The 115,343-nt window shown below is 37.8% G+C and carries 106 protein-coding genes, 1 tRNA gene, 1 other RNA gene and 6 pseudogenes (2 of these 114 only partly in view); 31 read left to right on the top strand and 83 right to left on the bottom strand.

Annotated features, from left to right (window positions below):
• The 3 genes from rsmA to STRPS_RS05590 all read right to left on the bottom strand — a co-directional run.
• Positions 1-307, bottom strand: partial view of a 16S rRNA (adenine(1518)-N(6)/adenine(1519)-N(6))-dimethyltransferase RsmA gene (gene rsmA, locus STRPS_RS05600; protein WP_007892481.1) — the 5' portion only. The gene continues 566 nt to the left of window position 1, outside the view; the window shows 307 of its 873 coding nt (coding positions 1-307); its start codon is at positions 305-307; its stop codon lies off the left edge, out of view.
• A gap of 155 nt (positions 308-462) precedes the next feature.
• Complete coding sequence (gene rnmV, locus STRPS_RS05595; protein WP_007892260.1) at positions 463-1,053, bottom strand: ribonuclease M5; 591 nt, start codon at positions 1,051-1,053, stop codon at positions 463-465.
• Entirely contained in the window at positions 1,022-1,798 is a 777-nt protein-coding gene (locus tag STRPS_RS05590) for a TatD family hydrolase (RefSeq protein ID WP_007892619.1), read from the bottom strand. The genes rnmV and STRPS_RS05590 overlap by 32 nt, the downstream gene beginning before the upstream one ends.
• A 230-nt stretch (positions 1,799-2,028) precedes the next feature.
• Here STRPS_RS05590 and STRPS_RS05585 point away from each other — a divergent pair, with 230 nt between their 5' ends.
• On the top strand, positions 2,029-2,841 hold the full coding sequence (locus STRPS_RS05585; RefSeq protein ID WP_007892357.1) for a MurR/RpiR family transcriptional regulator: 813 nt from the start codon (positions 2,029-2,031) through the stop codon (positions 2,839-2,841).
• A gap of 42 nt (positions 2,842-2,883) precedes the next feature.
• Here the strand turns inward: STRPS_RS05585 and STRPS_RS05580 are convergent, their stop codons facing one another.
• The 21 genes and pseudogenes from STRPS_RS05580 to STRPS_RS05480 form a co-directional block, all read right to left on the bottom strand.
• Positions 2,884-3,771 carry an ROK family protein gene (locus tag STRPS_RS05580; RefSeq protein ID WP_007892355.1) on the bottom strand — a complete coding sequence of 296 codons (888 nt, stop codon included), beginning with the start codon at positions 3,769-3,771 and terminating at the stop codon, positions 2,884-2,886.
• Between the two features lie 7 nt (positions 3,772-3,778).
• Positions 3,779-4,711 (bottom strand): dihydrodipicolinate synthase family protein, encoded by a 933-nt coding sequence (locus STRPS_RS05575; RefSeq protein ID WP_007892279.1) that lies wholly within the window; start codon positions 4,709-4,711, stop codon positions 3,779-3,781.
• A 186-nt stretch (positions 4,712-4,897) separates the two neighbouring features.
• On the bottom strand, positions 4,898-6,256 hold the full coding sequence (locus tag STRPS_RS05570; protein WP_007892517.1) for an ABC transporter substrate-binding protein: 1,359 nt from the start codon (positions 6,254-6,256) through the stop codon (positions 4,898-4,900).
• 43 nt (positions 6,257-6,299) lie between these two features.
• The gene (locus STRPS_RS05565) at positions 6,300-7,133 is read right to left on the bottom strand and encodes a carbohydrate ABC transporter permease (protein ID WP_007892309.1); all 834 of its coding nucleotides are present in this window, start codon (positions 7,131-7,133) and stop codon (positions 6,300-6,302) included.
• A gap of 14 nt (positions 7,134-7,147) precedes the next feature.
• Complete coding sequence (locus STRPS_RS05560; protein ID WP_007892367.1) at positions 7,148-8,023, bottom strand: carbohydrate ABC transporter permease; 876 nt, start codon at positions 8,021-8,023, stop codon at positions 7,148-7,150.
• 18 nt (positions 8,024-8,041) lie between these two features.
• Positions 8,042-8,746 (bottom strand): N-acetylmannosamine-6-phosphate 2-epimerase, encoded by a 705-nt coding sequence (locus tag STRPS_RS05555; protein ID WP_007892269.1) that lies wholly within the window; start codon positions 8,744-8,746, stop codon positions 8,042-8,044.
• 201 nt (positions 8,747-8,947) lie between these two features.
• Positions 8,948-9,082: a 50S ribosomal protein L34 gene (gene rpmH, locus STRPS_RS05550; RefSeq protein WP_000831903.1), complete on the bottom strand. Its 135-nt coding sequence runs from the start codon at positions 9,080-9,082 to the stop codon at positions 8,948-8,950.
• 1,348 nt (positions 9,083-10,430) lie between these two features.
• A complete protein-coding gene (gene jag / locus STRPS_RS05545; RefSeq protein WP_007892561.1) occupies positions 10,431-11,390 on the bottom strand; it encodes an RNA-binding cell elongation regulator Jag/EloR in 960 nt (319 codons plus the stop codon).
• 15 nt (positions 11,391-11,405) lie between these two features.
• Positions 11,406-12,218 carry a YidC/Oxa1 family membrane protein insertase gene (locus STRPS_RS05540; protein ID WP_007892348.1) on the bottom strand — a complete coding sequence of 271 codons (813 nt, stop codon included), beginning with the start codon at positions 12,216-12,218 and terminating at the stop codon, positions 11,406-11,408.
• Positions 12,202-12,561, bottom strand: a complete 360-nt coding sequence (gene rnpA, locus STRPS_RS05535) for a ribonuclease P protein component (protein WP_007892570.1) — start codon at positions 12,559-12,561, stop codon at positions 12,202-12,204. Before rnpA ends, STRPS_RS05540 begins: the two co-directional genes overlap by 17 nt.
• A gap of 839 nt (positions 12,562-13,400) precedes the next feature.
• A complete protein-coding gene (locus STRPS_RS05530; RefSeq protein ID WP_007892591.1) occupies positions 13,401-14,138 on the bottom strand; it encodes a response regulator transcription factor in 738 nt (245 codons plus the stop codon).
• A gap of 1 nt (position 14,139) precedes the next feature.
• Entirely contained in the window at positions 14,140-15,447 is a 1,308-nt protein-coding gene (locus STRPS_RS05525; RefSeq protein ID WP_007892267.1) for a sensor histidine kinase, read from the bottom strand.
• Positions 15,447-16,793, bottom strand: coding sequence for a GHKL domain-containing protein (locus STRPS_RS05520; protein ID WP_007892385.1), 1,347 nt, complete (start codon positions 16,791-16,793; stop codon positions 15,447-15,449). Before STRPS_RS05520 ends, STRPS_RS05525 begins: the two co-directional genes overlap by 1 nt.
• A gap of 360 nt (positions 16,794-17,153) precedes the next feature.
• Positions 17,154-18,599, bottom strand: a complete 1,446-nt coding sequence (gltX, locus tag STRPS_RS05515; protein ID WP_007892565.1) for a glutamate--tRNA ligase — start codon at positions 18,597-18,599, stop codon at positions 17,154-17,156.
• 386 nt (positions 18,600-18,985) lie between these two features.
• Positions 18,986-19,483 (bottom strand): beta-class carbonic anhydrase, encoded by a 498-nt coding sequence (locus tag STRPS_RS05510; protein WP_007892534.1) that lies wholly within the window; start codon positions 19,481-19,483, stop codon positions 18,986-18,988.
• Positions 19,484-19,604: 121 nt separating this feature from the next.
• Complete coding sequence (radA, locus tag STRPS_RS05505) at positions 19,605-20,978, bottom strand: DNA repair protein RadA (RefSeq protein WP_007892244.1); 1,374 nt, start codon at positions 20,976-20,978, stop codon at positions 19,605-19,607.
• A 26-nt stretch (positions 20,979-21,004) separates the two neighbouring features.
• Positions 21,005-21,451, bottom strand: a complete 447-nt coding sequence (locus STRPS_RS05500; protein ID WP_007892289.1) for a dUTP diphosphatase — start codon at positions 21,449-21,451, stop codon at positions 21,005-21,007.
• A 96-nt stretch (positions 21,452-21,547) separates the two neighbouring features.
• A pseudogene (locus STRPS_RS05495) lies at positions 21,548-22,693 on the bottom strand (tyrosine-type recombinase/integrase).
• Between the two features lie 90 nt (positions 22,694-22,783).
• Positions 22,784-23,746: a P63C domain-containing protein gene (locus STRPS_RS05490; RefSeq protein ID WP_007892401.1), complete on the bottom strand. Its 963-nt coding sequence runs from the start codon at positions 23,744-23,746 to the stop codon at positions 22,784-22,786.
• 175 nt (positions 23,747-23,921) lie between these two features.
• On the bottom strand, positions 23,922-24,197 hold the full coding sequence (locus STRPS_RS05485) for a helix-turn-helix transcriptional regulator (protein ID WP_007892280.1): 276 nt from the start codon (positions 24,195-24,197) through the stop codon (positions 23,922-23,924).
• A 418-nt stretch (positions 24,198-24,615) separates the two neighbouring features.
• Positions 24,616-25,164 (bottom strand): helix-turn-helix domain-containing protein, encoded by a 549-nt coding sequence (locus STRPS_RS05480; protein WP_007892389.1) that lies wholly within the window; start codon positions 25,162-25,164, stop codon positions 24,616-24,618.
• A 166-nt stretch (positions 25,165-25,330) separates the two neighbouring features.
• On the opposite strand from STRPS_RS05480, the gene STRPS_RS05475 reads away from it, so the two are divergent.
• The 12 genes and pseudogenes from STRPS_RS05475 (at position 25,331) to STRPS_RS05420 (ending at position 29,890) form a co-directional block, all read left to right on the top strand.
• Positions 25,331-25,516, top strand: coding sequence for a hypothetical protein (locus STRPS_RS05475; RefSeq protein WP_007892247.1), 186 nt, complete (start codon positions 25,331-25,333; stop codon positions 25,514-25,516).
• Between the two features lie 11 nt (positions 25,517-25,527).
• Positions 25,528-26,157: pseudogene (locus STRPS_RS05470) on the top strand (Rha family transcriptional regulator).
• A gap of 223 nt (positions 26,158-26,380) precedes the next feature.
• Entirely contained in the window at positions 26,381-26,620 is a 240-nt protein-coding gene (locus tag STRPS_RS05465; RefSeq protein ID WP_007892248.1) for a hypothetical protein, read from the top strand.
• A 187-nt stretch (positions 26,621-26,807) separates the two neighbouring features.
• The gene (locus STRPS_RS05455; RefSeq protein ID WP_007892612.1) at positions 26,808-27,140 is read left to right on the top strand and encodes a hypothetical protein; all 333 of its coding nucleotides are present in this window, start codon (positions 26,808-26,810) and stop codon (positions 27,138-27,140) included.
• Position 27,141: 1 nt separating this feature from the next.
• A complete protein-coding gene (locus STRPS_RS05450) occupies positions 27,142-27,459 on the top strand; it encodes a hypothetical protein (RefSeq protein ID WP_007892369.1) in 318 nt (105 codons plus the stop codon).
• A pseudogene (locus STRPS_RS10800) lies at positions 27,444-27,593 on the top strand (phage replisome organizer N-terminal domain-containing protein); the annotation flags it as partial. The gene STRPS_RS05450 and the pseudogene STRPS_RS10800, both read left to right, overlap by 16 nt.
• Positions 27,594-27,776: 183 nt before the next feature.
• Positions 27,777-27,971, top strand: a complete 195-nt coding sequence (locus STRPS_RS10410; RefSeq protein WP_007892513.1) for a DnaD domain protein — start codon at positions 27,777-27,779, stop codon at positions 27,969-27,971.
• Positions 27,972-28,001: 30 nt separating this feature from the next.
• Entirely contained in the window at positions 28,002-28,373 is a 372-nt protein-coding gene (locus STRPS_RS05440; RefSeq protein WP_232010994.1) for a hypothetical protein, read from the top strand.
• 64 nt (positions 28,374-28,437) lie between these two features.
• Positions 28,438-28,926 carry a hypothetical protein gene (locus STRPS_RS05435; protein ID WP_176602242.1) on the top strand — a complete coding sequence of 163 codons (489 nt, stop codon included), beginning with the start codon at positions 28,438-28,440 and terminating at the stop codon, positions 28,924-28,926.
• Positions 28,917-29,219, top strand: coding sequence for a hypothetical protein (locus STRPS_RS05430; RefSeq protein ID WP_007892306.1), 303 nt, complete (start codon positions 28,917-28,919; stop codon positions 29,217-29,219). The genes STRPS_RS05435 and STRPS_RS05430 overlap by 10 nt, the downstream gene beginning before the upstream one ends.
• Before the next feature lie 184 nt (positions 29,220-29,403).
• A complete protein-coding gene (relB, locus tag STRPS_RS05425) occupies positions 29,404-29,631 on the top strand; it encodes a type II toxin-antitoxin system RelB family antitoxin (protein ID WP_007892538.1) in 228 nt (75 codons plus the stop codon).
• Positions 29,621-29,890, top strand: coding sequence for a type II toxin-antitoxin system RelE family toxin (locus tag STRPS_RS05420; RefSeq protein WP_007892295.1), 270 nt, complete (start codon positions 29,621-29,623; stop codon positions 29,888-29,890). The genes relB and STRPS_RS05420 overlap by 11 nt, the downstream gene beginning before the upstream one ends.
• A gap of 1,058 nt (positions 29,891-30,948) precedes the next feature.
• On the opposite strand, the pseudogene STRPS_RS10405 reads toward STRPS_RS05420, so the two are convergent.
• A pseudogene (locus STRPS_RS10405) lies at positions 30,949-32,391 on the bottom strand (IS1182 family transposase).
• Positions 32,392-32,949: 558 nt separating this feature from the next.
• A complete protein-coding gene (locus STRPS_RS05395; RefSeq protein WP_007892340.1) occupies positions 32,950-33,309 on the bottom strand; it encodes a YbaN family protein in 360 nt (119 codons plus the stop codon).
• Positions 33,310-33,489: 180 nt separating this feature from the next.
• On the opposite strand from STRPS_RS05395, the gene STRPS_RS05390 reads away from it, so the two are divergent.
• On the top strand, positions 33,490-34,092 hold the full coding sequence (locus STRPS_RS05390) for an NADPH-dependent FMN reductase (RefSeq protein WP_007892530.1): 603 nt from the start codon (positions 33,490-33,492) through the stop codon (positions 34,090-34,092).
• A gap of 18 nt (positions 34,093-34,110) precedes the next feature.
• Positions 34,111-35,358 (top strand): NAD(P)H-dependent oxidoreductase, encoded by a 1,248-nt coding sequence (locus STRPS_RS05385; RefSeq protein ID WP_007892301.1) that lies wholly within the window; start codon positions 34,111-34,113, stop codon positions 35,356-35,358.
• A 41-nt stretch (positions 35,359-35,399) separates the two neighbouring features.
• On the opposite strand, the gene STRPS_RS05380 is transcribed toward STRPS_RS05385, so the two are convergent.
• The 4 genes from STRPS_RS05380 to STRPS_RS05365 form a co-directional block, all read right to left on the bottom strand.
• Complete coding sequence (locus STRPS_RS05380) at positions 35,400-36,185, bottom strand: epoxyqueuosine reductase QueH (protein ID WP_007892547.1); 786 nt, start codon at positions 36,183-36,185, stop codon at positions 35,400-35,402.
• A gap of 98 nt (positions 36,186-36,283) precedes the next feature.
• On the bottom strand, positions 36,284-38,068 hold the full coding sequence (locus STRPS_RS05375; RefSeq protein ID WP_007892374.1) for an ABC transporter ATP-binding protein: 1,785 nt from the start codon (positions 38,066-38,068) through the stop codon (positions 36,284-36,286).
• Positions 38,068-39,780, bottom strand: coding sequence for an ABC transporter ATP-binding protein (locus STRPS_RS05370; RefSeq protein WP_007892379.1), 1,713 nt, complete (start codon positions 39,778-39,780; stop codon positions 38,068-38,070). Before STRPS_RS05370 ends, STRPS_RS05375 begins: the two co-directional genes overlap by 1 nt.
• Positions 39,773-40,225: a MarR family winged helix-turn-helix transcriptional regulator gene (locus STRPS_RS05365; protein ID WP_007892252.1), complete on the bottom strand. Its 453-nt coding sequence runs from the start codon at positions 40,223-40,225 to the stop codon at positions 39,773-39,775. Before STRPS_RS05365 ends, STRPS_RS05370 begins: the two co-directional genes overlap by 8 nt.
• A 194-nt stretch (positions 40,226-40,419) precedes the next feature.
• Between STRPS_RS05365 and STRPS_RS05360 the strand changes: the two genes are divergently transcribed.
• Positions 40,420-41,436 carry an NAD(P)H-dependent glycerol-3-phosphate dehydrogenase gene (locus STRPS_RS05360; protein WP_007892527.1) on the top strand — a complete coding sequence of 339 codons (1,017 nt, stop codon included), beginning with the start codon at positions 40,420-40,422 and terminating at the stop codon, positions 41,434-41,436.
• 25 nt (positions 41,437-41,461) lie between these two features.
• Positions 41,462-42,370 carry a UTP--glucose-1-phosphate uridylyltransferase GalU gene (gene galU / locus STRPS_RS05355; protein WP_007892351.1) on the top strand — a complete coding sequence of 303 codons (909 nt, stop codon included), beginning with the start codon at positions 41,462-41,464 and terminating at the stop codon, positions 42,368-42,370.
• A 48-nt stretch (positions 42,371-42,418) separates the two neighbouring features.
• Here the strand turns inward: galU and STRPS_RS05350 are convergent, their stop codons facing one another.
• The 15 genes from STRPS_RS05350 to tgt all read right to left on the bottom strand — a co-directional run bounded on the left by STRPS_RS05350 (position 42,419) and on the right by tgt (position 54,684).
• On the bottom strand, positions 42,419-43,090 hold the full coding sequence (locus STRPS_RS05350; protein ID WP_007892533.1) for a rhomboid family intramembrane serine protease: 672 nt from the start codon (positions 43,088-43,090) through the stop codon (positions 42,419-42,421).
• Positions 43,087-43,614: a 5-formyltetrahydrofolate cyclo-ligase gene (locus STRPS_RS05345; RefSeq protein WP_007892543.1), complete on the bottom strand. Its 528-nt coding sequence runs from the start codon at positions 43,612-43,614 to the stop codon at positions 43,087-43,089. Before STRPS_RS05345 ends, STRPS_RS05350 begins: the two co-directional genes overlap by 4 nt.
• A gap of 645 nt (positions 43,615-44,259) precedes the next feature.
• A complete protein-coding gene (locus tag STRPS_RS05340) occupies positions 44,260-44,625 on the bottom strand; it encodes a PTS glucitol/sorbitol transporter subunit IIA (protein WP_007892391.1) in 366 nt (121 codons plus the stop codon).
• 37 nt (positions 44,626-44,662) lie between these two features.
• A complete protein-coding gene (gene srlE, locus STRPS_RS05335) occupies positions 44,663-45,652 on the bottom strand; it encodes a PTS glucitol/sorbitol transporter subunit IIB (RefSeq protein WP_007892281.1) in 990 nt (329 codons plus the stop codon).
• Between the two features lie 19 nt (positions 45,653-45,671).
• Positions 45,672-46,220 (bottom strand): PTS glucitol/sorbitol transporter subunit IIC, encoded by a 549-nt coding sequence (gene srlA, locus STRPS_RS05330; RefSeq protein WP_007892599.1) that lies wholly within the window; start codon positions 46,218-46,220, stop codon positions 45,672-45,674.
• Between the two features lie 12 nt (positions 46,221-46,232).
• A complete protein-coding gene (locus STRPS_RS05325; protein WP_007892344.1) occupies positions 46,233-46,709 on the bottom strand; it encodes a transcriptional regulator GutM in 477 nt (158 codons plus the stop codon).
• Complete coding sequence (locus STRPS_RS05320; protein WP_007892475.1) at positions 46,709-48,577, bottom strand: BglG family transcription antiterminator; 1,869 nt, start codon at positions 48,575-48,577, stop codon at positions 46,709-46,711. Before STRPS_RS05320 ends, STRPS_RS05325 begins: the two co-directional genes overlap by 1 nt.
• A gap of 22 nt (positions 48,578-48,599) precedes the next feature.
• The gene (locus STRPS_RS05315) at positions 48,600-49,400 is read right to left on the bottom strand and encodes an SDR family oxidoreductase (RefSeq protein WP_007892283.1); all 801 of its coding nucleotides are present in this window, start codon (positions 49,398-49,400) and stop codon (positions 48,600-48,602) included.
• Positions 49,401-49,547: 147 nt separating this feature from the next.
• A complete protein-coding gene (locus STRPS_RS05310; protein ID WP_007892476.1) occupies positions 49,548-50,897 on the bottom strand; it encodes a glucose-6-phosphate isomerase in 1,350 nt (449 codons plus the stop codon).
• Between the two features lie 147 nt (positions 50,898-51,044).
• Positions 51,045-51,130: signal recognition particle sRNA small type (gene ffs, locus STRPS_RS10400), an RNA gene on the bottom strand.
• A gap of 20 nt (positions 51,131-51,150) precedes the next feature.
• Positions 51,151-51,675, bottom strand: a complete 525-nt coding sequence (gene tadA, locus STRPS_RS05305; protein ID WP_007892588.1) for a tRNA adenosine(34) deaminase TadA — start codon at positions 51,673-51,675, stop codon at positions 51,151-51,153.
• Positions 51,675-52,454, bottom strand: a complete 780-nt coding sequence (locus tag STRPS_RS05300) for an MBL fold metallo-hydrolase (RefSeq protein ID WP_007892537.1) — start codon at positions 52,452-52,454, stop codon at positions 51,675-51,677. The genes tadA and STRPS_RS05300 overlap by 1 nt, the downstream gene beginning before the upstream one ends.
• Positions 52,455-52,584: 130 nt before the next feature.
• Positions 52,585-53,121, bottom strand: coding sequence for a biotin transporter BioY (locus tag STRPS_RS05295; RefSeq protein ID WP_007892556.1), 537 nt, complete (start codon positions 53,119-53,121; stop codon positions 52,585-52,587).
• A gap of 2 nt (positions 53,122-53,123) precedes the next feature.
• On the bottom strand, positions 53,124-53,429 hold the full coding sequence (locus tag STRPS_RS05290) for a CHY zinc finger protein (RefSeq protein ID WP_007892549.1): 306 nt from the start codon (positions 53,427-53,429) through the stop codon (positions 53,124-53,126).
• Positions 53,430-53,541: 112 nt separating this feature from the next.
• Positions 53,542-54,684 carry a tRNA guanosine(34) transglycosylase Tgt gene (gene tgt / locus STRPS_RS05285; RefSeq protein WP_007892531.1) on the bottom strand — a complete coding sequence of 381 codons (1,143 nt, stop codon included), beginning with the start codon at positions 54,682-54,684 and terminating at the stop codon, positions 53,542-53,544.
• Between the two features lie 187 nt (positions 54,685-54,871).
• On the opposite strand from tgt, the gene STRPS_RS05280 reads away from it, so the two are divergent.
• Positions 54,872-55,639 carry a DUF975 family protein gene (locus STRPS_RS05280; RefSeq protein WP_007892392.1) on the top strand — a complete coding sequence of 256 codons (768 nt, stop codon included), beginning with the start codon at positions 54,872-54,874 and terminating at the stop codon, positions 55,637-55,639.
• 105 nt (positions 55,640-55,744) lie between these two features.
• Here STRPS_RS05280 and perR read toward each other — a convergent pair whose 3' ends face one another.
• From perR to STRPS_RS05140, 28 genes and pseudogenes are all read right to left on the bottom strand, one after another.
• Positions 55,745-56,215, bottom strand: a complete 471-nt coding sequence (gene perR / locus STRPS_RS05275; protein ID WP_007892293.1) for a peroxide-responsive transcriptional repressor PerR — start codon at positions 56,213-56,215, stop codon at positions 55,745-55,747.
• Positions 56,216-56,252: 37 nt separating this feature from the next.
• Entirely contained in the window at positions 56,253-56,693 is a 441-nt protein-coding gene (locus tag STRPS_RS05270; RefSeq protein WP_007892403.1) for a CoA-binding protein, read from the bottom strand.
• Between the two features lie 125 nt (positions 56,694-56,818).
• The gene (gene polA, locus STRPS_RS05265) at positions 56,819-59,464 is read right to left on the bottom strand and encodes a DNA polymerase I (protein WP_007892256.1); all 2,646 of its coding nucleotides are present in this window, start codon (positions 59,462-59,464) and stop codon (positions 56,819-56,821) included.
• Between the two features lie 233 nt (positions 59,465-59,697).
• The gene (locus STRPS_RS05260; protein ID WP_007893824.1) at positions 59,698-61,425 is read right to left on the bottom strand and encodes an ABC transporter permease/substrate binding protein; all 1,728 of its coding nucleotides are present in this window, start codon (positions 61,423-61,425) and stop codon (positions 59,698-59,700) included.
• Between the two features lie 15 nt (positions 61,426-61,440).
• Positions 61,441-62,721 carry a quaternary amine ABC transporter ATP-binding protein gene (locus STRPS_RS05255; RefSeq protein ID WP_007893863.1) on the bottom strand — a complete coding sequence of 427 codons (1,281 nt, stop codon included), beginning with the start codon at positions 62,719-62,721 and terminating at the stop codon, positions 61,441-61,443.
• 546 nt (positions 62,722-63,267) lie between these two features.
• Positions 63,268-64,155, bottom strand: a pseudogene (locus STRPS_RS10395) (diacylglycerol/lipid kinase family protein).
• 267 nt (positions 64,156-64,422) lie between these two features.
• Complete coding sequence (gene ulaG, locus STRPS_RS05240) at positions 64,423-65,514, bottom strand: L-ascorbate 6-phosphate lactonase (protein ID WP_007893762.1); 1,092 nt, start codon at positions 65,512-65,514, stop codon at positions 64,423-64,425.
• A gap of 173 nt (positions 65,515-65,687) precedes the next feature.
• Positions 65,688-67,355: a BglG family transcription antiterminator gene (locus STRPS_RS05235; RefSeq protein ID WP_007893774.1), complete on the bottom strand. Its 1,668-nt coding sequence runs from the start codon at positions 67,353-67,355 to the stop codon at positions 65,688-65,690.
• A 69-nt stretch (positions 67,356-67,424) separates the two neighbouring features.
• A complete protein-coding gene (locus STRPS_RS05230; protein ID WP_007893768.1) occupies positions 67,425-68,183 on the bottom strand; it encodes a sugar phosphate isomerase/epimerase family protein in 759 nt (252 codons plus the stop codon).
• Between the two features lie 12 nt (positions 68,184-68,195).
• Positions 68,196-69,728: an FGGY-family carbohydrate kinase gene (locus STRPS_RS05225; RefSeq protein WP_007893791.1), complete on the bottom strand. Its 1,533-nt coding sequence runs from the start codon at positions 69,726-69,728 to the stop codon at positions 68,196-68,198.
• Between the two features lie 190 nt (positions 69,729-69,918).
• Positions 69,919-70,908 (bottom strand): amidohydrolase family protein, encoded by a 990-nt coding sequence (locus tag STRPS_RS05220; protein ID WP_037598917.1) that lies wholly within the window; start codon positions 70,906-70,908, stop codon positions 69,919-69,921.
• A 20-nt stretch (positions 70,909-70,928) separates the two neighbouring features.
• Positions 70,929-72,380 (bottom strand): PTS galactitol transporter subunit IIC, encoded by a 1,452-nt coding sequence (locus tag STRPS_RS05215; RefSeq protein ID WP_007893786.1) that lies wholly within the window; start codon positions 72,378-72,380, stop codon positions 70,929-70,931.
• Positions 72,381-72,466: 86 nt separating this feature from the next.
• Positions 72,467-73,423 carry an NAD(P)-dependent oxidoreductase gene (locus STRPS_RS05210; RefSeq protein WP_007893820.1) on the bottom strand — a complete coding sequence of 319 codons (957 nt, stop codon included), beginning with the start codon at positions 73,421-73,423 and terminating at the stop codon, positions 72,467-72,469.
• 38 nt (positions 73,424-73,461) lie between these two features.
• Entirely contained in the window at positions 73,462-74,481 is a 1,020-nt protein-coding gene (locus tag STRPS_RS05205; protein ID WP_007893833.1) for a hypothetical protein, read from the bottom strand.
• Between the two features lie 232 nt (positions 74,482-74,713).
• Positions 74,714-75,700 carry a LacI family DNA-binding transcriptional regulator gene (locus tag STRPS_RS05200; protein WP_007893841.1) on the bottom strand — a complete coding sequence of 329 codons (987 nt, stop codon included), beginning with the start codon at positions 75,698-75,700 and terminating at the stop codon, positions 74,714-74,716.
• Between the two features lie 215 nt (positions 75,701-75,915).
• Positions 75,916-76,629 (bottom strand): L-ribulose-5-phosphate 4-epimerase, encoded by a 714-nt coding sequence (locus tag STRPS_RS05195; protein ID WP_007893892.1) that lies wholly within the window; start codon positions 76,627-76,629, stop codon positions 75,916-75,918.
• A 4-nt stretch (positions 76,630-76,633) separates the two neighbouring features.
• Complete coding sequence (locus STRPS_RS05190; protein WP_007893828.1) at positions 76,634-77,497, bottom strand: L-ribulose-5-phosphate 3-epimerase; 864 nt, start codon at positions 77,495-77,497, stop codon at positions 76,634-76,636.
• A 4-nt stretch (positions 77,498-77,501) separates the two neighbouring features.
• A complete protein-coding gene (locus tag STRPS_RS05185; RefSeq protein WP_007893788.1) occupies positions 77,502-78,167 on the bottom strand; it encodes a 3-keto-L-gulonate-6-phosphate decarboxylase UlaD in 666 nt (221 codons plus the stop codon).
• 50 nt (positions 78,168-78,217) lie between these two features.
• The gene (locus STRPS_RS05180) at positions 78,218-78,703 is read right to left on the bottom strand and encodes a PTS sugar transporter subunit IIA (protein WP_007893742.1); all 486 of its coding nucleotides are present in this window, start codon (positions 78,701-78,703) and stop codon (positions 78,218-78,220) included.
• 62 nt (positions 78,704-78,765) lie between these two features.
• A complete protein-coding gene (locus STRPS_RS05175) occupies positions 78,766-79,044 on the bottom strand; it encodes a PTS sugar transporter subunit IIB (RefSeq protein WP_007893858.1) in 279 nt (92 codons plus the stop codon).
• A gap of 206 nt (positions 79,045-79,250) precedes the next feature.
• Positions 79,251-80,690, bottom strand: coding sequence for a PTS sugar transporter subunit IIC (locus tag STRPS_RS05170; protein ID WP_007893719.1), 1,440 nt, complete (start codon positions 80,688-80,690; stop codon positions 79,251-79,253).
• A gap of 196 nt (positions 80,691-80,886) precedes the next feature.
• Positions 80,887-83,388, bottom strand: a complete 2,502-nt coding sequence (gene leuS, locus STRPS_RS05165) for a leucine--tRNA ligase (protein ID WP_007893756.1) — start codon at positions 83,386-83,388, stop codon at positions 80,887-80,889.
• Positions 83,389-83,687: 299 nt separating this feature from the next.
• Positions 83,688-84,569: a YSIRK-type signal peptide-containing protein gene (locus STRPS_RS05160; protein ID WP_007893780.1), complete on the bottom strand. Its 882-nt coding sequence runs from the start codon at positions 84,567-84,569 to the stop codon at positions 83,688-83,690.
• Positions 84,570-84,778: 209 nt separating this feature from the next.
• A complete protein-coding gene (nusG, locus tag STRPS_RS05155) occupies positions 84,779-85,321 on the bottom strand; it encodes a transcription termination/antitermination protein NusG (protein WP_037598996.1) in 543 nt (180 codons plus the stop codon).
• A gap of 136 nt (positions 85,322-85,457) precedes the next feature.
• Positions 85,458-85,637: a preprotein translocase subunit SecE gene (secE, locus tag STRPS_RS05150; protein ID WP_007893729.1), complete on the bottom strand. Its 180-nt coding sequence runs from the start codon at positions 85,635-85,637 to the stop codon at positions 85,458-85,460.
• Between the two features lie 9 nt (positions 85,638-85,646).
• Positions 85,647-85,799, bottom strand: a complete 153-nt coding sequence (gene rpmG, locus STRPS_RS10390; RefSeq protein WP_081448480.1) for a 50S ribosomal protein L33 — start codon at positions 85,797-85,799, stop codon at positions 85,647-85,649.
• Between the two features lie 48 nt (positions 85,800-85,847).
• Positions 85,848-88,154 (bottom strand): penicillin-binding protein PBP2A, encoded by a 2,307-nt coding sequence (pbp2a, locus tag STRPS_RS05145; RefSeq protein WP_007893901.1) that lies wholly within the window; start codon positions 88,152-88,154, stop codon positions 85,848-85,850.
• Positions 88,155-88,186: 32 nt separating this feature from the next.
• Entirely contained in the window at positions 88,187-88,573 is a 387-nt protein-coding gene (locus STRPS_RS05140) for a RidA family protein (protein ID WP_007893782.1), read from the bottom strand.
• A gap of 226 nt (positions 88,574-88,799) precedes the next feature.
• Between STRPS_RS05140 and STRPS_RS05135 the strand changes: the two genes are divergently transcribed.
• Both STRPS_RS05135 and STRPS_RS05130 read left to right on the top strand, forming a co-directional pair.
• Positions 88,800-88,994 (top strand): hypothetical protein, encoded by a 195-nt coding sequence (locus STRPS_RS05135; protein ID WP_007893910.1) that lies wholly within the window; start codon positions 88,800-88,802, stop codon positions 88,992-88,994.
• Positions 88,975-89,865 (top strand): RluA family pseudouridine synthase, encoded by an 891-nt coding sequence (locus STRPS_RS05130; protein ID WP_007893876.1) that lies wholly within the window; start codon positions 88,975-88,977, stop codon positions 89,863-89,865. The genes STRPS_RS05135 and STRPS_RS05130 overlap by 20 nt, the downstream gene beginning before the upstream one ends.
• 9 nt (positions 89,866-89,874) lie before the next feature.
• Here the strand turns inward: STRPS_RS05130 and STRPS_RS05125 are convergent, their stop codons facing one another.
• Positions 89,875-91,509: a zinc ribbon domain-containing protein gene (locus tag STRPS_RS05125; protein WP_007893874.1), complete on the bottom strand. Its 1,635-nt coding sequence runs from the start codon at positions 91,507-91,509 to the stop codon at positions 89,875-89,877.
• Positions 91,510-91,712: 203 nt separating this feature from the next.
• Between STRPS_RS05125 and STRPS_RS05120 the strand changes: the two are divergent.
• Positions 91,713-93,214, top strand: a pseudogene (locus STRPS_RS05120) (C69 family dipeptidase).
• Between the two features lie 113 nt (positions 93,215-93,327).
• On the opposite strand, the gene STRPS_RS05115 reads toward STRPS_RS05120, so the two are convergent.
• From STRPS_RS05115 to STRPS_RS05090, 6 genes are all read right to left on the bottom strand, one after another.
• Positions 93,328-96,171, bottom strand: a complete 2,844-nt coding sequence (locus tag STRPS_RS05115) for a G5 domain-containing protein (RefSeq protein WP_007893855.1) — start codon at positions 96,169-96,171, stop codon at positions 93,328-93,330.
• Positions 96,172-96,463: 292 nt separating this feature from the next.
• Positions 96,464-98,092: a chaperonin GroEL gene (groL, locus tag STRPS_RS05110; RefSeq protein WP_007893807.1), complete on the bottom strand. Its 1,629-nt coding sequence runs from the start codon at positions 98,090-98,092 to the stop codon at positions 96,464-96,466.
• Between the two features lie 39 nt (positions 98,093-98,131).
• Positions 98,132-98,422, bottom strand: a complete 291-nt coding sequence (gene groES, locus STRPS_RS05105; RefSeq protein WP_007893891.1) for a co-chaperone GroES — start codon at positions 98,420-98,422, stop codon at positions 98,132-98,134.
• Positions 98,423-98,634: 212 nt separating this feature from the next.
• Positions 98,635-101,076 carry an ATP-dependent Clp protease ATP-binding subunit gene (locus STRPS_RS05100; protein WP_007893741.1) on the bottom strand — a complete coding sequence of 814 codons (2,442 nt, stop codon included), beginning with the start codon at positions 101,074-101,076 and terminating at the stop codon, positions 98,635-98,637.
• The gene (locus STRPS_RS05095) at positions 101,076-101,537 is read right to left on the bottom strand and encodes a CtsR family transcriptional regulator (RefSeq protein ID WP_007893766.1); all 462 of its coding nucleotides are present in this window, start codon (positions 101,535-101,537) and stop codon (positions 101,076-101,078) included. The genes STRPS_RS05100 and STRPS_RS05095 overlap by 1 nt, the downstream gene beginning before the upstream one ends.
• A 172-nt stretch (positions 101,538-101,709) precedes the next feature.
• The gene (locus STRPS_RS05090; protein WP_003085753.1) at positions 101,710-101,913 is read right to left on the bottom strand and encodes a cold-shock protein; all 204 of its coding nucleotides are present in this window, start codon (positions 101,911-101,913) and stop codon (positions 101,710-101,712) included.
• 349 nt (positions 101,914-102,262) lie between these two features.
• On the opposite strand from STRPS_RS05090, the gene STRPS_RS05085 reads away from it, so the two are divergent.
• The 6 genes from STRPS_RS05085 (at position 102,263) to STRPS_RS05060 (ending at position 107,843) form a co-directional block, all read left to right on the top strand.
• On the top strand, positions 102,263-102,532 hold the full coding sequence (locus STRPS_RS05085) for a hypothetical protein (protein ID WP_007893877.1): 270 nt from the start codon (positions 102,263-102,265) through the stop codon (positions 102,530-102,532).
• Positions 102,533-102,534: 2 nt separating this feature from the next.
• Positions 102,535-104,604: a cation:proton antiporter gene (locus STRPS_RS05080; RefSeq protein ID WP_007893853.1), complete on the top strand. Its 2,070-nt coding sequence runs from the start codon at positions 102,535-102,537 to the stop codon at positions 104,602-104,604.
• Positions 104,605-104,727: 123 nt separating this feature from the next.
• Positions 104,728-105,690 carry a ring-cleaving dioxygenase gene (locus STRPS_RS05075; protein ID WP_007893865.1) on the top strand — a complete coding sequence of 321 codons (963 nt, stop codon included), beginning with the start codon at positions 104,728-104,730 and terminating at the stop codon, positions 105,688-105,690.
• 10 nt (positions 105,691-105,700) lie between these two features.
• On the top strand, positions 105,701-106,594 hold the full coding sequence (locus STRPS_RS05070) for a VOC family protein (protein WP_007893838.1): 894 nt from the start codon (positions 105,701-105,703) through the stop codon (positions 106,592-106,594).
• Positions 106,595-106,604: 10 nt separating this feature from the next.
• Positions 106,605-107,216, top strand: coding sequence for a flavin reductase family protein (locus tag STRPS_RS05065; RefSeq protein WP_007893852.1), 612 nt, complete (start codon positions 106,605-106,607; stop codon positions 107,214-107,216).
• A gap of 3 nt (positions 107,217-107,219) precedes the next feature.
• The gene (locus tag STRPS_RS05060; protein WP_007893908.1) at positions 107,220-107,843 is read left to right on the top strand and encodes an alpha/beta hydrolase; all 624 of its coding nucleotides are present in this window, start codon (positions 107,220-107,222) and stop codon (positions 107,841-107,843) included.
• A gap of 109 nt (positions 107,844-107,952) precedes the next feature.
• Here the strand turns inward: STRPS_RS05060 and STRPS_RS05055 are convergent.
• A tRNA-Cys gene (locus STRPS_RS05055) sits at positions 107,953-108,023 on the bottom strand.
• A gap of 288 nt (positions 108,024-108,311) precedes the next feature.
• On the opposite strand from STRPS_RS05055, the gene ahpC reads away from it, so the two are divergent.
• The 4 genes from ahpC to tsf all read left to right on the top strand — a co-directional run bounded on the left by ahpC (position 108,312) and on the right by tsf (position 112,592).
• Complete coding sequence (gene ahpC / locus STRPS_RS05050; RefSeq protein WP_007893871.1) at positions 108,312-108,875, top strand: alkyl hydroperoxide reductase subunit C; 564 nt, start codon at positions 108,312-108,314, stop codon at positions 108,873-108,875.
• Positions 108,876-108,908: 33 nt separating this feature from the next.
• Positions 108,909-110,441, top strand: coding sequence for an alkyl hydroperoxide reductase subunit F (gene ahpF / locus STRPS_RS05045; protein ID WP_007893735.1), 1,533 nt, complete (start codon positions 108,909-108,911; stop codon positions 110,439-110,441).
• Positions 110,442-110,652: 211 nt separating this feature from the next.
• The gene (gene rpsB / locus STRPS_RS05040) at positions 110,653-111,420 is read left to right on the top strand and encodes a 30S ribosomal protein S2 (RefSeq protein ID WP_007893857.1); all 768 of its coding nucleotides are present in this window, start codon (positions 110,653-110,655) and stop codon (positions 111,418-111,420) included.
• A gap of 131 nt (positions 111,421-111,551) precedes the next feature.
• A complete protein-coding gene (gene tsf, locus STRPS_RS05035) occupies positions 111,552-112,592 on the top strand; it encodes a translation elongation factor Ts (protein ID WP_007893902.1) in 1,041 nt (346 codons plus the stop codon).
• A 412-nt stretch (positions 112,593-113,004) separates the two neighbouring features.
• Here the strand turns inward: tsf and STRPS_RS05025 are convergent, their stop codons facing one another.
• Positions 113,005-114,900 (bottom strand): M13 family metallopeptidase, encoded by a 1,896-nt coding sequence (locus STRPS_RS05025; protein ID WP_007893850.1) that lies wholly within the window; start codon positions 114,898-114,900, stop codon positions 113,005-113,007.
• A 113-nt stretch (positions 114,901-115,013) separates the two neighbouring features.
• Positions 115,014-115,343 carry the final stretch of an alpha,alpha-phosphotrehalase gene (gene treC / locus STRPS_RS05020; RefSeq protein WP_007893800.1) on the bottom strand. The gene runs 1,302 nt beyond the window's last position, so 330 of the gene's 1,632 nt are visible here — the last part of the coding sequence; the start codon falls outside the window, past its right edge — the gene reads right to left on this strand; its stop codon occupies positions 115,014-115,016.

Below are 115,343 nucleotides of genomic sequence, written 5' to 3'. Positions count from 1 at the left end.
TTAAGATATCCTGGTTGATAACCCGAATATTATCAAAATCTCTGAGTGTTTCCGCTAAAATCGGTAGGAGACGATCATCAATCTCAAAAGCCATGACTTCGGCTGCCTGCTCTGCCAAAAATTCTGTCAGAGCACCAATACCTGGTCCAATTTCAATAACATTGACATTTTTGTCAATTCTTGCCGTGTCAACAATCTTTTGTAGGATATTTGTATCCGTCAAAAAGTTTTGCCCAAAAGATTTCTTAAAAGTGAAACCATGACGCTCAAGGATAGCTCTAGTGACACTGTAATCTGCAATTCTCATGTATTCTTTTTCCCACTTTTTCTTTTCTCTATTGTAACATATTTCTCATCACATTCTGTAATAGCAAGATATGCACACTAACAAGCATACTGTCTTTTTATTATTAATAAAACCGATTAAGAACAATCACAGCTTCTTCTTGCGATTGTTGGTGTTTAGCTCTTATAATAAGCCATAGCTTCTTCAAGGTCTGCTAAGCTAATGCCAAATAGTTGCAAACGTTTCAAGAGTTGTTTGCCATTGCAATAGCCGATACGTAGCTGGTCTCCCAAAAATTCACGTTTTTGACGACTTTCCTGACCTAATGTGAGGCCTAAACGCATTAGATCTGCACTTGTGATATCAAATTGGTTGTCATCATCATAGGCCTGAGTTACTTTTCCTAGTGCTCTTTGCAGATCTTCAAAGGAGGCATGCTCAACTCCTAAGGACCGTCCCTTGGATTTAGATGCTGGTATAGCTTCATTACGTTTCAAGAAAGCATGACGAACTGTTGGTACAGCCTGCATAATGATCTTACGAATGCGTTCACCATTATAATCTGGGTCTGTAAAGACTACAACCCCACGTAAATCATTTAAACGTTCAATCCGCTCCAAGTCTTTCTCATTAACGGCAGAGCCTTGCGTTTCATAAGTATCAACATCATAAAAGCGTTTCAAATTGGCTGTATCATCCTTGCCTTCTACCACAATAACCTCTTGAATTTTAATTTTATCTGTCAATTCTAAAAATCCTTTTCGCATTTTCTGTCGTAGCGCTAGCCACTTCCTCCACTGAAAGTCCCCGCAATTCCGCGATTTTATTGACCACGAATCGGGTATAGGCTGTGCGATTCTCCCGCCCACGCTTTGGAACAGGTGCTAAGTAAGGAGCATCGGTCTCTACTAAGATTTTGTCTAGAGGTAATTGCTGTGCTGCTTCTTGAATATCCTGTGCTTTTTTGAAAGTGACCACTCCCGAGAAGGAAATGGTCATGCCAAGCTCAATAAATTTGTTTGCCATTTCTAATGAACCAGAATAAGAATGCATGATTCCTCCACGAGGGCCGACACCTACTTCCTTGAGAACTTGGTAAGTATCTTCTAGAGCGTCTCTTGTATGCACTACAAAGGGTAAATCATAATCTTTTGACAACTGAATTTGTCGTTTAAAAACCTTGATCTGAATTTCTTTAGGATCTTCCATCCAGTGATAATCTAAGCCAATCTCTCCTAAAGCAATGACTTTCTCATTCTTCAAATGACAAGCAATCATCTCTTCTATGTCCTGAGTGTAGGAACCTGCTTCCGTTGGATGCCAACCAATAGTAGCGTAAACTTCTGGGTATTGTTGAGCCAATACTAAAGCCCTATCAATGGTCGCTTGATCAAAACCGACGACATTATGATAAGTGACACCCATTTCTTTAGCTAAGGCTAATTCTTCGTCTTCTCTACCTCTAAAATGATCACTATTTAAATGGGTATGCGTATCAAAAATCTCAAACATGCTTAGCTCTTCCTTTCACACAACATTGTTTGACTATTATAACATAAGTTTAAAGGTTGCACATGCTAGGTTTAATTCCAGACAGCTTGTAGCTTGCACTTAGTTTTTAGCTCCCCTAACTAGCAACGATGATCGACTGGAACCAGACAAAGCCTTGCCTTCTGTTTTCAAGCTTAGACGCCCTTTTTTTATGGTATACTGATTTGGTAAGGTTTACAGGAGGATATAAAATGCGTAGAGACCATCGCTTAATTAGCCAAATTGAAGATGCTTTAGACCAAATGACCGACCTAGAAAAAAAGATTGCTCGCTTTTTTATTGAAACCGAATTAGATGATCAAAATCTACGAGCAACCAGTATCATAACACAATTGCATATCTCCCAATCGGCTTTGACCCGTTTTGCTAAAAAGTGTGGCTTTGCCGGCTACCGGGCTTTTTCCTTTGAGTACAGCAAAAGCTTACAAGAATCCAAGGTAAATTTCCAGCCTTTTCATTTGGAATTAACCAAGAGGGTCCTATTTGATTACGATACTTTAATTAATAAAACTTACGACCTAGTAGATGAGTCAAAACTCCAAAATCTAGCTACTTATTTTGACAAGGCAGAGCGAATCTACTTCTATGGAAAAGGAAGTTCTGCTCTTGTCGCTCAAGAAATGAAACTACGGTTTATGCGACTTGGCTTAATTTGTGATGCTTATTCTGACACAGATGGCTTTACTTGGGCCAATAGTCTTGTCAATCAAAACTGTCTTGTCTTCGGCTTTTCCTTGTCTGGTAAAACACAGTCTGTTATTGAGGCCCTAGACAAAGCTAGCCAAAAGGGAGCCAAGGTTATTCTGCTCACAACCAACAATAATCAGGTATTTCCAAAAAACATCGACACTATTCCCGTTGCTTCTAACCATAAATTGAATTATGGCAATCGTATTTCGCCCCAATTTCCTCTCCTCATTATGATGGATATTATATATGCTTATGTATCAGCTATTAATAAAGCTCAGAAAGAGGAGATTTTTAAGCACACTATTATAAAGTAAAAAAGTTCTAAATGCCTATTTAGAACTTTTTTGGAGGTGACGTTACACCTGCTGTCTTTGTTTAAAGTGGTAGTAAGCTCCCATAATTCCTGCATTATTTTCATGACTGGCAAAGACAACCTTGGTTTTCTTGGAGAGACTAGGAACCAAATACTTGTCCAAGGTTTGGTTGATTTTAGGAGATAAGTAAACTTTTTGTCCCATGATGCCACCACCTAAAACAACACACTCTGGATTCACAACATAGCATATATTAGCTATCCCTTGACACAGATAGTCTACCAATTGGTCAATGGCTGCTATACAGTCTTGATTCCCAGCTTTTGCCTCTTCAAAAATTCTCCGTCCATTCCAATCATCAGGCTGATCACCATGTCTTCTCGCAACATCATTTATTAATGCTGTCGTTGATGCCAACTCTTGAAACTGACTATTAGCAAGCCGCATATAACCAACCTCACAAGCTGAGAAACTGCTACCATGAAAGATTTGTGAATTCAGCAAAAAGCATCCTCCTATACCCGTTCCAATTGTTAAGCATACAGCAACTTTAGTATTTTTTGCACTACCAGAAATAGCTTCTGCCAAGCCGGCACAATTAACGTCATTTTCTACTTCACATGGGATATTGAATTGTTCTTCGATTGATTCTTTAAAGGATATCCCTACATAATTAGGAATTTGTGGACCTGAATAGAAAATATCTCCTCTTTCAGGGTTCACCATTCCCGCTGTAGAAATAGCTACACCCGCTAGGGTGACTTGATTGTGATAATTTTCTACTAAGGATAAAACTTTAGCTAAGATTCTGGGCCCACCTTTTGAAGCTTCCGTTGGAATTTCTTCTTTTCTTAAAAGTTGCCCTTGCTCAGTTACTAAACCATATTTAATTGCTGTTCCACCTATATCAATGGCTAAATAATATGTCATTCTTTACTCACCGACTTTCACAAAACCGCTCTTTAGCTAATCTAATAAGGCCAGCAGCTTCTTGGCATATTCTATAATCACTTTCTCTTAATTCTGTTAATGGTGACCGAACAGAGCCTATATCAAGCCCTTCATTAATCCGCAGAACTTCCTTGATGATAGCATACATGTGACCATGCCCCGATACAAGCAGCGCTATGATATCATTAATCTGACCTTGCAGGTCGTATGCTTTTTCTAATTCTTTTTCTGCAATCAGGTGATTCAGTTCCAAGAACAATTCTGGCATAACTCCGTATGTGCCTCCAATACCAGCAGCAGCTCCCATTAATCGTCCTCCTAAAAACTGTTCGTCAGGACCATTAAATACAATATGACGATCACCTCCAAGAGCTGCAAATACCTGAATATCTTGGACTGGCATTGATGAGTTTTTGACACCAATAACTTGCTTATTTTCTAACATTTTTTGATAAAGACTAGGACTCAGAGCCGTTCCAGCAAGTTGTGGAATATTATAGATGATAAAATCGGTAGCTGGAGCTGCTTTTGAAATGTGATTCCAATAATCAGCGACAGCATAATCAGGCAATCTGAAATAGATTGGCGGAATAGCAGCAATAGCATCCACGCCTAAGCGTTCAGCATGTTCTGCTAACGCGATACTATCCTTAGTGTTATTACAGGCGACATGGTTAATGATCGTTAATTTTCCTTTTGCCACTGCCATAACATTCTCGAGAACGCATTTTCGGTCTTCTACACTCTGATAGATACATTCTCCTGAAGAACCATTGACATATAAGCCTTTGACTCCTTTTTCAACAAAATAGGATGTTAGCGCTTGAACGGCTTTAGGATCAATATGACCTTCTTTATCATAGCAAGCATAAAATGCTGGAATGACTCCCTGATATTTTACTAATTTTTCTGATAGCATCTCCAACTCCTTTTTATATTTTCACACCTAATTAACACTTTCAAATCTAGCAGAATACTTATACCGAAACTAATGATTATAAATCCTATTTTATGAGAATTCTAATCTAATCTTAAACGTTCTAAAATTGTCTTGGACTTATTATTAAGCCATACATGAGTTCAAAAGCCGTATTAAGCAATATGTTTATTTATTATTTAGGATTTTTGAACGTTTGATCCCTTGAGAAATGGCCTTATTCCCTTTCTCTACAAATGTGTCAAGAGCTTCTTTTGAGGTTTTCTCACCAGTTAACACAGCCTGAATTTCTGGGAACAAGGCATTTCTAACTTCTACATACCCTGATGTGTTATTAGAGAAGTTAATAACATACTGATCATTATTAATATAAGTTTCTAGCATTGGATGATTTGCTTTTTCTTGCTCAACCAGTGATTTCCGTACAGGCATAAAATTCATACTTGCTTTAATCAGCTCTTTATTTTCAGAATAATACTTAACAAAATCCTTTGCTAATTTTTGACGTTTATCCCCATTTGTATTAAAGACTGCTGACCCTAAAACGTATGTGAAGGACTTAGGACCATCGACACTTGGAATATTGGCTAGACGTGCATCAAACTTATTGACTGTTCCTGCTGCCATACTGTCAAGCATTCCCTTGTATAATACTGCATTAGTAAAACTAATAGCTACCTTTTTATTTTGGAACATGGCATTCACATCATTACTTGTTAATGATTCTGCCCCAGAGGTAATCATTTTTTTATCCTTTAATTCCTTGATATAGTCTAAAGCATGGACACCTTTTTTATCATTCACATTGAGTTTACCTGACTTATCAAAGAAGCTACTTCCATACATTCTTAAATACATCATTGTCCAAGTGTCACCTTGATTATTTTTAGCATAGAAGCCTAATGGTGTGATGTGACTATCACTTTCTTTTAATTTTTTCAAAATCATTTGAAAATCTTCCAGAGACCAGTTAGCAATCTTATCTTTATCAGCTAGGTACTTTTGGAGCCCCGCTTTTTCAAACATGTCTGCGTTGTAAGCTAGCATTCCTGGATTCTGAGCAAATGGATAAAAGTAGGTTTTATGATTAATTGTGACATTATCCCAGACTGATTTAGAGATATCAGCTTTATTTTTTTGATCAATAGTGGAATCAAGCGGTGCTAATAATCCTTGATGGGCTAAGTCAGAGATAGCGAAAGTTGATTCAAAAAAGATATCAGGCAAAGTCTTCGTCTGTGTCGCCACACTTAGTTTACTATCACGTTCTTCACCAGGGATAACTTGAACGGAAATTTTTTTACCAGGATGATCTTTTTCATACATCTTAGCGGCTGTTTTAAAGAAACTATCATAATCAGCTCCTTTTTCATCCCCTTTATAAGTTCCTTTCCATTGCGGGGTTAACCAAACTTCAATTTCATTTTGGTCTTTTTTCTTTTTATCCGCTTCTTTTGTGGAACAAGCCGCCAAACCAAGCAGAGGGATTAGTGCAAGGGTTACTAAGCGTAAAATACTCTTTTTCATACAGTTTTTCCTTTCAAAATAGGTAAATAAGCCAGTGCAAGCTTTATTCTTTTAGGGCACCATCAGTAGCTCCCTTTATAAAAAAGCGTTGAAACAAAAAGAAAATGACAATCATAGGGAGCGCAGCAATTGCTGCCCCGGCTACTTTTAAGCCAATATTAGGGTTAATATCTTGTTGAAGACTTGCAACACCAATCGTCAGGGTTTTCATCTCCTTACTCCTAGCCATCAATAGTTGCCATAAGTAGTCATTCCATGCCGTCACAAAGTTCAAAATAAAGAGGGCACCAATTCCCGGTTTAACAATAGGGAACATCAGTTTGGTAAAGATCGTCCACTCACTCGCACCATCTAATTTTGCTGATTCGCGAATGGATTCCGGAATCACTTTGAAATAGGAATAGAGCATAAAAGTTCCAAAACCTGTTGCTAAATTCGGAACTACCATGGACTGATAGGTATCTACCCAGTGTAGTTTCTCAATGATATCAAATAGAGGAACTATGAAAGTTTCCTTTGGAATCATGATTGAAGCAATAACAATGATAAATAAGACAGTTTTTCCTTTAAACTGAAGTTTAGAAAAACCGTAAGCGGCAAGAGCTGAAATATAAACACTTAATAGAGCTGTTAAGAAAGAAACGACAAAACTATTGAAGATCCATCTTAAGGTTGGTTGACCTTTAAAAAGTTCCGCTAAATTTCCTAAGTACCACTGTTTGGGCAAAATATCAGGTGGCATCTGATAGATACCCGAAGAGGTTTTAAAAGTATTCGTTAGCAACCAGAACAGAGGTAGTAAAAACATGATAGCCAATATAAAGACGATGATATTAGTAATAACATCAAATCCCTCCATACGCTTTAATTTTTTCACACAAACACCTCCCACTAGTTTGTTTTAATAAATGATCGCAATTGAGGAACACTTAGTAACAAAGCAATCAAGAACATTAAGACACCAATTGCTGCAGCTGCTCCCGTGTTATTGTAAACAAAAGCATTCTGATAGAGATAGTACATCATTGTAACAGACGCATTATTTGGACCCCCACCTGTTAACAATTGAATAACAACAAAAATTTTCAGAACTGCAATAATGTTAATAACGACTAAGTATGCTGTCGTTGGTCTAACCAAAGGAATAATAATATGACGAATCCTCTGCCACCTTGTCGCACCATCTAATTGAGCCGCTTCAAAATAGTCTTGAGAAATCCCAATCATGGTAGCCAAATAGAGGATGATTGCTTGCCCAACATTTCCTACAAAGGTCACAAAGACAATAATCGGCATTACCGTTTTTGTATTCCCCAAAAGATTTAGATGCCCTACTCCAAGCTGTTCAAAGTAAAAACTAATTAAGCCATTTGACGGATTTAGCAAGAAATTCCAAACAATACTCATAACAACCATAGAAACCATGACTGGCAAATAGTAGGCACCCCGAATGAAGGAAACATACTTGCTGTTTTTATCATAAACAGTTGTTGCAACAAATAAAGCAAATAGGATTGTCAATATGACAATAGCCACAACAAAGAAAATGGTATTTAAGATTGATTTAACAAAGACCGTATCTTGCAAAAGGTGACTAAAATTCTCAAGCCCGACAAAATAGGAATCCACCCCATAGACGGAATATAAACTCATCTTAAATCCTTTGACAACAGGATAAAGGATGAATATCAGCATTAAAAGCATCTGCGGACCAATAAATAAATAACCAAGATAATCTTGCTTTGTTCTTATTGAATGTTTCTGCACGAGCAATCCCTTTCTACATTACGATTTCAAGACCTTTATAAATCGCTGGGCAATTTCTTTTGGTCTAGTGATGGCACCACCAATAACAATGCCAGCAACACCCAAATCATGAACTTTTTTCAAATCATCTGGCGTGTGTATTTTCCCCTCAGCAATGACAGGAATTCCTGCCTTACAGAGATTAGCCATCAAGGCTAAATCCGGTCCATCTTCTTGACGACTATAAGAGGTATAGCCAGATAAAGTCGTACCTACAAAATCAACTCCTGCCTCGTAGGCTAGAACCCCTTCTTGGTAAGTGCTAATATCTGCCATTAATAACTGATAGGGATATTTCACTTTAACTTCTTTGATGAACTGCTCAATAGTTTTTTGGTCAAAGCGTTCGCGGCGAGTACAGTCAAAGGCAATAACAGCAATCTCAAGTGCAGCCAGTTGATCCACCTCATTCATGGTAGCCGTTATAAAAGGTTCCTGGGGAGGATAATCTTTTTTGATAATGCCAATAATTGGCAAATCAGTAACCTCTTGGATTTCTTTAATATCTCTAACAGAATTGGCTCTTATCCCAACGGCCCCCGCCTCTTGGGCAGCTTTCGCCATCAGAGGCATCACACCTCCCTCTTCACTATAAAGAGGTTCTCCCGGCAAGGCCTGGCAAGAGATGATAATGCCATCTTTAATTTGTCTTAAAAACTCTGTTTTTGTCATATAATCTGGCATCTTTTCTCCTTCTTTGTAATTTTTAGAGAACGTTCACAATCCTTATTATAACAGCAATAAAAGCGTTTTCAATAGTTTTAGACGATTTAAAAAATACTTTCGCAAATTTATCATTTTCACCTCCTTTTAAAAGTAATTTCAAGACACAAAAAAACCAAGAGTCTCGAGCACTCCTGGTTTAATTTTATAGTGTATTCGCAATTATGCAGATAATACTTTACGCCCTTTACGACGACGGCTAGCTAGCACGCGACGTCCGTTTTTTGTTGACATACGGTGACGGAATCCGTGTTTACGTTGACGACGGATTTTACTTGGTTGATAAGTACGTTTCACAGTGAATACCTCCTCATAGATTTTCGTATTCGTTTAGCCGGCTATTGTGATATCAGTTACTAAACATACCTTAATATTCTATTATATATCCTCCCCCTTGTCAAGGTTTATTTCCTATTGGTATGTGTCTTAATTTTTGAGATTAGTTGACATCAAGTCAATTTAAGACACTTAAACTTAATCCAAAAAAGCAAAAATCACGAAATTTCTAGCTTTTTTGAGATTAAATAGTCCATTTACTTAATATCTCCACCTTTCTTCTCTCTTCTTAATTGCTGGAATCAGACCATGAGGTGACTGATTTACAAGATGTCCTGCTCCTAACCTACTTCCTTGGTCTCGTCTATATTTTTCGCCACTCACTGAAAAATAAACCGTCAAGTTGTTCGAAATAGTCCAAGACACTCATTTGAGACATGAATCTTGCTCCTCATAATAAGGAGAACATTCCCTATGCTACATTTAGACTCTTTTATGGTTGATGGTTAAGCTACGATTGTTAAGTTTAAAAAGCATGTGATGGTAGCCATAATTTTCTCTGTGGCATGTTATAAATCTCTTGAATTAGTTCCTTTATCTCTTTGCTCTTATTTCCTTGAAGCAGTCACTTCCTTAATAACTATAGTTAGAAGGTGATCACTAAAGGAGTTCAAGCAGAATTTTTAGGACAAACTGACCGATTGATCCATCAAAAGCCTATTTAAGGGCAAGCAGAGACCTATAGGGTAGCACTACCGTTACCTACCATGTCAGTACAGACTGATAACCCTTTGGTTATAGAGAATTTAAGATTAACTATGGAGGCTAGTTCAACTTATTCAGAGCGACTGGGAGTCACTACAACACTATACATCACAATTTGATATTATAGGGATCCATGTCACTAGTAGGTAAATGTATGACTAACATTCCGATTGAGAATTTTTTGGTCATTTGAAAACAGGGGGGGTTAGGGCCTCAAAACTTACAAGGCATTTGAAAGCTCATCGTTGATGATAATGATTATATCTCTTTTTACAAGCATCAATACTATCAAGAAAAGCATAACAGCCCTGCACTCCTTGAAGTGAGGAACAAGGCACTTGCTTAATTTAAGAATCCAGATGACAGGGAATAGGGTCCTTGTTAGACCTTAGTTTTTTATCTACCCACTACACTTGAAAAAGAACTCCAAAAAGAGTCAGGGACAAAAAGATAGTAATTTTTGAGATTCCCTGCCATTAATTTTTCCAATTGATAAATGAAAACCAAAAAGCGAACAAAACTCGTTTTCTGATACTCAGAATACTGTCTTGTTCACTTTTTATATTTGAGCTTAAACTTTTATCCCAGTCTCCTAGCCACAGATTTAGCTTTCAAGACTAACAACCACATAACGATTAGGGTCATTTCCTTCGGAAAAACTTTCCACGCCCTCAATGTTAGCAATTGTTTTATGAACTATTTTACGCTCGCTATTACTCATCGGATCCATGGTGTAGTTTTCTCGACTTTCAAGTACACGACTAGCTACTTTCTGAGTAAAATCAATCAAGGTTTCAGTACGATGCTCAACATAATCATGAACATTCAAGGCAACTGAAAAATTCCTTGAATAGCGATCATGTAAAAAGTTTTGCGCTAACAGTTGTAAAGATTTTAAAACTTTACCATGATAACCAATCACACGACCAGCTTCTTGTGTATCTATTTTTAGGTTAATTTGACGTCTTGTATAACTCTTTTCAATTGTCGCCTCAATATCCATTTCATAGATAATTTTAGTCACATAGTCAGTGACTTCTTCTGTTGCTTTTTCAATATCCTTACTAGTAGTGTCTTCTGAGAAGTCACTTTTAACAAAGGTATCAAAGGAAGTATCTTCTTGGCTATGCTTTGCTTCAGCTGTGTCTTCGGTCTCTGAAATCTCTGTTGAAACTGAGGTCTCGTGTGAATTGTCGTCCGTTTTAACACTTTGAGCTTGATCTGCTAAGTCTCTGTCAGTTTTTGAACTTTGTAAAGAGACTGTTTTTTCATCTCCAGTTGGACTAGTTGTGATTTCTTTAGCTGATTGATCTGGATTAACGACTGGTGCATTTTGACGATTAATGTCATCGGGCACCCCACGAACAGCCTTTTTGTCAGCTTTATAAACGGTTTTCTCGTTTATCCCTTCAACATCGACCTGCGCGAGCTTTTTGCCAATTCCTAAAAATCCCTTTTTCTCCTTAGAGATGACACGAATATGCGCCTTTAAGCGTGGAATTTGCAGGTCTTTTAAGCCTGCCTCAATCGCTTCTTCAACTGTTTTACCTGTATATAAGGCCATAAAAAATACTCCCTATTATTTTCTTTGTTTTAATGCTTTTTTGCGAGCCCGTCTCTCCCTAAGGCGGCGTTCTTTGGCTTCTTCTGCTTGACGGTCTCTTTCTGCGATGATTTTAAATGGATTATTCAGTAAGAGTAACTGAAAAACTTGGAAGGCATTTGAAATTACCCAATAAAGCACAACTCCACTAGCCAGTTTAAATCCCATAAAAAAAATCATCAAGGGCATCATATAGGTCATGACTGTCATAACCATATTTTTTTCTTTAGCCGCAAGGTTGGTTAGCCAACTTGATAAAAAAGTAAAAAGTGCTGCCAGAATTGGTAAAATATAGAGGTGGTCATGCTGCGCGAGCTCTGTCCATAAAAAAGTACCTGTCTTAAGAAAGGGAACTCTTGTTAATGCTTGGAAGAGGGCAATCATAATAGGCATCTGTATAATAAGTGGAAATAGACTGGCATACGGGTTAACACCATTACTCTTATAGAGGGCCTGTGTCTCATCTGCCAATGCCATACGACTTTCGCTATCTTTCCCTGGATATTTAGCTTGGATTTTTTTAAGTTCAGGCTGTAAATCTTGCATTTTTTGACTTGATTTAATTTGAATATTAAATAAAGGCATAAGCAAGAGACGAATCAGGAGAGTAAAGAGAATAATTCCTAAACCAATAGACCCATTAAAAGACAACCACTGAACAGACTTGGCAAAAAAATAGACCAACTGATCCCAGCCACTTGCGGAATGAGCAGAAATATCATTTCTCCCACAGGCAACGAGTAAGGTTGCCAAAGGAAGCAACCCTGCTATTTTAATTTTCTTTTTCACTTTCAAAACCTTCCTCGAGTAATTTTGCTAGTTTTAAGACGTGTTTTAAATTTTGCCTTAAAGCTTGGTAATCCAATTCTTCAACACCTCTCCTTGCAACCACGACAAAATCATCTTCTTTAAGATAATCCTTAAATTCCATAAGGATATGTCGAATTTTTCGCTTGATTGCGTTTCGAGTCACCGCATTGCCAAGGCGTTTGCTGACCGAAATGCCCACCCTAAAGTGGTCTTGTTTTTTTTCTAAAAAATGGATAACGAATTTTCGGTTTGCTGTGCTTTTCCCTCCACCAAAGATGGCTTGAAAATCTTTCTCACGCTTGACACGATAGGATTTTTTCAAAATGTAACTCCAATTATCTAAATTAGTATCATTATACCATAAAAAATAAAAAAGCCTCAACTCTATTCATTTCAGGGATAAAAGTGCTTCCAGAGCTTTTCAGATAAGGCGATAATCTCATTTTTATTTCCCTATTAGTTACTAAAGCAGGCTTCATCGTAAGAAACCTTTTTCGCCATTTCTTCTTAATAACTAATATCTAAATAGAAATAAAGCCCTGAATTTACTTTCATAGGTTTAATCAGAATCTGCTTTAAAAGAGCAGGCTTTTGGGAAACGTTTAGAGACAACCTTCTAATAGTATTTACCTATCTTAGATTTTACCCAAGTTAAACATAGCAGACCCTCTCAGTTTTACCTTAAAACCTTGTATATTTATCCCCAAATTTCACAAAAAGAAAAAACGTTCCCTTATTGTGAAATGGCATAACAGGAGTGCTCAGTCAGTCACAAAATGATTGCATCTCTCACTGATAAAGGGACCCCTACTAAAAAGCCACGACTATAATTGATAAGCATGTAAAGGGATTTACTGTCTAATTGATCTGAAATAGGGCTGATAAGAAAAGAAAAAGCCTAGAATAATCTAGGCTTCACTGATAAAATCAGTTTCATATCCAAACAAAGACAAATTCTAATCGTAACCATCAGTAAAGCTAAATCAAAAATACTATTTGTTTTTATGGAGAGAGAAAACAATATTTTGATTGAATTGGGGAATAACTTTCTGATTTAAAACGACCTCAGTCTTTATCTATAAGATTATTATAAATAAAAATACAGGTTTTTCAGTTATTTTTCCTAAAATGTCGAAAATTTGTCCTAAAATGTTAACTTTTTTAGTTAAATGATTCCCATTTTTCGATTAAATGCTTTATTTTCAAACGCGAAACTAGGCAGGAATCCCCATTTTCAAAATAGACCAATTGATGAGATTTGTCTATTCGCACTACATTTTCCAAATTCACTAAAAATGAACGATGACAAAGAAATAGTTTGGGGGCAACTTCTTGAAGTTCTGCTAAATTACCATAAAATTCTAAACGTTCTGTCTGAGTCCAAAGGCAGACTTTATGGGGAGTTGTCGAGGTGGCAAAATATAAAATATCTTTATAGGGTAACCGAAGACGAGTTTGAGGCGTTTCAAATAAAAATACTTCTTCTGTCTCATGGTTTGACATCATCTGTCTTGTATAGAGGATACATTCTTGAATTTGTTCTTTAAATTGGGCATTGTCAACAGCTTTATCAATAAAATCAAGTGCTGAAACCTTATATTTGAATGAAATAGGTGCAAATTCAGAGTGGGTCGTAACGAACACAATAACAGCATTAGAATCTAACATCCGAATCTCCGCTGCTAATTCTAATCCCCTTTTTGTTTCGCCTTTGATATCAATATCTAAGAAAAAAAGTTGATGCTCTCCACGTTCATGAATACTATCTAGGAGCTTTTGTGGATTAGAAAAAACCTCCATATAAGATTTCGCGATCTTCTGCTCTTTTAAAATCTCTTCAATAACAGACTCTATCCGGCCCTGTTGGATATAGTCGTCTTCTAATATAAAAATATTCATTTTAATCATCCATTTCTAAACATTGCCTTAAGCGGTAATGGTCACTTTTTGAAGAAAAAACAACTTTGGGATAGCCAGCTAGTATATCAGAAAGAAAGGCTGAACTTTCTGACATTTCGTCCACCTGTTTTCTATTGTCATCAAATAATTGGCTAATGTCAACTCTCTTTATTTTTGTGCTATTCTCAATAATGAAAAACTGCTTCTTACCTTGATGGAAATAGGCAACTGAAATAAAAGGCCTTCTACCACCTTTTGCCGTCATAATAGCATGATCAAATAGTTTTGATAAAATTGGTACTAAATCTAATATTTCAATGTAATTTTCACTTATAGTATCAGGAACTTCGAGATAGACATCAATTTCTTGTTGCTTTGCTTCAAGTAATTTTGCATTAATCAACGATTTAATAACAGCTTCTTTGATATTTCCTAAAGAGTTCAAATCTGGACCTAAACTTTCCATAGCTGTACCTGATTCTCTGACAATATTATGATAAACATAAGAAATATCATCAAGATTGCCACGATCAATACTGTCTTTTAAACTAATCATGATATTTTCAGCATCATGTTTTATGATTCGAATATCACGATAAAGTTGTTCAATATGATTATTGTAATTTTCTAAATAATGAGCTCTTTCTTTTTCTGCTTGCTTAATATCAGATTGCAATTGATCTTTAGCAAAACGATCAAGTTTTATAACGACAGTCATCATGAGGGCTAGATAGATAAAAATGAAGAAAGTGCGGTACTTTAGAAAATAAGATTGGTAAGGTGTATGAAAATTGACAAAAAAATGAATAGTTAAATAGTAAGCTATCATCAGTGTATTCATACCGATCAACCAGTTTTTTAATTTACTATGAGAAATAAACCTTATCAAGTTAAAATTAAATCCGAATATAAAATTAAAAAGATTGGCTACAGGAAGAATTAATAGATAAGAGAGCTCTAGCAGCGTGAAATTAGAAGTAATCTTTTCTACGGTAAAACCGGTCACAATGGGCAAAATAATACCCGATATTACTCGAAAGACAACTTCTACCAACATAACTGAAAAAAAGCCATAGAAAATATGTTCTGACCATTTCTTACTTGGGTAAAATAAACGACTAACAATTACTAACAAGATAGGATCTACGACAATAAAACTAGCTGTTAAAAAGTTTAAACTTAAAAAAATGACAAAAATTCCAGCGATTTTATCTAAAGATAATGAGATACTAGTGCATTTTTGAAAAATAAACCAATCTGCCATAAATACAATAGAACAAAACAGAATAACTTGCAAATTGTTCCCCATTAGATTCCGCCTTCTTTTGAAATTGTTATCAGCTGTTGAAAAGTATAATCTTTACTTTGAGTGCTTAGGCTTAGATTGGAGTATTTTTGCACTATATCTAAAACATTTGCTAAACCAATCCCTCGCCCCTGGCCTTTTGTTGAAACCCCTTCTTTAAAAATACGATTAATATTAACTTGTTTTTCCAGACATGAGTTCATAACAACCACAATCTGCTTTTCCTCTGATTTAAAATAAGCAATAGTGATCGTTCTAGCCGCTGATTCGATGGCAGCTTCAATAGCATTATCACAAAAAATAGAGATAAGAAGCAAGAGATCAAAACGAGAAATATAAGTATTATCTATCTGATCCGGAACTTCCAGATTGACTGTTATGCCCAATTTCTCAGCTTTTACAATTTTTGCAGATAATAAACTCTTAATAGAAGGCATCCTTATATTGCTTAATTTTGAAATATTATAATGCTTATCATCCCAGTATTCCTTAGACTCTGTAACCGTTGACTCATAAACATTTCGAATTAAGGGAATATCTTCTGCTTCAATAGCTTTCCCTAAAATAGCTAGTTTATTAAAATAAGTGTCTTTAAAAACTGTAATTTCTTTATACAGCTTTTCCAAATGATTACCGTAATGCACTAAATTTTCGATGTAATTTTCTTTTTCCCTTCTCAATGCTTTTTCCAAATGTAACTTAGATAAGCGGTTAAAATAAGCTAGTAAAAATAAAAAAATAATCGAAAATGTTAAATAAAAGATTTGATAGGATCGAGGGACGCTATTTGGATAAAGGTAGAACAAAAATGGGTCTTCGAAACCTAAAATGAGAAAAACATCAATGTAATAAGCAAAAATAAAAATCAGCATAATTGTAACAAATCGCTTGGCATCTTCAGAATACTCATTTTCATATATCTTTTTATAATCCTTACCAATCAAATACGAAAACAGTTGGAGACTCGGAAAGAGTAAGAGGTAAGCTAATAAATTAATCCATAGGTGATCCGTCTCTCGGACATGAATCTGAAAAAGATAAGGAATCAAACAGGAGGCTAAAAAACGCGATACCAAATCTACAAAAACACTAGGAGCCAATGCGAGGTATAGGGTTCGACAGCTAAGTACACGGTGCTTATGTATAACTAAGATTATCCAAAAGAGCAGAGGGTCAATCAAAAGCGGAGCTAGTATAGGCATTTGATTAAAGAATAAAGCCACTGCGGTAATCAACATTTTTTTCCAAAAAGGGAGTTTTAAATCTGAAAAGAAACTCAGAACACTAATTTCAGAAAAATAAAACACTATAATCGATAATTGAAATCCTAATAACTGAATGGGCGTCATCAAACTTCCTTTCTTCGTGTTTTATATAACTCATATATTCTAACACATAAAGTTCTCAAGAATTATGCCTTTTTTATTACAAATCTTTCAAAAACAGGTATTAGTTTTAGTAACGGCTTCTAGCATTGACAATTAGCTTGTTTAGAAAGCTCTGTTTCAATATTTCCAGACCATGAGAAACCCGAAATTATTCCTTCAATATTGCCTTGCCAAAAATGATGAGACTAAGTTTTCCATACCCTACAATAGTATTCCAGCTAATCCTCTAGCCTTGAAGACAAGAAAAGAGAAGACCTGCTTGGTCCTCTCTAAGCCTTCACATAGTAGATGTTACAAAGAGTCAAAAACTCTTATTTAAATTTAAAGCATATTGTTGATATGTTCAATTGATTTTTCACGCCCTAGAAGGTAAATGGTATTTGGCAATTCTGGACCATGCATTTCTCCTGAAACAGCAATACGAATTGGCATGAAAAGGTTTTTCCCTTTAATACCGGTTTCTTTTTGAACAGCTTTAATCTGTGGAAAAATATTTTCCGGTTGGAATTCTTCGTCTGACATAGCCTCTAGTTTTTCTTTAAAGGCTTTCAAGACTGTTGGTACTGTTTCACCAGCCATCACTTCCTTTTCGGCCTCTGTTAAGTCAGGAAAATCACTAAAGAAGAGATCTGTTAAAGGCACTATTTCATCAGCCGATCTCAATTGTGGTTGATAAAGTTGCACTAATTTTTCAGCTTTATCCGTTAGACGACCAGCAGCTTCTAAGAAGGGCTTACAAAGGTCAAAGACTTTGGCAGAATCAGCTTTTTTCAGATAATCATTACTCATCCAATCCATTTTCTTTTGATCAAAGGCAGCAGGTGATTTGCTAAGGCGATTTTCATCAAAAAGATCAATTAATTGCTGACGTGAGAAAATCTCATCTTCTCCACCAGGATTCCAACCCAAAAGCGCAATAAAATTAAAGACAGCCTCAGGCATGTAGCCTTTTTTACGATAATCTTCGATAAATTGAAGAGTGTCAGTATCACGTTTAGATAATTTTTTCCCCGTTTCAGCATTAATAATCAAGGTCATATGACCAAATACTGGCGCTTCCCAACCTAATGCTTCATAAACCATTAATTGTTTTGGAGTGTTAGCAATATGGTCATCACCACGGATAACATGTGAAATTTGCATGTCATGGTCGTCAACAACAACAGCAAAGTTATAAGTTGGGTAACCATCTTTTTTCTGAATAACCCAATCGCCTCCGATATTAGCACCTTCAAACTCAATATCTCCTTTAACCATGTCGGTCCATTTGTAGATACCTGACTCATTGACTTTTAAGCGAACTGTTGGGATAATGCCTTGAGCTTCGCGGTCTGCGATATAGGCTAATTTTTCCTCTTCCGACATGCCAATAAACTCGTTAATGTATCGAGGCGTTTCGCCAGCTGCCTCTTGTCGTTCACGTTCTGCAGCTAACTCTTCTTCTGTGACATAAGATTTATAGGCTAAGCCTTTTTCCAAAAGAATATCAATATATTTCTGATAGAGTTCCAGACGTTCTGACTGACGGTAATTTGCATGGGTTTCAGGACTCTCATCCCAATCAATCCCTAACCATTTAAGGTTCTCAAGCTGGGAGCGCTCTCCATCTGCGACGTGACGTTTACGGTCAGTATCTTCAATACGAATGATAAAAGTGCCCCCGTGATGACGGGCATATAGGTAGTTAAAGAGCGCTGTGCGGGCATTACCAATGTGTAATAACCCCGTTGGACTTGGTGCATAACGCACACGAATTGGTTTAGACATTCTATTTCTCCTCTTTTTTTCTGTTAGACATCATTAGAGTCAGTTAAAAACAAGCAACACTAAAGTTGAGCTTGTTCTCTGATGTCATTTACTAATGAATAATTCAAATCACATCTATTATAGCACATTTTATAGGCCTGAGGAAAGAAAATCAGCCTTATTCAGTCTGATTAAGAGGGGATTGTAAAACAATTCTTCTTAATCTTCGTCAGTCCTTATATTTTTTTGCGGGAGTAAGAAGAATCGTTACAAGTTAAAGCAAGGAGCTTACTCCAAATAACAAGGTGAGCCTAATCATTTATTAATAGTCTCTGCATAATCTCTAATTGACATCACGATCACTCTATTAAAAAGAGAGAAAACCTTAGTCTCTCTCCTAACTCCTATTATTTAAAAACTTGCGTCATTTTACCGGTATCAACATCATAAACTGCGCCATTGATATCAACATCATCTGGAATCAGTGGAGATGCTTGCAAAATAGCCATATCTTCTCGGACGGATTCTACAACATCTTGAAAAGGTAAGAAATCATGATCTGATACATCTACGCCAAGCTTTTCCTGGATATGGTCCGCAAAGCTTTGGTTAGTAAAAGTCTGAGCACCACAGTCCGTATGGTGTAACACCACAATTTCACGCGTCCCCATTTGTTGTTGTGAAATAACCAGCGATCGTATCATATCATCTGTCACACGACCACCAGCGTTTCTCAAAATATGGGCATCACCAAGTGCTAATCCCAAAGCTTGGGCAACGTGTAAGCGAGAATCCATACAGGTCACGATGGCAACACGCGTCTTAGGCTTAAGCGGTAGATGAGCTGTCCCATGAAGATCAACATAGGCACTATTAGCTAACATAAAACTTTTAAAATATGACATACTTGCTCCTCAGTAGATGTAAGGGTAAATTACCAGTTTGTGACATCATATCATTTTGGGGTTAAAAACTCTAAGCATTTAACCTGAATCAATTCTCTTTGACGAGTCATTGCTGACATCGTTACTTGGTATTTTTAGTAAAGACAGCTTTAAGAACCTCACCTACAGTTGATAGACCAACAACTTCTATATTTTGAGAGATATCTAACCCTTGTAAGGCGTTTTTAGGGGCATAAATCTTGGTGAAGCCAAGCTTAGCTGCCTCATTAATCCTTTGTTCAATGCGGGTCACCCGTCTAATCTCACCCGTCAAACCAATTTCTCCTAGAAAGGCTTCTTGAGGGTTGGTTGGCAACTCCTTATAACTTGAAGCAATGGCAACTGCAACAGCCAAGTCAATAGCGGGCTCATCTAATTTGACACCTCCAGCGGCCTTCAGATAGGCATCCTGATTCTGTAACAGCAAACCACAGCGTTTTTCCAAAACGGCCATAATTAAACTAACTCGATTGAAATCTAGCCCTGTCGTTGTTCTTCGGGCATTACCAAAAACAGTTGGCGTGACTAAAGATTGGACCTCGGCTAAAATTGGCCGACTCCCTTCCATGGTAACAACGATAGCTGAGCCTGTGGCCCCATCTAAGCGTTCCTCTAGGAAAACTTGACTGGGATTAGTAACTTCAACCAGACCACCTGATTGCATTTCAAAAATACCAATTTCATTAGTTGATCCAAAACGATTTTTAACAGCTCGCAAAATCCTAAAGGTATGATGACGTTCCCCTTCAAAATAAAGAACTGTGTCCACCATATGCTCCAGCATTCTTGGACCCGCTATGGTTCCTTCTTTAGTAACATGTCCAACTATAAAGGTCGCAATATTATTAGTCTTAGCTAATTGCATGAGTTCCGCTGTTACTTCTCTTACCTGACTAACTGATCCTTGGACACCTGAACTATCCGGACTCATAATGGTTTGAATAGAATCAATAATCAGAAAATTAGGTTGAATTTTCTCAATCTCAATTCTAATTTCTTGCATATTGGTCTCGGCGTAGAGATAAAATTCATTATCAATCTCACCTAGACGTTCACTACGCAACTTAATTTGTTCTGCTGATTCTTCCCCAGAAACGTATAAAACAGTTCCTTTATTGGCCAACTGGGTCGAAACTTGCAAGAGTAAGGTTGATTTACCAATCCCAGGATCTCCTCCTATCAGGATAAGACTGCCAGGAACGACACCTCCGCCAAGAACTCGATTAAATTCATCCATGTTGGTCTGAGTACGGGAATAATTGAGGTTATCAACGTCTTTTAGTTTCACCGGGCGACTTTTTTCACCCGTTAGGCTAACACGCGCATTTTTAAGTTCTTGGACTTCAACTTCCTCCACAAATGAAGACCAGGCTGAGCAGTTGGGACAACGCCCTAAATATTTAGGAGAGTGATACCCACATTCCTGACAAACAAATGTTGCTTTTTTCTTAGCCATATCTCTTTTCCTTATTAAAAGGCCCTTTAGTGTCCTGTTGACCCAAAGCCACCTGTACGAACACCATCTGCCTGATCATCGTCTGCTAGAAGGTAAGGTGCAAAAACCGCCTGAACAATCCGTTCGCCAACTTCTAGGGAAACTAGCTGATCGGTAATGTTTTTCATTTGTGCAAAAATGTGTCCCTCATTATTGTCATTATTATAGTAGTCCCCATCAATAACGCCAACAGAATTGATCAACACTAAGCCTTTTTTGCGAGGATTTGAAGAGCGATCATATAGATAAAGAACTTCGCCTGCCTGCATATAAGCCTTCACGCCGGTTGGAACTAAGCTTATCTCACCTGGACCAATTGTTGTAGCCTTGGCCACCTTTAAATCATAACCTGCTGCATGTTTTGTTTCTCTTTTAGGTAATAGCTGAGCAGCATCAGCATATTCCGTAATTAACTCAAAGCCACGAATTTTCATAATGTTTTATCCTTTTCTTTCTATAAATGCTATTATATCAACGTTCGCAAGACCTTTATAATATCTATTTCGATTTTTTGTGTACCTTTTTTCGTACTAAATGCTATTAATTGCTTTTTCGTAATATGAAACTGCTTCTTTTTCTTTATCTTTTGATAAGTGAGAATAGATATCTAAAGTCATGGCTATATTGGAATGGCCTAGTCTATATTGTAATTCTTTATATGAGATACCCGCGTTTAGTAACAAGCTTGCATGAGTATGACGGAAAGCGTGGAAGGTAAAATGAGGTATCCCTAAACGTTCGCAACTACCATTTAAGTTGTTTTGAAGTGTTAACCCTGAGATATATTCCCTTGTAGGAGTTGCAAAAACTACTTTTGGAGCTTTCTCGTCTACCTCGTGGAACAATTGTCTTTGTCGCACTTGATAAAGCCTTAGCATGTTAACGGTAGCTTGGTCAATGCTGATCACGCGCGTGCCTGCTTTAGTCTTTGTGGTGCTTACAAGTCGCAATTCTTGGCTAAAACTCTTGTTTATATCAATTGTAGCATTCTCTAGGTCAATATCAGACCATTCTAAAGCCACCGCCTCACCAATACGTAATCCAGTAGCGAGTAATAGCTTATAAAAAAACAAATTCAACATGGTAACGATAACGCCTGAAAGATTGCTTTTCCATGAATTCAAGTAATTTTTTCAAATCTTTATTATCTATGAACTTAACACTGTCACGCCCTTGCTTTTGCCTCTTAGGTAGTATGACATCACGAGCAGGATTGAACGGAATTATATTTAATGATACACCATATTTCAGTATACGGGTATTGATTGAGTTTACAGTTCTAAAATTGACTAATTCACTAGAGAGTTTATTAACAAAAGACTGAATATCTGTATTAGATATTTTATCAAGCTTCATTTTTCCAAAGTAAGGTAACAAGTGGCAATTAATCAGACGGGAAGTCACCCTATAAGTTTGCGGTTTAACTGTAAGCTTGTAGCTTTCTAACCATAAGTCAACTAATTGATCATAAGCCTTAACTTGTACTTTCCTTGAAAGCGTCTCACCATTTAACCGAAACTCATCTTAGCTAACTTGATATTGTTCTTTAATGCTTTCTTAGTTCGTCCTGACACACTAGTTCGTGCTTTATTACCCGTAACTTTATCAACACCTAGATAAACTTGAGTACGGTACATGATTGTGCCGTTTTTCTTTTTGTATTCTGTTATTTTCATATTTACACCTTTTTCTAACTACCGCAGGCAAGCTAAAAAATTAGATAAGGTATCCGTAGTTGGCCTTAATAAGATTAAAGGATACTAGACTTATTCGAATTCCTCGAAAAGTGAAAGTTGATTAATAGCTTCTGGCCTTTTTTTGTTTTTCACTTCAACTAATTGATTATCCTCAAAATCTAATTCAAGTTCTAACTGTTCGCTTTCAGAGTATTTCCTTTTGAAAAGTTTATCAAACTCATCTTTATTATCTGATATTGACATTAATGTCGTAACTTCAGTAATTTGTCTTTTCAAATGCTCTTTTCCAATGTCCGGTGTAAGAGCTTGATGCCATCTATATTTATAATTCCCATCAGAACCTTTTTGGGCTTTTTCTTTGATTGCTTCGACGACACTTTTTGGCATTTGGGAATATATGTATTTATTTGTTAATTTGCCAATAAATTGCGGTTTTCTGGCTATATTTTTTACTGTAAAAGGTACTCCCCAAAGTCTAAATAGTTCTTTGTAAAAATCATCAGTAAAAGTGAGTTGCCATTTTAGTATTGCTTCTGATACATAAGCATTAAGTATTTTCTGAAGCTCAAATCGTTCTCTTTCATATTGATAGCCAGTCGCTTCATCAATAAGTGCCGAAATTCCTACCCTCGCAAAACCCCTCATTAATATCTCAGCTTGTTGTGCAATTATTTGTTGTCTAGGGGCTAGCTTAATATTATTTCTAGCATCTAAAAAAGCTTCACAAATATCTGCAAGAATTTCTGCATTATAACCATTAATTTTTGCTGAACCTTTATAACATACTATTGGGTCAAACGTGGACCTATCCTTATCCTTATAAATAAAGGGTTCTAAAGATTTTTGTTCAAGATAACGGCCCAGTCTATTTCCCGAAACTTGAGAGATGCTATCTTCATCAACCATTTTTAATGCACTTTGAACTCCTCGACCAGATAATACTCTAGTTCCGTCTTCTAAAACATAACAGGGTATTGAATACCCTCCTAAATTTAGAATACCTTCATAAGCTACTTTATTATTTTTTTCCATGAGGCTACCTTTCTTCAATACAAAAGAATGTAATGTTTTTTCCTATACTTTACTATTCTATTTATTAGAAAATACTTGTTTGAGTTTTTAATTGATTAACTTTGTAATGCTTTAATAACCTGTAATTCATACGTACTTTGAGGTCCACTCGTTTGAGTTGATTTATCTTTTAAATTTATAACTTGTACCAGTTCTTGTTATACCATTCACGTACGGCATCTCTTGGAAAGGCTAATCTTCTTCCGTATCCTCTATCAATTTTAGGAAAATCTTTCCGATAAATAAATTCAGGTAAACGACTCGTAGAGCAACCGAGCAATGTAGCCAACTGTTTTTGATTAAGTTCTAGTGGAAGTGTTTGATCAATATCTATAACTTTTGTCTTCTCAATGATTGCAGACTGAACCATATTTCCAATTTTGTCAGCCATTTGTTGCATTAACTCATCCATATTTTATATCTCCTTAATAAAGAAATAGATAATTTAAACTTGTGATTAAGTTATTTTCAGGAAATGAATAGGTAAACGATATAGCAGAAAGTGAAGCTTAGTAGATATTTAAGCATTGATAAATCGTTATGTAAGGAATAATTCAATGAAGCAAGTAGCAAGACAATAACTACCATTACTTCCAAAGATAATTTTTTGTTCAATTTCATACTGTACCTCGTTACAAAATCGGAATTTTCGGAATCCTTAAAGAGTGATTAGGTGGCGCGTGTGGTTAGTCTATATTTATAAAACAAAAAACACATAACCGACTAAGGTAAAAAGTGAATTTTAAATTATAAGCATAGGAAAACTCATTGGATATCTCTTTTTATTCTATGTAATTGGCGTTACTGAATGTTGGAATGTTGGCGGGTGGTTAGTCTTCGGGTGGGGTATATTTTGCAAGGTTATATGAAGATAACACTTTGATTATTCCTATTAGACTATCCTGCTCAGCTTCTTTCAATGTAGACCAATAAAGAATTAATTTAACAACACTGTCGGGCAATCCCCACAAATTTTCATTTACATTACCCATTGCTACCCTTACAGCCGTTTCTTTATCCCAATCACCACCCCTTTCATCAACTTGTGAGTATTCTTTTATAAATTCTTTCTTTAAAAAATTACGTACAACGTGGAGATTTTTTTCTCCTATCGTATCAATAGAATTAAGAATATCAACATTAATAGAAAAAGTATCTTCATTTTCTTCGAAATATTCATCAGTATTTTTATAATCTGTATAGCCTAAAAGATAACCGACAGACACACTAAAATAATCAGCTAACATTTGAGCTTTCTCAGGTTTTATTTGTGTTCCATTTTCCCAATTTTGAATGGTTCTATAATGTACTCCTATTTTTTTGGCTAATTCTTGTTGGGTTAAGGAACTCTCTTCCCTTAACTTTTTTAGTCTATTCATATATTAAGCACCTTTCGTATAAGATTATAGCATGGTTAAACCATTTTACACAATTAATATGTGTGAAATTTCAAAAATTAAAACCTTGACACACAATTTAATTGTGCTAAAATGAAATAAATACATAATAAAATTGTGTAAAAAATAGAATAATTGGAGGAAAACAATGCTTATTACTATTAAACACGCTGAAAAAGTCAGAGTTAAACGAGGACGTCTCGACTTAACAAAGTCAGAGACCGCTAAACGTATCAACGTAACACCACGAACATTACAAAAGATTGGGCAGGGCGATTATGACGCACCTAAAAAAATCTTTGCCAGCGTTATGAACTTTTTAATTGAAGACTAGAGAGGAGACCTATGGAACTAGTTTATTTAGACGGGAAGAAAGAGCCCTATACTCTTTCAAATATTGTAGCAGAGTATGCTGATATAAAGCACCATACAGTAACGAGGTTATTACGCGATTATAAGAAAGATTTTGAACGTTTTGGAGTTCTTGGATTTCAAATCCATAAACCTAACAAATAAACTTTAGGCGGACGACCAACCAAAGGTTATCAATTGAACGAGCAACAGGCTACGTTATTAATTACTTACTTACGCAATACCGAGCCAGTGAAACAATTTAAATCTGACTTAGTTAAAGCATTCTTTGAAATGAGGGAAGAACTTACTCAAATCAAAATGCAACGAGCTTTAGAAGCTCCAAAGCGTAAAACACTCAATTAAGCTATAAAAGAGTGGCCTAGCGCACCCAAGTTTGCATATTCAAATATCTATAATCTAATCTTAAAAGCCGTCACAGGCTTCAATAGCAAGCAATTAGTGAGCATACGAAATGGCAAATCAGGACTTGAATGCTTACACTTGGAAGAACTCAAACAATATGTAAGTCTTGAGGACATGGCAATTGCAATGATTAAGCTTGATTTTGAGTATCAAGATATTAAGACAATGATTTTAAGAAGGACGCTGGTAGGCGCGTGATTGCAACAAAAAAAGCCTTTAAGTTTGGCGACTGACAAGGCTTTAAAATATGAAAATAATAAAATACAAATCCACCGCAGGCAAGCTAAGGGATTAGATATATTTTTTATTAGTTACATTATACCATAATTGACTAATTTTGACCATACGAGAGGTGACTAACCTTAAATAGTATACGTATAGAAAACAACCCGACCAAAATAAATAAAATAGGAGAAACAAAATGAAACATGAAAAAAATGAAGTGTTTGAAATCAGAGACTACTTAATAGTGAACAACTACCCGCAGGGGTTAATTAACATTCTTGATGATTATTTCACAAATAAAGCAATAACTCTTGAAGAAGTGCAAGAAATGATGACGCAGGATAATTTTGCTAAATTAGTGGATAACTACCAGATAAGAGGTGCTAAACGTGAACTAACTTTTAGGGAGGCAATGCAATGCAAGAACTCAATCTAACACCTATGGAATATCTAATCACACTATTGGCACTACTTCTTCTCATGGTCATTCTGAGCCGTTTTAAGAGCCACACAGTCGTTTACATAGAAGATGATAACCATACACAAATAAGACCAGTGGGCACGCGCTACGGGGCTTACATTCAATCACAGGGAAACTACTATAATTAAGGGGGAAATATCTATTGAAAAAAATGCCACAAAACACTAAACGAGTTTTACAACTTATCCCAACAGGTAAAGACAGAACTATCACAGGTAGTGAAATTGCTAACCCGACAAAACAAAGTCTCAGGACAGTCCAAGCTATCATTAGACGCTTGATCATTGACTATAATATCTGTATTTGTGGCAGTCGAGACTATCAAGGCGGTTATTATATTCCAGCCAACGATACCGAGCGACTAGAGGGCGTAAGAGCATTATACAGTCAGCAACAAGAAGAAGAAAAACGAATAACAGTTTTAATGAACTCAAACCTAAACGAGCATGAGCAATACTTGAAAGGGGGTGCATAGTATGACTTGGCTATCTAAAGAAGCAGAAAATGAAATCAAGCAGGAAGTGACAATCACTGTATCAACGTTCTTTGACAATTACACTAGACCAGAGCCACGACTTTTAGGTTTGATCACGCAGGCAGACCTTAAGAAAGAACTTGGAATAGAATACAAGACGCTTAAACGATGGGAAGAGAACGGCTTCAAGCGTTACATTCCACCGCTTGAAGATACAAGAAAGGTATTTTATCGAGTGTCTGACATCTTAGCATTTTTTGGGGGTAAAATAGTGACCGAAAAAATAAAACTAAAAAAACTAAAATCTACTTTTGGCTAAAAGTTGATAAAAAATTCTTTGACAACATCTTTATTAAACGCCTAAAGTCAATCCAAGGCGGTTATACCATGACAGTTATCTACATCAGATTAATGTTAGAAAGCTTAGCTGATGATTGTGTTCTCTACTATAAAGAAAGAAATATATATTGACAATTTTGACATTTCTCAAAAACTAGAAAAATCTGAAAATTATTCTGATTACTTAAGTGATGACTTTCTGATTAATTCTGATGATGAAACTTTTATCAAAGAACTTACTCAATATTATTTTGAGAGACAACCAAACCCCTATGAAATAAATACCATAAAAAAAGATTGGCCTCTACCGATAGGGAACTTATCCATATCGCTTACCAACAAGCAGAGTTAAACAATACTAATGACTTAGGATATATTGTTGCTATCTTAAACAATTGGGAAAAATTAGGTATTAAAAAATTAGAGGATTGGGAAGTTCACGAAAAGGAAAGAGAGGACTTAACCGAAGATGATAATGATCTCCCTTTTTGAAATTAGCTATCATTGTGAGGGGTTCCCATAATGATACAAACAAATATAGAATTATTCACTACACGCGCCTCTGGCAGATATAAAGGAATGCTAGAGGGCATAGCACAATGGTTTGAAAACCTAGAAGGATATTACAATATGGAAACATATAACTTTGATGATAAATACACAACTAAACGAGTAGCACAGTTACAAGACATGGATAAACAAGACCTCATTAATTTAATGGCTAAGTATGAGTTGGAACTATTAGATTATGCTGATAGACTTCTAAGTGAAGAACCAATAAGTATGGACGCAGGCACAGGTTGCGGTACTGTACAACTATTAGGGCAATCAGTAACCGAGCTAGTAAGCCAGTTAGATAAAGATAAGGAATATAAGGGTATCTATTCAATATAAGGCAATGGAACGGGTTAACCGTTCTTTGTCATTTATCCCAATAGTTTTGGGTTGTTTGAAATATATGAAACTAATAACGATAAAAAATATTATTAAGCCAATGAAGCTAGCAAGTTATAGTAAAGCCGTAGGCGACCTTTGGGACAATCAAATAAAGATAGACCTAGATAGACTAACAATTACTTACATGAGCCAAGAGATAGCTTTAGAAGCTTTAAAAGGAACACTTGGGGGAGTTCATTACTTCTTTATCTGTACTGATTGTGGTAAGCGTCGCATAAAGCTTTATCAAACTAAGTTAGGTTTACGTTGTGGCGCGTGTGTTGGTATAAATAAGTCAACACTTAACCGTAGCAAGACCGATTGTGTTTACTATTGGGAACTTGCATTTAAAGAGTGTTTAAAGGTTGACCCGAAAGCTACACACAAACGAGGTTATTATAGCTACGAGGACTTTCCTAGCCGTCCTAAATACATGAAGCGAGAAAAGTATTTCAAGCATTATAAGAAGTTCTGTTATTATATGAATAAGGGGGATAAGCTTTGGCTATAACCAAGATACTACAAAGCTACTTAGCTTTTAAACGTGTATCTAAGCAATCTGACAAACCTTTTTCCATTCATGCAAGAAAGCTTGCTAAGGTCATTAATGAAGCAATCAATAGCCTAGATGGTAGTAAAAGGTCTATCTTAACCAATCAGTATCTAACACCGAAAAAGCACAGGAAGACCCGTGTACAGTATTGCAAGAAAAAGAACATCACGATTGAAGAATATATCACATTGAGGCAGGAAGCTTTAAATGACTTTGAAAGACATTACTACAATCAACTACATGAACTTTGATTATGCTATACTACTATCTAGCAATACTTTAACTATTAGGGAGTGACTTAGGTTACTTCCTTTTATTGTTTACAAGCAACTATACAGAAACATATATAACACTAAAACATCATTATCTTATCGATTGACAAGATTAAAATATTGTATTACAATGTATTACATAAAGGGTAGGAGGTATAAAGTTATGACTACCATATCATTAAGATTAAATGAACAAGAAGAAAAACTTTTTAAAAGCTATTCTTTTCATACAGGAAAAACATTATCAGAGCTATTTAAAACATCTTTAAAAGAACAGATTGAAGATCAATTAGACTATGAAGAAGGTATAAAAGCTCTTGAAAGCTTTAAAAAGAACCCAGTTACTCATAGCATTGATGATATTATCATGGAGCTAGAGAATGACCTATAAGCTAGTTATTAGTGATGATGTCAAAAAGCAATTAAAGAAAATGGATAAGTATGTCGCTTTAATGCTTGTTAAGGATATGAAGAAGCAATTAGACAACCTTAACAATCCGAGACAGTTGGGTAAAGCTTTAACTGGTCAATACAAAGGATTATGGCGATATCGTATAGGTAACTATCGTGTTATTTGTGATATCATTGATGATGAATTAGTTACAATCGCTATCAGTATTGGGCATAGAAAAGACATCTATAAAAAATAGAGGGATTACATTTAGTAGTTCCCTTTTGTTTTTTCCGTATCATTGCTTATACAAAGCGATATGAGACACGTTTTTATATGGTGGATAAATTTATATCAGATTACCAATCAAGTGGCTTACAACGCAAGTTAGAGCGTCTCACAATATAATAAAAGCAATCCTATTCCTTGACTGGTTGAAACTTTGTCTTTTGGAAATAATCGGAACTAATTTGTATTGTTGAAACCATACAATAGTGTTATAAATTATTGTTTATTTTGTATTAATCACACGCAATACATTAGTATAGTATCAGACTACCCCACTTCTTTTTATCGGGGCTATGATTAAGTTTAAACTAAAGAACGCACCCTCTTTTGTGCAAAAAATTCCCTTTTTAAAATTTTTAAAAAGATTAAAAGCTATTATTGTAGGCATTTATTGATGGATTAAATACATTATACTACCCCAACGGGCAACAAAAAAGCCACTGATTAAACAGTGACTAACTCTGATAAGGCGTAAAACCGCCTCACGAAAAGACCGACTTCAATATATATTCACCTAACATTATTATATCATATATGGCTAATAAATGCTAAGTTTCAACCCTCTTTAAATTAACATAATGCTAGTCATATCAACTGATACGGACAATCATTCACTTAAAAACTTTCCCTTGGCTCAGAATGGCAATGTCAGTATTAAAGTAGGCTAATCTTTTCATTATTTTTCATTTTGCTGACTTTTGAAATACTAGAAAACAGTAGAGTATCAAGGTATAAAGATAACCTTAAACCTGACTACATGAAAAAGGGGGCTATCCCTACCTACCCCACCCCCATTTTGTGAGCTTCCCGCCGTATTGTACATTTTTATTCACGTTAGGATATAGAGCAAAGTTGAGCAGGACAGGAACCAACATTATTAACTAAAAGAGTTGATACTATTGATAATTTATCTTGTTGAGTCTTTTTTGAAGTTGATATTATGAATAAACTAACTATTGTAGCCATTTTGGCTATTATCGTTACGTTATATGCTTGAAATAGAAAAAAATAAGCACCTCATAAGGTGCATCAGATTGAAGACAAACTAGTGACATTGCTAGTTTGTTTTTTATTGTTTCGCCTAAATTTCACTAAAATCAGATAAATAATGCATTTAGGCCCAAAATAAAAAGGCCTTCCAGCCATCATTTTAACCCATTTTTTGAGATTTAGGCACGCTAAAGTCAGTCCAACTTTAGCTTTCATTTTGGACTTTCCAATTTCTCTAGTATAACGAAGGTTGTGGTATTCTTTAGCCGTTCCAAAAAGTCGCTCAATACTCTGTTTGCGCTGTTTATAGAGTTCTTTCATACCACTTTGATGCCGAACATCCTCACAAATATCCAGGTAGTCTTTCCAGATATGTCGGGTCACTACCTTTTGGTGATTCTTACTGTCAGTACAAATTCCTAGACGGGGACAAGAAGCACAAATTTCGGGGGCACTTTTATATTCTCTATAGCCAGATCGATTTGTTGTTGTATAAGACAATACTTGGTGTTCAGGACAAAGATAACACTCATAATAGGAATCATAAATAAAATCATTTGGTCTTAAATTGCCTTTCTTACCACGAGGCCTAGTATAGGGGAAAACAGGTCTCACTTCATTATCCAAGAGTAACTTGGCAATACTAGGAGTCTTGTAGCCAGAATCAGCGATAATAAAGTCTGGCCGGAACTCTTTTATCTTCTTCCAAAGTGCAGGAAATGCTTGACTATCATGAGTATTTCCTGCATCTACAGTATAGGCTAAGACCCAACCATTCTTATCGCATGCCACTTGACTTGTGTAAGCAAAGACATCTTCATGTTCTCCCTTATGATACCAACCACTTTCAGGGTCGGTCGTAGAAACTTTCTTATTTATGGGCTCTTTTTCTTTGACGAGCCCTAGCGACTTTTTTTCATGTTTCTCCCTGTCCCTAGCAATTTCCAGCTCCAACTGGTCATTCATAAACTTAGCTTATCTATCAACTTTCTGATTGCTATATTTGTGACTGTTGGCAGCTGCCTTGATATGAGTGCCATCCACAAAAATTTCAGTGGGATCAATCAGCCCAGCAATTAAGGCATAGCCCTAATATATGAGAAAAGATGGCTTCAATCACTTGTTTATCTTGAAAACGACGACTGTAGTTCTTGCCGTAAGTAGTAAAATGAGCTACCTTATCTTCCAATGTCAATCCAAAAAACCAGCGGTAAGTCACATTCACTTCTATCTCTTTAATGGTTTGTCTCATAGAACGAATACCAAAGAGACATGGATAATAGGGACTTTAACTAACATCACTGGATCTAAACTAGGACGCCCATTATCAAGACAATAACTATCTGTCACTAAGTCATAAATAAAAGAGAAATCAATAGCTTGATCAATTTGACGAAGCAGATGATCTTCTGGAACTAACTCATCTAGGGTATAAAAACCGACTTGATTGCGATTGTAATTAGGATTTTCTTTGTGAAACATAGAGAGCACCTCACAATTATTTTTACTATTATTATACTCCTAAGAAGAGAAAATCTCTCACTTTTAATGACGATTGTGATGTTTTTCCCAGTGGCATGAGTGGCTTATTTCGAATTAGAAAAGCCACGACGGAATTTTTTAGACCGGGGCTAAAAAATGAGTAATGGAATTCCGAAGGAAGTCGCTTACGTCCGAGCCACTTGTGAAAAACATCAAAAAGAGTGAAGACAGGGACTTTGTCTTCACTCTGAAGCACCTCATAAGGTGCCTTTTTTCTTGCCTGCGGACTCATAATTTTATGTACCTTTTTTCGTACTTTTGTGTACCCTGAAATGAAATGTAATAACTAATAAAATTTTTATTTAGCCTATTATATCAATAATAGCCAACTGTATGGAAAATTATAAAATAGCCGAAAAATAAGCCACGAATTTTCATGATGTTTTATCCTTTTCTCAACAAAAATGATTCTCTCTATTATAAGTTATTCGTAAAAGAATAGCAAAAATGACCACAAAAAAACATTTAATTATAGTAGCTAATTAAATGTCACAAGTCTCATTTTTCTGGAACAAATCGAAATAATACCACTGACATAATAGTCGTCATGGCAAAGAAAATGATTTTCATCCAAATGAAGGGCATAAAAATAATCGAGATTCCCATTAATATCCAGACTTGAATCAGAATTTGTTTTTTACGAGCACGCGGGATAATCCGCGTTTCCAGATAGTCACCTACGTAGTATTTGTACACTTTGGTACTACGGAGCCAGTTGTTAAAGCGATCAGAACTACGTGAAAAGCAAAAACCTGCTAGTAAAAGTAGGGGAGTTGTTGGTAATAGGGGTAATGGTATACCTAAGATGGCTAAAGCAAAACTAAGGCAACCAGCAATAATGTATAATGTTTTTTTCATGATCATCCTTTGCATTTTTTACCATTATATCAAAAAAAAGCTGTCCTTGCTCTGCTTGTGTATTCCAAACTTAGACAATTTATAAATGAATAATTCAGAAAATAATTGATATTATTATAATAAAGCGTTATCATGTAAATGAGAGAAAACTCTTGAAATTTCAGAAATAGAGGAAACGCTATGAAACTCATTGGTCTTGTTGGTACAAATTCAAGTCGCTCAACTAACCGTCAGCTTCTCCAATACATGTCAAATCATTTTGCGGATAAGGCAGAAATTGAATTAATGGAAGTCAAAGATCTCCCCCTTTTCAATAAACCTGCTAATAAGGAGTTGCCTGAGATGGTCACTGAAATGGCTGGCAAAATTGAGGAAGCCGATGGGGTTATTATTGGAACACCTGAATACGACCATTCGATTCCAGCCTCATTAATGAACGCCTTAGCATGGTTATCTTATGGTATCTATCCATTACTTGGGAAACCAGTTATGATTACTGGGGCTTCTTATGGAACCTTAGGGTCATCGCGGGCTCAACTGCAATTACGCCAGATTTTAAATGCTCCCGAATTAAAAGCCACCGTGCTTCCAGATGAATTTTTACTTTCTCATTCCTTACAAGCATTTGATGCTAATGGTAATTTATTTGATTTAGAAACCATTCAAAAACTAGACGCTATCTTCGATGATTTCCGTATCTTTGTTAAGATCGCCGGAAAATTATCACACGCTCAGGAACTTTTGCGTAAAGAAGCTGAAAACTTTGACTGGGAAAACTTGTAAGAAGAAAGGATACTATCTATGAAATTTGTTGCTATTGTTGGCTCAAATGCAGATCAATCTTATAACCGTATGTTGTTAGAGTTCATGAGACGCCAATTTAAATTAAAATGTGACATTGAAGTTTTGGAAATTAAGGATATTCCAATGTTCAATCAAGACCAAGATCAATCTGATTCCTTTGCCATTAAATACCTCTATCATAAAATCACACGTGCTGATGGGGTTATTATTGCAACACCTGAACATAATCATACCATCACACCTGCTCTTAAAAGCACACTAGAGTGGTTATCTTTCAATTTACACCCACTCGAAAACAAGCCAATTATGATTGTTGGAGCTTCCTATTATGACCAAGGAACCTCACGTGCCCAAGTCCACCTTCGTAAAATTTTGGAAGCTCCTGGCGTCAATGCATTCACTCTTCCAGGAAATGAATTCTTACTAGGGAAAGCAAAAGAAGCATTTGATAACGACGGAAATATTATTAACGAGGGAACTGTGACATTCTTAGAAACCTGTTTAGACAATTTCATCAAATATGTTGGTGTTGTATCTGCTTTAAGGAAGCCAAAACCGATTGAAAAAGAAGATTTGGACTGTAATAATCCTATTGCAACGACCATTACTGGAGTTGATCCCGATGATCCAGAATGGGTTGAAAAAGCCGCAAAATTGGTAAATGCTGTAGAAGGGGACACCTATGTTAAACTTGATCATGGTATTTTGACTGTTGATCAAATCAATATGTTCTTAAAAGCTATGCCATTTGAATTAACCTACTCAGACGACAATAATCAGTTCCTCTACTACAACAATGCTCATCAAGATCCCGAAACCATGTACGCTAAGCGCCTCCCTTCACAAGTTGGAAATCGCTTATCAACCGTCCACGGTTCTTTGCCACCTGCTCGAATGAAAAATGTAGAATGGGTTGTTGGTTCCCTTCGTAATGGTAACGAAGAATTTGTTCGGACAATTGTTCCTGGTTCTCCAGCAGAGGTCATCAATACCCATAATTATCAAGCCATGTATTATCCAGATGGTTCTTTCTCAGGTATCAATGAAATTGTCTTCAACTTTAAACCTTGGCTAGATTGGTATTTAAAGGAAACTGGTCAGCATTTAGTAGGTGGAAAAGCTAGCGCAGTTCCCGGAGGTCACTCAGCTGTTGATGCGACATCTGGTGCTTCTGAGTCTGGTGGTGCAGCTGCTACCCCAGTAGTTGCTGAAGCTGATGCCACATCTGGCGCCTCTGAACACTAAGGATTTATTAAAAAACAACTTTTATGGCAAAAGTTGTTTTTTTATTTGTTCTTAAGTTCTTTTCCTTGGTAGATAAATGGAATTGTTACCGAAGATTCTGATTCTTCTAGGCTTTGTTGACTGTCTAAATAAGCCTTTGCATTCATCTTGACTTGTTTTAAATCAACACCTTGTGACCTAGCTGCGTAGACACAGCCGCAGTAACATTGACGATAAATATCATACTCTTGACACATTTGAACCGAGCGACGGTAACCATTATTTTTCTTAAAGTCACTTGGAAGATACTTGGTCCGGTAACATTTTTGAATATCAATCCCAATTTGATTAATCAAACTAGCATTTTTATGAGGACTTATCGTCAGGGCACTAGCAAAATAGTCAAAGTCCAGTTCTACAGCTTTGCAGGCTGTTAAATCCAGACGATAATCAAAACAGACGCGACACCGTGCACCACCCTCAGGCTCGTCTTCAAGTCCTCTTACTTTTTTGATATAGTTATTGGGTTGATAGAGCTCTTCTATATAGGCAACATCATGGCCAGTCTTTTCATTAAATGCCTTGATAAATTCTTGTGTGACTAATGCTCTTCGTTGATATTCTGTTTTAGGATGAATATTAGAATTGGCAAAGTAGACCGTTATATCAGCAAAATCAGCCAAATATTCCAAACTGTACGTTGAGCATGGAGCACAGCAAACATGCATGAGAATCCGTGGTCTAATCTCTTTCTTTAACCAATCCTTCCGCATTTCTTGCATGAGTTTGTCATAGTTAATCTTTTGATTTGGCTTGGCCTTACTCAATACATCTTCAACGTTAATCATTTTAATTTTCCTTTACTGTACAGTCTTTCTTATTGATAGGATACTATAAGTCACTGTGTAAATCAAAAAAAGTTGAGAAGAAACTCAACTTTTTTATCTTATTCAAAGACAAACTGGTTGTGGTAAAGTTCTGAATAGAAACCTTTTTGCTGTAAGAGTTCGTGATGATTTCCTTGTTCAATAACCTTACCATCTTTAAGAACAATAATTTCATCTGCATTCAAAATTGTTTTCAAGCGGTGGGCGATAACAAAGCTGGTTCTACCAGCTACAATAGCTTCCATCGCTTTTTGAATCTTACTTTCGGTTACGGTATCAACGTTGGAAGTCGCTTCGTCCAGAATCAAAACTTGGGGATCAGTCAGTAATGTTCTGGCAATTGAAATCAATTGTTTTTGCCCAGTTGAGAAAATATTCTCATCGTCTGTGACCATGGTCTCATAACCTTCAGGAAGTGACTTGATAAATTCATGTATGTGGGTGGCACGCGCAGCGATTTCTACCATCTCCTGACTAATACTCGCGTCCCCGAAACGAATATTATCAGCAATTGTCCCAGAAAATAAGACGGACTCTTGCAAGACAATACCAACATTTTTACGAAGGCTATCAAGGTCATAATCACGGATGTCAACCCCATCAAAGGTAATAGAACCACTGTCAACATCATAAAAACGATTAATCAAGTTCATAATAGTGGTCTTACCTGAACCCGTCGGCCCAACAACAGCAACCATTTTGCCCTTAGGAGCTTTTATGGTCACGTCAGAAAGCACTTTTTTGCCAGGTTTGTAACCAAAATCAACATGGTTAATAGCGACCTCTTCTTTTAACTCGGTAAAAAGCGGAGCATTTTGAGGTCTGATTTCCTCAGCCTCATCAAACATTTCTTGGATACGGCTAGCGCCTGTGAAGGCTAGCTGTAGTTCGCCCCAGGATGCAGCTACCTGCATAATTGGCTGGTAATATTGCTGTGAAAATTGGACAAAGGTCACAACTAAACCAAGCCCAACAGCCATTGAAATGGATTTGTCATTAAGAACAATACTTGACCCGATAAAGATAACGATTGCCGTGTTTAGTAAGCTCATTCCGTTCATAACTGGAAAGAGCAGACCCGCAAAAAGACGACCTTTGAAGGTTGCAGCTCGAACCTTTTCGTTATGCTCTACGAAACCATCAATTGTTTCTTCTTGGACACCCTGAACAATGATTGCTTTTTGACCAGAAATTTTCTCATCCATGTAAGCATTAAGTGCCGATACTTCTTTTTGTTGAATATCTGTATACTTCCTAGCCAGACGGATAATTGCGATCAAAAAGATAAGTGCAAGAGGCGTTGTTGCCATTGTTAAAAGAGCTAAGCGAGTGTCTTGACGGAACATCATCCAGACCAAACCAATGTAAAGAGCAATATTGGTCACAACTTGGACTAACGATTGGTTAAGGGAATTCTGGATATTATCTAAATCACTGGTAAAACGAGAAAGAATAGCGCCATCTTTGTGACTATCAAAGAAAGAAACCGTTAAGCGTTCCAATTTCCCAAACAATCCTTTACGCATCCGGTTGGTTGAGTGCGCTACAATACGTGTAAAGAGTAAACTATATACCAGATTAGCTAGAGCTGTGAAAAGATAGGCCAACAAAAGTTTGGTCATCACAGTCATAAAAGCAGAAGTATCAGGCTTATAGCCGGACTGACCAGCCATTTTGGCTGCGTAATATTTTTGACCAAGCTTACCAAGCTCAGTTAAGGATTCTCCGAGAAAAACGGGGGCCTTTACTTGGAGGTAGGTAGCTAGAATAATGGCAATCGCTATAAAAATAAAAGAAATCTTATAACGTTTAAAATAAAACCAGAAAAAACGTGCTGTCTTCATTACTCTTCCTCCTTACCTTTCTGTGTTTCATAAATTTCACGATAAACAGCGTTACTTGCAATTAAATCCGCATGCTTACCCTGACCGATCAATTGACCATTGTCAAGAACCAAAATAGTATCGGCTTTTACCACAGATGAAATTTTTTGTGCAATAACAATTGTTGTTGTATCTTTTAGATCGTGATTTAGGGCATTTTGAACTAATTTTTCAGATTTAGCATCCAAAGCCGACGTTGAATCGTCTAATACTAAAATCTTCGGATTATTGATAACCCCACGCGCAATGGACATCCGTTGCTTTTGACCACCTGAGAAGTTATTGCCACGTTCTTCAACCTGACTCTCATAACCATCATCCATACGATCAATAAATTCCCTGGCCTGAGCAATCCTTGCTGCATTTTGCATAGCATTAAAATCTGCCTTAGCGTTACCTTGACGTAAATTTTCAGCAATCGTACCGGAAAAGAGAATGGCTTTTTGCAGAACAATAGAAATATTCTCTTTCAATGTTTTCTGGCTTAGGCTCTTGAGGTCCTTACCACCAACTAAGATACGACCTTTTTGGGGATCAAATAAACGTGGGATTAGTTGTGCCAATGTTGATTTACCAGCACCAGTAGCTCCAACAACACCAACCATTTGACCAGATTCAATAGAGAAAGAAATATCCTTCAAAGTAGGTTCAGCTTCATTAGGGTAAGTGAAACTAACATGTTCAAAGACGATCTCACCAGAAATTTCCTCTGCTTCTTCACTGTCAATGTAAGTCATAGCAGGTTCCGTTTCAAGAACTTCTTTAAGACGGCCAATGGAGATAAAGGCCCTGCTTGCTTGCATACCCATGAAACCAACCATAATGATTGAGAACATAATCTGCATCATATAGGTCATAAAGGAAGCGATACTGCCAATAACTGTCGGCTCTGTCTTAACCATTCCAGAAACAATTAAAATGGAAACATAGACTGCCAGATAAGAGACCAACATCAAGGCTGGCTGCATCATTGAGAAACCATAGCCAATAAAAAGATTTAACCCAAGTAGCTCATTTGATGTCTCCTTGAACTTAGCATATTGCTCACGCTCTTGAACGAATGATTTAACCACACGAACACCACGAAGGTTTTCTTTTGCAATGCGGTTAATCTTATCCATCAAGGTTTGAAATTTACCAAAACGTGGTCCCATCTGACTCATAACTAAGGCCATAATAATAGCAATCAAAATGACCATTAAGACCAAAACCCACCATAGTTTTGGTAAGGTTTGGACAGCCATGTAGAAGGCACCAATAAATAAAATTGGTAGCCGGAAGAGAACTTGAAAAAGCATCATGACCAAATTTTGGATTTGATTCACATCATTAGTCATTCGAACCACTAAGTTTCCTGCATTGAATTTTTCAACATTTGCATAAGAAAAACTTTGTATTTTACGGAAAGTTTCTTCCCGAATATCTGCCGAAACGCCTTGAGCGATTTTAGCTGATAAAATGGTATTGACTGTTCCTGCAATTAAACCAATCCCAGCAATAATCAGCAATAAAACCCCAACTTGCGCAATTTTTTCTTTATCATTTTTAATAACAGCCTCTAGGACATCTTTCAGATAATGTGGCTGTAGCAAGGTGCTAGCTACCACACCAATAATCATCACAAAAGAACCTAGTGCATACCATTTGTATTTAAGAATGGCCTTTTTAAGCATCTTCTTCTCCTTTTTTATAGTCAAGCATATTTTGTTTGAGTTGATCTATCACTTTTCGGACAACACAAAATTCTTCCATCGAGATTTCCTTAAAGAAATAGTTTTCAACATCTTTACGACATTCTTGTAAAAGTGGCAACTTCTCTACCCCTTTTTCTGCCATTACGACTTGTTTATAACGCTTATCTGTCTGAGAGGGTATGACTTTGATGAAACCATTTTTTTCCATCCGTTTAACAAGATTACTAGCAACTGATTTTGAAATTCCAAGCTCTGTTTCGATGTCTTTAACAAATAGTTCTCTTTCAACATTCCTACTCAAGAAGATTAAAACATGCCCTTGAGGTCCTGCTAAATGAGCAAGATTATACCTTTTGGCAATTTCTTCACTAATTTGTTCTATTTGATGAGTTAAGTCTCTTAGATCAGCAATAATCCGTGACATTCGCATCCTCCTTAGTTCTCATGATGACCATTTTAGTTCTCTTAAGAACTATTGTCAAGGAAAACGTCTTTTAATATTAAGAAAAATGAGATTACACTTCCACCCTATTCTCATAGGTTTTCTATCCCTTTTTCTAATAGAGTAATAATAGCTCTTATGATATAATGAAGTGATGACTCTTAAAGGAGATAGAAATGAAAAAAGAAAAAATTGCAGTATTGGGACCGGGTTCATGGGGGACCGCACTTGCACAGGTTTTAAATGACAATGGCCACCATGTGTGCCTTTGGGGGGACTCTCAAGAACAAATTGATGAAATCAATGCCACACATACTAATAGCCGTTATTTTAAAGATATTATTATTGATGAAACTATTAAGGCGACAACTGATTTAAAAGAGGCACTGGAAGATGCCAACGCTATTTTATTTGTTGTCCCAACTAAGGTTACCCGTTTAGTAGCTAAGCAAGTTGCTAAAGTCTTAGACCATAAAGTCATTATGATGCATGCTTCAAAAGGGCTCGAACCTGGTAGCCATGAGCGTCTTTCAACGGTAATTTCTGAAGAAATTCCAGCCCATTTACGGAGTGATGTGGTTGTTGTATCTGGACCAAGTCATGCCGAAGAAACTATTGTCCGTGATATTACCTTAATCACCGCTGCATCCACAGACTTGGAGGCCGCTAAATATGTCCAGTCTATTTTTAGTAACCACTATTTTCGCCTTTACACTAACAAAGATGTCATCGGTGTTGAAACTGCTGGTGCCCTTAAAAATATTATTGCTGTCGGCGCAGGGGCACTACATGGTTTAGGTTATGGTGATAATGCTAAAGCAGCTGTCATTACACGTGGGCTTGCTGAAATCACCCGTCTTGGTGTCAAACTTGGTGCTGATCCCTTAACTTATAGTGGACTATCGGGTGTTGGAGACCTTATTGTCACTGGTACTTCTGTTTATTCTCGAAATTGGCGCGCCGGTGATGCACTGGGACGCGGGGAAAAATTAGAAGATATTGAGCGCAATATGGGAATGGTTATTGAGGGTATTTCTACTACAAAGGTAGCCTATGAAATCGCGCAAGAACTAGGTGTCTATATGCCGATTACCACTGCAATTTATAAATCTATCTACGAAGGGGCAGATATTAAAGAAAGTATCCTTGGCATGATGTCTAACGAATTTAAATCCGAAAATGAATGGCACTAATTTCTATTATCAAGAGGAGGCGTAAATGACTAAAGTAAGAAAAGCAATTATTCCGGCAGCAGGTTTAGGAACGCGTTTTTTGCCAGCAACCAAGGCCTTGGCTAAAGAAATGTTACCTATTGTTGATAAACCAACAATTCAATTCATTGTTGAAGAAGCTCTCAAATCTGGTATTGAAGAGATCCTAGTTGTAACTGGTAAAGCTAAACGCTCTATTGAAGACCACTTTGACTCAAACTTTGAATTGGAATACAATCTGCAAGCTAAAGGTAAAACTGAGTTATTAAAATTAGTTGATGAAACAACCTCAATCAACCTACACTTTATCCGTCAAAGCCACCCACGTGGATTAGGCGACGCTGTTTTACAAGCTAAAGCCTTTGTTGGCAATGAACCATTTATTGTGATGTTGGGCGATGACCTAATGGATATCACAGATAATAAAGCTGTTCCATTAACCAAGCAACTTATGGACGACTACCAAACAACTCATGCTTCAACCATCGCTGTTATGAAGGTCCCACATTCTGACGTTTCCTCTTATGGCGTTATCGCACCACATGGTAAGTCTGTCAATGGTTTATACAGTGTTGATAATTTTGTTGAAAAACCAAAACCAGAAGATGCTCCAAGTGACCTAGCCATCATCGGCCGTTACCTGCTAACTCCAGAAATTTTCGGCATCCTTGAAAACCAAGCTCCCGGTGCAGGAAATGAAGTTCAATTGACTGACGCTATTGATACACTAAATAAAACCCAACGTGTCTTTGCTCGTGAGTTTACCGGTCAACGTTATGACGTGGGTGACAAATTTGGTTTTATGAAAACATCAATCGACTATGCTCTAAAACATCCTCAAGTAAAAGAAGACCTTAAAGACTATATCATCAAACTTGGGCATGCTCTAGAAACTAATCCAAAAACCAAAGACTGATACAATAAATAAGCAACTACTAGTTTGTAGTTGCTTATTTATATAACCTTAGATAAAAATACCTACTAAAATAAGGGTACTTATTATCCCGTAGACTAAACTTGCTAAAAGTTTTTGCTTTTTAGTTACTAACAACGGAGCGACCTGGTTCGATAGAAAAATAGCAGCGAGACCACCACCAAGGACCCCACCAAGATGTCCTGCCAAGCTAACATTAGGCATAAAGATATTCATCACTAAGTTTAGTATAATCAAGGTCTGATAAGACTTGCCAAAAGTTCTCAACTGTGGGTTCTCACTGAAAATGCCCAAAACCACAATTGCTGCAAAAATCCCAAATAGAGATGTTGATGCGCCCGCAGCAACTACGCCGGGACTTAATTGCAAGGTAAGGAGATTTCCCATAACTCCAGATAAAAGGTAGAGAAGAAAGAAATTTTTTGATCCCCAAATCTTTTCTGCTAATTGACCAATATAAAATAAGGTTAGTGTGTTTAAAAGGAAATGTTGCCAACCAATATGAACAAAAATCGGGGTCAAGAGACGCCAGATTTGGCTTGGCGCAGCTTTAACAGCTAAACCAAACATCCCACCAAAGTGAAAAACGGCTTGCGGGGTTCTAGCTGCTTGTCCATAATAGTATTGCATGGCTAGAAAAACCAGAATGGTAAGGACTAGGAAGAAACAAGTAACTGGACTTTTTTTCAAATGATAGGTCATCTTACAAGAACCTCCTGAACAGCAATATCATAGGGCTCTGCTTGAAAATCACTTTGTTGACAATCATAGATAGTACTCATGGTTGCTCCTTGATAATCACTCAGATAACGATCGTAGTAGCCCGCACCATAGCCAATCCTATAACCCTCAGCATTAAAAGCAACACCTGGAACGTGTATCATATCAATATCCTTTTTAGGTATGGCTATTTCACTTGTTGGCTCAAGCAAGCCAAAAGAGCTCCTCTCAAGATTTTTTCGGTCATAAACTACAAAAATCATCCGTCCTTTTGGATAGGTCTTAGGTATTAAAAGTAATTTCCCGTCACTAAGTGCCTGTTTAATAAGAAGACCAGTTTCATACTCAGTTGGCATAGCTAAGTAGGTAGCTATGACTCTGGCTTGTTGATAGGCAGATGTTGAGATCATGGCCTCTAGCAAAGCTAAATCTTTCTGATGCTTTTCTTTTTTGTCCATCACTTTTAGAGTCGCTAGGACCTCATTACGAATATCTTTTTTTATCATAGGCTTATTTTACCACAATTTCAGCAGTTAGAAAGGTTTCTCATACTGTACTGACAGTTATCAAAACAAGAATTGAAAGTCGCCAAATTCATAAAATCCCTTTTTATCTACATTATTCGAACAATTAACTATAGGGGCATCCTCCTGATAAACTATCAAGCACTTAAGGCTTAGCTCGGCTTTCTCCTAGATGAATTGAAAGGTGGACTTCCCAATACCACTACCTTAAGTTACTCAAAAGTGAAACCAACAAAAATTCTTTGACATTCATTTAAGAATTGTTTAAGGTAGTGATAGTATAGTATAGTCATTCCTAAATAACGGTCTCCTAAACCGTGGGGATAAATAAGTTCCTACTTCATTTATCCTTTTCATAAATCTCCAAGGTAACTCGCTTCGGGTTACCTTTTTTGGTTTATTGAGATAATCGTTTATATCAATTTTCTCAAATTGAAGGTATTTGAAAAGTATCTTAAGGTCTCCTTTTACCTAACAAAGAAAGCAAAGCGACACATCTGTCAAACTTCTTTTCTTGCAACTCTATAAGGATATGGTTATTTTCAAGTTATTTTTTTGACCTAAAAAGCCCCGAAGGGCTGAATCCATTTTAGGGATAGTCGAAACGGTAAACCAATAGGAACTATTTTAATCTGTGAAGAGAACACGACTCCCCAGCTCTATCTTTGGCGAGGTGGAACCAAATACATGTAAGGTACCCGGCAGTGAGGCTTGATTTGCTCCATCAAAAGAAATAGTGATGTGCCCAAGATTTTTGAGATTTTTACTAACCAGACTACCAACAGCTGTAATGTGGTAGTCCTCATTATCAATCAAGACCTTTCCTCCAGGCTTAATCTCTCCCAGAAGCTTTTTATTATCAATAGTGTAACAAAACTCAGCAAGATCTTCTGGAGCTCCTTGTCCAAAAAGAATCAGCATATTAGCACTCCTAACCATTTCTTCTGCTTCTGGTCCAACTGCTATGATATTGGTTTCAAATATTGTAACCATTTTAACTTCCCTTCTTTTAACTTTCATGACAAGTATTTTACTGATAAAGGCCTATGCTAGCAATCCATGCCATAATAACACGAGGTACTCCATTTAAGAAACGTGAGTAGAGGACAGATGGCACGCCCACTTCAACCGTTTCTGAATCTGCTTCAGTTAAACCAAGTGCAACTGGGATAAAATCACAGCCATTTTGTGTGTTGATAGCAAATAAAGCTGGCAAGGCCATTTGTGGTGGAATATGCCCCTTACCAATTTCAACACCAATTAAAGTTCCAATAATTTGTGAGATAACAGCACCCGGTCCTAATAGTGGTGATAAAAATGGTAACGAACAAATGAAACCAATGATAACAAGTCCCCAGATGTTTCCTGCCAGAGGAACCATTAATTTGGCTAACCAATTACCAACTCCTGACCCTTGGATAATCCCAATTAAAAGAGAGACAAAAGCCATAAAGGGTAAAATGGTGTTTAACATGGTTTGAATGGCATCACGAGCTGCTTGGTTAAAGGTGGCAACTACTTTACCAGCACCCATACCAATGCGGGCAACAAAGCTAGAATCTGCCCTTTGTTCTGTTATTTTTTTGCTGGTGTCATAGCTCCCCTTTGAGGAAGGTGCTTGATTGAGCTGACTAAGAGGTACTGTTTCATCAGTTGTTGAAATTTGATTAGGGCCTACGGCTGAGACGTAAATATCTTCTGTAATATATTGTGCCAAGGGACCACTTTTTCCTGTCGCAACAATATTAATTGTAGGAATACCTTTTTTAGGATAAATCCCACAGCGTAAGGTTCCACCACAGTCGACAATTGCTAAGGCAATTTCCTGATCAGGAATGGACGTTTTAAAACCATTGATAGCTTCCATACCTGTTAATGAAGCAATTTTATCAACAATTTCTGGTTTTTCGCCCCCACCAGTGATGTAGATGAATTTATGCTTGGCTTCAGTTGGTGTAATAACGAGTGGGCCACCATAACCACCACTACCTTTAACAACTTTTATACTTTGATAAACCATTTTCTTAAGCTCCTTTTTCTTAATCAAGTTTCACCGTTTTACTTAGAGTCACCCCTTGTTGCTTAGCAACGTAAGCAGTGGTAAAATCAGTTACCCAGCCACCAATAAAGTTCATGATGAGACCTACAAGTAAGTAACGAATGGCTAATTCCATTTGACTTAGTCCTAAGGTTTTAATACCTGTCGCAATACCTAACCAAACAAATAATTCACCGGGATTAATATGGGGAAAGACACCATTTGAAGTATGACAAAATTGCATTTGAGAAGCAACATAACTAGGTTTATAATATTCAGGCATAAAACGCCCCATACTGATAGCCATTGGATTTCCAAGCATAAAAGCTGAAATAAAGGGAAGAATCATGTAACGGCTAATAGGATTTTTTGCTGATACGGCTGCTAGCTTATTTACACGCTCCTCACCTAATAAGGCAATAAAGGCATTCATAGCAACTAAGAGCATTAATACTACAGGAACAATACCTGTCATCCAACTAATAAAGGTTTCACCACCTAATTGGAAAAGTTTCATAAAGCCTTCTGCAAATCTTGTAATATAATCCATTTTAAACTCCTTTTATTTTTTTAAATGATCATTTAAGCGTGCCATTAGTCCCTTCATATGGACATCAAGATCAAATGCCGAACTATATTTTGGAACCTCTTGATAAGAGCCAGCCTCAATTCGTAAAAATAAGTTTCTAGCATCTTCAATAGCAATTTGAAGAAGTTTATTTTCCTGGCGAATTAAGGGATTATAGCTATCAAAGTAGTGAATATCTTGGCCGACAAATTGGGGCATTTCTTTAAAACGAGCAAGAACAGTTACTCCTTGCATTTTACGTGCATCTAAAACGGTACCAGCTCGGTCAATAGCAAACATGACAAGCGTACCTGATTTGATTTTACCTGATCTGCGGCCAATGGCTACACGACCTTTTTGGCGAAGCTGAGCATAAACAGCATTGAAATGCTTCAACTGCTTCATTCCTAATATGATTTGAATAAGGTATGCTAGGATAACTATAATAGCGAAGACAACAATTGTATCCATCAAAAAATTCCCCTCTCTTTGGTCAACTGAATAAAAGCTTGCTCAGTTTCAAGCGACATTAATGCTCTCTTTAAGATGTCATCATTTGAAACCCTAAAGATATCATCATAAAGCTCCAACAACTCTGTTTCTCTCTCTTCTTCAATTCTTGCAGGTATTGCCACCATAAAAATTAGGGCCACTTGCTGGCCTCCTTCTTGATAAGGCTCATCTAAAACACCTGCCATCAGTATTGGTTTTTTATCTAGCTGATTAAGGGCGTGGGGAAAGGCGATCTGATTTCCAAATATGGTTGACTGGACTCTTTCTCGCTGGATAATTCTTGCGGTAAAGTCATGATCAACCAATCCTTCCTTTACTAAAGCGTCAGCCATTTTTGTCAAGATGTCGGGATAGGAGTCTGCTGCTTGCAATCTCATGAAACGGATAATATTGCTTTGCAATCTTTTTTGATGGAAATGGTGCACCCTTTGCCATTCATTCTGTAACCATTGGTCATTAAATAAATTTGTAATTTGAACCAGTGGCGATTTTAGCTGGCCAAATTTAAGGGGTACTGTTGTAAAAATTGCAAAATAATTATCATCTTTTTCTGGATTAAACTGTTCTTCTGAGAATTGGGAAATCTCAATATCTGGACCTAAAACCTTTGCTAAGCGTTGACAAATCAAATAAGCTGTTCCCCTGCCCGTAGTACAAACAACTGCTATCTTTTTTGAACCTATTGCTCTAACCTTATCCTTATCACGCATAATCAGTTCAAAGTAAAGAGCTAAATAGCTACATTCCGACAACTCCAGTCGGGTTGAAAAGTGTTCCTCTAAAACCTTGCCAGCTACAGTTGCCATCTCAAAAGCTAGAGGATACTTGTGCTGGATTTCCCCGTGAAAAAGATCATTTGCCTGAATATGAAAAATCAGACGGTTAACTAAAAATTTAAGATGGGTATGCATTTCAAGGAATAATTTATGGTCATCAAAATGAACCAGTAGCCTGTCCTTTACTTGCGCGACCATCTTTTGATACAAGTCAATAAAGCCCTGATTTAATCTTCCTTCTTGGTAAGACAGTCCTTCTATGTATTGGGTATTAAGAGCAAAAGAGATGAAGTTTCGTTCAAAGTGGCTCATTGAAATATGATAATCCAACTCTAAATGATAAACGATTTCTTCCATAAGATTTGCTGAATTGACTTCATTGCTATAGAAAGGTATATCTGTTGATAGGTGATAGTTTTCCTGAATACGTTTAATACTTATGGCAATTGTTTTTGTCAAAAGTTCTTGAATTTTACGTGGCAAACGATAGGATAAATAGACTTTCTCTAAGAAAGAGTAAGTGCCTTCTTCTAAAAATTCCGGATCAAAATAATTGTAAACATGGTGGATAAATAGAAGTCTTAATTGCATTTCTGATCCATAAATGTGAACACCTCGGTTTGGAATACCTGTGATAGAGACCTGGTAATCACCGGCAATCATTTTGGCGGTCTTTAAGTCTTTATTGATTGTACTCCTACTGACGGTCAGTTCTTCTGCCAAATCATCAATAACGATAGGGGAAGTTGCCTCCAGTAAACGCTTTAAAATATAAGCAACTCGTTTACTGGCTGAGTTAAAATCACTTGCTTTCCGTAAACTTCCAGTTAATATGGTTTCGAACCTTGCATAATCATACACGGCTAGTTCAATAAGGTTATTCTGCTGAATGATTTCAATATCACCATCTAGAATCGCATTTAATTGTTCAATACTTTTTGTTAGTGTTTGTGGACTAATCTGCAGCCGCTTTCTTAAATCATCAAATGTTATCTGATTTTGAATCACTAAGGCTTCTAAGATCTCATACCAACGGTTAACTAATGCCACAACTATCCTTTCTAACGGAATGTCATCCTCTTGTCTTCCCACCTGCTACATTGGTTGTAATTCCAGTGATATAGCTTGATCGTTCAGAAATATAATAAGCAACAAGATCCGCAACTTCATTGAGTTTTCCGCTACGTCCAAGTGGTGTTGTACTTGTGGATGAGTATCCTGCACGAATCGCTTCAACAGTTTTTCCTCTAGTATATCCCAAAGCTTCTTCATAAGCTAACGTTCTTAACCCGGTCGCTTCCATAATGCCAGGCGCTATCCCAACAACACGTACCCCGTACTTACCCAACTCTTTTGACCATGAGCGGGTGTAAGAATAGACCGCCGCTTTTGTAGCAGCATAAACACTTTGCCCTTCAGAACCTTCAAGCCCCGCTTCAGATGCCATATTAATAATGACACCAGCTTTTTGTTGTACCAAAATTCGGCCAACGGCTTGACTAACTAAATAAAGTCCCTTTTGGTTAATAGTTGTTATTTTATCAAAAGTTTCATCGTCTAACTCGTATTCACCATAAGGATTTTTCGGATCAACTAATAAACGTGGGATGTTAATTCCAGCATTATTAACTAACGCATCTATCTTACCAAACCGCTCCAAAACTTCTGACACTCCACTCTCCACTTCTTTCCTAGAGGTCACATCCACCTTAACAAACAGCAAGTTAGGATGCTTTAAAGCATTGTCTCTGATATCAAAATTAGCAACTCGAACATCAAGTTCTAAAAGTTCCTCTACTATAGCCTTACCAATGCCAGATGAGGCCCCCGTTACAATCACTGTCTTACCAGCAATATTTAACCAGTCTGTCATTTCATTTCTCCTTTTTTATGATTACTAGTTAATTATAAAACGCTTTCATTTTGAAATTAAGACAGCCTTTTTTGGCAATTCTTAAAATTTGTGACACTAATCAAGATCAAACAAAAAAAGCCCATATGGGCTTTTCAGGTGTAACTTTTAGAGACGAGCGTTTAAGTCTGCACCTAGTTCTTCGAATCCAGGTTTACCAAGTAGGGCGAACATATTTTTCTTGTAAGCTTCAACACCTGGTTGATCAAATGGGTTGACACCATTTAGATAACCTGAAAGTGCAATTGCAATTTCAAAGAAGTAAATGGTGTAGCCTAATGTAAATTCATCTTGGCTAGGTATCGTTAAGTAGGTATTTGGAACACCACCATCTGTATGAGCAAGAAGAACACCATCTGTCGCCTTCTTATTGACAAAGTCAACATCTTTTCCTTGTAAGTAACCTAAACCATCAAGATCAGCTGCTTCAGTTGGAATCGTCATATTTTTACGTGGTTTATCCACCCGAATAACCGTTTCAAAAAGATTACGATATCCTTCTTGGATAAATTGTCCTAAGGAATGTAGATCTGTTGAGAAGTTAGCTGAAGTCGGATAAATCCCTTTTTGATCTTTACCTTCTGATTCACCAGCTAATTGTTTCCACCATTCGCTAAAATATTGAAGTGATGGCTCATAGTTAGCAAGTACTTCTGTAATATAACCTTTACGATAAAGAATGTTTCGGATAACAGCATATTGATAAGCTTCATTTTCAGAGATTTTTTCTGAAGAATAAGCTTGACGAGCTGCATTAGCACCTTCCATCAATTTGGTAATATCGGCACCTGAAGCGGCAATCGGAAGTAAGCCAACTGGTGTTAAAACCGTAAAACGACCACCTACGCTATCTGGAACAACGAAAGTTTCCCAGCCGTTGGCATCCGCTTCAACTTTGACGGCACCTTTAGCTTTATCAGTTGTGGCGTAGATACGTTTGTTAGCTTCATCTTGGCCGTATTTTTTAACAAGAAGTTCTTTGAAAACGCGGAAAGCAATAGCAGGTTCAGTTGTTGTACCCGATTTTGAAATCACGTTAACTGAGAAATCTTTATCAGCAACATAATCTACTAGATCAGCAAGGTAGTTAGAAGAAATTGAATTTCCAGCGTAAAGAATTTGTGGTGCCTTACGTTCTTCAGCAGTTTGCAAGTTAACAAATGAATGGCTTAAGAAATCAATAGCAGCACGTGCACCAAGATATGACCCACCGATACCGATAACAACAAGTACTTCACTATCAGATTGAATCTTAGCTGCTGCTTTTTGAATACGAGCAAATTCTTCTTTGTCATAATCTTCTGGCAAATGTAACCAGCCAGTCATCTCAGCACCAGGACCTGTACCTTGACGTAAAGCCGTATCAGCTGCAGAAACATGCATCTGCATATAGTCTAATTCATGTGGTGCAACGAATTGCCCAAGGACTTTTGAGTAATCAAATTTAATGTGTGACATAATATACCCCTTATCATTTTTGCCTTTACTTATTATATTAACTCTTTGTTATAGTTTTTTCAATCATTTTGAGGATTTTTTCACAATATATGAAATCTTTCTCTACTTTCAGGAAAAAGATTGAAAACAGCTCTTAAGCCTAAAAAGAAAAAAATAGAGCACACACTCGAAATCGCTTAGGGCTGCTGGATTCCTCCCCTGACCCACTTCACGCACAAGTGTTGCTCCACCTAGTATTCTACCATTAAAAGGACTAATTGGCAAGACCTGAACTTGCTTGCTCTTTAACTAACCTTTTAGCTTCTTTCTTTTGAAGACGACCTTGACGAAAAAAATCCTGCATCATTTTGGCACATTCTGCTTCCAGAAGACCACTTTCTAGTTCTACCCGATGATTTAGGCGTTGGTCCGTTAGAATCTGATAGAGGCTTCCTGCTCCTCCAAATTTTTGATTAGGAGCTCCAAAAACCACATGTGGTATTCTCGCCAGACCAATCGCGCCACTACACATCACACAAGGTTCAATCGTTACAAAAAGACTAGTTTCTAATAATCTCCAATTTTTTTCATGGGCATTTGCTTCATTAATGGCCATAATTTCCGCATGCATAATAGCTTGGTTCAGCTCTTCCCTAGCATTATGCCCGCGTCCGATAATTTTCCCATCCTTAACAATAACACAGCCTATTGGAATTTCAGCCTTTACTAAAGATTTCTCAGCCTCCTTCAAAGCTTCACGCATGAAAAATTCTTTTTCCTCTTGACTATAATAGGCCATTAGTTAACACTTCCTAAATCCCATGATTTGTGAGGAAAGGCTAATTCTACTGGGATAGAGCCTGCATATTTTTGCGTTTCTTCTTTTAAGATCTCTAAGTGACGACTTGGGTCAATGCCCTGCGGTGGAACAGGAGGCATATGGGTGAGAACTAATTTTTTCACCTTAGCTTGCTGAGCAATTTGCCCTGCTTCTTTAGTGGTTAAGTGAGCTATATGATTTTCATTACCTTCATAAAGATAAACGTCTGCTAAAAAGAGATCCGCATCTGCAGCAAAAGTAGCTAAATCATCAAAATAGCCAGTATCTGCTGTAAAAACAAAAACTTGGCCTGTTTGCCGCTCGACTATACGAAAGGCATAGCAAATAACTGGATGGACAGTTTTAATAAATGCAATATCAAAAGGCCCAATAGATTGTGAACCCTCGACATCATAAGCAACACCAACAGAGACATCCGGTAAGCTTAATTTGGCAAATTCTGCTTGGTCTTCATTATGTGCATAGATGGGTAACAGTTTAGGTTCCCACAAGTGTTTGGGATAGAGTTGACGGTAGTGACGAAGAACACCTAAATCAGCCACATGATCAGGATGGTAATGACTGATAATGACGGCATCTAATTCTAGAGGACTGATTACTTTTTCCAACTCATTTAGAGCACGGCTACCAGCATCCATTAAAAGCTGAAAGCCATCATGGCCAGTCAAGAGATATGAGGTTGTTCCTTGATCTTTATAAGGATAACCTCCCCAAGAACCTAAGGTTGTAATTTTCATAAGACTAAACCTTCTTTCTTCATTTCCATTATTATATCAGAAATCCTCACTTCTAGCTTTCTTGAAAAATAAAAAACAAGCCCCCCTACAGGCCTGTTTTTAGACAAAGAACAAGGTCTTTATCTACTCACTACCGTATATTAATGTATGACTCTCTTAACTTTAATGCAATCAGAGTCGCAAGCGCCGCCTTAATAGTGTCTCCTGGAATAAAAGCAAGGTTAGACACCAACGCTGCTCTTATCGGCATTCCTGTATGAATGGATAACCAAACTGCTCCAAAGACATCTACTAAGAGCACTCCTACTAGCCAAATAAGGACAAAGATTATGATTTTGCTTTGTTTTTTCAATAGTTTAAAAAGTAAAGCAAAAAGAAAAGGAACTAAAAGCCAAGCAAAAACGTATCCTGCTGTGGGTCCCATAAACACTGGAAGTGTAGTGGCTTTACCTGAAAAAACAGGCACGAAAAATCCAATTAATAAGAATAAGAGAACAGAGACACTTCCCTTTTTGCCACCTAATAGCAAAGCTGCAAGCATGATCCCCATATTTTGTAAAACGATAGGGACAGGAATAAAGCCTAGTGGAATTGGAGGAATAAATCCAAGAATAATAATCAGGGTTGTCATCATAGCCATATAGGCTAAGTCTTTGGTTGTAAACATGTTTACTCCTTTTTAAAATAGATAGCTTTATGAAAAGCACATTTTGGATTAAAAGCTTTGTTACAATAGGGACAAGTCCCCTCTTCATAGGCTTCTAAGCTCAGTTGATTCTTACAGGAACCGCATAATACTGGAAATGGTTCTGTTTTGCCGCTAGGGCTAAAGCGATGCTCTTCTAAACTATCGTGGCACTGGTAACAAGCATAATATTTTTGACAGGCTTGGCATTTTAAGCTAGCAATATCTTTAGGACCATGATAGTGACAGCAACGTGATTCATGATCGAGATCCATTCCGTAATAATCCATAATATCTCTTTTCTGTTTATCAGTTTAATGAAAAAAAGATCTTTTGTCAACCTACATAAAAAACATAGGTAACAATAAAACACTAAAAAAACAGAGCTAAGCTCTGATTTTTTTAAAAGTTCCTGCTTGAAGCATTATAGCCATAACGCTCAAGGAAATCTTCACGAAAGTCTAAAAGGTTGTCATCTATAATGGCTTGACGAACTTTTTTCATAAGATTTACCAAGAAATAGAGATTATGATAACTTGTAAGGCGAATACCAAATGTTTCGTCTGCTTTCAACAAGTGACGGATGTAAGCTCGGCTGTAATTTTGACAAGTATAACAATCACAATCATGATCAAGGGGCGTAAAGTCTTCAGCAAATTTAGCATTCTTCACAACTAAACGCCCTTGACTAGTCATACAGGTTCCATTACGAGCGATACGCGTCGGAAGCACGCAGTCAAACATATCAATACCGCGAATAACCCCATCAATCAAGCTATCCGGTGCTCCAACGCCCATCAGATAGCGTGGCTTGTTTTCTGGTAGTAAGGGTGTTGTGAAATCAAGGACAGCATTCATCTCTTCATGTGATTCACCAACAGCCAAACCACCAACGGAATAACCAGGAAAATCCATAGCGACTAGGTCTGCCGCTGACTGGCGACGTAAATCTTCAAAACCAGCTCCTTGAACAATCCCAAATAAACCTTGGTCATGTGGGCGGCGGTGAGCTTTGAGACCTCTTTCTGCCCAGCGGCTGGTCCTCTCGATGGATTTTTTAACGTAATCATAGGGTTGATAGAATTGTGGGCATTCATCAAAACTCATCATGATATCAGATCCAAGATTGTTTTGAATCGAAATAGCCTTCTCTGGTGAGAGGAACATTTTTGAGCCATTAAGATGATTCTTAAAGGTTACTCCTTCCTCTGTTATATTACGAGAATCAGCTAGAGAATAAACTTGGAAGCCACCTGAATCAGTTAGAATAGGCTGGTCCCAGTTCATAAACTTATGGAGCCCTCCAGCTTTTGCAATCAACTCATCCCCAGGTCGTAACCACAAATGGTAGGTATTAGAGAGAATAATCCCTGAGCCCATCTGTTTGAGCTCCTCAGGAGATTGTGTTTTAACAGTGGCCTGTGTACCAACGGGCATAAACATAGGTGTCGGGAAAGTTCCATGGGGCGTAATAATTTCCCCAAGTCGAGCCCCGGTATGTTTTTCTTTCTTTATGAGACGGTACTTTATTGGATAATCAGTCATTTTTTCCTCGCTTTCAAGAATAACAGTCTTGCGCTTTAAAGAGACTAGGCATAACCTAATCTTTTTCGCCTACGGCTTTATTATTCTATCAAAAAAAAGAAGACTTGTCATGGCCTCTAAGGAACAATCTGGTATTCGAAAAGCATTCTAACTTATGCTATAATAAAATAGACTTAAAGGAGGCTAAATGAAATTATCTCAATACAAAGCCCAAGCTAGAGCTACACTGAAAGGCTTGCCTGGTAAATATCAATTATTTATTCTTCCCATTTTATCTTTTTTCTTTTTAATTAGTATTCAAATTCACCAAAACTATTTAGCTGAAAAAGAGATTCAACTGTCTATCTTTGCCTCTATTTTTCCAACTATCCTCAATATTGTCTCGGCCTTATTTACCCTATCAGCTGCTTTTACTATTTTAAAGGTCATACGACATCAACAAAACAAGGTATCTTTTAGTGATTTAGGGCTCAGCTTTTCTAGCACTTTCTTTTGGAAAATTATTCTGCTTGGCTTGATTCGTTGGCTCCTTTTATTGGCGTGGTCACTTATTTTTCTTGTCGGAGTGGGAATTACAGGTCTAGCAATCTATCTCTATCAGATTAAGGGGTTATCGGTAGCACTCTTTCCTCTTATTATTGGAATAATAACTACTCTTGTCGGAGCTGCTATTGCTATAAATCGCCAGTATGCCTATTCAAAAAGTCAGTATATCCTATTTGATCAACTACAAGCTGGAAGCTATACTGGCCTTTCTGATATTATTGATAAGAGTGTCTCTTTAACAAAAGGTTATAAATGGAAAAATTTTCTTTTACACCTTAGTTTTCTGGGGTGGTTTATTCTCTTGCTATTGTCTTTTGGTATCTTAATCATTTACATTTATCCTTACTTCATGACCTCTGAGCTCTATTTTTATGAAGACCTTATAACTTCTAATAAAGAAGTAAAGTAGGAAAGGTAAGAGCTGAAGCAAGACTGGATAAGCCATCTTCACATTGTCTCAATAGATGAAAAACCAACAGGGTTTATATCCTTGTTGGTTTTTTTGGCATCTGTATTAATAGAGTCGTTTGCTTTTCTTCTGACATTCTGGACAAATCCCGTAAGCAATAATGGGAATTCGAGTAACCTTATAGCCAGTTTGGTCATGGGCCTCTTTAGCAACATCCATGACATCGACATCCATGAAGTCAGCAATCTTACCGCAGTCCTCACAAACCACATTAACATGCTGGTGACCCATAAAATCATAATATGTGGTTAAATCATTGGTAATTTTAATTTCAGAAACAAAGCCCTCATCTACCAGTACTTTTAAATTATTGTAGACGGTGGCCAAGCTCATGTTAGGGAAATCATCCTTTAAATCACGGTAAATTTTGTCTGCACTTGGATGCTCTGTTGACAAAACCATATATGAAATAATAGCCTTACGTGTTTCTGTAATTCTAATATGTCTTTCTCGTAGATGCTCTAAGACATTTTCAAAGGCATCTAAAGCTTGTTGGTTATGTGAATGAACATCCATAAGCAATCTCCTAACAATCTATTTTTGGCGACTAGTTTTAATCTTGGTTCAATATAATATTCCGATAGTCGATTTTGAGGCATCTATTCATGACAATATCCTGACGGCCACTAGCCCTTAGGAGTTCTTCAGCTTCCTGACTTTGGAGGCCTAATTGTGCCCAAAAGACCTTTGCGTCCGTTTCAATAAAGTCCCTAGCAACTTGTGGCAAAGCTTCCTTACGCCTAAAAACGTCAACAATATCAATAGGTAGGGGAACATCCTGTAAGCACGCATAAACTTCTTGGCCTAAAACTGTTTGACCAGCTAATTTAGGATTGACGGGGATTATCTGATAATCCATTGCTTGCAAAAACTTAGCAACGCCATAAGCTGCTGTTTCAGGCCGATCTGAAAGTCCCACAACAGCAATTGTTTTGGCTTGGCTAAGATAAGTTTTTAGTGTTGCTTCCGGCGGATTTTGAAAGGTATAGGTCATTGATTTCCTCATTTTTCCTATCATAAGTGACTATGACAATCACTATCAGTACAATTTCCCTTTCATTATAACATAAAAATATTAGATCGCTAAAAAAACTTTAAATGCTAAGTGGCTTGTGGGACTTATTTGGCTTCATACCAAGATTGACCTGAGTTTTCGTCCGCCCGTAGGGGCACTGCCAAGTCAACAGCATCTTCCATTATTTCTTTGACCAGTTGACGAACAGCGGCTAATTCTTGTTTGGGCACCTCAAGGACGATTTCATCATGCACTTGAAGTAACATTTTAGCCTTAAACTCCCCGTCTACTAGGGCTTTATCCAGATTAATCATTGCTATTTTAAGGATATCAGCTGCGCTCCCTTGAATAGGCGAATTAATGGCTGTCCGCTCCGCAAAAGATCTGACGTTGAAATTACGAGAATTGATATCCGGTAATTCACGACGACGCTTAAAGAGTGTTTCAACATAGCCCTTGTCCTTGGCTTCACGAACGACAGCGTCCATATATTTCTTGATACCTGGATAACGTTCAAAATAGGTATCAATATAATCACGCGCTTTTTGACGACTAATCCCCAAATTATTTGAAAGACCAAAATCAGAAATACCATAAACGATACCAAAATTAACAGCTTTGGCATTACGACGATCATTTGCAGTAACATCTGCTTCTTTCTCAATGCCAAAAACTCGCATAGCCGTTGCTGTATGAATGTCGGCATTATCATTAAAAGCGGCAATCAAATGTTCATCTCCAGAGATATGTGCCAAAACACGTAACTCAATTTGTGAATAATCAGAACTTAAGAGAAGCCAATCATCACTTGATGGTGTAAAGGCTTTACGAATCAGACGCCCCTGTTCCATTCTAATTGGAATATTCTGTAAGTTGGGGTCAGTACTTGATAAGCGGCCTGTTTGCGTCAAATCTTGGACATAACGCGTATGGATTTTGCCATCTTCCATAATATAATCTTGTAAACCAATTAAATAAGTTGATTGTAATTTCGTAATTTGACGGTAATCAAGTATTTTGGCAACAATTGGGGCAATGGGAGCCAACCGTTCCAAGACATCAACAGCAGTTGAATAGCCTGTTTTAGTTTTCTTAGTCATAGTTAAAGGTAACTGCATTTTTTCAAAGAGGATGCTACCCAACTGTTTTGGTGAATTAATGTTGAACTCTTCACCTGCTAAGTCATAAATTTCTTGTGTCAGAGCGTCAATAATGTTCCTATTCTGCTCTGCCATTTCCATAAGAGTCAGCTTATTGACTTTAATACCGGCAATTTCCATCTTAGCAAGCACATTCGCCAGCGGCAACTCAATCTTATAATAAAGATCACTTTGCCCATTCTCAGCTAATTTTTCTAGCATAACTGGCTTACTTGTCGCAAGAACAGCCACTTTACGAGCTAAATGCGCAAAAAGAAGATCTTTAGCTGGGAAGGCACGTTTAACACCTTTGCCATAGACAGCCTCATCAGACTCTAAGCTGATACTAGTATGTAACCTAGCAATCGTTGCTAGCTCATTATCATCAACATTTGACAAAAGGTAGTTTGCAAGACGCGCATCAAAAGCGGCCTCAGAAATTTCTACCCCCAAATGACTTAAAAGGACTTTTGTCCTCTTGAAGTCGTAGGTAAGAATTGGTTTTTCTAAGACCTTTGTAAATAAGGGCTGACGCAGCAAGTCAGGATTCTGACTGACATAAATCGTCTCTTGGTTGCCCCAAGCAAAAGCAGTGATGGCTTCGCGGTGATAATTATCTTTTAGGATTTCAAAGTAGAAAAAACTATCATCAGCAAACATTTCACCAGTCACATTATCAATGACTTCCTGATATTGCACTTCAGCAACTGAAGAACTTGGTAATTGTGTTTTTAAGGCAGCTCGCAATTGCACAAAGCCCATTTCATCGTAGAATGTGGCCAAAGCATCAAGATTTGGTCCCTGGTAAAGCAAGTCTTCTAAACCAATGGTGATTGGTGCATCTGTGTTGATTGTTGCAAGGGTTTTAGATAAAAAGGCCTGTTCCTTGTCATTCATCAAGTTTTCTTTCATTTTAGAGGCCTTAAAATGATCAAGATTAGCATAGATACCCTCTAAACTACCATATTCATGCAGTAACTTGAGACCGGTTTTTTCCCCAATTTTAGTGACCCCAGGGATATTATCAGATTTATCCCCCATTAATGCTTTTAAATCAATAAATTGCTCAGGAGTTAGACCCATTTTCTCCATGAGATAGGCTGGGGTGAATTCTTCAAATTCCGCAACCCCTTTTTTCGAGATTTCAACAATGGTGTTAGCGTCAGTCAGTTGAATCAAGTCCTTATCACCACTAACAATGGTCACATCAAAAGGCACTTCTGTCCGCTCCGCCATTTTATCAAGTGTCCCAATAATATCATCAGCTTCGTAGTTAGCTAAGTCATAAAAAGGCACACCAAGAGCTGTTAACATCTCCCGAATATAAGGAAACTGCTCACGAAACTCATCCGGTGTTTTGGCACGGCCAGCCTTGTAATCAGCGTACATGTCCGTACGGAAGGTGGTTTTACCCGCATCAAAAGCCACCAGAATATGGGTCGGCTGCACTCGCTTCATCATATGGTCCAACATCAGGTGGAAGCCATAAATAGCATTAGTGTGAAGACCTGACTGATTCCGAAAACGATCAATTTGATTGTATAGAGCGAAAAAGGCACGAAAGGCGACAGAAGAGCCATCGATTAATAATAATTTATTCTTGTTTTCCATAGGCCTATTATAACACAAGGCTAGCCTCTTTGACCTTTTAAAGCAATCGCCAAAAAGAGTCTGGGACAAAAAGATATTAATTTTTGAGATTCCCCGCCATTAATTTTTCCAATTGATAAATGAAACCCAAAAAAGCGAACAAAACTCATTTTCTGATACTCAGAATACTGTCTTGTTCGCTTTTTATATTTGAGCTTAGACTTTTGTCCCAGCCTCTTTTTATGACAATTCTTTTAGTTAATCCACTTTTTAACTTTATCTTGGTTAGCTTTAACCCATTTTTTAGCAGCATCTTCTGGTTTCATACCATTGTTCATGTCTAGCATAACTGACTCCATGTCTGCTGTCGTCCAATAGAATTTATCAACAATCTTGTAAAGTTTTGGCATGTCTTTTTTCAGACCTTTACGAGCAATGCTATTAATATTTTCTTCCGAACCTAAAGTTTTCTTAGGGTCTTTAAGGTATTTTAAATCATATTTAGAAAACATCCAGTGTGGTGACCAGCCGGTTACAACGATTTCTTCCTTATTTTTAATAGCTTGGTCTAGGGAAGTCGTCATGGCACCGGTTGAAGATAGGACTAACTCCCAGTCCGACAAGTTTGGATAAGCCTTTAAGGTTTTTTGTGTAGCCGTTGTAATCCCTGCCCCAGGCTCAATACCGGTGATTTTTTTCTTAGCTTGGTCTGATAAATCTTCAATACTGTTCACATTTTTCATATACTTAGGAACAACGAGACCTAATTTAGTTCCTTTAAGGTTAGGACCTAAATTGTCCACCTGATTTTTATATTTTTTCATATGTTCCGCTTGTGTCACTGGCAGCCAAGGGCTTACTGTAAAGTCGGCATTGCCATTAGCAACTGTTTGCCACATAACGGCGTTATCAAGAGGTGTCATTTCTACACGGTAGCCTTCTTGTTTTAAAACTTCGGCAATAACATTAGTGGAAGCAATTTCTGAATCCCACTGCATATAAGCAATCTTGACTTTCTCACCCTTTTCACCTGAACCTGAGCTCATGTTTACAAAGGTTTGACCAAGGGCTGCACTGATAAAAAGTCCCAAGGCCAGCAAGCCGACCACTTTATTAGTTCTGCCAGCTGCTGCTTTATCTTCTTGCTTGCTGTTAATACTTTGTGTGGTACGGTCTAGAATAATAGCCAAAATAACCAAAGCCAACCCAGAAACAAAACCAGTACCAACATCAGCATGTTGTAAAGCTGATAAAACTTCACGACCAAGACCAGGTGCTCCGATCATTGATCCTGTAACCACCATAGAAAGGGCTAACATCATGGTCTGGTTAATTCCTGCCATGATTGTATTCTTAGCCAAAGGAAGCTCAACTTTTAATAATTTTTGGCGAGGAGTCGATCCAAAAGCATCTGACGCTTCTACCAACTCTGTTGAGATATTACTAATCCCTAAGTTGGTAAAGCGAACAGTTGGAGGTAAGGCAAAGATAACAGATGCGAAAGCTCCTGGAACCATTCCAATGCCAAAGAAAGCAACCGCTGGGATAAGGTAAACAAAAGCTGGCATGGTTTGCATAAAGTCCAAAATAGGGTTAACAATTTGTCTAACGGTAGTGCTTTTAGCCATCCAAATGCCTAGTGGAATCCCAATGATGATTGAAATTAAACTGGCTACCAAGACCAAAGTGAAAGTATTAATCAAGTGTTCCCATAAACCTTGGTTATAGATAAAGAGCAAACCAAGAAAGGTAAAGGTTGCCAAGGGCCATTTTTTCTTAGCTAAGAAGAAAACAGCTGCTGTTACTAATACAATAAACAGTAAGGGATTGATAAATAAAAGTACATTTGTTATCCAATCCATGATATAACTTCCAATGGTTTGTAGAAAATTAAACACACCAGAGAAAGTATGAGTTAGCCATTCCGTCAATTTTTCTACCAGCTTAGCCACTGGTAATTTTGTTTCTAGTATATTTCCCAAAATAGTATCTCCCTCTTACTTAGATTGCTCTGCTATTGCTCCCCCACTACTAAGGGGTTGGTCTGCGACCTCTTGTTCCGTATCTACTGTTCTAATGATAGTCGTATCATCTTCTTCTGGAATATTAGCCAAAGCTTCAATGACACGGCCACGAATAATGACACCCAAGAGACGGTTCTGTTCATCAGTAACAGCAATAGGTGCTGATGAATCATAGATTAACGGCATGATATCTGTAATAGTGGTATCCTTGTCAACAGTTCTAACCTCACGGTCAATGACTGCTTCCAAAGGTAACCCTTTTTTTCTTGCCTCTATAGCAGCATCAGCAGTTAAAGTTCCAACAAGTTGACGACGACGATTCGTTGCCATAAGCATAGAAACTTCTTCTGTATGCATACGATTTAAGGCAACTTGCGGCCCGTCAATTTCCACTGTTGTCGTAAATGGTTTAATCATAATGTTTTGTGCAGTCAAAACTTTAGAACGATCAACATCTTCTACGAATTCACGTACAAAATCATTAGCTGGATTCGTTAAAATCTCTTCTCCTGTACCAATCTGCATGACTTGGCCGTCTTTCATCAAAGCAATCCTGTCACCAATACGCAGTGCTTCGTTTAAATCATGGCTGATAAAAATGATGGTTTGTCCAGTAGAGTCTTGTAAATCTACCAATTCATCTTGCATATCTCGTCTAATTAAGGGATCAAGAGCCGAGAAAGCTTCATCCATCAAAAGTATTTTAGGGCCGTTTGCAAGTGCTCTTGCCAAGCCTACACGCTGTTGCATACCACCTGATAATTGATTTGGGTATTGATCTTTAAAACTGAGTAATCCTGCATTGTCAAGCGCTTTTTCAGCTCTTTCTTGACGCTCTGCTTTTGGCACACCCCTTAATTCTAATCCGAACTCCGTATTCTCTAAAATTGTTTTATGTGGGAAAAGAGCGAAACTTTGAAAAACCATATTAATATCATGACGTCTGACTTCTCGGAGATCCTCTGCATTCATTTTTGAGATATCTTTTCCTTCAAGTTCAATTGCTCCTGCCGAAGGTTCAATCAAACGATTAAGCATGCGGACTAAAGTTGATTTACCACTGCCCGAAAGTCCCATAATAACGAATATTTCACCTTCTTTGACATCGAAGCTGGCATCATAGACCCCTACAGTTGCCCCTGTCTTCTTGAAGATTTCCGTTTTGCTTTTACCTTGCTTTATCATTTCTAAGGCAACCTTTTGTTTTTTTCCAAATATTTTCGTCAAATGCCTAACTTCTAGTATATTTCCCATCGTAAACCTCTCTTATATTTTCTTTAACCGTTTCATAATAATAATGGGTAAAAACCCTCTTAATTTCTCATAATTATCAATGAAACTTTTCATATTCAAAACAGAACATATACGATAATATCATGTGTGGTCACTTTTGTCAACTTTTAGCGCTCAACCAAAGCGCCTTAAAAAGCTTGGTAATCGTTTTCTTTCCCCCTACTGAGATTGACACTTAACCTATAAAAATACCTTAAGAACAGCAAGTGACTGCATGAAAAAAGAAGTGGATTGTATTCGACACTGTAGCACATAAGTGAGACACAAGAAAAACACTTCTGTTGAAATCTAGTAAACTAGAAACAGAAGTGTTTTATTATGGTCAAAAAATCTATTCATTAGAAACCAAGGTATCTTGCATCGAAATGAAGAAAGATGAAGAAATCAGACAAGTCCAATTAGGTCATTATGAAGACCCTAGGTATCAAAAACAATAGTCAAATCTATACCTAGATGAAATGGTGTGAAAATAAAAACTTCATCATTTTCACCAGTCTGAACTTTTTATTATAAACAAGTATATACCTGAAGATGACTAGGAAGAACTTCTAATGTTACGGGAAGATAATCACCCTGATCTCCATCAACATTTGTTTGTAATGTCTCATTTTTAACAGTAATAGTTACTCTTTTGACTTTTCCATAAGCCACAACATCATCATTTTGACTGTCTTTTGACAGTAGTGTCGGGAGTGATGTCAAGGTTTCTGAAAGAGTTTGGTCTTTAGTAAAGACCAAATGTAAGAAGCCATCATCCACCTTAGCCTCTGGAGTAAAACGATCCATCCCTCCAACTGAATTAGTTAATCCGACTAAAATCAAAGACCCTTTAATTTCTTGTCTTTTTTCAGGTGTTACCATCTCAAATTCATAAGTTTTATTCCCTAGGATTTCCTTTACCCCTTATAAGACATAGGCCATTGGGCCAAGAGCCGTTTTCTGCTTATCATCCACATTATTAATGGAAGCTGTAATATTACCAATAGCCACAATGTTAGTAAAATAGCTATCATTTACTTTCCCAATATCCAAAGGACGGGTCTGCTCAAAAGTCAAGCAATCAATAGCTTCTTGAGGATCTAAGGGAATCTCTAGAGCTCTAGCCAAATCATTGACTGTTCCCAATGGCAGAAAACCAAACTTTGGCACATAGTCTTGCTCAGCAATGCCGTTGACTGCTTCGTTAACCGTTCCATCTCCACCCATGACAAAAATACTATCATAATGCTCTTTTGAAGCTTCACGTGCAAAGTCTTTGGCATCACCGATATCTTTGGTATATCGTGTGTCCACATGATCAAAATGATGTGTTAGTTTGTCACGCGCTACTTCTTCAAATGCCTTGGCTTGTTCACCACCAGAAGCTGGATTCACTATTAATAATACTTTTTTCATATAATCGCCCTCATCTTTCTCCTTATTTTCTTACATTTTAACATAAAATACTTTTGATGGGCTCATTCAGCTATAATGTAACTTGGAAGAGGGGTAGACGCTTAGCATCGTTTTATTTTTAATGAGAAAGCATATTCAATCTTATCTTTTCCACCTGTCTCTGTCTTTGTTATCTACTAACAGTTTCTTCATCGTGTTAAGCTAGTAAAAAAAGAAGACAAAATAACTTTGTCTTCATAGTGAATCCACTTGCTCAGTACTTTAAGGTTATAGCAAGGCTTTAAATTGGATATTTGAATCTTCTAAGAAGCAATCATCAAAGCCTCTTGGATGGTGGTACTCAATTTTATCTTTATCTAAAGGATAGGTATATTTTCCACCAACTTCCCATATGAAGGGATGGAAATTGTACTGTAATCTTTCCTTCCGCATTTTCCAAAGTTCCAAAATTTCATCTGTCGAAGCCATAAAGTTAGACCAAATGTCGTAGTGGACTGGAATAATAACTTTGGCACGGAGATTTTCTGCCATTCTTAACAAGTCCACAGAAGTCATTTTGTCCTGGATACCAAGTGGGTTTTCACCATAATTGTTTAGAGCGACATCAATTGAGAAATCGCGGCCATGTTTAGCGAAGTAATTTGAAAAATGCGAATCTGCTCCATGATAAATAGTTCCACCTGGTGTTTCAAAAATGTAGTTTACAGCTTTACGTGCCATTTCTTCATCTGTTACAGGTAAACCAGCTAATTCACCATTTTGAGCATCTGCACCTTCGACAGGCAAGGTAACTAGACAGGTACGATCAAAAGATTCTACAGCAGTAACTGTCATATCTTTAATTGTAATACTGTCACCAGGTTTTACAATAATAATGCGGTCTTCAGGAACACCCCATTTTTTCCAGATTTCGCCACATTCATACGGGCCAACTAATTTTACATGGTCTAATTTTGGATTATTAATAACTGCTGCAGCTGTATTGATATCAATGTGATCACTGTGGAAGTGAGAAACAAAGTAATAATCTAGTTCGTTAATGGCAAAAGGATCAATAACCATAGGCTGAGCGCGCAAATTAGGTTGTAATTTGCGAACACCGGCCATATTAGCCATCTGATGCCCACGAACCATATCTTTTACCTTTTTAGTTGATTTTCCTCTATTTGACCAAAGATCCATCACAATATTAGCTCCAGCTGGCGTTTTAATCCAAATACCGCAATTTCCTAACCACCACATAGAGACATTATTTTCAGGAACTATTTCTTCTTCAATTTCTTCATTCAACCATGTTCCCCATTCTGGAAATGTGCTTAAAATCCACGATTCACGAGTAATGTCTTGTACTTTTGCCATTAATGCTTTCCTCCGATAATAATGATTTATGTACTTTAAGTATATTACTCTCCCGAAAACTAAAAAAGACCAAGTCTCACACAGCTATGTGTTCAAAAATGGACGCTTTAAAAGGTGAATAAACTAAAAAATCCCCAACAGTCATTCCGTCCTTGGGAAGCGTCGAGGTGTGTCTAATTATTTTTAAAATCTTCAAGTAGTTCGCGATGAATAAGGGCTTCTATTTCCATTTTTAAGCCATGATTTTCAGATTCATCAGCCACATATTGACTGATACATTTTGCTAATTGGTCTGTAAATCGTGATTCTTTATTAATATTTTGCCGCTTAGCGAGGCGAATCAATGATAAGATATGATCATCGTTTAATATGGGATCAACAGTAATAGTGGTAAATGGGCTATCCAAATCCCGATTTGTTGTGATAATGACATCAACATCTAAGAGATCTTTGACACTTTCAAACTGTTCCGTAGTAAAAACTGCTAGGATATGTTCACTTTTTAAGTATTGGCTACATTGCTGAAGAACAATTTTTTGAATGGCAATACCATCATCAGAAACGATAATAAAACGCGTTTCTTCCACCTTATCGAGACTATTTCTAAGTTCTCCCCCTAAATGAATAGTCAAAAACGCAAGATCATCGTCTGATAAACAAATAGCCCAAGCTTCTTCTAAAATGGTAGCACAGGAAGCTGTTTCCTGATATAAGGTTTGATACCTTTTTTGAATGTGCTCTGTTAAAGGATTAACTGAAGAAATTCCGTATTTTTTACGGTAAATTAGAGCCTTGCAGTGTTGGGTTAGTTGTTTAACCAACTCCTGCTTATGCGCAAACCGTAAATCAAACCGATCTTCAAGGGCCTTAATAAAATGGCTGAGTGTCGTCCGCATATCATCATAATCTGGACTTTCTACATGACTATCTTTATCCTTTCGAAAAGACAGCATTAACATAGCAACTAAGCCAACTTCAATATCATCCAGATGTAACTTAAACCGTTTATATAACTCCTTTGCCAAGTCCTTGGCAATATAATATTCTTTACGCTTCCAAATCAGATTAAAATCTTTTTTTAATGTTTCAATGACCTGATAATCGCAGCGCATATTGCGGTAACTTAATAAGATAAAGGGTAAAATTTGAACCATAAAATGACTATCTTGTCTGTTAATACGCTTTCCCAACTGAACCTGTGAATCAGAGAGGTAATCATTGAGAAAACATGTGAAGTCACTTGAAAAATAAGTCGTCTTTGCTAAATGTTCTTCTAATTTATGATTAAAGAAATCAAGGAATGTCTGATTATCTCCGTGGTATATATCATCTAGTATCTTGTAGAGAAATTGGAGATAAGTCAAAGGATAGCACTCAAAGTAGTAGCCCATTGACTTTGTTGAATGCAGTTGAATAGAGTACTCGTAAGTCGCTAAGGTCTCTCGTAATTCATTGAGATCATTTAAAATCGTATTACGAGACACATCGTTAATCTGCATCAATTTCTCGATGGTGACACGTTGTGTCGAAATCGCAATAAAAATAGCAGATAATTTCATGCGTTCGTCACTTTTCATAACATAGTTATAATCCGTCACATCTTTCAGTAAAAATCGACAAGCATCTTTTTGTTTCTGATCTAAGAGGATTCCTATACGTGGCAAGGAAATAATCTGGTTAACCACCTCAGGCAAAGCCTCGTTAATTTTTTCTAAGTGATAATAGACTTTTCGCCGTGATTGTCCTAATGCTTTTGAAATGGCCATGACTGTCTGAGGCTTATCAAGTTTAATCAAATAAGATAGCAAATCGTAGCTTTTTTTGTCTAGCAAGAGTACCATGTCAATCTTCCCCTTAAAATCTATCTTTGCCTATTTTATCATTATTTTAGTGACTTTGCATCTCTCTTTTTAAAAGTCCTTTTTCTGAAGTTGACTTAATTTGTGGGCATCAGCTACTAATTGGTCATTTGTTGTGGGATATTCTAGTGCTAGGTACTTTGCTTTTGGAAACTGTAGGATCAGGGGTGCGATATCAATCTCCCCTTCAAACAAAGAAACACTATTTTCTAAGCCAAACAATGCTTTCTGATAATTTTTACAATGAAGATAGGTGGTAAACTTACTCATCTTTGAACTCGCTTGAGAAAGCGATTCACCAAGAAAGGCCCAATTCCCTGTATCAAAAACGAAGCTTATAGGTAAACCAGCTTGACGAACTAATGACATGAAATGAGAGCAATTAGAGAGACTTCCTCCTTTAAGGTCCTGATTATTTTCGACCACAATATTAAGATTACTTGACAAAGGCGCTTTTAGGGTTTGCAGAGTCGCTAGCGTTAGACTAGTCGCATCACCAATATTTAACTTTAAAAAAGGGGCACCAAGAATATCTGCTTCTTGTATTAAGTCATTTAAATTAGGGTTAATCTTACCATCAACTAATAGGTTTTCATTAACACTATAAAATAGTGCCAAATCTAATTTCTCTGCTTTTTCTTTTAGAGTTTCTAGTTCTTGAGGAATACTTTTTAAAAACTCACGGCGAACCTCAAATCTTTTGAATCCCATTGCAAAAACTTGTTCTAAGAGCTTTTCTTGTAAAGCTCCTGCTTCCAGCTGGGAGCCAAACACAATACTATTAATAATAAGATCTTCTTTTTCAAACATATTCTTTTCTTTCTATTCTTTTTGTGGCAGTTTCGACAAGGCAGCTAAAGATTGCCAAACGGGAGCCATGGCCCTTAACAATTGCTGATAAATATCATATTTTTGCTGGTAATACTGACTTTGTTCCGAATTTGGTTGGTAAGAATCTTTGACAACCACCATTTCTGCCATAGCTTTTTCCAAGGAAATCCCGTCCAATGTAGATTTAGCAATCAGAGCTCCACCTAAACCGCCTACTTCGCTAGCTGCAACTGTCTCAATTGGTAGATTTAAAATATCTGCAAACATTTGAACCCAAGCTTTTGAACGCGTTGCGCCACCAGTCATTCTAATAACCCTAGGAGCAGAGCCTTTAGCCAAGATAAGCTGCTCAATGTGCTGCTTATGGGCAAACGCAATGCCTTCATAAACTGAACGTAACAGATGTGATTTAGTCGTTCGAGTACTTAAGCCAAAAAAACATGATTTAGCATCTGTAGAAGCATTGCTACCATATAAAAAGGGGAGAAAAATAAGATCATTATAGGTAGCGTCCGTGTTTTCTAAAAATATCTCCAGAGTCTCATAGATGGATTCACCCCCATGCTCTTTGATATTTTTCATTTCTTCTGACATGAGCATCTTTAAAATAATATCTAAATTCCCAGCAGAAGTTGGGCTACTAGCTTCAATTAAAAAATCACGATTTGGAAAATAAGAATTCATTTGACCACTACTTTGACTAGCAGCTTGTTTACTTGGAAAAGCATTAATGTTCCAAGTACCCGAAATTAAACTAAATGTGTCTTCTTCTAATACACCTGAACCAATAGCGCATGCATCGATATCAAATAAGCCTCCTAGAACCGGTGTTCCTTCTATTAATCCCGTTAAGCTGGCAACCTCCTTCGTGACGATGCCTACAAGATCCTTACAGTCCACTAATTCTGGCAGAGCCTGGAATATCTCATCAATTCCAAAAAAACTTAGAATAGCTGGGTCATAAGTTCCCGTCTGAAAATTTATCCAGTGATTACCTGAAGCGTCACCATATTCTTGGTTAAGGTTACCCGTTAACTTAAAACGGATAAAATCCTTTGCCGACATAACCCAGCCAATCTGATTATAAATGGCGGGTTCATACTCCTTCAACCATCTTAATAAAACCGGACTTTGAACAGCTACAACATGTTGCTTTGTTATCTCCCAAAGCTCATTAATAGTTGCTTCAAAGCTAGCTGCTAACTCTTTAGCGCGCTCGTCTGTAGATAAGATTCCGTGGCAAAAGACTTCCTTATCTTTATTTAATAAGTAAAGTCCTTTACCATGTCCAATAGGTACAATTGCTGCAATATCTGAACTCTTAATAGCGGCTTTTTTGATAACTTCCTTGATGGAATCACAGATGGCTTGCCACATGACTTCCAAATCAATTTCGCGAAAACCAGGTTTATTTTCTATTCTTAAAGTTGGGAAAGAAGAAACATGAATTTCTTTTCCCTTCTCATCAAATAAAATTGCCTTTGTGCTGGTTCCACCATAATCAATACTTAAAAAATAACGCATGGCTTATCCTTTCTTAATAAACACGAGCAAGCCCCTTAAATATCAACTTAGTCTTCCTGACAGACAAGTTTCTTGGGTATAGTCTTCTTTAATCTCTGAGACCTGTTAGCAAAGCAAGTCAACTATTTAGGGTATTTCTAATGACAAAATGAGTTTGAAACACGGTATTGTTCCAAACTCCTAATATCTCTTAATATAGGCCTAAATCTTTGGTAGCAGGGTCTATAGCTTGCTGATTAGCTTCAATAGTGGCTGGCTTAAAATAAACACGTTCTGCATTGTTATAGAGGACGTCTTCTAATTCTTCTTGAGAGAAAATATCAACCTCTTCTAACCAAGTTGCCAATTCTTCATAGGTGTTAAATGTCGCTGACCAAGGAGAATCTGTTCCCCAAATAATACGCTTTGCACCTAAAATCTCTTTTGCAATACGAACGTTTTTCTCTGATTTAGGAAAAGGAAACTGATCCGGACTATCAATATCTTGAATAGCCGAAATATCTGTATAGATATTATCTAAGTCCTTCCACATGCTAAGTTCTGCACGCAGACGATTTGGTGTATCAGCATGCGGGAATGATAAGTGACAAACTACAAAATCGAGACTTGAATACAGGCGAGCAAGATTAGCAATCGCATCAGGCTGGTGGCTGATTTGATCCCAATTACCATAATCAACGGTCACCACAAAGCCAGGATAATCTAGGAGGTAAGTTAAAATACGGCTAACATGAGGGTCTGTATCTAAACGAAATGGTGTTTTTTGTCCGCGATAACCGTGAATACCGCCACCTTGACTAATTTCAAATTTAATGGCACGAAAACCCAGTGTTTCAACATGACGTTGAACAATTTGCATCGCATTTTCAGCAAAAGGATCTACTGAGAAAGCTCCCGTAAAACGTTCCGGATATTTTTTAATCGCAAGGTAGGTATAATAATTTTGATAACCATTGAGATGTCCTTGTAAGATGACTGCTTTCTCAACATCATTAGCATCCATAAGTGCCAAAAAGGATTCTGCTGTAAAAGCTTGATCTCCATAGCCATCTGGAATCAATTTTATCAGATCACCATCATCCCAAATAGCATACCCGTCGCCAATAGCATTTAGGCGCCCTTTACCATTAAAACCAGCAATCGTATTAACAATATGCGCATGTCCATCAATTTTCTTCATTTTTATTTCCTCCATTACAACTAGTCTTCTGCGATAAAGATTTTTTCGCTAGAACCTTCAAATCCACTGTTTTTATCTGACATTACTTTTAAATAACGATAGATAGCTTCTCTTCGTGTCCTTAGGAGTATCAGGAAGGCTAAATAAAGGACAATTGTCAAACCTATATAAATTGGATTGCCAGAAATCCAAGCAAAGAGAACTACTGCCGTTAGGGGGTGAGCAAGCAGATTAAAACTCATAATCAACGTCACTCCCGCAGGAAGAGCCGTTCCAAATTGTTTAACGGCGTCAGTATAAATTGGACCAAGAGCACTAGCAGCATACAGTCCTAAGCTAAACCAAATAATCCCATTTAAAATAGCCTTTAAAATATTCCCTCTAGTAACTGCAATCATCGCCTCTATCATAAAGGGAATAGCAATGAGGTCGACCACTGGGAGAGCCTTATTGCCTGGTAACATGAGAGAAATAACAACCATAATCGGCACCAATACCAAACCAGCAATGATTGTTGCCGGCTCACCAAATCCCACCCCATCATCAACGGCAATAAACCAACGTTTCTTATCAGAAAGAGTGGAACTTTCTTCATTTTCTTTTTTCTTGTTCCGTTCAACAGCTTCAGCAAGTGGAGCAAAGGCTTGAGCAAAAACACCCGTAATCAATGGGAAAATAGTCATAACCGCGGCTAAAGCAACGGCAAAGGACAGAATTCCTCCCCAAGTCTCTATAGAGGCAAGTTTTTTAACACTTCCCAAAATGCTAATAATTAAGCCTAAAATAAAGCCTAGGGTCATTGGCTCACCAAAAATACCAAGTTTTGTTTTTAATGATTCTGGATTTAATTTAACCTTATTAAGACCTAGCAAATTCCATAAGGGATCTAGTATTAAAGCAGGAACAAGAGTTTCAATATTATGAATGGAATTAATCGTAGCATTTTTAACCCCATAATACTCTGACCAACGGTCTGCTAAAACTTCTGACATCACTAGTGAATAGAGCAAAACAAAGACCATGAAAGCAAAAGAAAGAACAAAATTTCCAGTTGCTACATAGGCCATTGTTCCCCAGATCATGTAGCCAAAATTATTCCATAAATTTGAAGGTACAAACACACGGGTAATCCCTGTCAAGAATAAAACAAGCTCAATCAAGAGACCAAAGACAAAAAAGGATAAACCAATCTCTGAAGAGAAGGCAGTCAATGATCCAGCCTGCCAACCAATATCAACAATAGGAAGATTAAGTCCAGTTGTTTCAACCATTTGCTGGATATATTTGGTTACCATTGGAGCAAAAGCTGAAATAATCCAACCAAAACCGGTTAAACCTACACCTGCGCGCAAAGCACAGAAGAAGGCACGTTTAGGATTAACTTTTAGAAAAAGACTAACGATAAAAATCATTGCAGGTACAACAGTCGCTGCACCAAAGACTTCGAAAAATTTGTGTAGAGCTACTAGCATAGAGTCACCTTTTTATTTTTATTAAGCGCTTACATTTTGACTTAGAAATGGTTCCCCGTTTCCAAGTCCATAGGGCCTGTTTGAGTTTAGGCATTGACAACATTGACAGCTTTTCCATCAAAGAAAGATAGGATATTAGCAGCAGCTTCTTCAGCTAAAGTAATGCGGCCTTCAATCGTTCCTGTTCCGGCATGCGGACTCATGATAACGTTGTCAAGCTGACGTAATTCTTCAGATACCTCTGGTTCAAATTCAAAGACATCAAGACCTGCGCCCGCAATTTGACCTTCTTTCAGTGCCCAAATCAAGTCTTCCTCAGCAACAATCGGCCCACGAGCAGCATTAATTAAATAGCTACGATTCTTCATTTTCATGAAAACGTTTTTATCAAACTTATGTCGAGTTGATGGTAATGACGGTGCATGAATGGTAATCACATCAGCTTCACGAACAAGCTGATCAAACTCTAGATAAGTGACTCCCAACTCTTTTTCACGTTCTAGCGGCAAACGATAGACATCATTATAAACAAGGTTCATACCTAGAGCTTTGGCAAATTGTGCCACTGTTGTTCCGATGCGGCCCATACCATAAATACCCAAAGTAGCACCATGAAGGGTCATCCCTTGATAACGACGTTCACTTGGGTCAATCCACTTACCTTCTCTCACAACTTTATCGTAAAAAGCTAACCGCTTGGTCGCTGCCATCATTAAAGTAATGGTCATTTCAGCAGTTGGTATGCGTACCGCTTGAGGGGAATTAGACACTGTAATTCCCTTTTCTTTTGCATAAGCAATATCTACATGGTCAAAGCCAACAGCATTTAAAGAAATAATCTGCAAATTTTTTGCTGCATCAATCATCTCTTTGTCAGCCTGTTGTCCCATTAATAACCAAGCATCATAATCTTTCAGATGTTCAAGCACATACTCTCTTGAAAACGGTGTATCTTTTGAGTATGTTACTTCAAATTGATCCATAAGCTTTGTCAGACCTTCTTGAGGGACAACCCCTGTAACAAGTACCTTCTTTTTTGTCATAAAATCCTCCTTAGTATCTATTATATATGGGTATGACCTTAAAAATATAATTCATAAAGAGCCACCTGATGGCTACCATTATTAGCAGAAAACAGATAAGACTTCCCATCCTTATCAAAAGCTAAGCAATTACTTGATGCAACACCAGCCTCCACCACATGCGACTGAAAGTGACCATCCAGATAGTTAAAAACACGAAGCTCAGCTTTTTCTGACCGCCAACCAAAAATAAAGGAAGCAATACCCGACAAAGTGCCACTCCAAATTGCATGACCAAATGGAGTTGCCTCTGGGTAATGGTATAATTCTTGGTCGAAATCCTCCGAGAAGACCCTCAAACGATCGCCATGGAAACCTTGAATCACTATATTCTCAATATTGCCATCATTGTCAATATCTCCTTGAACAATATCACTGGTTTCCTGACCATATAAAATGTCTAAACGCCAATCTCCAGTATCTGAAAAATCTGGATACGTCAATTTAACAACCCCTTCTACAGCCGTAATTAACGAATAACCTTCTGACTCTGCCCTGTAGTAACCATGATTCTTTAATAGACACAGAGGCAAGTCTTTAAGATTCTCCAGAGTTAGTGATTTGCTATCAAATTTGCCAACAAAAAGTCGTCCCTTATCGGACCAATCCTCCACAAAGGCTTTTGAATTAGCAATAGTAGCACCAATAAATAACAGTTCACCTCTCTGATTTTCAACTAAATCAAATCTATGAAGATAAGGAAAGTCAGCAATCTTTTGGATATCCCAAGAACTTCCATTGAAAAAACCATAGACAATTTGACATTCTTTAGCATCAAAACCTGGATAAAACTTCTGTGTTGCCAAAAAATTCATTGTTCCTGGAACCTGTACAATAGACATCGTCCCACCGATACCCTGCCAAACCACTTGCTTATCAAGGTCATGATTTAAATCATAAGCAAAACAAGCGGCCTCAACTTCCGAAGCAACGAGAAGAAAATCAGCTTCTCCTGCCTGAAGTCGGCAAACAGCATAAGCAGCTGGCAAAGTGTCTGTTAATAACTTTTGAACCTGCATGAAACCTCCTTATCAAGCTCTAATCAATGAGTTAAACGGTTAACCAAATCTGTAAAAAAATAGAGGCGAAGACCTGAACTGCAACGGCTACATAAAAGGTAGACTCCCTTTATGTTAAACGGTTAACCAAAGACACCATTATTATAACGCTAGTTAGATAATAAAGCAAGCGTTTACAAGAAATTGTTTTTAAAATTTAATGAGTCAAGGAAAGCTTGACTCACTGTAATTTCTAAAAAGAGTGACGGATAATAATTTCATTAACCACTTCTAGCAATTCTGGACTAGCAACTGAGGCCCTATCCCCTCTCAGTTTTGTGATCAAATGTTCCGCAGCCAAACAACCAATACCGTAAGAATCTTGTTTGATGCAAGACACAGATGGTGTCAGCAATTGCATCCATTCCAAATCTTCATAAGTTCCCAAACCAAAATCTTTGGGATAATGATAGGATGACTGATTGACAATTTTCATAAAACTTAGGAGAGTAGGACCATTCATCATTAGGAAGGCTGGCTTGGAAGATGAGTTCTTTATAATATTCAAAATATGCTCATCACTGCCATCCTCACCTAAAATAATTAAATAATCTTGACTAGCTGTGACCATTTCTTTAAAGCCTTTATAACGCAATTCTCGTGTTGAAATCCCCTCAATAGGAAAGCTGACAAAATAAATGTCTTGATAACCTGCGTTAATCATTTCTTGTAAAAATGTCTTGGTAGAGGCTTCATTGTCAGAAACAATTGTATCAAATTGCAACTGATGAGCTTGCCTATCAACCATGACAAGAGTTTGAGGATCAAAAGCACTAACAAAGGGATTATTAGGGTCAACGGAATCAAGAATAATACCGGATACATCTTGTTGCTTTAAATGGTGCAAGTTCTCTAGTTCAATCTGAAGGTTATTATCTGAGTTGGTAAAGTTAACCGTATAACCATAATGCTGACAAGTATCGTGAATCCCTTTCATGACAGATGAGATAAAGGGATTGGTAATGTCGGCAATGACTACTCCAATAGTCTGTGTATCACGAGTGACTAAGCTCTGAGCGATTTTGCTTGGTTGGTAGCCTGTAACGTCAATCGCCTGCTTAATCTTTTCTTTCGTAGTTAGAGACATCTTTTTATAGTTCCCATTAAGGTAATAAGAAACGGTAGCTTTTGACACTCCAACTAGCTTAGCAATATCATTAATAGTTACCTTTTCAAACATGTCTAACTCCCAATCATCCTATCGTTTATTACGCATATTATATCATGATTGAAGCAATTATCAAGTAGTACAGGTGAACCAAAGTTGTGCTTAAGCTAACAAACTTATCTCTCAATGCAACGATTAAAAAAGGTAAGCCCCTACGACTTACCTCAGAATAATTAGCAAAGTATATTATGGTATTAGCTTAATCCTTCTTTAGGTTTATGACACCCTCAATGCTCATCACCTTTTTGACCATAGTAAGCATTGGGGCCGTGTTTACGCAAATAATGTTTATCCATGATGTATTTTGGTGCTGCTTCCACACGTGGATTAATCTGTTCTGTGAAACGATTCATTTTTGCAACTTCTTCTAAAACAACTGAGTGATAGACTGCTTGCTCAGGTGTTTTGCCCCAAGTAAATGGACCATGGTTGCGTACTACAATCCCTGGCACAGCCATCGGGTCGAGGTCACGTTGACTAAATTCTTCTAGAATTACAGTACCCGTTTCTTTTTCATATGCACCATCTACCTCTTCTTTTGTTAAAGAGCGAGCGCAAGGGATTGGACCATAAAAGTAGTCCGCATGAGTTGTCCCATAAAAAGGAATATCACGACCGGCTTGAGCCCAGCCAACAGCTTCTGTTGAATGGGTATGAACAATACCTCCAACTTCTGGCCATGCTTTATAAAGTTGGACATGTGTGGGTAGGTCTGATGATGGATTTAAATCGCCCTCAATGACATTCCCCTCAAGGTCAGTAACAACCATATTTTCTGGTGTCAATAGGTCATAATCAACACCAGAGGGTTTAATGACAATACAACCTAAGTCACGACAAACTTCTGAGACATTACCCCAAGTAAATTTGACAAGTCCATGTTCTGGTAGAGACTTGTTGGCTGCACATACACGTTCTCGCATTTCTTGTAACTTTTTCATCCTCTTACCTCAATCCTGCTTTTTCAATGAGTGGGTAAAGGAAGGCTTGGGCTTCTTTGATAGCAGCGACTGTTTCCTCAACCGTCTCACAATTTTCTGACCACATTTCAATCAAGAAAGGTCCCTTGTAGTTAGTCTTCTTAATCACAGCAAACATTTCTTCCCAATCAACACACCCTTGACCAAAGGGAACGTCACGAAACTGCCCTTTGCAGGTTTCCGTAACAGCATAGGTGTCTTTTAGGTGGAGTGCAGCAATAGATTTATGGCCATTATAAAATTCACTCCACAAATCATTATGCCAAGCAGAAACATTTCCAGTATCTGGATAAACAAAGAGGTAAGGCGAATCTATCTCCTTTTCAACTGCCAAATATTTTTCAATAGAATTGATAAAGGGATCATCCATAATTTCAATGGATAACATGACTTGTGCTTCTTCAGCCCAGTCACAAGCTTTTCTTAAATTTTTGATAAAACGAGCACGGGTTTTGGGTGATTTTTCCTCGTAATAAACGTCATAACCAGCTAATTGAATGGTTCGAACACCCAAGTCCTGAGCCAATTCAATACATTGTTTCATTAAATTAAGTGATTTCGCTTCAATAGTAGGATCATTTGAGCCCAGAGGATAACGTCTGTGTCCAGAGAAACAAATTGTGGGAATCCGAATCCCCGTTTCATAAACAGCCTTAACGATTTCCAGACGCTCTTCTTTACTCCACTCTAGGCGAGCAAGGCGAGCATCTGATTCGTCCACAGACATTTCCACAAAGTCAAAGCCTAAATCTTTCGCAAATTGTAAACGCTCCCGCCAAGAAAAGTGTTTTGGCGTAGCTTTTTCATAAATACCAATAGGACGCGCCATATGGTTACCCCCAAATACGTTTGATTTCGTCTTTGAATGCACGCGCCGCTGCAGCAGGATCTTCTGACTCAGTTATACCACGACCTGCGATAAATGTAAAGACATCAACCCCTTCAAAGAGTTTCAAGGTACTGACATCAAGTCCCCCAGTTACTGATACTCGGAAGCCCATTTCAATCAATTTTTTCACCTTGTTGAGGTCTTTCTCACCCCAAGTTTCGCCAGCTAAAAGAGCATCGCGTGACTGGTGATAGATAGCTTGGGAAATCCCTGCGTCCAACCATAATTGGGCTTGTTCAAAGGTCCAATCTCCATATAATTCAATTTGTATCTCACCTTTATCACCACGAATTTCTTTAATGGCCTTAAGAGCCGCCTCCATCGTTGGAATAGTAGCACAACAAATACAAGTCATCCAGTCTGCTCCACGAAGAGCATTGTTTTTAGCGACCGTACCACCTGCATCAGCACATTTGGTATCAGCAACGATTGTTTTCTCAGGGAAAAGACTCCGTAGAACTTCCACTAACTCACTACCTACTTGAAGCAAACAAACTGTCCCTGCTTCAATAACATCAACTTCATGGCCAACTGAAACAGCGGCTTTAATAGCTCCTTGCAAATCAGAATGATCTAGAGCAACTTGTAAATTTGGGATATGTTTTGACACTATCTATTCCTCTTTCTAAATGTTCAATATTGTTGGCATAACTGTTAGCCTTAAGATTCCAAATCTAAACCTTCAAGATAAGGACTATTTTTTGATTCTTCCACTAAAGCCAAAACATCTTCAGAAGATTGACATGCTAGAAGACGATCAATAGAATTCTCCATATCAAAGAGGGCAATAATTTGAGGGATTGCTACTGTTGTATGAATGTCAGAGCTAGTCGCTGCTAAAGCTAACAGAACCTGAACCTCTTTACCGTCCGGAAAAACAACCGGATTCGTTAAGGTAATTAATGAGAAAGCATCTCTTTGGACACCTGCTTCAGGCCTAGCGTGTGGCATGGCCATTCCTGGCATCAAAATATAATAAGGTCCATATTCTTCTGTTGAATCAATAATTGCCTGATAATATTCCTCTAAAACGGCACCACTCTCAATTAAAGGATCAACTGAAAGTTTGACAGCCTCTTGCCAGCTTTCTGCTGACAGGCCTAGTCGAATAGAATCGTTGTCGATAAAAGCTTGTTTTAAATTCATGTCATATCCTTTCTTTACTGTCAGTCAAAAAGCTTCTTTTCAACCAATGATTTATCAAAATCTTACAATACTTGACTAAGCTTCTCTTTGATTTCTTGGTCATCCATTAAATTATCAAGACCAACAAGATAGCCTTTAGTTCGCCCATCTAATTCATGAATTAAGTGATTAGAAGCAACCACAATATCATAGCCCGCCGCCAAGCTTTTTGCCTCGCCGACCGAACAAGATGCAGATTGAATATCTGTTACACCAAGTTGACGTAAAGCATTCTCAACCTTCATTTTGATAACCATAGATGATCCCATACCATTTCCACATGCTGTTAAAATTTTAACCATAACTTTTTCCTTTTCTTTCATTTTAATCTATCGCAGAGCTATTTAGTCATTATTTCTTACGATTGGATTTTAGTTTTTAAAATGTGTCGTCCCATAAGCTTTGCTGACTATTGCTGAATAGACTAGCCAACAAGCCTTGTCTGTTAGAAACAACCTTTTTTGCATTCAGCCATACTAGGGCAAATCAAACAAGAGTCAAGCACCTTTTATTTTGATTGTGCTTCACCGCGGTAATAAGCTTCTTTATCTTTAGCTTTAGCAAATTGTAATTGCGGAATAGCTAAGAAGAAGAGACATACGACGATATAACCAAGAATACCCAAATATTTGAAGAGGTATCCAAAAGCTAACCAAGGGAACTCGAAGTCAATATTTCCGTGGTAACCACCAGCTAAATCAAGGAGGCCAACTGCAACGGCACCTAAAGCAACCTGAATCACACCGGAAATAAAGGATAAGGCAACTGCTGCTTTCCAGCCACCGCGTTTATCGGCGAAAACGGCAATAGCAGCGTTATCAAAGAAGACTGGAACAAATCCTGTGATAATTAGAATTGGATTTTTAAAGACAACTAATAGAGTAATTGTTATCAATTGTCCAATGAGACCAAATGCAAAGCCTGAAAGAACTGCATTTGATGAACCAAAACCATAAGAAGCTGCAACGTCCACAGCAGGGAATGAACCTGGTAGAAGTTTGTTAGAAATACCTTGGAAGGCATTGGTTAATTCAGAGACAAACATCCGAACCCCTTGCATCAAGATGAAGAGGTAAACTGAGAAAGTAAGTGATGTCTGTAGGATATACATGAAGAAAGCTTGCTTAGCAGGTACAAAAGCTCCCGGTCCAATTAACTTAACATTAGACATGATGTCTGGGCCAAGTACAGCTAGAATACCTCCGAAGAAGACTAACATCAAAGTAGCAGAAGCAACAACCGTATCGTGGAAGATACTTAAGAAAGTCGGCAACTTCAAATTATCAAGATTTTCTTCCTTTTTACCAAAGAACGGAGCTACTTTATCCACGAACCAGATTGCAAATTGTTGTTGGTGCCCGATAGCAAAGCCTCCACCACCAGTCAAACGCTGAGTAGCTTCAACCGTCATATTAGAACTTACCGCCCAATAAAGTCCACAAATAATACCTACAGCCCATGCTCCAAAAGCATTTTGGAATTGCGGAATCAAAAGAAGGACAAAAACAGAAATGGTTGCTGCTTGTTGGACCATAATGTGACCCGTAATAAAGAGCGTACGAACCTTAGTCACTTTGCGAAGAGCCACCAGCAGGATGTTAACCCCAAACCCAATCAGCAAGGCAGTGGTAGCAACGCTAATGAACCCCATACCTTCTAATTTGGCATTTGCGGCTGCCAAACCAAAATAAGGGTCAATAACTGCCGCTTTCAATTCAAATTTCTTAGCTAAAGCCACTAAAATCGGTCTAAATGTAGTAACAAGACCACCCGCACCAACATTTAGAATTAAATAGCCGACTGTCGCTTTAATAAAACCGGCAAATACTTCGTGTGGGGGTTTATTGAGTAACATGTACCCAACCAGTACCAAAAGACCTACAAAAAAAGCTGGGTTCTGCAAAATATTTTGCGAGAACCAATTTAGGGGAGCTAGGAATAATTCCATGACGACTACCTCTTTTCAAAGTTATTAAGTTTTTTTACTTCTTTATTATAAAAAGTGAAAGCGTTTTAAAAAAGACCAAGTATCACACAGCCGTGTGTTCAAAAATGGACTAGAGTCTTCAACATCAAAAAAGTATCTCCCTAAAAACAAGGAGATACTTTGTTTATTCTATCATTCATAAAAGAATTAACTTGGCTTATTTCACGACAATATTAACCAATTTATTAGGCACCACTATGACCTTCATCACTTCTTTACCTGCAATTTCAGCTTGAATTTTTTCATTAGCCAAAGCGATCGTTTCCAATTGATCTTTTGTTAAATCCTTGGCTACTAAAAGTTTCGCTTTAACTTTGCCTTTAATTTGCACAACAATCTCAACTTCATTCTCAACCAGCTTACTCTCATCCCAAGTCGGCCAAGCCACATGGCTCAATGAGGCTTCTGACCCAGTCACTACCTGCCATAATTCTTCCCCCAAATGAGGCGCAAATGGGGCAATTAATTGGATAAAGCCTTTGGCATAATCCTCAAAGAGACTTTCTTCTTTATTAGCTGCATTAATAAAAATCATCAACTGAGCGATGGCTGTATTAAATTTCATAGCTTCAATCTGTTCGGTGACTGTCTTAACAGTTTCATGGTAAACCTTGTCCAAAGCTCCGCTATTTTCCGCAACCAAAGCTTTTGTGGTAATGAGGCGGTAGACACGGTCCAAGAACTTACGGCTACCTTCAAGGCCTTCCTCAGACCAAGCAATGGAAGCATCAAGAGGTCCCATGAACATTTCATAAACGCGCAGAGTATCCGCACCATATTCTTCCACCACATCATCAGGATTGATAACATTCTTAAGAGATTTAGACATTTTAGCTGGTGCTTGCTCTAGTTCTTCACCAGTTTCCACATGGAAGAAGGAATTGTCACGTTTTTCAACCTTATCTGTTGCTACAAGTGCTCCACGGTGATCTCGATAGCTTGTACCCAAAATCATCCCTTGGTTAAAGAGTTTTTGGAAAGGTTCCTTAGTTGGTACTACTCCTAAATCGTAGAGGACCTTATGCCAGAACCGTGCATAAAGTAAATGAAGGACAGCATGCTCAGCACCACCAACATAAATATCCACTGGCAACCATTGTTTTAATAATTCTGGATCTGCTAAAGCTTGGTCATTATGAGGATCAATATACCGCAAATAGTACCAACTAGAGCCAGCCCATTGTGGCATCGTATTAGTCTCGCGACGGCCTTTAACGCCATCCTCGCGAACCACTTCTAACCAGTCCGTAAGATTGGCCAAGGGCGACTCACCAGTTCCCGAAGGGCGAATATCACTGGTTACAGGAAGAATTAATGGTAGCTGATCTTCTGGGACAGCCGTTGACGTCCCATCTTCCCAATGGATAATCGGAATTGGTTCCCCCCAATAGCGTTGACGAGAGAAGAGCCAATCACGTAGACGATAAGTTACTTTCTCATTACCAACTTGCTGCTCTTCCAACCAAGCAACCATCTTAGCGATGGCATCTTCTTTGTTGAGACCGTTTAGGAAATCAGAATTGATATGGAGCCCATCTTCGGTGAAGGCTGCTTCTTCAACGTTGCCACCTTCTAGAACAGGGATAATTTCAAGGTTAAATTGCTTAGCAAATTCCCAATCACGTTCATCATGAGCAGGAACAGCCATAATAGCTCCTGTTCCGTAGCTTGCTAAAACATAGTCAGCAATCCAAATCGGCATTGCTTGTCCATTTACTGGATTGATGGCGTAGCTACCAGTCCAAACACCTGTTTTTTCTTTCGCTAGGTCTGTACGCGCCAAATCTGATTTTAGACTAGCTTGTCGTTTGTATTCTGCCACCGCTTCAGCCTGTTCTGCTGTTGTGATTGTATCAACAAGCGCATGCTCGGGTGCCAAGACAGCATAGGTCGCACCAAACAAGGTATCAGGGCGAGTGGTGAAAACAGTGAAACTTTCTCCAGAATCCTTAACTGTAAAAGTGACATTAGCCCCTACTGATTTGCCGATCCAGTTACGTTGCATATCTTTGATAGACTCTGGCCAATCGACTTCTTCAAGATCTTCAAGAAGACGTTCTGCATAGGCAGTAATCTTAAGCATCCACTGACGCATTGGTTTACGGACAACTGGGTAGCCACCACGTTCTGAAGTCCCATCAGGAAGGACCTCTTCGTTGGCAATTGCAGTTCCCAATTCCTCAACCCAATTAACTGGCACTTCGGCTTCATAAGCCAAACCTTTTTCATAGAGTTTTGTGAAGATCCATTGGGTCCATTTGTAATAGTTTGGATCTGTGGTATTAATTTCTCGATCCCAATCGTAGGAGAATCCTAGAGCATTGATTTGACGCTTGAAGTTAGCAATATTTTCTGCTGTGAATGCAGCAGGGTCGTTTCCAGTGTCCATGGCATATTGCTCAGCTGGTAATCCAAAGGCATCCCAGCCCATTGGATGAAGAACATTATAGCCTTGAGCGCGTTTAAAACGGCTCAAAATATCAGTAGCTGTATAGCCCTCTGGGTGGCCAACGTGTAAACCAGCACCTGATGGGTAAGGAAACATGTCTAAAGCATAGAATTTAGGTTTTGAAGTATCCATACCGGTTTTAAAAGTATGGTTTTTAGCCCAATAGGCCTGCCATTTAGGCTCTATTTCTTTGTGATTATAAAATGTCATACGGAATCTCCCATATCAAAAGTCTAGTTCTTCCTATTATAGCACGAAATGAATGGTTAATAAATGGGGAATCGCGGCAATAGTTCTTTTTTACTTATAAATATTCTAACAAGCAGTAGCCCAAAAAGCTTGGGACGAAAAGATATTACTTTTTGAGATTCTTTACTATCATTTTTTCAATTAACAAATGAAAGACAAAAAGCGAACAAAACAGAATTCTGACTACCAGAAAACGAGTTTTATCCGCTTTTTATGACTGAGATTAAATTTTATCTCAGAGGCTTCAATATTCTAAAGTATTACTGTTTTTTACGTTTTATGCCGTAGGCTACCATACCTGAAGTCGCTATAACAGACATCGCAATAGCTGTCAAGACTGAGCTGTGGTCTTCCCCAGTTACAGGTAAGGTTGCAGAGTAATGAGAAACTTTAGCTGCTCTTGGCATTGCTTGTGATGAAGCAGTTTCCGCAATCCTATTTGACTCTTGTGGACCAGCTATTTCCTTAGCTACCTCATCTTGTTTAGCTTTTTCGTGATCAATTGTTTCAGGCGTCTCTTTTGTAAGTGATTCAACCATTTCTTCTGTCTGTGAGTCACTCGTTTCTGCTGGGTTTTCTATAACGGAATCAGTTGTTTCTACTTCTGTTTCTGATGATTCTGGTTTTTCTGGTTGAGGGGTTTCACTCTCAACATTTTCTTCACCCTCATTTTCTAGAATTTCAGGATGCTCTTCAGCCACTTCACGTTTAAGCTCTTCTTCTAATTTATCTTTGTGAGCTTTTTCTAAATCTGGTAAAGTTTGCTCTAAAAAGTCATTCAAGCCTTCAATAGTTTTAGCTGATTTCACTATTTTTTTTATGAGAGTATTAGCACCTAAAGCATCTAACTTTGCTAATGCATCTTCTTTAGCAGCCTTTAATGCCTCTTCTTTGTCAGCTTTTTTCTTTTCCTTGTCTTCTTTGTTATCCTTATCAGAAACTTCAGTAGAAGCTGGCTCTTCTACCTTATCTTTCTTCTCTTCGTCAGTTTCTTCTTTTGCTTCTACCATCACAGCTTCTGGCTCACTACTTACTTCATTCGCTGATACAACACTTCCCCCTGCTAAGACAGCTACAGAAACCGCTGCTAAACCATAGGCAGATTTCCTGAGGTAATATTTCATGCACTTATTTTCTTTCATCTCGACTCCTTTTCTCATTTAAAACTCATGTTTTATAATCTTTTTCAAAATAAAGAATAATATTATTATATATTTTTATTTTGATTAAATCAAGATTGGTTTATTGTGTTTATTTTTTAATTAGATTACAAAACAATGTCAATGAAACATGAAAAAAGCGCTAGATATTAAACCTAGCGCTTCATTATTCTCATTTTTATCATATATCATTATTGCAACTCTGCAATCTGATATAGTTCAACTTCAGCAATAGTTTCTGAACCAAACATATTAAGTGTTAGTTTAACCTTGTTATTCTCAATCTCAACAACACGACCCTCTTGCCCCATGAAGGCCCCATCAATAATTTGAACAACATCACCCTCTTTGATATTAGTGTCGAAGACATCAATCGTTTGTCCCATTGAAAGAAGAATGGAGCGAATTTCTTCTTCAAGTAACGGGGTCGGTTTTGAACGATTCCCGTGAGAACCAACAAAGCCTGTAACATTTGGAGTATTACGAACAACAAACCAAGCTTCATCCGTCATAACCATTTCCACTAAAACGTATCCAGGGAAGCGATTTTCTTCAACTTCTTTGGTTTGACCATTTTTTTCAATATTTACTGTCTGTGTAGGAATCTCAACACGTAAAATATTGTCTAACATATTGTAGGTTTGAGCACGTTGCAAGAGGTTTTCTTTCACTTTATTTTCATAACCAGAATAAGTTTGGAGCACAAACCAACCTTTATCAAATGAGTCTAACATATATTTTCCTTTCATCAGAAAAAAGCCTAAGACGGCTTTTGGAATGATTTCGTTACCCTCATTATAATCCAAGTCCTTAGTCCTGTCAATGCTTTCCTGAATGCAAGCTAAAAGACTGGACAATGCCAGCCTTGCTTTAGTTAAAATAAGTAATTATTGACAAGATACCTTTAGACAATAAGTGGTCAAAAATGAAAATAATGATGGTGAAGAATGCAGTGTATTCAAGCACTGCAATAAAATCTTTCCAACGTTGTTTTCTATTTGGCCAAGTTGTCTCTTTCAATAACGTGAAAATACCACTGATAAATCCCATCAGAATCTCCTAACGTGTTTCTTTATGTAACGTATACTTTTTACAATGTTTACAAAATTTATTTACTTCTAGTCGTGTCGCTTTAGGCGTGCTGCTAACCCCAATTGAATAATTTCGGCTCCCACACTCGACACAGGCTAGGCTTACTTTTTTCTGTGCCATAGCGCCCTCCGTAGAGATATTCTAACATGAATTAATTAATTGCGCAAGCTATCTAAAATAGTCAACAATCCCATCCCAAATACTTTTTGCTTTCTCTTTTAAGCCATAATTATTGACCGCATCTGAGATTGATTTTGAAGCATCTTCAGCTGATTTTCTAAGGTTATCAATAATATCATGAGAGCCTTGAGCTGTTTCAGTACTTGTTTCATTTATCCCATAAACCGCCGAAATCCCATTGGCAGCATAGGCATTATCCACCTTAAACTGACTACCTTTGGTATAAGGCAAAATGTAAGAAGCCTGCGTGCTAAAAATGGCTGAAGCTGTCCCTGCACTGGAGCCCGATAAATAATGATGCTCGTCCGTCTTATTAAAGCCTATCCACTGACTAATGACAACGTCTGGGGTATAACCAATAACCCATTGGTCGCCTGATAAATCTGGATTAAAATCTGTTTCGGTCGTTCCTGTCTTACCGGCTAAGGTATAGCCGTAAACATTAGCATTGACAGCAGAGCCATTTGAAAATGTCCCTAACATCATGCTGGTCATTTTATCGGCTACAGATTGACCAATCACCCGTTTAGATTGATCAGAATGCTCCTTGACAACTTTTCCACTTGCAGTTTCAATTTTAGTGATAAAGTGAGCCTTGTGCATAACCCCATTATTAGCAAATGCCGAATAAGCCTGAGCCATTTCAAGTGGGTTAGTCGTAACACTGCCTCCCAAAGCAATCCCTAATTCTTTACTAGATGAAGGCATATCTAAGCCAAATTTTTTGCCATAAGCAATAGCCTTATCTACTCCCAATTCCTTAACCGTTGCAACAGCTGGGATATTATAAGAATTAGCTAGTGCTTGATACATCGGAACATCTTCCGACTCATAATTTCCATAATTATGAGGTTTGTAGTCGCCAAAATCACGAACGGTATTTGGTAAGAGTTTATCAATAGACCAACCAGAAGCTATGGCTGGAGCATAGACAATCAAAGGTTTAATGGAAGAAGCTGGACTACGTTTGGCTTGTGTCGCATAGTTGAAACTGCGAAACTCTTGTTTACCATCAGCATTAACTCGCCCTACAAGTCCACGCACACCACCAGTTTTAGGATCTAGCGCAACGCTAGCACCCTGAGCACTTGTCCCATCGTAATCTGAAACAGGGAAGAGACTGGCCGTATTAAAAGTTGTTTGCATTCCTGTTTGGTAATTCTGATCTAATTCGGTATAAATCTTATAGCCATTATTAACCAAGTCCTTTTCTGAAATACCATAGGTAGAAATAGCTTCATTAATAACAGCATCAAAATAGGAAGGGTACTTATAATCATCTGATTTACCAACATAAGTATCCGCTAAACGATTGCCAACACCAATAGACTTAGCTTCTTGAGCCTGCTGCTTTGTAATCTTACCAGCATCAACCATAACCGACAAAACTGTATCTCGCCTATTTGTGGCATTCTTAATGGAATAGATGGGATTATAAATCTCTGGTCCTTTTAGCATTCCCGCCAAAGTGGCCGCCTCATCTAGCGTCAAATTGGCTGCGCTTGTCCCGAAGTACTTTCGACTGGCGTCTTCGACACCCCAAATTCCATTCCCAAAGTAAGAATTATTGAGGTACATGGTTAAAATTTCTTTTTTGCTGTATTTCTTGGTTAATTCTAAAGCTAAGAAAAATTCACGCGCCTTACGTTTAACGGTTTGATCTTGAGAAAGATAGGCATTCTTGGCTAATTGTTGCGTAATCGTTGACCCGCCACCAAAACGTCCTGCCGTAACAACAGCTAATAAGAAACGGTTAAAATTAATACCTTTATTTTCATAAAAGGTACGGTCCTCAGTTGCAATAACAGCATTTTTAAGATTATCAGAGATAGCGTCTAACTCGACATAAGTTCCTTTTTGACCTGATAGACTTCCTGCGTATTCTGCTTTGTTATCATAAATAACAGTCGTTGCTTTTAAAGCATTCTGTAAATCTGACACCTTTGCTGTCTTAGAAAGGTAAAAAAGGTATGAGCCCGTTGCTAAAACAAGCGTTCCAATAACAATTAGGAAAATTTTCCCAATATGGTAACGACGCCAAAAACGCCTAATTGGATTCCGAGGAGAAGGCAAAATAGCCTCTAACTTCTGCTTCCAAGCAGGCTCTTGTTTTTGTGGGTGCTCAGAAAACCCCCTCCGACGTTGAAAAGACGTCCTTGTTGATGCTTCTTGACCAGCGACCGACTCTTCAGTCAAGCCATCGGAGATGCTGGAGGCTTCTGATTCTTTTCGTTTTTGTTTTTCCGCATATTTTCTTGGAAAAAACTTCTTTTCAAGTAATTCTAAAAATGTCATAGTGTCATTATACCACTATGTGCAATCAAGTTCTAGTTTGAAGCGGGTTGAACAGGTTTTGAATAGGCAATTCCATCAACTTGGAAGAGTAAGCCTTCTGGTCCTCCATCTTGGGCAAACTCTGTTTGAATAGATTTACGAGCTGGGTATTTACCATTAAAACGCTCTTTGATCACTTTTTCTAAAATTGGAAGATTCCAAACATCGCGGAAAAGACAATCCATTTTAACAACTGCTTCTAAACTTAACCCAACCAAGCCAAGACGTCGCTCCATTTCGTCGAAAGCACCATTAATCTGGTCTTCAATCGGTTGACCGATATTTCCCGTACAAAAATTCAAAAAATAAAAATCGCCTGCTTCCACAAGCCCTGTGTGAGCAGATTCTTCATTTACATCGTAACGTCTAATACTTTTCATTCGAGTATCCTTTTTCACTAATCAGTTTTTACCTATTATACCAATTTATTAAGGAAATCCAATATCAAAAAAATTAAAATACTTCTTTTTTATCCTAAAAGGCAATGGTTTCTATTAACCCAACTTAAAAGGTTTGCACATCGTTTGCAGACATCCAAAATAAAGAAACATGTTATAATAGGACTATAACTTATATTAAACATTTAGAAAGAACTTGGTGATATTTATGAAAAGATTTGAGGCCTTTAAAGAAACCTTATCTGCTGATAGCCTAAAAGCTATTTACGAAGAAACTAAATTGGAAGTTGCAAACGATGAACGTGAGGGCACTGAAGCCTTCTCCGCTGCTTTAGCAACACAAATGGCTGTCAACCTCATTGAAAAGTACCACGATTGGCTCAATGAAAATCCAAGCAAATAGTCTCGGAGGCTTTACAGTCACTTTTATCAATCCCTACTCACAAATGACTGTAAAAGAACTCTTAGAAACTAAACTACTGATTCCTCGAAAAATTCGTCACTTCCTAAGAACTAAGAAACATCTCTTAATTAACCAGCAGCTGGTTACCTGGCAAGATTTGGTTACAAAGGGTGATGAGATTAGCTTAAGTTTTGATTCTGATGATTACCCTCAAAAAAGGATTCCTTTTGGCAATCCGGAATTAGTGGAATGCCTTTATCAAGATTCCCATCTTATTGTGGTTAATAAACCTGAGGGAATGAAGACACATGGAAACGAACCTAATGAATTAGCCCTTCTCAACCATGTCTCTGCTTTTGTAGGCCAAACCTGCTACATTATTCATCGTTTAGATATGGAAACAAGCGGGGCTATTATCTTTGCTAAGAACCCTTTCATTCTTCCCATTATGAATCGTTTACTTGAGGATCGTGAAATTGGCAGGAACTACTGGGCTTTGATTGATGGAGTGATTGAAAACAAGGACACAGCCATACAGTTTCCTATCGGGCGCCACCGCCATGACCGGAGAAAACGAGTCGTTGATTTAAAGCATGGTCAAAAAGCCATAACGCAGGTCAAATGCTTAAAAAGATATAGGCAGCAATTGAGCTTAGTGGATTGCTCCTTAAAAACAGGTCGAACGCATCAGATCCGAGTTCATCTGTCCTATATCGGTCACCCTATTATAGGCGACCCTTTATACTGTCAACGAACTACTACACAACGCCTCATGTTACATGCTCATCAACTCTACTTCAAACACCCACTAACACTTGAGACAATCAGGGTTGATGCCAAGTCAGAAACATTTGAAAAAGGACTCCCTTAGGAGCCCTTTTTATTGGCGTGTTAGCGTTAAACCAGGAGCTGGTTTACTGTAATCAAAGTCTTTATCTAAACCTGTTTGCCATATAATTGATGTTAACCGATCACCATCAAGATGGAAACCATATTCGTATTTGACGTTCATACCGCCAATACCTCCTCCGATAATCACAATTTCACCAGTTCCAGCTGAGAAGCTTAAGCGATAGTCGCCAGGAGATTTCTCTTCAGCCTTACTAATTTTAGCACTTGATGACTCTTCTTTTCTCTTAGGATCTTTATAGGTCTGTTTCCGCGTTATAGTACCATCTTCATCAATAATCACCGTATAAGTAACATCATCCTTAGTACCTTTCCAAGTACCAGCCATACCATCTGGTAAAGGCGAAGGTCCCTTAATCTGATTATTCTCACTAGTTACTGTAATGTTTTTATCACCAGCTTCACTAACAATATACTTATCCCCTGATTTTTTCAAGGTCAGTTTACCAGTAATATCTTGAATAATATGACCTGAGGACCCCTTCGTAGGATCTGTTTCCTTGTTATAGGTGTAGTCATAATTCGCAATAAAATCAACTAGATATGACTCTTTTCCGACTTGAGTTAAACCACTTAAAACGACGGTTGGAATAGCAAAGCTAGAAGCTTTACGCTTATCTGTTTCCAGCTTAGCTTTGATACTTTCTTTCATTCCCTTATAAAAACTATTGTTAGCGCCGTTTTCAAAAACATCATTCAGTTTCGTTGAGTCTTGTCGGGTATTTGTATAGTGCATTAATTGATCAAAAGCTGATAGTAAATATTGTCCAGCTTTATCTTTCGTAAGTAAATTCTCAACATCCAGTCTGACACTTGAATCTTCTTGAATATCATCCAGTTCAACTTTTTTAGAAGTCACTTCCCCATCAGAAAAAACCTTTTTTACATAAGCTTGCGCAGAATGAGTCACAGGATAATCTTTAACTTCGTAAATCCCATCTTTCAGGCTACCAATCCGACTATCGTCGAAATATAAGTCGCCATCGGCTAAATTGCTACTAACGGTGAAATTCTTAAATGTTACCGATAAATCTATAATCTGATTTTTTCCATCATATTTTTTACTAATCACGACCTTTCTACCCTTATAGTTACCATTTATACTAGCTTTATAATCAGCAACAGGCAGCCGTTTTAGTTCTGTTGAAAAATGATCAGAATCAGAATGAGCAACCATTTTCTGATTTAGTAAAATATCTTCATTAGGAAGATTCGTTTTTATTGTCAAAGACATGGGTTTCATAGCAATATGATAAGCAGGAAAAATACCAAAATGACGCCCTTTTGACTTAAGATAGATGGAATCGGAGGCGTCTGCCTCACTCAGTTCCTTTTTGACCTGGTTTATTTCTGACTTCTTCAGACGAGTAAAATGAGCAAAATTTGCCTCATCATTAGTAATCTTTTCATTGGTATCTGACCAGATCAGGTATTCTTTGATATTCTCAAATACAGAACCTGTTGAAAGGCTCCTTGCTTTCGTGTAACGATTGATGACATTGGCTTTTGAATAATAAAAACTACCAAAAGCCATAAAACCTAAAAATAGAAAACCAAGGAAGCTAAAGCTTATTTTAATCCATTTTTTCCTAAAAAACTGTTTCATATCGGTATCCCTTTCACTACGAACTACTCTTTATTATATCAAATTTATAAGCATTCTCCTAAAAAATCTAAAGTATTTAAAAATTAGCCTCTTCAACATTTTTATTATGCTACAAAGCCTTCAATTATCGGCAAATGATTGAATTTATTTCTTTTCTAGCATATAATACCATTGGAAGCGCACACATTTTTTGGAGGTTTACTATGAACAAAAAAAAGATTACTCTCACAGCAGCAACCTTTTTAGCTGCTCTTGGTTGTTATTCATCTGCTGATGCTTGTACAGGTTTCATCATTGGTAAAGATTTAACAACAGACGGTTCTACTCTTTATGGTCGAACAGAGGATTTGGAACCAAACCACAACAAAACGTTTATTATCAGGGCTGCAAAAGATCACAAAAAAGGAGACATGTGGAAAGACAAGGCTAACGGATTTGAATACCCATTACCAGACCATTCCTTTAAGTATACAGCTGTCCCTGACGTTACTCCAGAACGAGGAGTCTTTGACGAAGCTGGCTTTAACGAACATGGTGTCTCTATGTCTGCTACTGTTTCAGCCTCTGCAAACAGCAAAATATTAAAAAAAGATCCCTATATTAAAAATGGCTTAGCAGAGTCTTCAATGGCTTCGGTCATTCTCCCAAGCGTAAAAACAGCTAAAGAAGGGGTCCAGCTCATCGCAAAAATCGTTAAAGAAAAGGGAGCTGCTGAAGGTAATATTGTTACTATTGCTGATAAAGACGGTGTTTGGTATATGGAAATCTTATCAGGCCATCAATATGTAGCCATTAAATTTCCAAACGATAAATTCGCTGTCTTTCCAAACACCTTCTATCTAGGACATGTCAATTTTGATGATAAAGAAAATACTATTGCTTCTGCCGATGTTAAAAAGATAGCTAAGGAAGCTGGTACTTATAAAGAAGTTGATGGACAATTCCACATTGCACAATCCTATAATCCAAAAATGGATGATGCCAACCGCTCACGGGTCTACTCTGGTATCAAAGCACTTAATCCTGATTCTAAAGTGACTTACAAAGATAAGAATTTCGAATTATTACAAAGTACTACTAAAAAACTCACCCTGGAAGATGCTATTAAATTACAACGTAACCGTTTTGAAGGCCTAGACTTAAAGCCTCTAGATCAAATGGAACTAGATGGCAAAGGAAAACCTAAATCAAAAGAAGCAAGAAAAGGTTACGCCTATCCCATTTCAAACCCAAATGTGATGGAAGCACATATTTTCCAACTAAAACATGATATCCCTGCAGAAATGGGAGGTGGCGTTATGTGGCTATCCATCGGAAGTCCAAGAAATGCTCCATATTTACCTTACCTAGGCAACATCAGTCAAACTTATAAAGCCTATCATGAAAACAGCACTAAATATAACAAAGACTCTTGGTATTGGACGGTATCACATATCAACGATATGGTTGCCGCTAATCCTAAAAAATTTGGCACTCAAGTTATTGACGAGATGAAAAAACTCGAAAAAACCTGGATGACTGAGCAAGACACAACAAATCAAGAAGTTACCAAATTAATGACAAGTGACCCAAAAGCTGCTCAAGAAAAAGCTGACAAAGATCTATGAATCGTGCTGAAAAGACCTTCAAACGCCTTAAAGACATTGAATCTAAGTTAGAAAAAGATAGCCCTAGAAGCAGAGATAAAAAGGTGAAAAACAAATAGGTTTTAAACCTTTAAGCTTCATTTAAGTTAAGATGGTTATTCTGTCTATATATCCTAAACCTTTTTTCATAAGTTTAAATAGCGCCTCTGGTACCCAGGGGCGCTATCTTTGTTTAGATAAATTCTTTTTTCTTAATTGTTAAACCTATCCCAATTAATAAGGCGCTAGACATCACTGTCATCAGGAAATGACTATCATCACCAGCTATTGGTAAACTTGCTTTTGATGATATTTGATTAACCTTGTTAAGAGCTGGTGCTTTTATAGCAACCATCTGCACCGTTGGCTGTTGAACTTCTTTCTTGTCCATTGTCGTCTCTGGGGCAACCACAGTAAGATGAGAACCAACCGTAATGACTTGATCTTGAGCAGCTACTACTACCGGACTATCATAAACAATAGATTCAAATCGACTATTAGGACCGTCTTGAACAAAACGAAATGACGCCACATTAACTGTAGATGAACCTTCTCGGCCCGGATTGAGGGGCACCCGAGTTCCAAGAGGAAGATTAGGGTCATCAACATACTGAACCTGATAAGCAATGTGACTTACTTGCGGCGTACCTACTTGATACTGCACTATCATTGGACGCATTTCCGCCACAAGCACTTCCCTAGTGGATGATGTGATAAGCCCCGTCACTGGATCAATGCTATAAGTCGTTGTCTGTCTCATAAGGCCATTTTGACCCGCATCAACTACCTTAACTTGCCAGTCGCCAAGTGCATGATCCTTTACTTCTTGGTAAATGACGGTCATAGTTATTTGTTTATCACTAACTACTGGTTTAATCCCCTTAGTAATGACTCTATCTTTAGCTAAGCTAGAAGAAACAACTGACTCAGTTGCAACTAATTGATGATTATTATCAAGTGTATAGGTTGTTCTAGTTGTTTCAGACCCATTTACTCCTGCTTCTACAACATCACTTAGACCAGTAGGGTCGTAGGCTAAAGTCACATCACCCGCATAAACTGTTTTATAAGGTCTTGACACTGTCGTTTCAACCGGCATGGCACCATAGACTACTTGACCCTTGACTGGTGCAGTCACTGCGCTTGTGACTAAGTAAGGTACAACTCGAGCAGTTCTTGGATAGTCAAACAATCTATGATAAAGGTTAGCAAAATAGTACTCTGACGCAGCAAATGGACTATATCCAACCCCATTTCCAGGCATGTATGCGTCCCCTGTAAATGGATTGGCAACAAATGTATCATAAGGCCTACCATATAAACGATGCATGATGTATTGGCTTAGACCTTCAGCAAATGCTTCCTCGCTGTTATCACGATAGTATGACCACACATCTGGTCGATCAAAATAAGTATGGTAAACATCTAAGAATTCTGTCGTATCAGAAAAAGCCATAACAGTATCAAGTGTGTTGTCGGTATTGCGATCAGACCTTTCCATATAGAGACCACTTTTAAAGTCAATAATATGAGTCATTTCGTGTAAAACAGTTGCCAGCAATTCCGTATTATTAGATACATACTTCAAAGAAATAGATTGATCTACGGAGCTAGCTAAACCAAGTGTCGTTGCTCCCATACCAGGAATCTCTCCATCATAGATAACCAAATTAGCAATAACTCGCTGAATTTCTAAAGGGAGAGACTGTAGCCTTGCTTCAAAATCCTGCCTTTGATCAGCAGGCATAGCTGTATGACTATAATCCACATCAATCTTGATACTATCTCGGTAGTTGTTATAGCGACGTGTTAAGGAATCAAACTGCCTAGTCATCAAATCCATATCAGCTTCTTGATCACTTGTCAAGGTACCGAGCGCTGTTAACTGTTTGTAAGCTAGCTGAGCTCTTTGGTAATCTGCTTTAATATCTGCATATAAAGCATCGTTAATAATATGACTATTATGATATCTTAGGAAATCATCACTAGAGGTAGCTAAATTTTCTGGGACTAACTCCAGTCCATAATCTTGAGCTGAGGTATTCCATAAATCCTCTTTACTTGCTTGCAACAATCGAGAATAAAATATATTATCATCTGACAAATCAAGCCTTGTTCTAAGCTCAGCATTGGTTGGATCTAGCATTTCGCTGGTTACAGGTCGAATCACACGTGTTCGGGTGGTTGAGCCATCAGGATTAGTAACAGTGATATAGTCGTACACGTAATTTTCAGCATATTGAGCATACTCCCTAACAGTACTTTCACTCCTATTGAAGTCAGCAAGCAAAGTTGGCATAGGCACAAAAAGACTATCTACAGCAATCCGATCACTAGGCAATGCCTGTGTAGCATCAAGATGGTAAAAAGGCTGGTCAATCCATTTATAAGCTTCAGAATAAACTGCTGGACTTGTTGGAGCTGTCGTTTCTGTCTGTATCTTATAGGTAGTAGTTGTGCTGGTACTGCCATCAACCGCAGGAATGACAAGATCTGTCCCAACAGGTTTTGTGACATCAATACTGTAAACGGTAGTAGCTGGTGTTGTTGAGGTTACTGTAGTTGTCGGCTTGGTTCCTAAAATAATAACTGTTTCGGTCGGCTCAATCCGCTGAACCGTAATGACTGGATTCCCATTAGCATCTAAAGCTCCTGTCTGAGTAGTAATTAATTTACCATCCACACCTTGAATCTGGACCTGTCGATAACCTACAACTTGACTAGGGTCTGAAACATAACGGATAGGACTCGAAATAAGGGTTCCCGTAACAGAAGGAGTTGTTGAAGCTGCTAAAGTTCTTGTTCCAGACGGTGTGGCTGTTCCACTAGTAGCTAAAGCTGTTGATGTGGTCGGGATAGTTGAATCCGTAACAGCAGGCGCTGTCCTTACTAAGCTTGTTGGTGATGTCGATATTACTCCCCCACTTGCTTCTTCTGCACTGGCAATTTGAGTTGTTAGCATCACCCCTAATAAGATACTCCCAACTCCTAGCATCGTTTTGCGGATGCTAAAAATTTCTTTTCTATTCCTAAACATTTTCTTTCACTCTCTCCTTGTAACCTTTTTTTAATAATTGTTAAATCTCATTGTAACATAGAACTATTTATTCACAAAAGCTTTTGCTATAATTTTTCAATAAATTAAAAAAGAGACTGGGACAAAAAGGTATTAATTTTTGAGATTCCCTGCCATTAATTTTTCCAATTGATAAATGAAACCCAAAAAGCGAACAAAACTCATTTTCTGATACTCAGAATACTGTCTTGTTCGCTTTTTATATTTGAGCTTAGACTTTTGTCCCAGCCTCTTTTTAAGAAGCTTTCTAAACTTACATCATACCACCCATCATACTTGGGTCCATGCCAGCTGGCATAGCTGGTGCTGCTGGCTCTGGTTTATTAGCCACAACGGCTTCAGTTGTTAATATTAAACTTGCAACTGATGCTGCATTTTGAAGTGCAGAACGTGTCACTTTCACAGGATCAATGATTCCTGTTTCAATCATGTCAACCCATTCACCACTTGCGGCATTGAAACCAGTTCCGACTGGGCTATTTTTTAATTTATCGATAATGACAGAACCTTCAAAGCCTGCATTATATGCAATTTGACGAACCGGCTCTTCAAGGGCACGAAGAACAATGTTACGACCTGTCGCCTCGTCTCCTGTCAAATCAAGTGCAGCAACCTTCTCAATAACTGTTACAAGTGCTGTTCCACCACCACTAACAATACCTTCTTCTACCGCTGCACGAGTAGCATTTAAAGCATCTTCAATGCGTAGTTTCATTTCTTTTAATTCTGTTTCTGTGGCAGCACCTACTTTGATAACAGCAACACCACCGGCTAATTTAGCTAAACGCTCTTGTAATTTTTCACGGTCAAAGTCTGAAGTTGTTGTTTCTAACTGTGATTTGATTAGTCCCACACGGCTAGCAATGGCATCAGCAGAGCCAGACCCCTCAACAATAACTGTAGAATCCTTGTCAACAGTTACTTTAGCTGCTTGTCCAAGCGCAGCAATTGTCGCATCCTTAAGCTCTAGGCCTAAATCTTCTGTAATCACTGTTCCGCCAGTTAAAATAGCAATATCTTCTAACATAGCTTTACGACGATCACCAAATCCTGGCGCTTTTACGGCTACAACATTGAATGTTCCACGAATTTTATTTAAAACAAGTGTCGGTAATGCTTCTCCGTCCACATCGTCAGCAACAATAAGCAATGGGCGACTTGTTTTAAGAACTTCTTCTAATAATGGTAAGATTTCTTGAATATTTGAAATTTTCTTATCTGTTATTAAAATAAACGGATTTTCAAGATCAGCAACCATCTTCTCATTGTCAGTCACCATATATTGTGATAAGTAACCACGGTCAAACTGCATGCCTTCAACCACTTCAAGCTCAGTCTCCATACCGCGTGACTCTTCGATTGTGATGACCCCATCATTTCCCACACGTTCCATTGCTTCTGAAATGTATTCACCTACTTTTTCTGAACGTGATGATACAGCTGCTACTTGAGCAATGGCTTCTTTACCAGTAACAGGTTGTGCAATAGCTTTCAACTCTCCTACAGCTGCTGAAGTTGCCTTTTCAATCCCACGACGGATACCGATTGGGTTAGCCCCTGCAGTCACATTTTTTAATCCTTCACGGACGATGGCTTGTGTTAAAACTGTCGCAGTCGTTGTTCCATCACCAGCAATGTCGTTAGTTTTTGAGGCTACTTCTGAAACCAGTTTTGCACCCATATTCTCAAAGTGATCTTCCAGTTCAATTTCTTTGGCAATGGTTACCCCATCATTGGTGATTAGAGGTGAACCAAAGGCTTTTTCAAGTACAACATTACGGCCTTTTGGTCCTAAGGTAACCTTGACTGTGTCTGCTAGAATATCTACACCACGTACCATTGCTGCACGCGCATCTGCTGAAAATTTAATATCTTTTGCCATATAAAATCCTTCTTTCTATAACTCTGATGATGAGATTTCTTATTCAGTAATAATTGCAATAATATCTGACTCTCTAATGATAGAAACTTTTTCGTCATTAAAGGTCACTTCTAAGTCATGTCCGCTTTCAACTAAAACTTCTTGGCCGATTTTAACAGAAGGGGGTACAAGCTCACCAGTGATAGTTCGTATACCAGTATCACTAATAGCTACAACCTTAGCTTTTCTTGTTGACTCTTTTTGCGCGCCAGCAAGAACAAAGCCACCAACTGTTTTTTCTTGTTCTTCATTAAATTTAACGACCACGCGGTCACCTAATGGTTTTAACATGAGTATTACCTCCAATAAATTGAATTTTATTATTTTTAGCACTCTTTTGAATAGAGTGCTAACTCTGTTTACTATTTTATCACTTGGTCAAAAATAGTCAAGAAAAAAGAGCTTAGTTTTTTGAAAAGAAGCCCTTATAATGAACAGCCTAAAAAGTACTATACTGCTCATATAAGGAGATTCTTTTCATTTAACTAATCCCTCTTTCTATCTTATTCTATGTCACATTTTATTTTGCCTTTGGCTAAACCAATTTTTAATTTATGCCCAGAGCCTAACTGTCCTGAAAGAAGTAATTCTGACAATTTATCCTCAACTTCTGTTTGAATCGTTCTTCGAAGTGGACGAGCTCCCATCTCCAGATCATAGCCTTTCTCAGATAGGTATTTAAGTGCTGACGGTTGAAATTTGAGAGTGATTCCTTTTTCTTCTAAGGCAGCAATCAACGGTTTCACCATAATCCTCACCACTTGTTGCATATCTTCTTGACTTAGGCTGTGGAAAACAACCTTTTCATCAATACGATTAATAAATTCAGGACGATAAGCTTTCTTTAGCTCCTCTAAAATACGTTTTTCCATAGCTTGGTGATCTTGACTAACATCTCGAGCACCAAATCCTACAGTTTTATCATCTCGAAGTGCTGTCGCACCTAAATTACTGGTCATGATAATAATAGTATTTGTAAAATCAACTTTTCGACCACGAGAGTCTGTCAGTACCCCATCGTCCAAAACTTGAAGAAGTACGTTGAAAATATCTGGATGAGCTTTTTCAACTTCATCAAAAAGCAAAACAGAATAAGGTTTATTCCTTACTTTTTCTGTCAGTTCACCACCTTCATCATAGCCTACATATCCTGGAGGGGCACCATTGAGACGACTGGCTGCAAATTTCTCCATGTATTCTGACATATCGAAACGAATTAATGCTGACTCATCATCAAATAAAACCTCAGCCAAGGCTTTAGCAAGCTCTGTTTTTCCAACACCTGTTGGACCTAGAAACATAAATGAGCCAATTGGACGCTTACCAGTTCGGATACCAGATTGATTGCGACGAATAGCCCTTGAAATAGCTGAAATAGCTTCGTCTTGACCAATAACCCGTTTGTGTAATTCTTTCTCTAATTGGAGGTATTTTTGACTATCAGCTTGGCTAATTTTCTCAAGTGGTATCCCCGACAATCTACTTAAAGTTGCCATGATGTCATCTTCTGTAACCGGAGTTGGGCTAGGCTTCGTTTTCTTATTAGCTTTTAATATGCTAGTCACTTCTTTAAAATTGCCATCGAGGATAGCCTGGTCTATAGGACTTAAAAAGGAGGGTGTCTCTTTTTTTATGAGCCCTTGGACCGTTGCACTGGCTTCATCTAAGAGGTCTATTGCTGAATCTGGCAAATTTTTACTTGTTAAATAACGGTGTGCAACCTTAACTGCCACTTTAACAGCTTGGTCTGAAATTCTAACATTATGATACATTTCATAAGAAGATTTTAGTCCAAGTAGGATTTGGTAGGCATCTTCAAGATTTGGTTCTTCAATTAAAATTTTAGCAAAGCGACGAGATAAGGCTGCGTCTTTTTCAATATGTTTTTGGTATTCTTCCTGAGTCGTCGCACCTACCATATGTAGTGTCCCACGAGATAAAGCTGGTTTTAAAATATTAGCCGCATCTAAAGTACTATCAATACCACTTCCAGAACCCATAATCGTATGTAATTCATCAACAAACAGAATAATTTTCCCATCTGCTTCAATATCATCTATGATTTGGTTCATTCGTTCTTCAAAATCACCCCGAAAACGAGTTCCTGCAACCACACTCATCATGTCTAGTTCCAAAACTCGCATATCCTGCAATTCGTAAGGAATAGCTCCCTCGACAATTCGTTGAGCTAGACCATATGCCAAGGCTGTTTTCCCAACACCCGCGTCTCCGACTAAGACAGGATTATTCTTAGTTTTACGGCTTAGCACCTGAACCATTCGAGTAATTTCTTTTTCACGGCCAATCACCGGTTCCAAAAGGCCTTGACTGGCCATTTGTGTTAAATCACGCGTGAAATCAGAGAGGTCACCTGCTGAACTTGGCGGTTTCATCATATCTGAGAATGTCCCACCTGCTTTTGTTTTTTTAGGTTTGCGCAATTCATAAATAGCCTTAATGGTCTCTTTACTATAAGCAGCTTGCCTCTCAATTGCTTTACGTAAATCAGAGATTTTCAAATCCCCTTGACCCTCATCCCGTAGTTTAAAACCAGCCATTTCTAGTAAACGAGTTGCCATAACATCAGGATTTAACAATAGGGCAAAAAGGACGTGTTCTGACCCCACTTCCTGAGCACCTGTTACCTGACGGATAGCATCTGAAAATTGAAGAATTTTTGTTAAGGTTCTAGATTGACCCTTCAAGGTCCACTCTTTCACATCATCATTTGGCGTTTGTCCCATAGCTAAAATAGCTGCCGCTTCATATTCTTCCATAGTAACTTTAGCGTCAAATTCATTGAAAACAAGTCCAGCTAGTGAGTTGTTAACCACGACCATCGCTAAAAGAAGATGCCATGTTTCTAAATATTGGCTATCAAAGCGAGCTGCCTGATATTGAGCCTGCTTGAAAATTTCCTGCATTTTTAGTGAATAATCTATCATTAATTGTTTCCCTTCCTGTCAATACGCTGTAGCAAGCGATATAGCATACGCGCGCGAATCGTAGAGGCGTCCGCTCCTAAAACGTCATCAGAGGCCATCGCTAAAATAACATTTCCTTCGCGTTCAGTAATTAAATGTTCATCAAACAATAATTGAATAGAATCTGTGAAAACAACTTCACTGACCTGCTGACCAATATTAGCCGTTAAATTTCCAATGAGATGGTGCTTATCCGAAAAATGAACCTTAGCAATTCGAATATAGCCACCTCCACCACGCTTACTTTCAACTTCATATCCACGGCTTTCAGTAAAACGGGTTTTAATAACGTAATTAATCTGACTTGGTACCACTTGAAAAGAATCTGCTAGTAGTGAACGTTTAATCTCGGCAATCCCTGATTGAGCTAATAACTCTTTGATATATTCCTCAATGCTATCAGATGTATTTTTTGTCGGCATCAACTCACCCCTTCATTTCTACTCCATTTTTGACTAAAACTGACTTTTATTATAACAAATTGCAGATGCGAAAAGCAAATCTTTGTTCACTAAAAGTATCTCTTATGTTCTTACAGGGACAAAAAAAGACAGAAATTAATCTGCCTTTTCTTTATCTATTTTTCATTACTGATTAAGATAATTTAGTGATATTCACTGCTTGAGGGCCACGTTGACCTTCTTCAACATCAAATTCAACCTTTTGACCTTCATCTAAAGTTTTGAAACCATCAGACTGAATTGCTGAAAAATGTGCGAAGACATCTTGACCTTCCTCAGTTGAGATAAAACCGAAACCTTTCTCAGCGTTAAACCATTTAACTGTACCTTGTGCCATATACATCCACTTCCTTTCTAATAAAGCTATTGTGTAAAACTAGAGAGAAATGAAGATGTTAAAACACAAATATTTACTCAAAAACTAATTTACTCTCTCAGTCTAACAAAGAATAGGGACATTGTCAAGACAAAACATTAAAACTCCTTTAAAACTTTAAAAATAAATTAAATAGAAAGCGTTTAACTACACCAAGGTGGTTTTTAGTTGAGTTTCTCCTCTCTCTAGGCTAAAATGTGTTTTATAAAGAAGTTACTCTGTTTTAGCTGATCAAAGACACTCGTTCATCTGAAATAAGTAATAAAAAAGTGAATTACTCAAAAAATAGCAATTCATTATAGGAGAGAATATGCCTGACACCAACTTAGTAGATCGCATTCAAAGTATGCGCCAAAAATACATTAACAACTATCCCACAGAAAGCCTAAAGGCTAATTATGTCTGTCAGGATATCAAAAAGGCTAAAAAATTGAAAAAGAAGCTTATTGCTCTTGAAAAAGAACGCTGTCACAAATTAATTGAACATGCGGATATCTCTGATATTGATCAAAAAATTGCTGTTTTAAAAAATAATTATATTAATGAAAGCCAACCATCTCATAAACAGGAAAAATCTTAATTATGCCAATAGCTATCATTGTTATTACCTTTTTACTTTCCCTCATCTTATCTAATGTTGTTAATCGCATTATTCCTCAGATTCCGTTACCAGCAATACAGCTATTTTTTGGCATAGTCTTTGGAATTTTTAGTAAAAACCAAGCTTTCATCCTAAACCCCGAACTTTTCTTAGCTTTTGTTATTGCACCATTAAACTTTCGTGAAGGCCAAGAAAGTGATGTTAAGAGTTTTTTGAAGTCACGCAATTTGGTTTTATTCCTTATCCTACCTACTGTCTTTCTAACCACTATTTTTATGGGACTCAGTATCAAGGCCTTAATTCCTGTAGAATTACCTCTGGCTTTGTGTTTTGCTATGGGGGCTTCTTTAGCGCCAACGGATGCTGTGGCCTTCTTATCCTTAGCCAAACGTTTTAAGTTCCCCAATCAGGTTAAAAATACTCTCACTTCCGAAGGGCTTTTAAACGACGCTAGCGGTCTAGTAGCTTTTCAGTTTGCCCTTATTGCTCTTACTACAGGCTACTTCTCTTTGACAAAAGCAGGGGTACAATTATTAATTTCCATTGTTGGAGGCCTTGCTGTTGGCATAATCTTTGCATTATTAAATAGAATCTTTTTGTCTATCTTAGAAAAATATGATGCTGCTGATGTTACCGGGGCTCTACTCCTTGAACTAACACTTCCTTTCGTTGTTTACTTTGTTGCCCACATGCTAAATGTTTCGGGTATCATTGCAGTCGTTATCGCTGGAGTGATGCAAGCCAATCGGCTAAAAAAAGTCACTTTATTTGATGCACAGGTTGATCGTGTAACAACAATTATCTGGGAGACCATAAACTTTATGTTAAATGGCCTTGTCTTCATGATATTTGGTATGGAATTAGCCCAATTTACCGGCCCCGCAATTGCTAACCCAAATTATAGCAACCTTTCCCTCTTTTTACTGGTTTTTGCCCTTACCGCAATTCTATTTCTTATTCGTTATTTGTTAATCTTTGCTTATTTTTGGATAAGAAGTCTGCAAACTCGAAAAAGTATTAGAAAATACTGGAAACATATTAATCTTTTAACGATTTCTGGCGTCAAAGGCAGTGTCTCTATAGCCATCATTTTATTGCTCCCTAAATTAAGCGGCCTTCAAAATAGTATTGCATTGTTCATTGTCGGATCAGTGACACTGCTAAGTTTTTTGAGTGGCTTGTTGATTCTCCCTAAATTAGCTCCATTAATGACCTCATCTCAAAATCTTGTGACTAAAATTGCTCTTTTAACAGATGTCCTACAGAGCTTGGCAAGAGAAAGCAGAACAGCTCCAGCTAACCAGGCAGCACTCTATTATGTCATGGATAGCTATAATAATAGAATCGAAAATCTGATTTTGGAGCAAGAACCCACCAACGTCAAAGAAGAATTAGCTGAATTACAGTTGCTCATTCTGGCAATTGAAAGTGAAGGGCTAGAACACGCCTACAAAGAAAAGCAAATCAATATTGTAGAGTACCGTGTCTACCAAAACTATATCAAACTCCTTGAAAGACAGGTTAACCGTAGCTTTATTTCAAGTTTCAGTTACACTGTCACTGTCCTTTTACGCGTCTTGCGCCACCTTTTGCGAGAACTCCTTTCCTTCAGAAAACCTCATCATTTAACAGCTACTGCTTCTAAGAACCGCCCTCACCTCTCACAACAAAACCGAGACCATCTAACAGAACTTTACTTAGACAATACTGAGCTAATCATGGAAACATTAGAGGACTTGGAGGGTTTCTATACACCATCGCTTGTAGACTTTTTACAAAATCAACGACTCCAAAAAGCTGAATTAATTAAATCTGGTTTATTTGTGGAACGTGTCATTGCCAATTTTATTCCTGATGTCAGTGGTGAAAGATTGCATGGCTATTATTTAGAAAGACAATTTATTTATAACTATGAACAAGGAGGTCAACTAACAGCTAAAGAAGCTCAGGCTTTACGTGATGAAGTCAATGAATTGGAAAGCTATTCATTGCGCGAAAGCTCTCCCAACTTTGCCTACGACCTTATTAAATATCGACATACCGCGAAGTGACGAAACACTTCGTCTTTTTTTGAGCAAATCAATTGCAATTTGTTACTAACTAGTGATAAAATGCGATTATCATCTCAGGATAAGCTATCACATCTCCCTGTCAAAGAAAAGGAGCGTTTCATCATGACAAATTCAAATTTATTAGGTATTCACCATATTACCGCAATGACAAAGAATGCTCAGCGTAACTATCATTTTTTTACTGAAATTCTGGGCATGCGTCTCGTTAAAAAAACAGTCAACCAAGACGATATCCACACCTATCACACCTTTTTTGCTGATGACAAAGGAAATGCTGGAACTGATATGACCTTCTTTGATTTTCCTGATAATCCAAGAGGGCTCCATGGGACAAATGCTATTACGCGGATTAGTTTTCGCGTACCAAATGATGCTGCTTTAGCTTACTACTTAGAACGATTTGATTCTTTTGGAGTCAAACATGGTCCTATCATTGATTTGTTTGGTCATAAAGCACTGCCTTTTGAGGAAGAAGATGGGCAACGTTACCAACTTGTATCTGATGAACACAATAAAGGTATCAAAGCCGGGACTCCCTGGAAAGAAGGCCCTGTTCCAACAGATAAAGCAATTTATGGGCTAGGTCCCGTTGAAATAAGGGTTAGCTACTATGACGATTTCAAACATTACCTCATTCAGGTTTATAATATGCGTGTTCTGGAGGAAGGTGCTGATTACACCATTTTAGAGGTAGGCGCAGGAGGACACGGGGGACAAGTCATTTTACGTAAAGATGAAGAGTCTCGACAAGCTATTCAAGGCTATGGTGAAGTGCATCATGTTTCTTTCCGCGTCAAAGACTCTGAAGCCATTAAAGAATGGGCAAATAAATACGAGCGTCTAGGAATCATGAGTTCAGGAATTGTTGACCGTTTTTATTTCCAAGCACTTTACTCCCGTGTTGGCCATATTTTAATTGAAATCTCAACCGACGGACCTGGCTTTATGACTGATGAACCTTATGAAACTTTAGGGGAATCCCTTTCACTTCCACCATTTCTTGAACCGAAACGTCATATCATTGAAGAGATGATACGACCATTTGATACTAAACGTCACCATTAAGGAGATCATTATGGAAACCATTAAACATATTCACCATATTAGTGCCATTGTCGAAGATGCACAAGAAAACTTAGATTTTTACAGAGATGTCTTACAATTACGCCTCGTTAAAAAAACACTTAATTTTGATGACCCAAGTGTTTATCATCTCTATTTCGCTAACCAAGCCGCAGATCCCGGAACTCTAATCACCTTCTTTCCTTGGGAAAATCACGTCCCGGGACAAGTGGGCAGTGGACAAGGAGGTCGTATTCTCTTTAGCATTCCATTAGGATCTCTACTTTTTTGGCAGGAAAGACTAGAAAACTTTCAAGTCCCCTTTGTTACAAAAGACCTCTTTGGGACCCGTGCACTCTTTTTCCAAGATCGTCACCAGTTAGAATTAGCCTTAGTAGAAAATACTGACGGTACTTCTCAAACCACTGCTATTCTTGGTTTCCATGGCCTATTTTTACACTCACATGATTTTGAAGCTAGCTACCAGTTTATGAAAGGTGTTTTAGGCCTAGTTGATACATTTGAAAATGAGGATTACTATGTTTTAGAAACCATTGGTCCCCAGGCACACACTATTTACCTACCAAAACGTAATGAGACACGTGGTCATATCGGTCCTGGCACCGTACATCACATGGCTTGGAACGTCTCTGATTTAGAAAGCTTAAAAGCCTACCAAAGTTACCTTAATCAAGGAAACTTCAATGTGACAACAATCCGTAATCGAAAGTACTTCAAGTCAATTTATTTCCGTGAACCAGGAAAAGTTATCTTTGAATTGGCCACACAAGGGCCTGGCTTAACAATTGATGAACCTGAGGAGCAACTAGGAAAAGAGCTACTGATCCCACCAATTTATGAAAAACGGCGGGAGGAGCTCCTCAAGCAATTAAAACCATTACATTAAAGGAGCAGCGATGATTTCACTAGCTACTGATACCCTGACTCACCAACAAATCTATAAACTCTTAATTGGAAGTGTTATTCCAAGACCAATAGCCTTCGTCACAACCCTGACTGAGGAAGGGCAAGTTAATTTAGCCCCTTTTAGTTTTTATACTATTGTCAGTCACCAACCTGCCATCATTTCCATCAGTATCCAACGTCAAAATGGTCGCCTGAAAGATACCGCCCGAAATATTATCCATCAAAAAGAAGCTGTTATTCACAGTGTTTCAGCCCATAATTTGACAGCCGTTAATCAGGCTGCTAAACCTCTCTCTTATGGTCATAGTGAACTTCCTTTAACAGGTATGACCCTAGTGGATTCTAGCAGTATTCAGACCCCTGGGGTTTCAGAAGCTTTAAGCCGCTTTGAAGCAAAGCTCTTTCAGCACATTCCCATCTCTAATGACCAAAAACAGGTTATTGCTGATTTACTACTCTTACAGATTGTCCATTTCCATATAGATGAAAAAATCTACCAAGATGGCTACATTTCACCAGAAGCTTTAGAACCAATAAGTCGTTTAGCAGGCAGTACCTATGCCAAAATTGGTGAATTGTTTAGTCTAGAAAGACCTGAATAGCTTATGATACACTACCGATACCATAAAGGGCGCGAAGGAGAACCTCTCTTTATTCTCCTTCATGGCACTGGCGGCGATGAAGAAAGCCTATTGCCACTTGTCTCCTACCTCAATCCACATGCTAATGTTTTAGCACTCCGTGGCCAAGTCTCTGAAAACGGTGCATTACGTTTCTTTAAACGCCATAGTGAAGGGCAATTTGATCTCCTTGATCTAGAAGAAAGAGGAAAGCAACTGATGGAGGAGCTCCTCCAATTTATCAAAGAACACAATTTATCTACTGATGACACCGTCTTAATTGGCTTTTCAAATGGCTCAAATATGGCTATTAATCTCCTCTTACGAGATGGTAGTCCATTCAAAAGAGGAATACTCTTTGCACCCATGTACCCAATTGATACAAATACTCTAAAGGAAAGTAAAGAAGACACTTCTGTTTTTATCTCTATGGGAAGATTGGACCCACTTGTACCACTCAATCAGAGCCAAAAAGTTATCCGTGAATTTCAAACCAGACATGCCCAAGTGAGCTCCTATTGGGTTAAAAACCATGACATCACTTTAGATAGTTTAAAAGCAGCTCATAGGTGGCTTAGTGAAAATCAAAAACCATCAGCCCGATTTTGACCTACTTTTGACCGCCTTTATTTCTTTTGTTCTATCTTGTCATTAAAAATAAAAACCCTGATTTAACAACGTTTTTACGAAGTGAATCAGGGTGATTTTTGTATGATTAAGGCGGTAGACGGATTTGAACCGACGATCAAGCTTTTGCAGAGCCGTGCCTTACCACTTGGCTATACCGCCACAACAATAGCTATTTTACCTTAATTGTAAGGAAAGGTCAAGATAAAATTTCCCTGGAACTTTTTTTAAAAAAATTTTTCTAATCATATTTAAAACTTTTAGAATTCATTAACCTGTTAAAGCTTAATACTAGGCTGTTTAGAATCATTACAATTAGAATAAGCTTATTAACCAGTTAATTTTCTGATAATTCAACAAAATTGCAAGGGCTTTCTTTTAGACTTTTCGGAAATCTTTTCCTATAATACATAGTATAAAATAAAATAATAAAAATAAGGAGGTTTTTATATGTCTTTAATCGGAAAAGAAATGGTTGAATTTTCAGCCGACGCTTATGTTAATGGTGAATTTGTCAAGGTGAGCACTGAGGATATTAAAGGGAAATGGGCAGTTTTCTGTTTTTATCCTGCAGATTTCTCATTTGTTTGCCCAACTGAATTAGGTGATTTACAAGAACAGTATGAAACATTGAAATCATTAGATGTTGAGGTTTATTCTGTATCCACCGACACTCATTTTGTACATAAAGCATGGCACGACGATTCTGATGTCGTGGGTACAATTACCTACACAATGATTGGTGACCCTTCTCATAACATTTCACGTGCCTTTGAGGTATTGGATGAAGAAAATGGTCTTGCTCAACGCGGAACCTTTATCATTGACCCTGATGGTATTATTCAAATGGTGGAAATTAACGCTGATGGTATCGGCCGTGACGCAAGCACACTAATTGATAAAATCCGTGCTGCCCAGTACGTTCGCCAACATCCAGGTGAAGTTTGCCCAGCCAAATGGAAAGAAGGGGCTGAAACGTTAAAACCTAGCCTTGACCTCGTTGGTAAAATTTAAACATTTACTTCAAATTTTCAAAGGAGGTAACAAATGGCATTAAGCCCAGATATAAAAACACAGCTCAATCAATACTTGGACTTGCTGGAATCTGATATTCAGTTACTGGCTCATCTAGGTGATGATGAGCAGTCAAAAAAAATGCAAGAATTCCTTGAAGAAATTGTTGCTATGTCAGACCATATTTCACTTGCATCCTCAGACTTGGACCGGATTCCTAGCTTTGGTATTGCCAAGCAAGGAGAAGAGCCTCGTGTTACTTTTGCAGGTATTCCATTAGGCCATGAATTTACATCATTTATTTTAGCCCTTTTACAAGTATCTGGCAGACCTCCAAAAGTAGATCAGGAAATCATTGACCGTATCAAGTCAATTGAGAAACCGATGCATTTTGAAACTTACGCCAGCCTTAGCTGCCACAACTGTCCAGATGTCGTGCAAGCCTTTAATATCATGGCTGTTCTCAACCCAAATATCTCACATACTATGATTGAGGGGGGCATGTTCCAAGATGAAGTCAAGGAAAAAGGCATTATGTCTGTTCCTGCTGTCTTCTTTGAAAATGAACTCTTCCATTCTGGCCGTGCGACCATTGATCAACTCTTGGAGAAGATTGCAGGTCCTCTGTCAGAAGAAGCTTTCTCTAATAAAGAAACCTACGATGTCTTAGTTGTTGGTGGAGGTCCAGCGGGTAATAGCGCAGCAATTTATGCAGCGCGTAAAGGCCTAAGAACAGGTCTTCTTGCTGAAACCTTTGGGGGCCAAGTGATGGAGACTGTCGGTATTGAAAATATGATTGGTACCCTTTATACAGAAGGTCCTCAACTAATGGCTCAAATTGAAGAGCACACAAAATCTTACAAAGTTGACATTATTAAATCACAATTAGCAACTAAGATTGAGAAAAAGGAGCTTATTGAAGTCTCTTTAGCTAATGGAGCTGTCTTAACAGCTAAAACGGCTATTCTAGCGCTAGGTGCTAAATGGCGAAATGTGAATGTTCCTGGAGAAGAAGAACTTCGAACTAAAGGTGTGACTAATTGTCCCCATTGTGATGGCCCATTATTTGAAGGAAAAGATGTGGCTGTCATTGGCGGTGGAAACTCTGGCCTAGAGGCAGCTCTTGATTTGGCCGGTTTATGTAAACACGTTACAGTTCTTGAGTTCTTACCTGAACTTAAAGCCGATCAAGTGCTTCAAGATCGCGCAGCCAAAACAAACAATCTTACTATCATCAAAAATGCAGCCACCAAAGAAATCCTCGGCCAAAACCAGGTTACCGGCATTGATTACACTGATCGTGAATCTGGTAACGATGCCCACATTGATGTGGAAGGGGTCTTCGTTCAGATTGGTCTCTTGCCAAATACGGAATGGCTTAAAGATAGTGGCATTGAACTAACAGATCGAGGCGAGATTATCGTTGATAGTCATGGAGCAACCAATGTTCCTGGCATATTTGCTGCTGGTGATTGTACCAATTCAGCCTACAAACAGATTATTATTTCAATGGGCTCTGGAGCGACAGCTGCAATTGGTGCATTCGATTACCTCATTCGTCAATAATAGTAAAAAATCAGTCCTGAACCAAGTCAAAGGGCTGGTTTTTACTATAAACAGTAGAATTCCCTTGCTTTTCCTAGCCTTTTTTGTTAGAATAGGTTTGTCGTTTGTCGACAAATACTCATCTCTTACCGATTGTGGGCTTGTTGCCCTCGGGTTAGTCTGCAAGTCAACGTAAGGGAGAGGAAAAAACATTATAAAGGAGAAACTACTCATGGCAGTAATTTCAATGAAACAACTTCTTGAGGCTGGTGTTCACTTTGGTCACCAAACTCGTCGCTGGAACCCTAAGATGGCAAAATACATCTTCACAGAACGTAATGGTATCCACGTTATCGATTTACAACAAACTGTTAAGCTAGCTGATCAAGCTTACGAATTCGTTCGTGATGCTGCTGCTAACGATGCGGTTATCTTGTTTGTTGGTACTAAAAAACAAGCTGCTGAAGCTGTTGCTGACGAAGCAACTCGCGCAGGACAATACTTTATCAACCACCGTTGGTTGGGTGGAACTCTTACTAACTGGGGAACAATCCAAAAACGTATTGCTCGTTTGAAAGAAATCAAACGTATGGAAGAAGAAGGTACTTTCGAAGTTCTTCCTAAAAAAGAAGTTGCACTTCTTAACAAACAACGCGCTCGTCTTGAAAAATTCCTAGGTGGTATCGAAGATATGCCTCGTATTCCAGACGTTATGTACGTTGTTGACCCACATAAAGAACAAATTGCAGTTAAAGAAGCTAAAAAACTTGGTATCCCAGTTGTTGCTATGGTTGATACAAATGCTGATCCAGATGACATTGATGTTATCATCCCAGCTAACGATGACGCGATTCGCGCTGTTAAATTAATCACTTCTAAATTAGCTGATGCTGTTATTGAAGGTCGCCAAGGTGAAGATGCTGAAGTTGATTTTGAAGCAGATGCAAAAGCAGATTCAATCGAAGAAATTGTTGAAGTTGTAGAAGGCGACAACAACTAAATTTAATACCAGTTCTTAAACTCAAATTTAAGACAACTTGATATTCAAAATACCTAAACGGGGCAGAAAGCAAACCGCTCTGTCTCGTTTTTTTAAACTAATTGATATAAAAATTTTGGAGGATTCTACTAATGGCAGAAATTACAGCTAAGCTTGTAAAAGAATTGCGTGAAAAATCTGGTGCCGGTGTTATGGACGCTAAAAAAGCACTTGTTGAAACTGATGGAGACATGGATAAAGCCGTTGAACTTTTACGTGAAAAAGGTATGGCTAAAGCAGCTAAAAAAGCTGACCGTGTTGCAGCTGAAGGACTTACTGGAGTTTATGTCAGTGGCAATCAAGCTGCTGTGGTTGAAGTTAATGCTGAAACTGACTTTGTCGCTAAAAATGCTCAATTCGTTGAGTTAGTAAATGAAACAGCTAAAGTTATTGCTGAAGGAAAACCTGCTAACAATGAAGAAGCTTTGGCATTAGTTATGCCTTCTGGTGAAACACTTGCAGCTGCTTATGTTAACGCTACAGCTACAATCGGTGAAAAAATTTCGTTCCGTCGTTTTGCTCTTCTTGAAAAAACAGATACCCAACATTTTGGTGCTTACCAACATAACGGTGGTCGTATCGGAGTTATTTCTGTTATTGAAGGTGGCGATGAAACACTTGCTAAGCAAATCTCAATGCACATTGCAGCAATGAAACCAACTGTTCTTTCATACATAGAACTTGATGAACAATTTGTTAAAGATGAGCTTGCTAAATTGAACCATGAGATTGAACTTGATAACGAATCTCGCGCTATGGTTGATAAATCTCCGCTTCCGTTCTTACAGTATGGGTCAAAAGCGCAATTATCAGACCAAGTTATCACTAAAGCTGAAGATGATATCAAGGCAGAATTAGCTGCTGAAGGTAAGCCAGAAAAAATCTGGGATAAAATTATTCCTGGTAAAATGGACCGCTTTATGCTTGACAATACTAAGGTTGACCAAGCTTACACTCTTCTTGCTCAAGTTTACATCATGGATGACAGTAAAACAGTCGAAGCTTACCTTAACTCAGTAAACGCAAAAGCAGTTGCCTTTGCCCGTTTCGAAGTTGGTGAAGGTATTGAGAAAAAAGCTAACGACTTCGAATCAGAAGTTGCTGCTACAATGGCTGCTGCTCTTAACAACTAATAACAAAAAGCTTTACTTAACATCAAGGCTTCAGGTTGAAGAAAAAATCCCCTATGGACAATTTTCTTCAACCTTTTTCCTTTCCCTGAAAAGGCTTAGAAACTGTATTACAATAGCCTTCTAAGAGTTTACTGGCCTTACAATTATCTCTAAAACTTCCGATTCTCTTTTTGCTGAGGAAGGGAGCAACGTCTTCAAAGCTTTTTATGATCATTTTTGATAAAGAGACATTTAAGGCCAAATGAGGCTGGGACAAAAAGATATTAATTTTTGAGATTCCCTGCCACAATTCTTCCAATTGATAAATAAAACCCAAAAAGCGAACAAAACTCATTTTCTGATACTCAGAATACTGTCTTGTTCGCTTTTTATATTTGAGCTTAGACTTTTGTCTCAACCTCTTTCTTTATTTTTACCAAATAATAACGCGATCTTCTGGCTTACGCCACATAAAGTCACCTTCTTGAATTTGAAATACTTCATGGAACTCATCAAAATTAGTTAAGGTTACATTTGTACGCCACTCACCTGGTGCATGAACATCTACACTGGCCATCATTTGCATAAATTCCGGACGAGCCTTCATACGCCAGATTCGAGCAAAATTAATAAAGAAATCACGCGCTGAAAAATCAGCCTCTTTCTTTGCTGCTTCTAAGGCACAGGCAACACCACCTAAATCAGCTACATTCTCTGACACCGTTAATTTCCCATTAACCTTAGCACCATAAGAATCCAAACCGTCAAATTGTTCAACAACCTTATCAGTTCTTTCTTTGAAAGCTGTATAATCGTTTTCCGTCCACCAATTATTTAAGGAGCCATGCTCATCAAATGATGCACCATTGGTATCAAAAGCATGTGAAATCTCATGTGCAATAACCGCACCAATTCCTCCGTAATTTGCTGATGAACTTTGCTCCAAAGAGTAAAATGGCGCTTGGAGAATAGCTGCCGGAAAGACAATCTGATTTTGTTGTGGATCATAGTAAGCATTTACCATGTGCGCTGGCATATGCCATTCACTACGATCAACCGGCTTGTTCCATTTACTCCAACTATGCGCAATTGAAATCTGAGCCAGCCTTTGGGCATTTTCTACTAAAGATATGTTTTCATCAATAATTTTCTTTTCATACGTTTCTGGTAACTTCTCAGGGTAACCAATATGAGGCGTAATCACATTTAATTTCACGATAGCTTTCTCACGTGTTGATTCTGCCAGCCAATCGGCCTTTTCTAAACGTGATTTATAAACGTCAATCATAGTTGCAACTTTACTCTCTACATCTGCTTTAGCTTTTGCTGAGAAATAACGCTCTGCATACCATAAACCTAAGGCTTGGCTATATGGTCCTTGTGCTAAATAATAGGCTGCTTTCTTTTTATCCATTGCTTGTGGTGTCCCTGAAAGAGCCCGACCGTAGCTACCAGACTCCACTCGGATAGCATCTGTTAGATAAGCATTATAGGCATTAGCTGCGTTTACAATCAAGTCTGCTTTTAAAAGCTCCCAGTTTTCTTCTGAATAATAGCGAGCTGCAAAATCTGTCCAGAAACGCTTTTCTGGTACAATCACCTTATCAGGACTCTGACCTAAGATTTGTTTGAAGATCTCATCAAGTGGTAATTCTGGTGTTAGCTTAATAAAATCTTCCCAAGCATAAGGATGATAGAGCTTAACGTACTCGGATGATTCCTCACTTGAAAGAACATATTGAGCTAATTTTTTATCCAAATCTAAGGTTTTATCCAATAGGTCAGCAATTTCTTCTTCAGTAAAATCAAAGTTACTAAGTAATTTTTTCTGAGACTCACGCCATACTGCTCTCAGTTCGTCAGCCTTTTCGTGTCCTTCTTCATAATAAGTTGTATCTGGTAGTAAGATTGATGGTGCTTCTGCCCAGAGAACATTAAGTTGAGCATTCATAAAATCAGGAGCTACACTAAAAGGAAAGAGATTTGGTTTACCAGCCATCTCAAAATCAGCCACTTTCTCAGCAAAAGCTTTAAAACTTGATAGCTCCTGGTACTCTTTAATCAGAGGAAGAACTGGTGCTACACCCACTTCTTCACGCTTAGCATAATCAGATGTCATTTTATGCCATTTTACAAAGTTGGCTAAAATAGATCCTTCTGGTAAATTTTCACCTTCTAGCCATTGATCAGTCGTTTCCAACATCAGTTTTTCAATCTCGTCAGCTAAATCAGAAAAGCCGCCGGTTCTTGGTTTGTCATCGGGAATAACGGCAGTCTTTGCCCATTCCCCATTAACAGCCTCATAAAAGTTTTCTTTATAATCAACCATTCTGTCTCCTTTTCTATTTTTCCTAAGAGCTTAGGATTATAATCTCCTTCATTGTACCAAAAAAGCTTAGAGAATGCACTGTCTCTAAGCCTTTATAGGAATATTATTTGCTTCTAACAGCTCCCTAAAATAGCAATCGTTTGGTAAGCTTTTAGGCATATATTGTCACTAAGTGATACTTCATTATCATAATTACTAATCAGAACCTGACCATTTTGATAACACTCGGGTAAATCTACTGACACTTCTGTTGCAAAAAAGTTGTTTAATACCAGAAGTTTTTGACCATCCAGCTCACGTTCAAAAGCATAAACTTGCTCACTATCCTTTAGAGCAGCTTTATAATGACCTTCAGCAATTATTGGTAGCTTTTTACGTAACTTAATCAATTCTTGATAGAAAGGAAAAATTTTCCCCTTTTTTTCTTTTTCAACATTGATTTC

Origin of the sequence: Streptococcus pseudoporcinus LQ 940-04 (assembly GCF_000188035.1) — a bacterium.
In the GTDB taxonomy this organism is placed as follows: domain Bacteria; phylum Bacillota; class Bacilli; order Lactobacillales; family Streptococcaceae; genus Streptococcus; species Streptococcus pseudoporcinus.
This window is presented reverse-complemented; position numbering and strand designations above follow the sequence as displayed.

Coding starts and splice junctions, on each gene's coding strand:
- STRPS_RS05325 (WP_007892344.1), bottom strand. CDS start 46,709: ATGGATACAATTGTTGTCTTCGCTATTATAGTTATCCTAGCATACCTT.
- STRPS_RS05350 (WP_007892533.1), bottom strand. CDS start 43,090: ATGACCTATCATTTGAAAAAAAGTCCAGTTACTTGTTTCTTCCTAGTC.
- STRPS_RS05500 (WP_007892289.1), bottom strand. CDS start 21,451: ATGAAAATTCGTGGCTTTGAGTTAATTACGGAATATGCTGATGCTGCT.
- radA (WP_007892244.1), bottom strand. CDS start 20,978: ATGGCTAAGAAAAAAGCAACATTTGTTTGTCAGGAATGTGGGTATCAC.
- STRPS_RS05160 (WP_007893780.1), bottom strand. CDS start 84,569: ATGAAAGAAAATAAGTGCATGAAATATTACCTCAGGAAATCTGCCTAT.
- relB (WP_007892538.1), top strand. CDS start 29,404: ATGACTACCATATCATTAAGATTAAATGAACAAGAAGAAAAACTTTTT.
- STRPS_RS05300 (WP_007892537.1), bottom strand. CDS start 52,454: ATGAAAATTACAACCTTAGGTTCTTGGGGAGGTTATCCTTATAAAGAT.
- groES (WP_007893891.1), bottom strand. CDS start 98,422: ATGTTAAAACCATTAGGTGACCGCGTGGTCGTTAAATTTAATGAAGAA.
- STRPS_RS05195 (WP_007893892.1), bottom strand. CDS start 76,629: ATGAAAAAGTTACAAGAAATGCGAGAACGTGTATGTGCAGCCAACAAG.
- STRPS_RS05085 (WP_007893877.1), top strand. CDS start 102,263: ATGCCTGACACCAACTTAGTAGATCGCATTCAAAGTATGCGCCAAAAA.
- STRPS_RS05295 (WP_007892556.1), bottom strand. CDS start 53,121: ATGTTTACAACCAAAGACTTAGCCTATATGGCTATGATGACAACCCTG.
- STRPS_RS05375 (WP_007892374.1), bottom strand. CDS start 38,068: ATGAAGACAGCACGTTTTTTCTGGTTTTATTTTAAACGTTATAAGATT.
- rpsB (WP_007893857.1), top strand. CDS start 110,653: ATGGCAGTAATTTCAATGAAACAACTTCTTGAGGCTGGTGTTCACTTT.
- STRPS_RS05130 (WP_007893876.1), top strand. CDS start 88,975: ATGAAAATCCAAGCAAATAGTCTCGGAGGCTTTACAGTCACTTTTATC.
- STRPS_RS05340 (WP_007892391.1), bottom strand. CDS start 44,625: ATGGTTACAATATTTGAAACCAATATCATAGCAGTTGGACCAGAAGCA.
- STRPS_RS05485 (WP_007892280.1), bottom strand. CDS start 24,197: ATGGATGAGTTAATGCAACAAATGGCTGACAAAATTGGAAATATGGTT.
- STRPS_RS05090 (WP_003085753.1), bottom strand. CDS start 101,913: ATGGCACAAGGTACAGTTAAATGGTTTAACGCTGAGAAAGGTTTCGGT.
- polA (WP_007892256.1), bottom strand. CDS start 59,464: ATGGAAAACAAGAATAAATTATTATTAATCGATGGCTCTTCTGTCGCC.
- STRPS_RS05370 (WP_007892379.1), bottom strand. CDS start 39,780: ATGCTTAAAAAGGCCATTCTTAAATACAAATGGTATGCACTAGGTTCT.
- STRPS_RS05475 (WP_007892247.1), top strand. CDS start 25,331: ATGCTTATTACTATTAAACACGCTGAAAAAGTCAGAGTTAAACGAGGA.
- STRPS_RS05080 (WP_007893853.1), top strand. CDS start 102,535: ATGCCAATAGCTATCATTGTTATTACCTTTTTACTTTCCCTCATCTTA.
- STRPS_RS05060 (WP_007893908.1), top strand. CDS start 107,220: ATGATACACTACCGATACCATAAAGGGCGCGAAGGAGAACCTCTCTTT.
- STRPS_RS05255 (WP_007893863.1), bottom strand. CDS start 62,721: ATGGGAAATATACTAGAAGTTAGGCATTTGACGAAAATATTTGGAAAA.
- STRPS_RS05435 (WP_176602242.1), top strand. CDS start 28,438: ATGAAACTAATAACGATAAAAAATATTATTAAGCCAATGAAGCTAGCA.
- STRPS_RS05140 (WP_007893782.1), bottom strand. CDS start 88,573: ATGAAAAGTATTAGACGTTACGATGTAAATGAAGAATCTGCTCACACA.
- STRPS_RS05290 (WP_007892549.1), bottom strand. CDS start 53,429: ATGGATTATTACGGAATGGATCTCGATCATGAATCACGTTGCTGTCAC.
- STRPS_RS05520 (WP_007892385.1), bottom strand. CDS start 16,793: ATGACGCCCATTCAGTTATTAGGATTTCAATTATCGATTATAGTGTTT.
- STRPS_RS05525 (WP_007892267.1), bottom strand. CDS start 15,447: ATGGGGAACAATTTGCAAGTTATTCTGTTTTGTTCTATTGTATTTATG.
- rpmG (WP_081448480.1), bottom strand. CDS start 85,799: ATGGCACAGAAAAAAGTAAGCCTAGCCTGTGTCGAGTGTGGGAGCCGA.
- STRPS_RS05100 (WP_007893741.1), bottom strand. CDS start 101,076: ATGATAGATTATTCACTAAAAATGCAGGAAATTTTCAAGCAGGCTCAA.
- nusG (WP_037598996.1), bottom strand. CDS start 85,321: ATGTTAGACTCATTTGATAAAGGTTGGTTTGTGCTCCAAACTTATTCT.
- groL (WP_007893807.1), bottom strand. CDS start 98,092: ATGGCAAAAGATATTAAATTTTCAGCAGATGCGCGTGCAGCAATGGTA.
- STRPS_RS05385 (WP_007892301.1), top strand. CDS start 34,111: ATGAAATTTGTTGCTATTGTTGGCTCAAATGCAGATCAATCTTATAAC.
- STRPS_RS05310 (WP_007892476.1), bottom strand. CDS start 50,897: ATGTCACACATTAAATTTGATTACTCAAAAGTCCTTGGGCAATTCGTT.
- STRPS_RS05345 (WP_007892543.1), bottom strand. CDS start 43,614: ATGATAAAAAAAGATATTCGTAATGAGGTCCTAGCGACTCTAAAAGTG.
- STRPS_RS05480 (WP_007892389.1), bottom strand. CDS start 25,164: ATGAATAGACTAAAAAAGTTAAGGGAAGAGAGTTCCTTAACCCAACAA.
- STRPS_RS05200 (WP_007893841.1), bottom strand. CDS start 75,700: ATGTTTGAAAAGGTAACTATTAATGATATTGCTAAGCTAGTTGGAGTG.
- srlE (WP_007892281.1), bottom strand. CDS start 45,652: ATGGTTTATCAAAGTATAAAAGTTGTTAAAGGTAGTGGTGGTTATGGT.
- STRPS_RS05075 (WP_007893865.1), top strand. CDS start 104,728: ATGACAAATTCAAATTTATTAGGTATTCACCATATTACCGCAATGACA.
- STRPS_RS05380 (WP_007892547.1), bottom strand. CDS start 36,185: ATGATTAACGTTGAAGATGTATTGAGTAAGGCCAAGCCAAATCAAAAG.
- STRPS_RS05180 (WP_007893742.1), bottom strand. CDS start 78,703: ATGAATTTAAAACAAGCTTTTATCGACAACGATTCTATTCGACTAGGC.
- STRPS_RS05205 (WP_007893833.1), bottom strand. CDS start 74,481: ATGCAGGTTCAAAAGTTATTAACAGACACTTTGCCAGCTGCTTATGCT.
- ahpC (WP_007893871.1), top strand. CDS start 108,312: ATGTCTTTAATCGGAAAAGAAATGGTTGAATTTTCAGCCGACGCTTAT.
- STRPS_RS05135 (WP_007893910.1), top strand. CDS start 88,800: ATGAAAAGATTTGAGGCCTTTAAAGAAACCTTATCTGCTGATAGCCTA.
- perR (WP_007892293.1), bottom strand. CDS start 56,215: ATGGATGTTCATTCACATAACCAACAAGCTTTAGATGCCTTTGAAAAT.
- STRPS_RS05585 (WP_007892357.1), top strand. CDS start 2,029: ATGCGTAGAGACCATCGCTTAATTAGCCAAATTGAAGATGCTTTAGAC.
- jag (WP_007892561.1), bottom strand. CDS start 11,390: ATGGCCTTATATACAGGTAAAACAGTTGAAGAAGCGATTGAGGCAGGC.
- STRPS_RS05070 (WP_007893838.1), top strand. CDS start 105,701: ATGGAAACCATTAAACATATTCACCATATTAGTGCCATTGTCGAAGAT.
- STRPS_RS05190 (WP_007893828.1), bottom strand. CDS start 77,497: ATGGCGCGTCCTATTGGTATTTATGAAAAAGCTACGCCAAAACACTTT.
- STRPS_RS05215 (WP_007893786.1), bottom strand. CDS start 72,380: ATGCTAGTAGCTCTACACAAATTTTTCGAAGTCTTTGGTGCAGCGACT.
- STRPS_RS05175 (WP_007893858.1), bottom strand. CDS start 79,044: ATGGTTAAAATTTTAACAGCATGTGGAAATGGTATGGGATCATCTATG.
- STRPS_RS05450 (WP_007892369.1), top strand. CDS start 27,142: ATGACTTGGCTATCTAAAGAAGCAGAAAATGAAATCAAGCAGGAAGTG.
- tsf (WP_007893902.1), top strand. CDS start 111,552: ATGGCAGAAATTACAGCTAAGCTTGTAAAAGAATTGCGTGAAAAATCT.
- STRPS_RS05570 (WP_007892517.1), bottom strand. CDS start 6,256: ATGAAAAAGAGTATTTTACGCTTAGTAACCCTTGCACTAATCCCTCTG.
- STRPS_RS05315 (WP_007892283.1), bottom strand. CDS start 49,400: ATGACAGACTGGTTAAATATTGCTGGTAAGACAGTGATTGTAACGGGG.
- STRPS_RS05115 (WP_007893855.1), bottom strand. CDS start 96,171: ATGTTTAGGAATAGAAAAGAAATTTTTAGCATCCGCAAAACGATGCTA.
- STRPS_RS05225 (WP_007893791.1), bottom strand. CDS start 69,728: ATGCGTTATTTTTTAAGTATTGATTATGGTGGAACCAGCACAAAGGCA.
- STRPS_RS05395 (WP_007892340.1), bottom strand. CDS start 33,309: ATGAAAAAAACATTATACATTATTGCTGGTTGCCTTAGTTTTGCTTTA.
- STRPS_RS05420 (WP_007892295.1), top strand. CDS start 29,621: ATGACCTATAAGCTAGTTATTAGTGATGATGTCAAAAAGCAATTAAAG.
- leuS (WP_007893756.1), bottom strand. CDS start 83,388: ATGACATTTTATAATCACAAAGAAATAGAGCCTAAATGGCAGGCCTAT.
- pbp2a (WP_007893901.1), bottom strand. CDS start 88,154: ATGACATTTTTAGAATTACTTGAAAAGAAGTTTTTTCCAAGAAAATAT.
- STRPS_RS05235 (WP_007893774.1), bottom strand. CDS start 67,355: ATGGTACTCTTGCTAGACAAAAAAAGCTACGATTTGCTATCTTATTTG.
- STRPS_RS05555 (WP_007892269.1), bottom strand. CDS start 8,746: ATGCCAGATTATATGACAAAAACAGAGTTTTTAAGACAAATTAAAGAT.
- STRPS_RS05230 (WP_007893768.1), bottom strand. CDS start 68,183: ATGTTTGAAAAAGAAGATCTTATTATTAATAGTATTGTGTTTGGCTCC.
- ahpF (WP_007893735.1), top strand. CDS start 108,909: ATGGCATTAAGCCCAGATATAAAAACACAGCTCAATCAATACTTGGAC.
- STRPS_RS05270 (WP_007892403.1), bottom strand. CDS start 56,693: ATGACCTATACCTTTCAAAATCCGCCGGAAGCAACACTAAAAACTTAT.
- STRPS_RS05440 (WP_232010994.1), top strand. CDS start 28,002: ATGATACAAACAAATATAGAATTATTCACTACACGCGCCTCTGGCAGA.
- STRPS_RS05125 (WP_007893874.1), bottom strand. CDS start 91,509: ATGAAACAGTTTTTTAGGAAAAAATGGATTAAAATAAGCTTTAGCTTC.
- STRPS_RS05220 (WP_037598917.1), bottom strand. CDS start 70,908: ATGAAGAAAATTGATGGACATGCGCATATTGTTAATACGATTGCTGGT.
- STRPS_RS05065 (WP_007893852.1), top strand. CDS start 106,605: ATGATTTCACTAGCTACTGATACCCTGACTCACCAACAAATCTATAAA.
- STRPS_RS05580 (WP_007892355.1), bottom strand. CDS start 3,771: ATGACATATTATTTAGCCATTGATATAGGTGGAACAGCAATTAAATAT.
- tgt (WP_007892531.1), bottom strand. CDS start 54,684: ATGACTGATTATCCAATAAAGTACCGTCTCATAAAGAAAGAAAAACAT.
- srlA (WP_007892599.1), bottom strand. CDS start 46,220: ATGGATTATATTACAAGATTTGCAGAAGGCTTTATGAAACTTTTCCAA.
- ulaG (WP_007893762.1), bottom strand. CDS start 65,514: ATGGCAAAAGTACAAGACATTACTCGTGAATCGTGGATTTTAAGCACA.
- secE (WP_007893729.1), bottom strand. CDS start 85,637: ATGGGATTTATCAGTGGTATTTTCACGTTATTGAAAGAGACAACTTGG.
- galU (WP_007892351.1), top strand. CDS start 41,462: ATGACTAAAGTAAGAAAAGCAATTATTCCGGCAGCAGGTTTAGGAACG.
- STRPS_RS05530 (WP_007892591.1), bottom strand. CDS start 14,138: ATGAATATTTTTATATTAGAAGACGACTATATCCAACAGGGCCGGATA.
- STRPS_RS05510 (WP_007892534.1), bottom strand. CDS start 19,483: ATGTCATATTTTAAAAGTTTTATGTTAGCTAATAGTGCCTATGTTGAT.
- STRPS_RS05575 (WP_007892279.1), bottom strand. CDS start 4,711: ATGCTATCAGAAAAATTAGTAAAATATCAGGGAGTCATTCCAGCATTT.
- rnmV (WP_007892260.1), bottom strand. CDS start 1,053: ATGCGAAAAGGATTTTTAGAATTGACAGATAAAATTAAAATTCAAGAG.
- STRPS_RS05170 (WP_007893719.1), bottom strand. CDS start 80,690: ATGGAATTATTCCTAGCTCCCCTAAATTGGTTCTCGCAAAATATTTTG.
- STRPS_RS05210 (WP_007893820.1), bottom strand. CDS start 73,423: ATGACAAAAAAGAAGGTACTTGTTACAGGGGTTGTCCCTCAAGAAGGT.
- tadA (WP_007892588.1), bottom strand. CDS start 51,675: ATGGCCTATTATAGTCAAGAGGAAAAAGAATTTTTCATGCGTGAAGCT.
- STRPS_RS05490 (WP_007892401.1), bottom strand. CDS start 23,746: ATGGAAAAAAATAATAAAGTAGCTTATGAAGGTATTCTAAATTTAGGA.
- gltX (WP_007892565.1), bottom strand. CDS start 18,599: ATGTCTAAACCAATTCGTGTGCGTTATGCACCAAGTCCAACGGGGTTA.
- STRPS_RS05280 (WP_007892392.1), top strand. CDS start 54,872: ATGAAATTATCTCAATACAAAGCCCAAGCTAGAGCTACACTGAAAGGC.
- STRPS_RS05360 (WP_007892527.1), top strand. CDS start 40,420: ATGAAAAAAGAAAAAATTGCAGTATTGGGACCGGGTTCATGGGGGACC.
- STRPS_RS05465 (WP_007892248.1), top strand. CDS start 26,381: ATGAAACATGAAAAAAATGAAGTGTTTGAAATCAGAGACTACTTAATA.
- STRPS_RS05390 (WP_007892530.1), top strand. CDS start 33,490: ATGAAACTCATTGGTCTTGTTGGTACAAATTCAAGTCGCTCAACTAAC.
- STRPS_RS05590 (WP_007892619.1), bottom strand. CDS start 1,798: ATGTTTGAGATTTTTGATACGCATACCCATTTAAATAGTGATCATTTT.
- STRPS_RS05095 (WP_007893766.1), bottom strand. CDS start 101,537: ATGCCGACAAAAAATACATCTGATAGCATTGAGGAATATATCAAAGAG.
- STRPS_RS05025 (WP_007893850.1), bottom strand. CDS start 114,900: ATGGTTGATTATAAAGAAAACTTTTATGAGGCTGTTAATGGGGAATGG.
- STRPS_RS05365 (WP_007892252.1), bottom strand. CDS start 40,225: ATGTCACGGATTATTGCTGATCTAAGAGACTTAACTCATCAAATAGAA.